This window comes from Streptomyces sp. NPDC051133 (genome assembly GCF_040682635.1).
Lineage (GTDB): Bacteria > Actinomycetota > Actinomycetes > Streptomycetales > Streptomycetaceae > Streptomyces.
In genome coordinates this window covers 1-112,181 of the sequence record NZ_JBFBBK010000007.1, presented here as the reverse complement: position 1 = coordinate 112,181, position 112,181 = coordinate 1, and the positions used below count along the sequence as shown (strand labels likewise).

The window sequence follows — 112,181 nt, the reverse complement described above, 5'->3', positions numbered from 1 at the left end:
CGATCCGCCCCTCCAGCACCTGCGCCTGCGCCTTGCCCGCCCGCTTGAACTTCCCCCCGATCCGCTCCGCGAGCAGGTCCACCACCATGAACCCGACGTTGTGCCGGTTCATGGCGTACTCCGGCCCGGGATTCCCGAGCCCGACGATCAGCCAGGGATCAGTGCTGGCGGGGGTGCTCACGTCCATGTCTCCTTGATACGCGCCAGCCGCCGCTCCCCGCGAGGGAAGCGGCGGCTGAACAGATGATGACGGCGAGGATCAGGCCTCGGCGACCTCTTCGCCCTCGGCGGCCTCTTCACCCTCGGTCTCCTCGGCCTGCGCGGCCAGGACCTGCAGGACGACGGCGTCCTCCTCGACGGCCAGGGTCACGCCGCCCGGGAGCTTGATGTCCTTGGCGTGGATGGAGGCACCGGCCTCCAGGCCCTCGACGGAGACGGTGACGGCCTCGGGGATGTGCGTGGCCTCGGCCTCGACCGGCAGCGCGTTCAGGACGTGCTCGAGCAGGTTGCCACCCGGGGCCAGCTCGCCCTCGGTGTGGACCGGGATCTCGACCGTGACCTTCTCGCCACGCTTGACCAGCAGCAGGTCGACGTGCTCCAGGAAGCCCCTCAGCGGGTCACGCTGCACGGCCTTCGGGATCGCCAGCTCGTTGCTCTTGCCGTCGATGTCCAGGGAGATCAGGACGTTCGGCGTACGCAGCGCCAGCAGCAGCTCGTGACCCGGCAGGGTCAGGTGCACCGGGTCGGTGCCGTGGCCGTAGAGAACGACCGGAACCTTGCTCTCACGGCGGATGCGACGGGCCGCACCCTTGCCGAACTCGGTACGGGTCTCGGCGGCGAGCTTCACCTCGGACATATGGATCACTCCTCGTAGAACTGGGAACGGACGTGGTCACCCGGCCACGAACGGCCTGCTACGAAGAGCGCGTCGATAACGGACCGCCGTACACACGAGTACGGCCTCCCTCGCCGAGCAACTGCAGCAGTCTACTCGGAGGGGGAGGCCGTACCCAAAAGGATCTTCGGCTACCTCACGCGGAGGCGCGGAAAGGAGTGCGGAAAGGGGTGCAGCAAGGGGTGCAGAAACCTCACTGCTCGTCGAAGAGGCTCGTCACCGAACCGTCCTCGAACACCTCACGCACCGCACTCGCGATCGTCGGAGCGATCGACAGCACCTTGATCTTGTCCAGATCCGCCGCCAGCTCACCCGGCGTCGGCAGCGTGTTCGTGAACACGAACTCACTCACCCGCGAGTTCTTCAGCCGGTCCGCGGCAGGACCCGACAGCACACCGTGCGTCGCCGTCACGATGACATCCTCCGCACCGTGCGCGAACAGCGCGTCGGCGGCCGCACAGATCGTCCCGCCGGTGTCGATCATGTCGTCCACCAGCACGCACACGCGCCCCTTGACCTCACCCACGACCTCGTGGACGGTCACCTGGTTCGCCACGTCCTTGTCACGCCGCTTGTGCACGATCGCCAGCGGCGCACCGAGCCGGTCACACCACCGGTCCGCCACCCGCACCCGGCCCGCGTCCGGCGACACCACCGTCAGCTTGTTCCGGTCCACCTTCTCGCCCACGTAATCCGCGAGCAGCGGCAGCGCGAACAGGTGATCCACCGGACCGTCGAAGAAGCCCTGGATCTGGTCCGTGTGCAGATCCACGGTCAGGATCCGGTCCGCACCCGCCGTCTTCATCAGATCCGCGATCAGACGCGCCGAAATCGGTTCACGGCCCCGGTGCTTCTTGTCCTGCCGCGCGTAACCGTAGAACGGCACGATCACCGTGATGGAACGGGCCGACGCACGCTTCAGCGCGTCGATCATGATCAACTGCTCCATGATCCACTGGTTGATCGGAGCCGTGTGGCTCTGGATCACGAAGCAGTCCGCACCACGCGCCGACTCCTGGTAACGGACGTAGATCTCGCCGTTCGCGAAGTCGAAGGCCTTCGTCGGGACGACCCCGACACCCAGCTGCTGGGCGACCTCCTCGGCAAGCTCGGGGTGGGCGCGGCCGGAGAAGAACATCAACTTCTTCTCGCCGGTCGTCTTGATCCCGGTCACAGCACTGTCTCCTCAGAGGTTGTCTCAGCCAGCCGGCTGCTCGGCGACCTCTCGGCTGGGCGTGAGAGGCCGTATCAGCTGGTAAGGGTGCGGGTGCACGCGTGCGGATGTGCACTTATCACGGTACGCCGTGTTTGGCGCACCCGTTTCCCGTCAGCCCTCGCCCTCGCCCCGCCCGGACACCTCCTCGGCAGCCTTCGCCGCCGCGCTGCCCGGACGCTTCCGCGCCACCCAACCCTCGATATTCCGCTGCTGGCCACGGGCCACGGCCAGCGAACCGGGCGGCACATCCTTCGTGATCACGGAGCCGGCAGCGGTGTAAGCGCCGTCCCCGACCGTGACAGGAGCCACAAACATGTTGTCCGAACCCGTCCGGCAATGCGACCCGACCGTGGTGTGGTGCTTGTCCTGACCGTCGTAGTTCACGAACACACTCGCCGCCCCGATGTTCGTGTACTCACCGATCGTCGCATCACCGACGTACGACAGATGAGGCACCTTCGTGCCCTCACCGATCTTCGCGTTCTTCGTCTCGACGTACGTCCCGATCTTGCCCTGCGCACCCAGACGCGTACCAGGACGCAGATAGGCGTACGGCCCCACCGACGCCCCGGCACCCACCACGGCCCCCTCGGACACCGTGTTGTCCACCCGCGCCCCCGCACCGACCTTCGTGTCCCGCAGCCGGCTGTTCGGCCCCACCTCGGCGCCCTCACCCACCCGCGTCGACCCCGTCAGCAGCGTGTTCGGATGCACCACCGCATCCCGCTCGAACGACACCGTCACATCCACCCACGTCGACGCCGGATCGACGACCGTGACCCCCTCCAGCATCGCCGCCGTCAGCAGCCGGTCGTTCAGGATCCGGCGCGCCTCGGCCAGCTGCACCCGGTTGTTGATCCCGGCGATCTCCCGGTGGTCACCGGCCACCGACGCACCCACCCGGTGTCCCGCCTCCCGCAGAATCCCGAGCACGTCCGTCAGGTACTCCTCGCCCTGACTGTTGTCCGTCCGCACCCGCTTCAGCGCCTCCGCCAGCAGCCGGCCGTCGAACGCGAACACACCGCTGTTGATCTCCCGGATCGACCGCTGCGCATCGGACGCGTCCTTGTGCTCCACGATCGCGGTCACGGCACCCGACGCCTCGTCCCGCACGATCCGGCCGTAACCGGTCGCGTCCGGAACCTCGGCCGTCAGCACCGTCACCGCGTTGCCGTCGGCGGCATGGGTGCCCGCGAGCTGCTTCAGCGTCTCGGCGGTCAGCAGCGGGGTGTCACCGCAGACGACCACGACGGTCCCCTCCACGGCGCCGCCCAGCTCCTCCAGACCCATCCGCACCGCGTGCCCGGTCCCCTTCTGCTGCGCCTGTACGGCGGTCCGGGTCTCCGGGTCGATCTCGGCGAGGTGCGCGGTGACCTGCTCACGGGCGTGGCCCACGACCACGACCAGGCTCTGCGGGTCCAACTCACGGGCGGCGGCCAGCACATGACCGACGAGGGAACGGCCGCAGATCTCGTGCAGGACCTTGGGTGTCGCCGACTTCATACGGGTGCCCTCACCCGCTGCGAGAACGACGACGGCTGCCGGGCGGATGGCGCTCACGGGGTTGCCCTTCGGCTGTGGGTGGTGGGGGTGACAGCCGCAGGATACCGGGGGAGGTTTCGGGGGGTATGAGTGCGGGCCCTGACCGTGTAGTCAGGGCCCGTAAGCGAGCAGCTCCCCCATCAGGATTCGAACCTGAACTTAAGGGACCAAAACCCTCAGTGCTGCCTGATTACACCATGGGGGATTAAACTCGATCAAACCGGACATTCAGTCGGGTTGCCGAGTCGGCACGCAACACTATGCCGTACCCGGAGCCTTCGATGCGACGGTACAAGTCGGCGCCTTTCGGGACTTTGATCACTAGGCACCTTCGCGGTTCCTCGAAGTCTGCGTATTTGCCGGGTGCATGTGTCATACGCATACCGTCCGGGCGGAATGCCGTGTTCCGGGATCGAACGGGAAGGGTTCGCCAGTTCGATGGACAGTGGCTGATTTCGAGGTCGTTCGGTCACCGGGTGTGGTGTGTGGAGGTCGGCGAAAGTCACCGGAAAAGGCATGGGGGCCGCCCGTAGGCTGGAGGCATGACCACGACGGGGGAAGAGCATGCCAGGGGCCTGACCGGCCCGTGGTGGTGGGACAGGTGGCGCAGTGCGGTGTTCGACGGGTGTCTCGCGCTGGCGTCCGCCGTGGAGTGCGGTGCTGAGGGGATCCCGTTCGCCCGGGACGCGGGGATCCCGGTGTGGGTCGGGATCGTGTTCGGGGTGGTGGCCGGCTCGGTGCTGCTCGTGCGGCGGAAGTGGCCGATCGCCGTGGTGCTCGTCGCCATCGCGATCACGCCCGCCGAGATGGGGTTCCTGCTGGGCGTCGTCGGCCTGTACACGCTGGCGGCCTGCGAGCTGCCGCGGCGGGTGATCGGTGCGCTGGCGGGGATGTCGCTGCTGGGGACGGCGGTGGTGACGTTCGTGCGGGTGCGGCAGGACATGGCGCGGGGCGATCTGACGCTCGGTGACTGGTTCGTGCCGTTCGCGGCGGTGACGACGGCGCTCGGGCTGACGGCTCCGCCGGTGCTGCTGGGGTTGTACGTCGGGGCGAGGCGTCGGTTGATGGAGAGCTTGCGGGAGCGGGCGGATTCGCTGGAGCGGGAGCTTCAGTTGCTCGCGGAGCGGGCGGAGGAGCGGGCCGAGTGGGCGCGTAACGAGGAGCGGACGCGGATCGCCCGGGAGATGCATGACGTGGTGGCTCACCGGGTGAGCCTCATGGTGGTGCATGCGGCGGCGTTGCAGGCGGTGGCGCGGAAGGACCCGGAGAAGGCGGTCAGGAACGCTGCTCTGGTGGGGGACATGGGGCGGCAGGCGTTGACCGAGTTGCGGGAGATGCTCGGGGTGCTGCGGGCGGGGGAGGACGTGGGCCGGCGTGCGGCGGGGGTGCCGTTGGCGGCGGTGCGGGAGGCGGCCGCGGCCGCGGCGTCGCGGGTCGCGGTGGAGGACGGGCCGTGGCTGGGGGAGCTGGAGGAGTTGATCGGGCAGTCGGCGGCGGCGGGGATGGTCGTGGATCTGTCGGTGGAGGGGGAGGTGCGGTCGTATGCGGCGGAGGTGGAGCAGACGGCGTACCGGGTGGTGCAGGAGGCGTTGACGAACGTGCACAAGCATGCGGCGGGGGCGAAGACGCATGTGCGGCTGGCGCATCGGCTGTCGGAGATCGCGATGCAGGTGGAGAACGAGTCGCCGCCGGAGCCGGGGTCGGCGTCGGCGGCGGGGTTGCCGTCGGGTGGGAACGGCCTGCTGGGGATGCGGGAGCGGGTCGTGGCGTTGGGTGGGGTGTTCGTGTCGGGGCCGACGGATGCGGGGGGTTTCCGGGTGTCGGCGGTGATTCCGGCGGTGTAGTGGCCCTGTGCCGGGGTGGTGGGGTCAGCCCGCGGTGAGGCGTGCGGGCTGTATGCCGGTGACGAGGGTGGTGAGGGCGTGGTCGATGTCGGGGCCGGCGTACCAGTCGCCGGTGTGGTCGATGGTGTAGACGCGGCCTTCAGCGTCGATGGCGAGGAGGGCGGCGGTGTCGGTCTCCTCGCCGAGGGGGCTGAGTTCGGTGCCGAGGGCGCGGCCGAGGTCGCCGAGGGTGCGGGCGTGGTGGAGTCCGTGGAGCGGGTCGAGGTGGAGGGCGGCGGGGGCGACCTGGCGGCCGGTGCCGGCGGGGGTGATGTGGAGGCCGCCGAATTCGGCCCAGGCCTCGACGGCGGCAGGGAAGACGGCGTGCCGGTGTCCGGCGGGTGAGGTGTGGTCGCGGAGGGTGTCCGCCCAGATCTCGGCTTGTTTTATGTCCCAGCGTCCGGGTTGCCAGCCGGCGGCGCGGAGGGCGGCGTCGACGGGGACGGGGAAGCGGGTGGTGGTGCGGTCGGGGTGCATCTGCCCTTCGTTCGTCGTGCCGGCGGTGTGGTGCGGGTGGTACTGGGGTTGACGGTGGTTCTCAGCCGTCGGTTGCCGTCGGGTCGACGATGCGGACGCCGAAGTGGGCGGTGAGGGCGGTGCAGGCGCGGCAGGGGGTGGCGAAGCTGCCGTGGAGGGGGTCGCCGTCCTCGCGTATGCGGCGGGCGGTGAGTTTGGCCTGCTTGAGCGCTTTGCGTGCTTCGCCGTTGGTCATGGGCCTGCGGCCGGCGCGTTTGCTGCGGGCGCTGTCGGCGGCGGTGATGTGGCGGGAGATGAGGATGGTCTCGGCGCAGCGGCCGGTGAAGCGGTCGCGTTGGGCGCTGGTGAGGGTGTCGAGGAAGTCCTGGACGAGGGGGTGGAGGGTGGGGGGCCGGTCGCCGCGGGCGGCGGTGCCCGTGAGGGTGGCGCCGCGTACGGAGAGGGCGGCGGCGATGGTGGGCAGGATGCCGTCGCGGCGGTGCCGGAGGGTGGGGGCGGTGGGTGTGTCGGTGCCGCTCCAGCCGATGCGGGGGTCGCCGGCCCGCACGTCGGCGCCTCCGGTCTGCAAGGCGTTCATGATCGTTTTCCCTCCCCGGGCGTCCCCTCGAAGGACACAGGGTGCCAAATGCCGTGGCTGGTGCGGAAGCTGGGGCGGCGCGACACGCCCGGGCGAGTGTGGGTGATCACGGTGGGCTGACGGCTGGTCACGGAAGTGGAGGGGTGGTGTCCGCGGGGTTGCGGTGGGCCGGTGACCGGGGTGCGTGTACCGCATAGGCTGTCGGCGTTCGCGATCGACACCGCCGTTCAGGCCAGAGATGACGCCGCAGGGGGCAACCGCCATGACGACAGGTCGGCTCGGGCTGGGGGCGCCGCCCAGCCGCCAGGCTGGGGGACAAGCCGCGCCGCCGAACGCGGCCTACGCCGGGCAGGTCGTGCACTTCCCGGATCCGGTCCGTGCGGCTCGTCACCCGAGAGGGGTACGGGTCGATGAGCATGGTTACCCGGATTTCTCGTCGTACGCGCGCGTGGCGGTGGAGATCGCCGAGCCGCCGGAGGGGTTCGGGGTCGACGAGCTGCGGCTGACGGACTACGTGTCGGCGAACGCGGCGCTGGCGGCGGCGGAGCACGAGCTGTGGGACACGGTGCCGGATGTGGCGACGCCGCACGGCTGGACGTGGCATCACGTGGTGGGGACGCGGCGGCTGGAGCTGGTTCCGGTCGAGGTGAAGGCGTTGCTGCGGCATCACGGTGGGGTGGCCACGACCCGGGTGGACCATGGCAAGCGGGGGACGCGGCCGTTGCAGGAGACGCGGCCGGCGCATTTCGGGCTGCCGAAGTCGGGTGTGGCGGTGTCGGAGGCGCAGGTGCAGGGCGTCGAGGAGGATCTGGGGTACCGGCTTCCGGGGGCGTACCGCTCGTTCCTGAAGGCGGCGGGCGGCTGTGCGCCCGTGGGTACGGCGCTGGATGCCGAGCTGGGGCTGCTGGTGGACCAGCCGTTCTTCACGGTGCGGGACGAGGCGGCGGTCAATGACCTGGTGTACGTGAACAAGTGTCTGCGCGACCACCTGACGAAGGATTACCTGGGTGTCGTGTTCGTGCAGGGCGGGCTGCTCGCGGTGAAGGTGAAGGGCGAGCGGGTCGGTTCGGTGTGGTTCTGCGCGTACGACGATGTGCGGGACGCGGATCCGTCGTGGTCGGCGGCGGAGCGGGTGGAGCGGTTGCTGCTGCCGTGCGGTGACGACTTCGACGCCTTCCTGTCCCGGCTGGCGGGCAGTCCGCCGGAGTTGGAGACGGTGGCGAATCTGATGGTGGACGGCGGTTTCGCGCGTGTCGTCCCGGTGTCTTCCGGTTCGGCGTCTTCCGGCCCGGTGGGGGAGTGAGCTTCAGGCGATGGTGACGTACGCGCAGGCGCAGGAGCGCGCCGAGGAGTGGATCAACGGTGACGTGCCCGCGTACCAGCATCGTGAGGTGCGGGTGCGGGAGTTCGAGCTGGGTTTCGTCGTGTGGGGCGAGGACCGGGCGGAGGGGCCGCGGTCGGACGCGGGTGCGCAGCGGCTGGTGATCGCCCGGGACAGCGGTGAGGCGACGCTGTGGCCGGGGCTGCCGGTGGGTGAGGTGATCCGCCGGTACGAGGAGGAGTACGGCCGTGCGGAGGGGCCGCAGGACGCGGTTCCGTCGCCTGCGGCGGCTCGGGTGGACCTGAATCAGACGTCGTTCCTGCTGACTCCTCCGGAGTGGTTGCAGGAGGCGGCGGACAAGCTGGGTATCGGTGAGCGGGCGGGTTCGGCGGCGGCTTCGGGGGCGGATGCCCCGGAGGCCGGTGCCGGTGCCGGTTCCGCGCCCTTCGGGGGCGGGTTGGCGCAGACGCAGGCCGGGACGCCTGTTCCCGCGGACGTGCCCGCGCCTGCTCCTCCGGTGGATGTGCCCGCGCCTGCCCCGGTGGACGTGCCCGTGGGCGCGACGCCCTGGGCCGGTACCGACACGAACGCGGAGGCCGGCGGGGAGGACCGTTCCGTGCCGCTGCCGGCGACGGTGTTCGCGCCGCCGTTGAGCGACTCGGGCGACGACGTCCCGCGGCCGCCGGCGGCCGCGCCGGACGCGAAGACGGCGCTGATCTCGGGGGGCAGTCAGCTCCCGCCGACGGCGGTCGCACCGGCGCTCGACCCGTCGAACGCGCCGGGCGCGCCCGTCCCGCAGGGGAGCACGCCTCCGCCGCCCGCGGGCGCCCCGTCGTACGGCTACCCGGCCGCGCCCGGGACTCCGCCCGTGCCGGGGACTCCGCAGGGCGGCACGCCGGCGCCGCCGCCTCCGGGTGCCTCGTCGTACGGCTCTCCGCAGGGGCCGGGCGCCGCGGGGTACGGCTATCCGCAGGCTCCGGGCGGTGTGCCGGGCGCGCCGCAGCCGCCGGGCGGTCCCGACACCTCCGGGCGGCGGCTCGCGCCGAACGCCGGGGACATCGCGGACGCCGCGACGAGCAAGGCGGCGCCGCCGCCGAAGAAGGGGCGCGGTGGCGTGGGCGCGCCGCCTCCGCCTCCGGGTGCCCCGGGCATGCCGGCTGGGCGTCCGGGGAGTGCGCCTCCGCCGCCCGCGCCGGGTGCGCCGGGTGCGCCCGCGGGCGGGTACGTGCCGACGCAGCTGGTGTCGTCGCTCGGGCCTGACGGGCCTGAGGTTCCGGGTGTTCCGGGGGCGCCGGGGACTCCGGGTGCGCCGATCCCGCCCGCCGCGCCGCCCGCCGCTCCGGGTGCTACGCCGCCGGGCCACGTGCACCATGCCGCGACGGTGCTGGCCGACCCCAGCCGGATGGGCGGTGGCGTGCCACAGGCTCCGGGTATGCCGGGGGCCCCCGGTGCTTCGGGTGTTCCTGCCGCTCCGGGTGTTCCCGGTGTTCCGGGTGTTCCGGGTGTTCCGGGTGCGCAGGTCCCGCCGAGCGCGCCGGGCATGCCCCACCCGCCCGGCCCTCCCGTGGCCCCGGGTGCCCCGCCCGTTCCCCTCGCCCCCGGCGCCCCGCAGCCTCCGGGAGCCCCTGGCGCTCCAGGCGTGCCCGACGCGTCCGGTGCCCCCGGTGGTGGGCGTGGTGCGGTGCATCACGCGGAGACCGTGCTGGCCGCGCCCCCGGTGGCCGGGCCGGGCGCGCCTCCGCCCCCGCCGCCGCCCGCCCCGGGTGCCCTCGGCATGCCGGGTGCCCCCGGCATGGCCCCCGGTGCGCCGCAGCCGATGCCGCCCGGTGCTCCCGGAGCCCCGCAGCCGATGCCGCCCGGCGCAGTGCCTCCGGGCGCGATGCCGCCGCCCGGTGGGCCCGTGCCCGGGCAGCCGCCGGCGTACGGGTATCCGCAGCAGGCGCAGCCGACGGTCGGCCCCGGATATCAGGCCGTGCTGCGCTATCGCGCGCAGGACGGTTCGGAGCAGCAGCTGATCCGGCGTTCGGCGCCGGGCACGCCGCACCCGGAGTGGCAGATCTTCCACGAGCTGCGGTCGATGAACGTGCCGCCGGATCAGGTGCTGGAGCTGCACACGGAGTTGGAGTCGTGCGAGCTGCCGGGTGCCTACTGCGCGCGGATGATCCGGGAGCAGTGGCCGCAGGCGCGGATCGCGAGCATCGCGCCGTACGGCACGGACCATGCGAGCCGGCAGCAGGGCATGCAGCAGTTGCTGGCGCACCAGGGTGAGCTGCACCAGGTGGCGGACGGTCCCGCGCGGCCGGCGCCGGTGCGGGCGCCGCTGCCGCCGGTGCAGGCGGCGCCGCCGGTCCCGCCGGAGGCGATCGCGCAGGAGCTGGCGGCGGCGTTCGGGCCGGGGGTCTTCCGGTTCGAGCAGCAGGCGGTGTCGCGGCAGGGTGTGCCGCCGGTCGTGGCGCACACGCTGGTGGTGGCCGGGCTTCCGGTGGACATGGGGCCGTTCTTCTGGGCGCAGGCCCAGCCGGGGCGTCCGGTGCCGACGCTGGCGGAGCTGGCGGCCGAGCGCGGGGTGCAGCCGGCGGCGGACGCGGGCTCGTACCTGGTGATGGGCTCCGACTTCGGCAGGGCGCTCTGTGTGCAGTACGGGACGGCGAACATCGTGGCCGTGCCGGTGGAGGCGGGGCCGGGCGGGGCTCCGGTGCCGCCGCAGTTCGTGAACACGGGGCTTCCGGAGTTCGCGCGCTGCCTGGCGCTGCTGGGCCGGATGTGGCGCCTGAGGTACGGGCTGAACCAGGAGCAGGCGGGCCGCTGGACCGTCGACTTCCAGGCGCAGCTGGCCGCGCTGGACCCGGCCGCGCTCGGTTCGCCGGAGAGCTGGTGGTCGGTGCTGCTGGAGCAGATGTGGGACGGGCTGCTGTAGGGCGGTCCGGTCCGGTGCGCGTCCATCGTGCCCTTCACGCGCGTGCGTGAAGGGCACGACGCGTTTTCAGGGGGAGGGGGCGTCCGTTCGCCGCAGAGGCGTCACCCGGGGGATCACCCATGTGGCAGAGGCGCCGGAGGCTGCCCGCGCCGCCACACCGATCGCGAAGTGCGATGTTTCGACCGTGACGTGACAGCGGAGTGTCGCGTTATGAGCGGTTACGTCCGATCCATCAAGATGTGCGCGAAATCATCCTGTCGTGTAGGTCCGGTGGAGAGGGGTTCCCAGGGTGAGCAGCGCATCGATGCCGCCGCACGGCTTCGTGACGGTCCGGGGGCGCGGCTACCGCCCCGGTCAGGTCGACGCCTCCCTGGAGGCGCTGTCGCGGGACAGGGACGCCGCGTGGGAGCGGGCCGCCCGGCTGACGGTGCTCGCCAAGGAGATGGAGGCCGAGGTCGTACGGCTGCGCGAGACCGTCGCCCGGCTCGCGCCGCAGGAGTACGAGACCCTCGGGGACCGCGCGCGGCGCATCTTCCAGCTCGTGGTGCAGGAGGCGGCGGACCTCACCGAGGGCACGCGGCGCGCGGCGCACGAGCAGGTCGCGCAGGCCGAGGAGTACGCCGAGCACCTGCTGCGGACGACCCGGGAGGCTGCGGACGCGCTCCGCGCGGAAGCCGACGAACGCGCCCGCCAGCTGCTCCTCGCCGCCCGCGCGCAGGCCGACGACCTCCGCATCGGCGCCCGGCGCGACGTGAAGGAGGGGCGCGGAGAGGCGCTCGGCGCGCTGCGCGAGGTACGGCAGCGCACCACCGGCATGCTCGCGGAGCAGTCCCGCGAGCACACCGAACGCTGGGCCGCGGCCGAGCGCGAGGAGACCGAGGCGCTGGCCGCCTCGGACGCCGGCTACGCCGAGCGGACGCGCCGGGCCGAGGCCGCCCTCGCGGACGCCGAGCGGGCCCTGGAGACGGCCGGGGAGTCCGCCCGCCGCTGCGAGGAAGAGGCGCACGCGCGTGCCGCCGACCTCGTCGCCGACGCGCGCGTGCGCGCGGAGTGCATCGCCCAGGAGACCGAGCGGGTGCTGTGCGAGCACAGTGAGACCTGGGAGGACGTCCAGACCCACATGGACTCCGTGCGCGACAGCCTCATCTCGCTGACGGGCAGGGCGGCCGTGGAGTAGCGGCCGTGCGGCCCGCGCGGGGCGTCATTTGCGCACCGCGCCCGCCAGGATCCATCCCTCCACCGCCTCGTACTGGCGCCGCTGCTGCTCCGCCTTCGCCCGGCCCGACACCACCGTGCCCAGCCAGCCGAAGAAGAAGCCGGCCGGGATGGACACGATCCCGGTGGTGGTGAACGGGAACCAGTTGAAGTCGGCGTCCGGGAACGCCGAGACCGGCGAGCCGGAGACGAGGTTGGTGCCCGGCATGAGCAGCAGCACGGTCAGCGTGCCGCCGATCAGCGTGGCCAGCAGCCCGCCGCGGGTGTAGCGGCGCCAGAAGAGGCCGTAGACCAGGGCGGGCGCGAGCGCGGAGGCACCCACGCAGAAGGAGAGCGTCACCAGCGGCTGCAGGCTGTGGTGCTGCACCAGGGTGGCCAGCAGGATCGTCGGGGCGCCTATGGCGAGCGCCGAGAGGCGGGCCAGGGCCATCTCGCGGAGGGCCGGCATCTCCTGCACGCGGGCCGCGAACACGTCGTGGGCCAGGGAGTTGGCGCAGGCGAGGATCATCCCGGCCACCGAGGCGAGCAGGGTCAGGAAGATCGCGGTGGTGACCATGGTGAACAGGAAGGTCTCCGCCGTCGACACGTCGGTGCCGAACACGGCCCGGGAGCCCAGCAGATAGGCGGTGTTGCCCTGCGGGTCGGCGGCGGCGATCACCGTACGGCCGACCAGGGCCGTGGCGCCGAACCCCACCACCGTGATGACCAGCACGAACAGGGCGACGATGGACACCGCCCAGGACATCGAGCGGCGCACCTGGCGGGCGCTGGAGGCGGTGTAGGTGCGCATGGTGATGTGCGGCAGGCAGGCGCCGCCGATCACGACGGTCAGCTCGGAGGCGACCATGTCGAGGCGGGACCTGCCGGAGGTGCCGAACTGCAGCCCGGAGTGCAGGAAGGCGGGCCCGGCCCCGCTGCCCCGCGAGGCGGCGGTGAACAGGGCGCCCGGGTCCCAGTCGAAGCGGTGCAGGATCAGCACGGCGACCACGGCGCCGGAGCCGACCAGCATCACGATCTTCAGGATCTGGATGAGCGCGGTGCCCTTCATGCCGCCGATGGCCGCGTAGGCGATCATCAGGGCGCCGACTCCGACGACGCAGCCGGTCTTCAGCGACTCGTTGGTGAAGCCCAGGATGAACGCCATCAGCTGCCCGGTGCCGGCCAGCTGGACCAGCATCAGCGGCAGCAGCGCGGCGATCGTGACGACGCAGGTGGTGATGCGCACGCAGCGGCCGGGCAGCCGCCGGGCGAGGGCGTCGCCCATGGTGAACCGGCCCGCATTGCGCAGCGGTTCGGCCAGCAGGAACATCAGCAGCATCAGGGACAGCGCCGTGCTGAGGGCGAGGACGATCCCGTCGTAGCCGCACAGGGCGATCACTCCGCCGGTGCCGAGGACGGTGGCCGCGGAGATGTAGTCGCCGGCGATGGCCAGGCCGTTGCGCAGCGGGGACAGGGAGCCGTAGCCGGTGTAGAACTCGTCGAGGTCGTCGCGGTCGGGGCCGGTCATCACGCACAGCAGCAGCGTCACCGTGGCGACGGTGGAGAACGCGACCAGGGACATGGCCTCGGCCGAGCCGCTGAAGCCGGTGAAGGCGGGCACGGCGGGGGATCCTGCGGCGCCGGTCATCGCATCGCTCCTCGGCGTGCGTCCAGTTCGGCCTGCTTGCGGATGCGGTGCGCGAGCGGGTCGACGTGCCGGCGCGCGGTGTGCTCGTACAGGGCGATCGCCAGCCAGGTGACGGGGAGTTGGAGCAGGGCGAGCAGCAGGCCCGCGGGGATGCCGTCGGCGACCGTGCGGGTCATGAAGTCGGGCGCGGCGGCGGACAGGACCAGGAAGAGCGTGAAGTAGCCGAGCGCGGTGAGCGTGGCGGTGCGCCGCTGCCAGCGGTAGGCGCTGCGCAGCACGCGCAGGTCGCTGTGGTGGCCGACGGGCTCGCGGGACGGCCGGTGGCCGGTGCGGGGCGGCTCGGGGGGTGCGGGCTGCCAGGGGTAGGTGAGGGACGGCGGGTGCGGCGGATCGTAGGCCGGGCGCGGTGCGAACGACCGGTGCGGCGGGCCGTAGTCCGGATGTGGTTCGTACGACGGGTGCGGTGTGTCGTAGGACATCCCGGGGCTCCTTGCATGGCTCGGGTCCGTGGCGGCGGACCGCAGGGAGGTGGGGAGCGGAGCCACGCACGCTACTCGCGAGCTGCGGTTCGCGTGGTGTTTTCACCGAACTGGCCGGTCGGTATGCGCTTACCGTGCGGGAGGCGTGCCCCCGTGGTGCCGGCGGCGTCGGGCGGCGGCTATTCGCCGAGCACCGGGAACCGGCGGGGCGCCACCAGCAGCAGCACCAGGAATGCCAGCGCCGCCGCGCCGGCCGCGCCGAGGTACACCGCGTGCACCGCGTCCGCGATCGCGTGCCGGGTCGCCTCCGGGGCCCGGCCGGCGTCCAACGCGCGCGTGACGGAGTCCAGATCGCCCGCCCCGCCCAGCCGGGCGGCCAGGACGCCGTTGGCGACGGCGCCGAACAGCGACGCGCCGAGGGTCTGGCCGGTCTGCCTGCAGAAGAGGACGGACGCGGTCGTGGTGCCGCGCTCCGACCAGCCCACCGTCGACTGCACCCCGATGATCAGCGGCAGCTGGAACAGGCCGAGTGCCCCGCCCAGCGCCAGCATCAGCAGCATCGGCTGCCACCAGGAGCCGGGGTACGGCAGGAACGGAAAGGCCAGCAGGATCAGGGCCCCCGCCCCGATGCCGATCAGCGCGGTGTCCCGGAAGCCGATGCGCCGGTAGACGTGCTGGCTGAGCGCCGCCGATCCCGACCAGGTCAGCGTCCACACGCACAGCACCAGCCCGGCGGCCGCCGGCGCCAGCCCGAGCACCGACTGCGCATACGTCGGCAGGAACACGCTCGGCGCCACCATCAGCAGCCCCAGTGCGCCGAGCGCCAGATTGACGGCCGCGTTCGTCCGGCGCCGCCACACCCACCCCGGGATGATCGGCTCCGCGGCCCGCGACTCCACCCGCACCACGACAGCGGCCAGCGCCAGTCCGGCACCGAACAGGGCCAGCGACGGCGCCGACAGCCACGGCCAGGCCACCCCGCCCTGCACCAGCGCGGTCAGCAGCACCCCGCCGCACGCGAACACCGCGAGCGCGCCGGCCCAGTCCACGCGCGCGCGTGCCGCCTTCTCCCGCTCGGGCTCGTGCAGATGACGGACGACCAGCCACAGGGCGGCGGCACCGATCGGCAGGTTGACCAGGAAGATCCAGCGCCAGTCGGCGTACGCGGCGAGCACCCCGCCGAGCCCCGGACCGGCCACCGCCGACACCGCCCACACCGTGGACAGCCTGGCCTGGATCTTCGGGCGCTCCGAGAGCGGATACAGATCCGCGGCCAGCGTCTGCACCGTCCCCTGCAGCGCCCCGCCGCCGAGGCCCTGCACGATCCGGAACGCGATCAGCGCGCCCATGTTCCAGGCCGCCGCGCACAGCAGCGAGCCCAGCAGGAACACGCACGCGCCCACCACCAGCACCGGCTTGCGGCCGAAGGTGTCGGACAGCTTGCCGTAGACGGGGAGCGTGACCGTGACGGCGAGCAGATAGCCGGAGAACAGCCAGGAGAAGACGGAGAACCCGCCGAGATCGCCCACGATCTGCGGTACGGCGGTGGAGACGACGGTGGCGTCGAGCGCCGCCAGCGCCATGGTGAGCATCAGGGCGGCGACGACCGCGCCCCGCCGGCGGGTTCCGGGGCCCTGCGCGGTCCCCTCGCGTATCGCGGGTGTCGTACTCCCCACCGGAAAACCCCTCCCCGTCGCCACTGCCGTAAAGCCGCCCGTGCCCCTTGCATGCATGTCCGGTACGACAGCTTCCCACGCGGCACGAGGCTTGCCCCTGACGCGACGGGAGGGTGGAGGCTGACCGCACCCGGGGGTGGAGCCGACCCCGACGGCGGCTCCGCCCCACGGTGGACCTCCCCTAGGGGTATCTCCGTACTACGGCTCGGGGAGGGTTCGTCCCGGCGGAGGACGAGCCGGGCCGGGCGCGGTCCTTAACCTGGCTTTACGCCGCAGGGGGGCGGCTGCCGGAACCGGCGGGGTGGGGTTTTCCCCCCGGAAAGAGGGGGCTCCGCACCAGCGCGCGGCACCCCCGCCGGCCGCGAGACTCATCGACGTACCCAGGACGACACCCCGGCACACCGGGGCACCATCCACGACTTGCCGACCGACATAGGAGACATACCGTGACTTCGGCTGTGACCATTCCCAGGCACGGGGGCACTGGAGGGCAGACGGCCGTCGCCGCGCGGGCGCGGCAGGTCGTGAAGGCGTACGGGTCCGGCGAGACCCGTGTCGTCGCCCTCGACCACGTCGACGTGGACATCATGCGCGGGCAGTTCACCGCCATCATGGGACCCTCCGGGTCCGGCAAGTCCACGCTGATGCACTGCCTCGCCGGCCTCGACACCGTGACCGGCGGTCAGATCCACCTGGACGACACCGAGATCACCGGCCTGAAGGACAAGAAGCTCACCCAGCTGCGCCGGGACCGGATCGGCTTCATCTTCCAGGCGTTCAACCTGCTGCCCACGCTGAACGCGATCGAGAACATCACGCTGCCCATGGACATCGCCGGCCGCAAGCCGGACCGGGAGTGGCTGGACCGGGTGGTGGAGACCGTCGGGCTCGCCGGACGCCTCAAGCACCGGCCGACCCAGCTGTCCGGCGGCCAGCAGCAGCGCGTCGCCGTGGCCCGCGCCCTCGCCGCCCGCCCGGAGATCATCTTCGGGGACGAGCCGACCGGAAACCTCGACTCGCGCGCGGGTGCGGAGGTCCTGGGCTTCCTGCGCCGCTCGGTGGACGAACTCGGCCAGACCATCGTGATGGTCACGCACGACCCCGTGGCCGCCTCCTACGCCGACCGCGTGCTCTACCTCGCCGACGGCCGGATCGTCGACGAGATGTACAACCCGACGGCCGATCAGGTCCTGGACCGCATGAAGGACTTCGACGCCCGGGGGCGCACGTCATGACCGTGCTGAAGACCTCGATGCGCAACTTCTTCGCGCACAAGGGCCGGATGGCGCTGTCGGCGATCGCGGTCCTGCTGTCCGTCGCCTTCGTGTGCGGCACCCTCGTGTTCACCGACACGATGAACACCACCTTCGACAAGCTCTTCCAGGCCACGGCCTCGGACGTGACGGTCAGCGCCAAGGGCGCCTCCGACACCGGCCAGACCACCTCCCGCACCGGCAAGCCGCCGGTCATGCCGGCCTCCGTGCTCGGCAAGGTCCGCGGCGCCCAGGGCGTGCGCAAGGCCGAGGGCACGGTCTTCTCCACCTCGGTGACCGTCATCGACGCCAAGAAGGACAAGCTGTCGCCGAGCAGCGGCGCGCCCACCATCGTGGGCAGCTGGAACGGCAACGACGCCCGCACCATGGAGATCACCACCGGTACGGCGCCCAAGGGCCCGGACCAGGTCATGGTCGACGAGGACACCGCCGACAAGCACCACCTGAAGATCGGCTCCGAGATCGGCATGATCTCGGTCGTCGGCACGCACCACGCGCGCGTGTCGGGCATCGCCGCCTTCAAGGTCACCAACCCCGGCGCGGCGATCTTCTACCTGGACACGAAGACCGCCCAGCAGACCCTGATCGGCAGGACCGGCGTCTACACCAACGTCAACGTCACCGCCGCCCACGGCGTGACCGACGCGCGGCTGAAGGAGAACGTCACCACCACCCTCGGCCACGGCTACAAGGTGCAGACCGCCAAGGAGGTCGCCGCCGCCAACCAGAAGGACGTCCAGAGCTTCCTGAACGTCATGAAGTACGCGATGCTCGGCTTCGCCGGGATCGCCTTCCTCGTCGGCATCTTCCTGATCATCAACACCTTCTCCATGCTGGTCGCCCAGCGCACCCGCGAGATCGGCCTGATGCGCGCCATCGGCTCCTCCCGCAAGCAGGTCAACCGGTCCGTGCTCGTCGAGGCGCTGCTGCTCGGCGTCATCGGTTCCGTCCTCGGCGTCGGCGCGGGCGTCGGCATCGCCGTCGGCCTGATGAAGCTCATGGGCCAGATAGGCATGCACCTGTCCACCGACGACCTGACCGTCGCCTGGACGACCCCGGCCGTCGGCCTGGTCCTCGGTGTCGTGGTCACCGTCCTGGCCGCCTACCTGCCCGCCCGCCGCGCCGGCAAGGTCTCCCCGATGGCCGCCCTGCGCGAGGCGGGTGCCCCGGCCGACGCCAGGGCCGGCCTGATCCGGGCCGTCGTCGGCCTGCTCCTCACCGGCGCCGGCGGCTGGAGCCTGTACCTCGCCGCCACCGCCGACAAGGCCAAGACCGGCTCCGGCTGGCTCGGCCTGGGCGTGGTGGCCACCCTGATCGGCTTCGTCGTCATCGGCCCGCTGCTCGCCGCCGCGGTGGTCCGCGTCCTCGGTGCGATCATCCTGCGGGTCTTCGGCCCCGTGGGCCGCATGGCCGAGCGCAACGCGCTGCGCAACCCGCGCCGCACCGGCGCCACCGGCGCCGCCCTGATGATCGGCCTGGCCCTGGTGGCCTGCCTGTCGGTGGTCGGCTCCTCCATGGTCGCCTCCGCGACCGACCAGCTCGACAAGACCGTCGGCACCGACTTCATCATCCAGGGCGACCAGGAGTACAAGATGGTCGACCAGCAGATGGTCAGGAAGATCAAGGAGACGCCCGGCCTGGAGCGGGTCACCGAGTACAAGCTCCTGGACGCCTCCCTGACCACGCCGGACGGCCAGGTCTCCCGGAAGGAGACCGTCAACGCGGCCGACCCGACCTACGTCCAGGACCTGCGCACCAAGACCGTCGCCGGCAGCCTCGCCGACGCCTACAAGCCCGACTCGATGTCCGTCTTCGAGGGCTTCGCCAAGAAGCACGGCATCAAGCTCGGCTCCACGGTCACGGTCGGCTTCGCGCAGGGCAGGACGGCCAGGCTGACGGTCCGCGCCATCACCAGCGACGACGTGGTGGTCGACAAGGGCGCGATGTACGCCTCCATCGCCACCGCCGCGAAGTACGTGCCGGCCGAGGGGATGCCGCAGGACCAGCTGGTCTTCGCCACCGCCAAGGACGGGCGGGAAGCGGCCGCCTACAAGGCGCTGAAGAAGACGGTGGGCGCCGACCCGGCCCTGACCGTGCGCGACCAGACCGACTACAAGAAGGCGCTGAAGGACCAGATCGGCCAGCTGCTGAACATGATCTACGGCCTGCTGGCCCTCGCGATCATCGTCGCGGTGCTGGGCGTCGTGAACACCCTGGCCCTGTCGGTGGTCGAGCGGACCCGGGAGATCGGCCTGATGCGGGCCATCGGCCTCTCCCGCCGCCAGCTGCGCCGCATGATCCGCCTGGAGTCCGTGGTGATCGCCCTGTTCGGCGCCCTGCTCGGCCTCGGCCTCGGCATGGGCTGGGGCGCGACCGCCCAGCAGCTCCTCTCGCTCCAGGGCCTGCACATCCTGGACATCCCCTGGCCGACGATCATCACGGTGTTCATCGCCTCCGCCTTCGTGGGCCTGTTCGCCGCACTGATCCCGGCCTTCCGGGCGGGCCGCATGAACGTCCTGAACGCCATCGCGACGGACTAGCGCCCGCACGGGCCGACGGCCACCGCATACGGGGGTTGCGGGGGAAACCCGGTGCCGGGAGTCCAGGAGGACTTCCCGGCACCGGGTTCTTCGCTGCGGCGGGCCCCGGACCGGCCCCAGCCGTCCACAGGTCCCCGGTCGTCCACGGGCTCCCGATCGTGTCCACAGGTCCCCGGTCGTGTCCACAGGTCCCCGGTCGTCCACGGGCTCCGGGTCGTCCACAGGCTCACAGTTGTCCACAGGCTCCGACACCGGCCCCGGCGGAGTCGTAGGCTGGACACCCCCGGCTGCTCACGCACCGGGCTGCTTGCGTTGCCCACACCCGGACGGAAAGCCCCCTCCATGAGCCTGCACGGTCTGCTCGACGCCGTCGTCAAGGACCCCGCCCTCGCGGAAGCGATCACGGCGGCCGCGGACGGCAACCGCATGCACGTCGACCTCGTCGGCCCCCCGGCGGCCCGCCCCCTCGCGCTGGCCGCCCTGGCCCGCGAGGCCGGCCGCCCGGTGCTCGCGGTCACCGCGACGGGCCGCGAGGCCGAGGACCTGGCCGCCGCCCTGCGCTCCCTGCTGCCCGAAGAGGGCGTCGTCGAGTACCCCTCCTGGGAGACCCTGCCGCACGAGCGGCTCAGCCCGCGCAGCGACACCGTCGGCCGCCGCCTCGCCGTCCTGCGCCGGCTCGCCCACCCGAGCGCCGACGACCCCGAGACCGGCCCGGTCTCCGTCGTCGTCGCCCCCGTACGGTCCGTGCTGCAGCCGCAGGTCAAGGGCCTCGGCGACCTGGAGCCGGTGGCCCTGAGAACCGGCCGCACCGCCGACCTGAACGACGTCGTGGAAGCGCTCGCGGCAGCGGCGTACGCGCGCGTGGAGCTCGTCGAGAAGCGCGGCGAGTTCGCCGTGCGCGGCGGCATCCTGGACGTCTTCCCGCCCACCGAGGAACACCCCCTGCGCATCGAGTTCTGGGGCGACGACATCGAGGAGATCCGCTACTTCAAGGTCGCCGACCAGCGCTCCCTCGAGGTCGCCGAGCACGGCCTGTGGGCACCGCCGTGCCGCGAGCTGCTGCTGACGGACGACGTACGCGCCCGCGCGCGTGCCCTCGCCGAGCAACACCCCGAGCTGGGCGAACTCCTGAACAAGCTCGCCGAGGGCATCGCGGTGGAGGGCATGGAGTCCCTCGCCCCGGTCCTGGTCGACGACATGGAGCTGCTCCTCGACGTGCTGCCCAAGGGCGCGATGACCGTCGTCTGCGACCCGGAGCGGGTCCGCACCCGCGCCGCCGACCTCGTCGCCACCAGCCAGGAGTTCCTCCAGGCGTCCTGGGCGGCCACCGCCGGCGGCGGCGAGGCCCCGATCGACGTCGGCGCCGCCTCCCTGTGGTCCATCGCCGACGTCCGCGACCGCGCGCGCGAGCTGGACATGATGTGGTGGTCGGTGTCGCCGTTCGCCGCCGACCTCGAACTCGACACGCTCGACGGGGACACCCTCAAGCTCGGCATGCACGCGCCCGAGACCTACCGCGGCGACACCGCGCGGGCCCTCGCCGACACCAAGGGCTGGCTCGCCGACGGCTGGCGCGCGGTGTTCGTCACCGAGGGCCACGGCCCGGCCGCCCGCACCGTCGAGGTGCTCGGCAACGAGGGCATCGCGGCCCGCCTCGACGCCGACCTCGGCGAGCTGAGCCCCTCCGTCGTGCACGTCTCCTGCGGCTGCATCGAGTATGGCTTCGTCGACCCGGCGCTCAAGCTGGCCGTGCTCACCGAGACCGACCTCTCCGGCCAGCGCACCGCGACCCGCGACGGCGCCCGGATGCCGGCCCGCCGCCGCAAGACCATCGACCCGCTCACCCTGGAGCCGGGCGACTACATCGTCCACGAGCAGCACGGTGTCGGCCGCTACATCGAGATGGTCCAGCGCACCGTGCAGGGCGCCACCCGCGAGTACCTGGTCGTGGAGTACGCGCCCGCCAAGCGAGGCCAGCCCGGCGACCGGCTGTACATCCCGACCGACCAGCTGGAGCAGATCACCAAGTACGTCGGCGGCGAGGCGCCCACCCTGCACCGCCTGGGCGGCGCCGACTGGACGAAGACCAAGGCACGCGCGAAGAAGGCGGTCAAGGAGATCGCCGCCGACCTGATCAAGCTCTACAGCGCCCGCATGGCCGCCCCCGGTCACGCCTTCGGCTCCGACACACCCTGGCAGCGCGAGCTGGAGGACGCCTTCCCCTACGCGGAGACCCCCGACCAGCTGACCACCATCGCCGAGGTCAAGGAGGACATGGAGAAGTCGGTCCCCATGGACCGCCTGATCTGCGGCGACGTCGGCTACGGCAAGACCGAGATCGCCGTACGGGCCGCCTTCAAGGCCGTACAGGACGGCAAGCAGGTCGCCGTCCTGGTCCCCACGACCCTGCTGGTACAGCAGCACTTCGGGACGTTCTCCGAGCGCTACGGGCAGTTCCCGGTCAACGTGCGGGCGCTCTCCCGCTTCCAGACCGACACCGAGGCCAAGGCCGTCCTGGAGGGCCTGAAGGACGGCGCGGTGGACGTCGTCATCGGCACCCACCGCCTGTTCTCCTCGGAGACCAAGTTCAAGGACCTGGGCCTGGTCATCGTCGACGAGGAGCAGCGCTTCGGCGTCGAACACAAGGAGCAGCTGAAGAAGCTGCGGGCCAACGTCGACGTCCTGACGATGTCCGCCACCCCGATCCCGCGCACCCTCGAAATGGCCGTGACCGGCATCCGCGAGATGTCCACGATCACCACGCCCCCGGAGGAGCGCCACCCCGTGCTCACCTTCGTCGGGCCGTACGAGGAGAAGCAGATCGGCGCCGCCATCCGCCGTGAACTGCTGCGCGAGGGCCAGGTCTTCTACATCCACAACCGCGTCGAGTCCATCGACCGCGCGGCGGCCCGGCTGCGCGAGATCGTCCCCGAGGCGCGCATCGCGACGGCCCACGGCCAGATGTCGGAGTCGGCGCTGGAGCAGGTCGTCGTCGACTTCTGGGAGAAGAAGTTCGACGTGCTCGTGTCGACCACGATCGTCGAGTCCGGCATCGACATCTCCAACGCCAACACGCTGATCGTCGAGCGCGGCGACAACTTCGGCCTGTCCCAGCTGCACCAGCTGCGCGGCCGCGTCGGCCGGGGCCGCGAGCGCGGCTACGCCTACTTCCTGTACCCGCCGGAGAAGCCGCTGACGGAGACCGCGCACGAGCGTCTGGCGACCATCGCCCAGCACACCGAGATGGGCGCGGGCATGTACGTCGCGATGAAGGACCTGGAGATCCGCGGCGCCGGAAACCTGCTCGGCGGCGAGCAGTCCGGCCACATCGCGGGCGTCGGCTTCGACCTGTACGTCCGCATGGTCGGCGAGGCCGTCGCCGACTACCGGCGCCAGCTGGAGACCGGCGAGATCGAGGAGGAGCCGCCGCTCGAGGTCAAGATCGAGCTGCCGGTCGACGCGCACGTCCCGCACGACTACGCGCCCGGTGAGCGGCTGCGCCTCCAGGCCTACCGGGCCATCGCATCCGCCAACTCGGAAGAGGACATCAAGGCCGTCCGCGAGGAGCTCACCGACCGCTACGGCAAGCTGCCCGAGCCGGTGGAGAACCTGCTGCTGGTGGCCGGTCTCCGCATGCTCGCGCGCGCGTGCGGCGTCGGCGAGATCGTCCTTCAGGGCACCAACATCCGCTTCGCGCCGGTGGAGTTGCGCGAGTCGCAGGAACTGCGCGTCAAGCGCCTGTACCCGGGCACGGTCATCAAGCCGGCCGTGCACCAGCTCCTGGTTCCGCGCCCGAAGACCGCGAAGGTCGGCGGCAAGCCGCTGGTCGGCCGCGAACTGCTGGGCTGGGTCGGCGAGTTCCTCGCCTCCATCCTGGGTTCGTAGGGCCGGAGGGGCAGTGCTGCGCGGGGCCGAGGGGTGCGCGGGGCGAAGGGTGCACGGGGTGAAGGGTGAGCGGAGCGAGGGGTGAGCGGGCGCAGTAGTCCGGCCCGCCCGCTCCCCCTGCCGTGCACCGAATGACGCCGCCCGTGCCCGGATTCGCCCCGGAATGTTCGCTTTACGCCCCATCTGCTGGGCCGGGATGGGCGGTTACCGTGGGGGCGGAACGATCCGCCCCTGCGTGAGGGCGGTCCTGGGCGAGCGAGGGGGCGCACCGTGACGCGTCTGAGGGGCGGGGCGGTCACCGCGGTGGCGGTGCTGGTCGCCGTGGCCGGCTGCAAGGCCGAGCAGGACAAGGGGGCCTCCGGGCCCGGCCGGACGGGCGGGAGCGCGGCCCTGTCCGCCGCCGACTCGCTCACCGTCAAGGGGCGCGCGCCGAAGACCGGCTACTCCCGCGCCCGGTTCGGCACCGCCTGGGCGGACACCGACTCCAACTCCTGCGACACCCGCGACGACATCCTCAAACGCGACCTGAAGGACGTGAAGTTCACCGGCGGCACCTGCAAGGTCTCCTACGGCCTGCTGGAGCCCGACCCGTACTCCGGCAAGGAGATCACCTACCGGCGCGGCCGCAGCCAGGTCGACATCGACCACGTCGTCGCCCTCTCCGACGCCTGGCAGAAGGGCGCCAAGTACTGGGACCCGGGCAAGCGGATAGCGCTGGCCAACGACCCCCTCAATCTCATCGCGGTCGACGCGAGCACCAACCGCGGCAAGGGCGACGGCGACACGGCCACCTGGCTGCCGCCCGACAAGTCCTACCGCTGCACCTACGTCGCCGCCCAGGTCGCGGTGAAGAAGAAGTACGGCCTGTGGGTGAGCGCCGCCGAGAAGGCCGCCATGAAGAAGGTCCTCACCGGGTGCCCGAACCAGAAACTCCCCACGGGCGGCAACCCGACCGAGGCCCCGGAGCGCTTCCGGGCGCGGTGAGACCGCTTCGGGCGCGGTGAGACCGCTTCGGGCACGGGGAGACCGCTTCGGTCACGGTGGAACCGCCGGCGGGTGCGGTGCAGCCGCCGGTGAAATCGCTCGCACGGCGGATGCCCGCCGCCTACCGTGGCCGCCATGGACGTCCAGGTGAGCAGCGTCGCCGAGCGGCCCGACCGGCTGCGGGCGGTGTTCGAGATGGCCGACACATGGCCCGAGTTCGTGACCAACGACCCCGTGGGCACCGCCCACTACGGCCGCATCGCGAGCGAACTGCCCCAGTACGCGCTGTTCGCCGAGGACGAGCACGGTGAGATCGTCGCCCACGCCTTCAGCGTGCCCTTCGCCCTCGGCCTCGACGGCCGGGGCGCCCTGCCCGCACGCCCAGGGCCAGGGCCTGTCCGCCGTCCTGCTCTCGGCCATGCGGGCGGGTGCCCGCGCCCGCGGCTTCCGTGAGGTCGTCGCGCCGGTCCGGCCCAGCGCCAAGCACCGCGAACCGCACACCCCCATCACCGAGTACGTCCACCGGACGCGCCCCGACGGGCTGCCCGCGGACCCGTGGCTGCGGGTCCACGCCCGTGCCGGCGCGCGCATCGACTCCATCGCCCCGGCCTCCATGACCGTGGGCGCCTCGCTGGAGGAGTGGCGCCGCTGGACCGGGCTGCCCTTCGACACCGCCGGGGACGTCGAGGTGCCCGGCGCCCTGGTCCCGGTCCGCTGCGAACCGGAGCGCGGGTACGCCGTCTACGTCGAACCCAACGTCTGGATGCGGCACCCGCTGTGAACGCCGACGGGGCCGGCGGGCTCACGCACCCTTGAGGTGCGCCGGCCCGCCGGCCCCGCGCCGGCCCCCGTCGATCAGGCGGACTTCAGGTTCTTCAGGGAGTCCAGGACCTGCGTCGTCACCTTCTTCGCCGACGCGGCACCGTTGTCGGCGCCCGCCGTGGACAGCACGGTGACCACGGAGTTGCCGGAACGGGCCGCGATCAGCGTGGTGCCGTTCTGCCAGTAGCCGCTGGTCAGCGTCATCGTGTAGGCCTCGTCACCGAGTCCCGCCGTGGACGCGCCCGTGAGCTTCACCTTGGCGTGGGCGTCGGTGTCCGTGTACGTGGCGCACGCGCGGGCGACGGACTGCACGGCCTTCATCACGTCGGTTGCGGTGGTGCCCTGGAAGGCGTCGACCTCCTGGGCCACCTCCTCGCTCTTGTTCGCGTAGTCGTTCTGCGCGAACGACACGCCCCCCTTGTAGCCGGTCACCTGGATCCAGGACGTGGTCTCCAGCCGGGTGCAGTCCGGCTTCGCGGCCTTTCGGGTGGACGGGGGGACGAACGTGCCGCCGCTGTCCGCGGAGCCGTCGGCCTCGAGGGTGAGCCCGGACGGGAACGCCGACGCGGGCGCCAGCGCCTTCTTCAGCTGCGTGCCGGTGGGAAGGCCGGCGTTCAGGTCCTTCGCCTTGGCCGGCTCGGCGCTCGCGCCCCCGGTGTCGGCGGAGGAACCGGAGGAGCAGGCGGTGAGGGCCAGAGGAAGCGCCGCGACGGCGAGCAGGGTGGCGGCACGGGGCGACAGACGCATGACAGTCCTTCAACAGGGTGGGTGGTACGGGGGTACGGGGGTTACGGAGTACGGGGGTTACGGAGTTACAGGGGTGTGTACGGAGGGAGGGAGGGAGGGCCGGCTCAGGCCGCCTTCTTCCAGTCGCCGCAGCCGGTGGTCTTGAAGTAGGCGTCGTTCGGGCCGATGGTGACGACGGCCGTGCCCTTCACGTTGTTGTTGGCGATGATCGAGTCCAGCCCGTGCGCGGCGTCCTTGGTGCGCTCCCAGTAGCAGGAGTCGCCGGTGTTGCCGGCCGACCGGTACGTGCCCGGCGCGATGTCCGTGCCGACCTTGTACATGCCGCCGTCGCCGTCCATCGAGGAGGCGGGCGTGCCCTTCGCCTTGGGGTCGACGGCCTCCCAGTCCTCGCAGCCGCTGGACTTGAAGACCTTGTCGGTGGCCTTGACGGTCACGTAGCTCGTGCCGGTGACGTTGTCGTTGGCCAGCAGCGAGTCCACCTCGCCCTTGGCGTCCTTGGCGCGCTCCCAGTAGCACATGTCGTCGGTGTTGCCAGTGGTGCGGTACGTGCCCGGCTTCACGTCCGAGCCGACCCGGTACTCGCCGTCGCCGGCGATGGCGGCCTTCTTCTTCCCGGCGGCCCGGGCGTCCCCCGAGCCCTTCGTGGCGGACGTGTGACCGGTGGACGCGGACGAGCCCTTGTCACCGCCGGAACCGCTGTTCTTGCCGTCGCTGCCGGCGTTCGCGGACACGGCACCGATGACGACGATCCCCACGACGGCGCCCAGCGTGATCTTTGCCTTCATGCCCATGGCGAATCCCTCCCCAAGAAGGCGGCCTCCCCCTCGGTGGCCGCTCGTTCGCTGGGTCAATAAGACCAGAGCCTGTGAACCGAGTCAACACGGTTCACGGAACTGTCTGTGTACACGTGCGTGAAGGCGTAGATCTTGTGTACGCCGGTATGCTCGGCGCACACACGGGACGAGGGGAGTCAGGCCGGTGCAGGACAACGCGACAGAGGTGACCGCCGCCGGTATCGCCCGGCTCGCCGGCGTGGGCCGGGCAGCCGTGAGCAACTGGCGGCGCCGCCACGCCGACTTCCCCAAACCGGTCGGCGGCACCGAGACCAGCCCGTCCTTCGCCCTCGCCGAGGTCGAGGCCTGGCTGCGCAAGCAGGGCAAACTCGCCGAGGTCCCGCTGCGCGAACGCGTCTGGCAGCAGCTCGTCGGCCATCCCGAGGGCCCGCTGACCGCCCTGGTGCACGCGGGCTGCGTACTGCTGCTCATCCATGAGCGCCCCACGGTCTGGCTCGACGCGAGCGCCGGCTCCGACCAGCGCCTGGCCGCGATCCTGCCGGGGGAGCTGGAGCAGGTGCTGCGGCCGCGCTTCGGCACCGCTGTGAACACCGCTCCGGCGGTCCGGCGTGTGAACGAGACTTCCGCAACGCCCGCTGTGAACGCCGACTCCGACGGCGGGCCGTCGCGTGTGAACACGGCACCGACCCCGCCCCCTGTGAACGCCGCACCCGCTGTTCACACCACCCCGGCCGCTCACACCCCCGCGCCGCCCGCCTCCGCCGCCGCCTCCGCCGCCTTCCCCTCGACCGCCCCCGCGCCGACCGCCCTCACCCCCCGCGCCCCCACCGGCCCCCAGCTGTTCCCCTCCGTCCCCCTCCTGCGCGGCGCCGCCGAGCTGGCCGCCGAGACCGGGGCGCGGCAGGCCTTCGAGTTCCTGCTGGGCCGGCACCTGGACGCCAACCCGCGCCAGTTCACGCTCACCCCGGCCGAACTCGCCGGTCTGATGGCCGACCTCGCCGGTCCCGCCCGCACCGTCCTGGACCCCGCCTGCGGCACCGGCGCCCTGCTGCGGGCCGTGGACACCCGGCCCGAGCAGGAGCTGTACGCCCAGGACAGCGCCCCCGACCTCGCCGCGCTCACCGCGCTGCGGCTCGCGCTGCACTCCCGGGCCACCGTGCGCGGCGCCGCCGGGGACACCCTGCGCGCCGACGCCCACCCGGATCTGCGGGCCGACGCGGTGCTGTGCCACCCGCCGTTCAACGAGCGCAACTGGGGCCACGACGAACTCGCCTACGACGCCCGCTGGGAGTACGGCTTCCCGGCGCGCACCGAGTCCGAGCTGGCCTGGGTGCAGCACGCGCTGGCCCGGCTGGCCGACGGCGGCACCGCCGTGCTGCTCATGCCGCCGGCCACGGCCTCCCGGCGCTCCGGGCGCCGGATCCGCGCCGACCTGCTGCGCCGGGGCGCGCTCAGGGCCGTGGTCGCGCTGCCGGTCGGGGCGGCGCCGCCGTACAACATCCCGCTGCACGTGTGGGTGTTGCGCCGGCCGGACCGGACCCCGGCGTCGCCCGAGGTGCTGCTCGTGGACACGGGGGCGTTCGCCGGGGAGGGGCGTGGCGGCCCGGACTGGGAGGCGGTGCGGGAGGCCGCCCTGGACGCCTGGCGTGCCTTCGAGCGGGCCGGACGGCTGGAGGAACGGCCGGGGCTCGCCCGTTCCGTGCCGGTCATCGAACTGCTCGACGACGACGTGGACCTGGCGCCCGCCCGCCATCTGCCGCCGGCCGTGGCCGACGGCGCCGAACAGCTCACGGCGGTGCGCGAGCGCCTCGGTGCGACCCTGCGCCTGACCGCCGACCTCACCCCGCCCCCCGCCGCCCCGGCACCGCCCGCGCGCTGGCCGCTCACCACCGTCGGTGAACTCGCGCGCGGGGGCGCCCTGGTGATGCGCACCGGCGGGAACGGCGGCCACGCGCGCGTGCCCGTGCTCACCGACCACGACGTGCTCGCCGGTACGGCGCCCTCGGGCACCCTGCCCGAGAGCGAGGAGGAGGCCGTGCTGACCGAGCCGGGCGACGTCGTCGTACCGGTGCTCGGCGGAGGCTCGGTGGCACGCGTGATCGACGAGGCGACGGGCGGCGCCGCCCTGGGGCGCAACCTCGTGCTCCTGCGCCCCGATCGCACGGCGCTCGACCCGTGGTTCCTCGCCGGCTTCCTGCGCGGCACCGCCAACAACCGGCAGGCCAGCAGCTACGCCTCCACCGCGACCCGGCTGGACGTGCGCCGGCTCCAGCTGCCCCGGCTCCCGCTGCACGACCAGCGGCGCTACGGCGCGCGCTTCCGGGCCCTCGACGAGTTCGAGCGGGCGCTGCGCCACGCGAGCCGGCTCGGCGAGCAACTCGTGCGCGGGATGTACGACGGCCTCACCGACGGCACGGTGACCCCCGGCTGACGGCCCGGGCCCGACAACGGTTCGGTACATCCCTGACCGTTCGTCGGTGGCGGGCCATATGCTCGAAGCGACCATGGCACGAGCGGTGTGGTCGGACCGGAGCACATCGGGCGGGCAGGCGCGCCCACTTCAGGCATCAGGAGCAGTCATGCAAGGCCACGGCTACGCACAGCCGGTGAAGCAGCCGCCGCACCAGGGCTGGCTGGTCTTCCTGCGCGTACTGTTCGTGGCGGTCGGGCTCGTCAGCCTCGGCTTCCTGACCTGGGCGATGCTGCTGCGGCTGGCCGTCGTCACCCGCAAGTCGCTGGACTGGGGCCTGTTCGTGGCGGTGCTGGCGGCCGACATCCTCAGCATCGTGCTGCTGGGCAGCGAGCCGGGCGACGAGGTGCACACCACCGGGGGCTACCTGGGCATGACCCTGCTGCTGGGCACACTGGGCGCCGTGATCGCCTACTACCTCGTGGCGGACATCCGGCACTTCCACCGCCTCCGGCCGGCCTACCCGGGCGGCCCGGCCGCGCCCGCGTACGGCTATCCGCAGCCCCCGTCGCCGTTCACCGCGACGACCATGGCGCAGACCCCCGTGCCCGCGCAGCCGCCGGTAGCGCACACCCCGGTCCCGCACACCCCGGTCCCGCACACCCCGGTGCCGCACACCCCGGCCCCGCAGCCCCCGCCGCCGGCCACCCCGCCGCCCCAGCGCCCGGCGCCCGCCCGCATCGACCAGGTCCGTGCCGAACTGGACGAGCTGAGCGACTACCTGCGCCGGCACGACGGCCGGCCCGACGGCCGCCACGACAGCCAGGGCGGACGGTGACCGTGGCGACCGGACGTGTCGTCGCCGGCCGTTACGAACTGTCCACGCTCATCGGCCAGGGCGGCATGGGCCAGGTGTGGACGGCGTACGACCAGCGGCTGGACCGACGCGTGGCGGTGAAGCTGCTGCGCCCCGACAAGGTGGCGGGCCAGGAGGCGGACGAGCTGCGCCGCCGGTTCGTGCGCGAGTGCCGGGTGACCGCGCAGGTGGACCACCCCGGTCTGGTGACGGTGCACGACGCCGGCAGCGAGGGCGAGGAGCTGTTCCTCGTCATGCAGTACGTGGACGGCGCCGACCTGTCCGACCACCTCGCCGAGCACGACCCGTACCCGTGGCAGTGGGCGGTCGCGGTCGCCGCGCAACTGTGCGCCGTGCTGAGCGCCGTGCACGCCGTGCCGATCGTCCACCGCGACCTCAAGCCGCGCAATGTGATGGTGAAGCAGGACGGCACGGTCACCGTCCTCGACCTCGGCGTGGCGTCCGTCATGGACACCGACACCACCCGCCTCACCCACACCGGCTCACCCATCGGCTCGCCCGCCTACATGGCGCCCGAGCAGGCGATGGGCGGTGCGGTCGGCCCGTACACCGATCTGTACGCGCTCGGTGTGCTGCTGCACGAACTGCTCAGCGGAGACGTGCCGTTCGTGGGCTCCACGGCCCTCGGGGTGCTGCACCGGCATCTGTACGAGCCCCCGCTGCCCGTGCGCCGGATCCGCCCCGAGGTCCCCGAGGCGCTGGAGACCCTGGTGCTGCGGCTGCTCGCCAAGGACCCGCAGCACCGGCCGGCCTCCGCGCAGGAGGTGTACGAGGACCTGGCGCTGCTGCTGCCCGCGCGGGGCACGCCCACGGGGGCGCCCCTGGACCCCACACGCCCCTTCCTGCGCCCGCACGCCCCCTGGCCTGACCGGGCGCGGACCCCCGCGCCCCAGCCCGCCCCCGTCACGCCGGCGCCGCCGGCGGCCGAGAAGCCCGATGTGGCCGCCGCCGTGGACGAGGTGAAGCGTCTGCTGGGGGAGGGGCGCATCACGCAGGCCGTGGACATCCTGGGCGCGATCCTGCCCGCGGCGGCCGAACAGCACGGCGCGCAGTCCCCGGTGGTGCGCACCCTGCGCAAGCAGTACGCGGCGACCCTCATGGACGACGGCCAGTACCGGCGCGCGCTTCCCGAACTGCGCCGTCTCGCCGACGAGCGCGCCGCCGAGGCGGGCCAGGCCGACCCGCAGTGCCTGCGCTACCGCTACGAGGCCGCGCAGTGCCTGGAACAGCTGGGCGAACCGGCGGCGGCCCTCGCCGAGTACCGGGCGCTGCTGCCGTACTACGAGAACCAGTACGTCTCCGGCGACCCGCAGCTCGCCCACGACGTGCGCCGGCGCATCGGCCATCTGCTGCTGGCCCTCGGCGACCGGCCGGCCGCCCACGACACGCTCGCGCGGCTGCTGGCGGACGTGGAGCGGGTGCACGGACCGGGGCACCCGCTCGCCGCGGACATCCGGCGCACCCTGCAGTGGCTCGGACAGGTGCGTGGTTAGATGTGCGGCTGTCGGAGATCACGGTGATCTTCCGCGCGGGTCTCGCACACATCAGGGGTGGGGAACATGGCCGGCCATCGGCAGTCCAGGAAGCGTAGACACATCACGTGGGCGGTGGCCGGCGCGGCCGTCGTCGCCGGGGCCGGGATCGCGGCCCAGACCTCCATGGCAGCCACCTCCTGGCCGGCCCAGAAGACCTTCACCGGCCGCGCGTTCGACACCTGCACCGCGCCCTCACTGTCCACGATGAAGGCCTGGCACACCGGCTTCTACGGTGCCGCCGCCGTCTACGTCGGCGGGAAGAACCGGGGCTGCGCCCAGCCCAACCTCACCGCCTCCTGGGTGAAGTCGGTCAGCTCCCTGGGCTGGAAACTCATCCCGATCTACGTCGGCGCGCAGCCGCCCTGCCAGTCGGGTGCCAACCCGGAGAAGCTGACCTCCTCCACCGCCGCCTCGCTCGGCGCGCAGGACGCCGCCGACGCCGTGTCCAAGGCCTCCGCCCTGGGCATGAAGGCGGGCAGCGCGATCTACCTCGACATGGAGGCGTACGACACCACGAACACGTCGTGCAACGACGCCGTGCTGACGTACGTGCGCGCCTTCGACAAGGGGCTGCACGCCAAGACGTACCGCGCCGGCTACTACGGCTTCACCAGTTCCAGCGCCAAGGCCGTCGCCACCGCCAAGGACAAGACGGACCTGCCGGGCAACCTCTGGTACGCGCTGTGGGACCAGAAGAACACCACGACGTCGGACTGGCCGTGGGGCTCCACCCAGTTCACCGGGCACAGCCGCGGCCATCAGTACATGGTCAACAGCAAGGAGTCGCACGGCGGGGTCACGCTCACCGTCGACCGTGACGCGTGGGACGCGCCGGTGGCGATCACCGGCTGATCACCGGCTGATCCCCTGCCGATCCCCTGCTGATCTTCGGCGGCAGGCGCGGCGGTGCCCGAAGCGCGCGTGAATCGTTGGTCGAATGGGTTGGCCACAGCCTGCCCACTGCCTACCATCGATCATCGCAAGACTTTGTGCGCCCGCCCGTCGCCCGACCACCACCCCTGGTGGAGACGCTGCGCGTCGCACCTGTTATTGCAATCTCCCCGCTGGAGGTTTCCTTGCACCGCCGCCGTCGCACCGCGCTCGTCCTCACCGCCGCGATCGCCGCCGCGGCACCCCTCCTGACCGCCTGCGGAAACGATGCGCACCCGGGCGCGGCAGCCGTCGTCGGAGGACAGCGGATCAGCGTCGCCCAGCTGCAGGACCGGGTCGACGAGATCCGCAGGGCACAGCGGGCCGCGGTCCCGGACGAGACCCAGTACCAGCAGGTGCTGGCCTCCACCGGCAGCCTCACCCGCGACACCCTGCACAACATGGTCCTGGACCGGGTGCTGCACCGTGCCGCGCGGGACGAGGGCATCGCGGTCACCCGCAGGGATATCCAGCAGATGCGGACGGGCCTGGAGCAGCAGGCCGGCGGCGCCAAGGGGCTGGAGACGGCCTGGCTGGAGAAGTACGGCATCGCCCCGGCCCGCCTCGACGACAACCTCCGCCTCCAGCTGGAGGCGCAGAAGCTGGCGGCGAAGCTGGGCACCGACACCACCCAGCCCGCCTTCTGGAAGGCCCTGTCCAAGGCGTCCCGGGAACTCCACGTCGACCTGAACCCGCGCTACGGCTCCTGGGACGTGCAGAAGAGCAGCCGGGTGGACGCCAGGACGCCCTGGCTGCGCGAGGTCACCACGGCTGCGGGCGGGCAGCCGGCGACGGCGTAGGACGGCGGCCGGGAGCGGTCAGGGGGGCGAGGGGAGCAGGCCGTCGGTCATACGATCGCAAGATCGTCTCGGCCCTGTGGACAACCGAAACCGCTCCCTCCCGCCGTGCGTTACGTTCGAACCGTGAACGCAACCAGCCCCGAACCCACCGGCCCGGAACCCGCCGGCGCCCCGGACGGCCCCGGCCGTGTCGTCCTGCTCACCACCAGCCACCGCGTCGCGCCGGGCCTGCTGTCCTGGCCCGCCTGGCAGGCCCTGCGCGCCGCCGACGCCGTGCTGTGCGCGGACGGCGCCCATCCGCAGCTGCCGTATCTGCGGGAGGCCGGAATAGCGGTGCAGCAGGCGTCCCCCGGCGCGCAGGAGCTGGTCGACGCCTGCGCCGGCGGGCGGACCGTGGTGGTCGTGGCGACGGGCGAGGGCGAGCCGGCGCTCACCGACGGCCTGGCCCGGATGGCCGGCTCCGGCCGCGTCGCCATGCCGGACCTGGAGCTGCTGCCCGCCTCCTACGACCTGCCCGGCGCCCGCCTCCTGGACCTCGTGCAGGTCATGGACCGCATCCGCGCGGAATGCCCCTGGTCCTCCCGGCAGACGCACCGGGGCCTGGCCAAGTACGGCATCGAGGAGGCCTACGAGCTGGTCGAGGCGATCGAGGCCGGCGACCGCACGGAGCTGCGGGAGGAGCTGGGCGACGTCCTCCTCCAGGTCGTCTTCCACTCCCGGATCGCCGAGGAGGACCCGGACGCGCCGTTCTCCGTCGACGACGTGGCCGGCGGCATCGTCGCCAAGCTGATCCACCGCCACCCGCACGTCTTCGGCGACGAGGAGGCGCAGACACCGGAGGACGTCAAGGAACACTGGCTGCGCACCAAGGCCGAGGAGAAGCGGCGCAGCTCCGTCACCGAGGGCGTCCCGCTCGGCCAGCCCGGCCTGGCCCTCGCCGCCAAGCTCGCCTCCCGCGTCCGCACGGCGGGCCTGGACGTCCCCCTGCCGCAGGGCGAGGGCATCGGCTACGAGCTGCTCACGCTGGCGGTCCACGCCGAGGCGGCCGGTGTCGACCCGGAGGCGGCCCTGCGGGCGGCGGCGCGGGCGTACCGGGACGGGATACGGGCGGCGGAGGGACTGCCCGGGGAGGAGCCGGACGCGATGCCGGACGCGATGCCGGACGCGATGCCGGACGAGATGCCGGGCGAGTAGGGCCGGCGCGGCGGTCCCCGTGGGACGGATACCGTCGGGGGGTGACCGAGCAGCCCCACCCCCCGACGGCCCCCGACCCCGCGCCCGCCCTGTTCACCTGGGAGTTCGCCACCGACCCGTACCCCGCCTACGCCTGGCTGCGCGAGCACGCGCCCGTGCACCGGACGCGGCTGCCCAGCGGGGTGGAGGCCTGGCTGGTCACCCGCTACGCGGACGCCCGGCAGGCCCTCGCGGATCAGCGGCTGAGCAAGAACCCGGCGCATCACGACGAGCCCGCGCACGCCAAGGGCAAGACCGGCATTCCGGGCGAGCGCAAGGCCGAGCTGATGACGCATCTGCTGAACATCGACCCGCCGGACCACACCCGGCTGCGTCGGCTGGTCAGCAAGGCGTTCACACCGCGCCGGGTCGCCGAGTTCGCCGCCCGGGTGCAGGAGCTGACCGACCACCTCATCGACGGCTTCGCGGCCCGTGGCTCCGCCGACCTCATCCACGAGTTCGCCTTCCCGCTGCCCATCTACGCCATCTGCGACCTGCTCGGCGTCCCGCGCGAGGACCAGGACGACTTCCGGGACTGGGCGGGGATGATGATCCGGCACGGGGGAGGGCCCCGGGGCGGGGTAGCCCGGTCGGTGAAGAAGATGCGCGGCTACCTCGCCGAGCTGATCCACAAGAAGCGGGCGGCGCTGCCCGCCGAGCCCCTGCCGGGCGAGGACCTCATCTCCGGTCTCATCCGCGCCTCGGACCACGGCGAGCACCTCACCGAGAACGAGGCCGCCGCCATGGCCTTCATCCTGCTGTTCGCCGGTTTCGAGACCACCGTGAACCTGATCGGCAACGGCACCTACGCCCTGCTCACCCACCCCGGGCAGCGCCGGCGCCTGCAGGAGTCCCTGGCGCGGCAGGAGAGGGAGCTGCTGGAGACCGGCGTGGAGGAACTGCTCCGCTACGACGGCCCGGTGGAGCTGGCCACCTGGCGGTTCGCCACCGAGCCGCTCACCCTCGGCGGGCAGGACATCGCCCCCGGGGACCCGGTGCTCGTCGTCCTCGCGGCGGCCGACCGCGACCCGGCGCGGTTCGCCGACCCGGACGTCCTCGACCTCGGCCGGCGGGACAACCAGCACCTCGGGTACGGGCACGGCATCCACTACTGCCTCGGCGCGCCGCTCGCCCGGCTGGAGGGCCAGACCGCGCTCGCCACCCTGCTCACGCGCCTGCCCGATCTGCGGCTCGCCGTGGATCCGGCCGAACTGCGCTGGCGCGGCGGCCTCATCATGCGGGGCCTGCGCACCCTGCCCGTGGAGTTCGCTCCGGCACCCGACAGAGCCGTACAACCGTAGACACGTCAGACGTTCAACTCTGTGATCTTCACGTGATCTGTGCGGCATTAACTTGTGACAAGTGATCGTCTGCCGATACGTTCACCCATCAGCGCGGCGTCGGCACCATCCGCCGCGCGGTCCTGCCGTCGCACGAAAGGCTTCCGCATGCTCTCCGGGAACGGTCGTCACCGTCGCCCCCGTCAGGCTCCGGCCCTCCTCGTCGCGGCCGGAGTGACCGGCTCCGCCATCGCCATCCCGCTGCTCGGCGCCGCGAGCGCCAACGCGGCCGACGGCACCACGTGGGACAAGGTGGCCGAATGCGAGAGCGGCGGCTCCTGGAGCGCCGACCCCGGCAACGGCTACTACGGCGGCCTGCAGATCTCGCAGGCCGACTGGGACAAGTACGGCGGCGCGCAGTACGCCGAGCGGGCCGACCAGGCCAGCCGGTCGCAGCAGATCGCCGTGGCCGAGAAGATTGTCGCGGACCAGGGAACCAAGCCCTGGGCGACCTGCGCGCTGCTCGCCGGAATGACCTCGGACTCCGGGTCGGCCGACGTCGACACCGGCGTCGGGGGGTCCGGCGACACCGGCGATTCCGGCGACTCCTCCGGGTCGGCCGGCCACTCCGACTCGTCCGGTCCGGCGGATGCGGACTCCTCGCCGTCTGCCGGTTCCGACTCCGACTCGGGCCCCTCGACCGGCTCCTCCGACTCCGGGGACGCCTCGGACCCGAGCGCCACGCCGGCCCCGGGCCAGGACGGGGACGCCGGCACCCACCCCGGTACGTCCACCGGCTCGCACGGAACGAACACCCCCAAGTCCGACAAGTCCACCCCGAAGGGCGCCGAGAACTCGCAGGGGTCCGGAAGCTCCTCCACGGTCGACCCCGGTACCGACGAATCGGACAATTCCGAGCAGCCCACCGGCTCCTGGAGCCTCGTCGACACCGGCGCCCTCAGCAGTGGCGGACGTCACCGGGGCGGGAGTGCGGACGAAAGCGTGACAAACGGTCAGAACAACCCTTCTTCCGGCCGTCACGCATCCTCCGGGCCGGACACCTACACGGTCCGCGAGGGCGACACTCTCGCCTCCATCGCCGACTCCCTTGACGTCGACGGCGGGTGGCACGCGCTCTACGTCCACAACAAGAACGCCATCGGTACCGACCCGAACCACATCACCGCCGGTCAGACCCTGGAAGTCAGGTCCTAAACGGGCGAAAAGCGGGGAGAGTTGACGTCCCGTTTGATCCCTGATGTCCGGTTTGGTGAAAGTGTGGGATGACTCTCAGAAGCCCTGATCGTCTTTGAAATTCCGCCGATCGCCTGTCTACGGTCAAGGCCGCTCGTCACCACGGGCCCCGGCTGCCGCAACGCCGAATCCTGCCAGCGGCTGCCCGGGAACAGTCGTCGCGTCAAGCGCCGTAGGCAGGAGCGGGGGACCCAAGGTAAGTGCCGGGCCCAGCAGTTGAGCTGGTACCGGCTGGGGGTGGAGCCGCGCCTCGCGAAAGCGGGTGTGCGGCCGGGCAACTCAACCGGCCCGAACCCGACAGCTCACCTCGCAGGCGTCGGTGAGGGGATCGATCCATGCTGTTTACCGGCAAGGGCAAGCACCGCCGTCCGTCCAAGGCCGTCCGCGCCGTCGCGCTGGCCGGTGTCACCGGCGCCGCCGTCGCCGCCCCGCTGATGGCGGCCGGCAACGCCTCCGCCGCCACCGCCTCCGAGTGGGACACGGTCGCCCAGTGCGAGTCCGGCGGCAACTGGTCCATCAACACCGGCAACGGCTTCTACGGCGGCCTGCAGTTCTCCGCCTCGACCTGGGCCGCGTACGGCGGCACCGCCTACGCCTCCCAGGCCAACCAGGCCACCAAGGCGCAGCAGATCGCCGTCGCCGAGAAGGTCCTCGCCGCGCAGGGCAAGGGTGCCTGGCCGGTCTGCGGCACGGGCCTGTCCGGCGCCGCCTACAACGGCTCCGCGCCCAGCACTTCCTCGAAGAGCACCGCGCCGAGCAGCACCACCCGCTCCACCGACCAGCAGGCCGCCACCCGCTCCGCCAAGCGCACGGCCCCGTCGGCGAGCAAGACCGTCACCACCCCGACCGGCAAGAAGGTCAAGAAGGGCGACGGCGAGTACAAGGTGGTCAAGGGCGACACCCTCAGCACCATCGCCGTGAAGCACCACGTCCAGGGCGGCTGGAAGAAGCTCTTCGAGCTGAACAAGGACATCGTCGAGGACGCGAACCTCATCTACCCGGGCCAGCAGCTGCACCTGAAGTGACAGCCGGCTCCCGGCCCGGCCCCGGCGCCCTCACATCCCCAGGGGTCTCACCGAAGGCCTCGTGAGGGCCGCCCCCGTCCCCACGGGCTCCCCGCCCCGGCGCGTGTTCCCCCGTACGCGCCGGGGCGGGGTTTTTCATGCCCTCACCACGGAGCTTTGTTTCGGGTGGAAACAAAAGGTACGGTCGGCATGTCCACGGGGCGGTCGGTCGGTGGCCGACGCCCCCGGGACGGTTAGGCTCTAGTCGCAAGGCACCGCCGCAAGGCGGCACCCGCCCCGCACTTCCAGCGTCACATCCAAGAAGGAGATGCTCGTGCCGTCCATCGACGTCGTCGTAGCCCGGGAAATCCTGGACTCCCGAGGCAACCCCACGGTCGAGGTCGAGGTCGGCCTCGACGACGGCAGCACGGGTCGTGCCGCCGTCCCGTCCGGCGCCTCGACCGGCGCCTTCGAGGCCATCGAGCTCCGCGACGGCGACCCGAACCGCTACCAGGGCAAGGGCGTCGAGAAGGCCGTCCTCGCCGTCATCGAGCAGATCGGCCCCGAGCTGGTCGGCTACGACGCCACCGAGCAGCGCCTGATCGACCAGGCCATGTTCGACCTGGACGCCACCGACAACAAGGGCTCCCTCGGCGCCAACGCCATCCTCGGCGTCTCCCTCGCCGTCGCCCACGCCGCCTCCGAGGCCAGCGACCTCCCGCTCTTCCGCTACCTGGGCGGCCCGAACGCGCACCTGCTGCCGGTGCCGATGATGAACATCCTCAACGGCGGCTCGCACGCGGACTCCAACGTGGACATCCAGGAGTTCATGATCGCCCCGATCGGCGCGGAGTCCTTCTCCGAGGCGCTGCGCTGGGGCACCGAGGTCTACCACACCCTCAAGAAGGTGCTGAAGGGCCGCGGCCTGTCCACCGGCCTCGGCGACGAGGGCGGCTTCGCCCCGAACCTCGGCTCCAACCGCGAGGCCCTCGACCTCATCCTCGAAGCGATCAAGGAAGCCGGTTACGCGCCCGGCGACCAGATCGCCCTCGCGCTCGACGTCGCCGCCTCCGAGTTCTACAAGGACGGAAAGTACCTCTTCGAGGGCAAGGAGCGCTCCGCCGCCGAGATGACGGAGTACTACGAGGAGCTCGTGGCGGCCTACCCGCTCGTCTCCATCGAGGACCCGCTGTTCGAGGACGACTGGGCCGGCTGGAAGGTCATCACCGACAAGCTCGGCGACAAGGTCCAGCTCGTCGGCGACGACCTGTTCGTCACCAACCCCGAGCGCCTCGCCCGCGGCATCGAGGAGGGCACCGCCAACGCCCTGCTGGTGAAGGTCAACCAGATCGGTTCGCTGACCGAGACCCTGGACGCCGTCGAGCTGGCCCAGCGCAACGGCTTCAAGTGCATGATGTCCCACCGCTCCGGCGAGACCGAGGACGTCACCATCGCCGACCTGGCCGTCGCCACCAACTGCGGCCAGATCAAGACCGGCGCCCCGGCCCGCTCCGAGCGCGTCGCCAAGTACAACCAGCTGCTGCGCATCGAGGAGATCCTCGACGACGCCGCGGTGTACGCCGGCCGCAGCGCCTTCCCGCGCTTCAAGGGGAACGTCGAGGTCTCCAAGGGCTGAGCCGACCCGGGCCGGCTCTTGGCCAGTCGTCCGTACGTCCCCGTACCCGGTCCCGTACCGTGTCCGGGGACGTACGCACGTGTGAAGCACGGACAAGGGGAGGCGGGAAGCCAGGATGGCCGCGAGGGACCGGGACCGTTTCTCCACCGCGACCAGGCTGCGGCTGCTCGGCGAGCAGACGGCTGCCCGGGTCTACCGCTCCCAGACCAAACGGCAGGCCCGCCGCTCCCGGCTCACCGGCCGCGCGGCGCTGCTCGCGCTGGTGCTGTGCTCGATGATCGTGGCGCTCGCCTACCCGATGCGGCAGTACGTCTCCCAGCGCGCCGAGATCTCCGACCTCCAGCGGCAGCAGGAGCAGGCCCGGCAGCGGGTCGAGCAGCTGCGTGACCTCAAGGCCCGCTGGCAGGACGACGCCTACGCCGAGCAGCAGATCCGCCGTCGGCTGCACTACGTCATGCCCGGGGAGACCGGGTACGTGGTCGTCGACCCGGGCGCGGCCAGGCAGTCCCGCGCCGACCTGCGGGCCGCCCACCGGCCCTGGTACACGAACGTCTGGGACGGTGTCGACAAGTCCGACGCCTCCGACCAGTGATCCCCGGCGCTCCCGCCGGACCCTCGGCAAGCCACTCCGAGCAACCCACTCCGAGAAAGCCACTCTGAAAGCAGTCATGGAAACGCCCCCGCCGCCCACTTCGCGCACCGAGCCCACCGACGCGGACGTCGAGGCCTTCAAGCAGCAGCTCGGCCGCCCGCCGCGGGGCCTCAGGGCCATCGCGCACCGCTGCCCCTGCGGTCAGCCCGACGTCGTGGAGACGGCGCCCCGGCTGCCCGACGGCACCCCCTTCCCGACGACGTACTACCTGACGTGCCCGCGCGCCGCCTCGGCGATCGGCACGCTGGAGGCGAACGGCGTCATAAAGGAGATGACGGAGCGACTGCAGAGCGACCCCGAGCTGGCCGCGGCCTACCGTGCCGCGCACGAGGACTACATCCGCCGCCGGGACGAGATCGAGGTCCTGGAGGGCTTCCCGAGCGCGGGCGGCATGCCGGACCGGGTGAAGTGCCTGCACGTGCTCGTGGCCCACTCGCTGGCCGCCGGACCGGGCGTGAACCCGCTCGGCGACGAGGCGATCGCCATGCTGCCCGAGTGGTGGGCCAAGGGCCCCTGCGTGACACCGCCGGGGACGCCGTGCGGCGAGGACCGGCAGGTGGAGACGACCGAGGACGGCAGCGGCCACTTCACCGCCGCGCCCCTGCCGCAGGAGGACGACGAATGACGCGCGTCGCCGCCATCGACTGCGGTACCAACTCCATCCGTCTGCTGGTCGCCGACGCGCACCCGGACACCGGTGAACTCGTCGACCTCGACCGGCGGATGACGATCGTGCGGCTCGGCCAGGGCGTCGACCGCACCGGCCGGCTGGCGCCCGAGGCGCTGGAGCGCACCTTCGCCGCCTGCCGCGAGTACGCCGAGATCATCAAGGAGCACGGCGCCGAGCGCCTCCGCTTCGTCGCCACCTCCGCCTCCCGCGACGCCGAGAACCGCGACGACTTCGTGCGCGGTGTGCTCGACATCCTCGGGGTCGAGCCCGAGGTCATCACCGGCGACCAGGAGGCGGAGTTCTCCTTCACCGGTGCCACCCGCGAGCTGGCGGAACGCGACGACCTCGCCAAGCCCTACCTGGTGGTGGACATCGGCGGCGGCTCCACCGAGTTCGTCGTCGGCGAGGAGCACGTGCGGGCCGCGCGCTCCGTGGACGTCGGCTGCGTGCGGATGACCGAACGTCACCTCGTGCGCGACGGCAAGGTGAGCGACCCGCCCACCGAGGAGCAGATCGCCGCGATAAGGGCCGACATCCAGGCCGCCCTGGACCTCGCCGAGGAGACCGTCCCGCTGCGCGAGGCGCACACCCTGGTCGGCCTCGCCGGATCGGTCACGACGGTCTCCGCGATCGCCCAGGAGCTGCCCGAGTACGACTCCGCGCGCATCCACCACTCCCGGATCTCCCACGACCGGGTCCGCGAGATCACCGAGTGGCTGCTGCGCTCCACGCACGCCGAGCGCGCGGCCGTACCGTCCATGCACCCGGGCCGGGTCGACGTGATCGGGGCGGGCGCCCTGGTGCTGCTCGCGATCATGGAACGGATCGGCGCCGAGGAGGTCGTCGTCAGCGAGCACGACATCCTCGACGGCATCGCGTGGTCGGTGGCGTAGCGGAGGCGTCGCGTGGTGGCGTGGCTCTCTTTTGTTACTTGCCAGTAGCTGTCGGCTGAGCAGGTCGGATAACGTTTGAGCGTCTCCGAGGGGCCTCCCGGGGCCCCTCGTCGACACCCTGGCGGAAAAGTTCGTGAAGTTCTTCACAAGGAATTGGCCCCCGCAGGGTGTCCGCAAGGGGCCGGTTGGGCCTTTCGGGGCCCCAAGAGCCGTTTGAACATGTTCAGATAGGGTGCGTGCGGGTGCCTCGGTGCGGGGCGTTCCGGGTCCGTTCCGGAGTCCTCACGGACGCCCCGGTCACCCGGAGAGGCAGCTCACGCGGCATTGACAACGGGGCGAACCGCTTCCCGGTTCCACCGCGTCGCATGACCTGCGTCACGCGGGCCGCGGAGTGTAGCACAGGGCCTGTCAGACCTTGTGAAGGGGCGCACGAGCGACCCCCGCTGGGCGGGTGGATACTCGATGGCATGAGCACCACGGAGCGTCCCAGGATCCTCGTAGTAGGCGGTGGGTACGTAGGCCTGTACGCAGCTCGGCGCATTCTCAAGAAGATGCGCTACGGCGAGGCGACCGTCACGGTCGTCGACCCCCGGTCGTACATGACCTACCAGCCCTTCCTGCCCGAAGCCGCCGCCGGCAACATCTCCCCTCGCCACGTCGTCGTCCCGCTGCGACGCGTGCTGCCGAAGGCGGAGGTGCTCACCGGCCGGGTCACCACCATCGACCAGGACCGCAAGGTCGCCACGATCGCCCCCCTGGTGGGCGAGGCGTACGAGCTGCCCTTCGACTACCTGGTCATCGCGATGGGCGCGGTCTCCCGCACCTTCCCGATCCCCGGCCTCGCCGAGCAGGGCATCGGCATGAAGGGCATCGAGGAGTCCATCGGCCTGCGCAACCACGTCCTCGAGCAGCTGGACAAGGCCGACTCGACCAACGACGAGGAGATCCGCCGCAAGGCCCTCACCTTCGTCTTCATCGGCGGTGGCTTCGCGGGTGCGGAGACCATCGGCGAGGTCGAGGACATGGCCCGCGACGCGGCCAAGTACTACAAGAACGTGTCCCGCGAGGACATGCGCTTCGTCCTGGTCGACGCCGCCGACAAGATCCTCCCCGAGGTGGGTCCCAAGCTCGGCCAGTACGGCAAGGAGCACCTCGAGGGCCGCGGTGTGGAGATCTACCTCTCCACCTCCATGGACTCCTGCGTCGACGGCCACGTCGTGCTGAAGAACGGCCTCGAGGTCGACTCCAACACCATTGTGTGGACCGCCGGCGTCAAGCCGAACCCGGCCCTGTCCCGCTTCGGTCTGCCGCTCGGCCCCCGCGGCCACGTCGACTGCGAGCCCACGCTCCAGGTCAAGGGCACGGACTACATCTGGGCCGCCGGTGACAACGCACAGGTCCCGGACCTCGTCGGCCGCAAGGCGGGCAACGAGAACGCCTGGTGCCCGCCGAACGCCCAGCACGCGCTGCGCCAGGCCAAGGTCCTCGGCGACAACGTGGTCTCCGGCATGCGGGGCTTCCCGCAGAAGGAGTACGAGCACGCCAACAAGGGTGCGGTGGCCGGTCTCGGCCTGCACAAGGGCGTGGCGATGATCGTCATGGGCAAGATGAAGATCAAGCTCAAGGGCCGCCTCGCCTGGTACATGCACCGTGGCTACCACGGCATGGCGATGCCGACCTTCAACCGCAAGATCCGCGTCTTCGCCGACTGGACCCTCGGCATGTTCCTCAAGCGCGAGGTCGTCTCCCTGGGCGCCATGGAGAACCCCCGCGAGGAGTTCTACGAGGCCGCCAAGCCGGCGCCGGTCGCCGCCGCCAAGACCGAGGAGAAGGCCAAGGCCTCCTGACCTCCGGTCACCGACTGACCCGAGGGACCTCCCGCCATCCGTGGTGCGGGAGGTCCTTCGGCGTTTCCGGCCCGCCTCCGGCCGTCATCTACATGGTGTGTACAACTGTTTTGCCCAGTTGTAACTCCTTTGCGGGACTGCGCGCGACCCCGCACGGTGTTTACGTGGTAACCGGCATCCGGGATCGTCGTCTTGGAGGTGTGCGCCATGGCCGACGCCGCGTCGCGGCTGAGGAGTCTTGCCGAACAGTTGCTGGGAGCCCCGCTCCCGCTACGGGTGCGAGCCTGGGACGGGTCGCAGGACGGGCCGCCGGACGCTCCGGCACTCGTCGTACGCAACCGCCGCGCCCTGCGCCGCATGCTGTTCAAACCGGGGGAGTTGGGCCTGGCCCGCGCGTGGGTCGCCGGCGACCTGGGCGTCGAAGGGGACCTGTACACCACCCTCGACGTGATGGCGTCCCTGGTGTGGGAGCGCGGCGAGGACGCCCGCGGCCTGAGGGAGGCCGTGCGCGATCCCGCCGTCCGGGCCGCCGCCCGGGACCTGCTGAAGCTCGCCGGACCACCGTTCCCGCCCGCCCCACCGCGTGAGGAGGTCCGCAGACCCCGCCGGCGTCTGCACACCCGGCGCAGCGACAAGCGGGCCATCAGCCACCACTACGACGTCGGCAACGACTTCTACGAGATCGTCCTCGGCCCGTCCATGGTGTACTCGTGCGCCTACTGGGAGGACGGCGGGACCCTGGAGACCGCCCAGCGCGACAAGCTCGAACTGATCAGCGCCAAGCTCGGCCTGACCGCCGGTCAGCGGCTGCTGGACGTCGGCTGCGGCTGGGGCTCCATGGCCATCCACGCCGCCCGTGAGCACGGCGTGAGCGTCGTCGGGGTCACGCTCTCCCAGGAGCAGGCCGTGTACGCCCGTAAGCGCGTCGCCGACGAGGGGCTGACCGACCGGGTGGAGATCAGGGTCCAGGACTACCGGGACGTCATGGACGGCCCCTACGACGCGATCTCCTCCATCGGCATGGCCGAACACGTCGGCGCCGAACGCTACCTGGAGTACGCCCGCCAGCTGTACGACCTGCTGAAGCCCGGCGGGCGACTGCTCAACCACCAGATCGCCCGCCGCCCGCAGCGGGACGAGACGGCGTACAGCGTGGACGCGTTCATCGACGCCTACGTCTTCCCGGACGGCGAACTCGCCCCGGTCGGCACCACCGTCACCCAGCTGGAGCGCGCCGGGTTCGAGGTGCGGGACGTGGAGGCCATCCGCGAGCACTACGCCCGCACCCTGCGCCGGTGGGTCGCCAACCTGGAGGCCGACTGGGACCGCGCGGTCCGCCTGACCAGCCCCGGCCGCGCCCGCGTCTGGCAGCTGTACATGGCCGCCTGCGCGCTCGCCTTCGAACGCAACCGGATCGGCGTCAACCAGGTCCTCGCGATCCGCACCCCCGGCCCGGGCGCCTCCGGGCTCCCGCTGCGGACCCGCGCCTGGACCGCCTGACACACCGCGAGGGCCCCGCTCCGGCGACGGAACGGGGCCCTCGTGCGTCGTGACGGCTACTCGGCCTTGATCGCCGCCAGCATGTTCAGCCGGGCCGCGCGCCGGGCGGGCCACAGGGCGGCCAGGACGCCGACCGTGCCCGCCAGCAGCAGGAAGACCGCCATCCGGCCCCAGGGCAGGACCAGTTCGTACGTCGGCATCTTCGTGCCCAGCAGCTGGCCGGCCGCCCAGCCGAAGAACACCCCCAGGCCGATGCCGAGCACCCCGCCGAACAGGGAGATCACCAGGGACTCCAGACGCACCATCCGCTTGACCGCCTTGCGGTCCAGGCCGATCGCGCGGAGCATGCCGATCTCCTGGGAGCGCTCGAAGACCGACATGGCCAGGGTGTTGATGACCCCGAGGACCGCGACGATCACCGCCATGCCGAGCAGGCCGTAGAGCATGTTCAGCATCGTCGTGAACATCTTCGCGATGTCGTTGGAGATGTCCTGCTTGTCCTGGATCTTGATCGCCGGGTTGCGGCCGAGGGCCTTGGTCAGCCCGTCCTTGGCCTTCTCGGAGGCGCCGTCCGCCGTCTTGACCATGACCTGCATGTCGGCCGGGTCCTTCAGGTGCGGGGTGAGGACCTTGTTGTCGAGCATGATCCCGTTGATCATGTCGTTGCCCTCGTAGATCCCGGCGACGGTCAGCCGCTGCGCCTTGCCGTCCTCGAAGTGCGCGGTGAAGTGCGAGCCGGGCGTCCAGCCGTACTCCTTCGCCCGGTCCTTGTCGACGACGACCCGGCTGCCGCCGACCCGGAAGGCGCCGTCGTCCACCTTGAGGTCCGTCAGCTTCCCGATGGACGAGCCGTCGACGCCGGTCAGGAACTCGGTCCCGCCGTTGATCCGGGACTCGCCGTTGCGCAGCGGGCTGCTCGCGGTGACGCCCTCGGCGGCGGCGACCTTCCGCGCCACGTCGGGGGAGAGCGGGCCGCGGTCGGCCATCGAGACGACGTAGTCCGCGCGGATCGCCGAGGACGCCATCTTGTCGATCGCCGTCTGCAGGCTGCCCGCCATCACCGTCATGCCGGTGATCAGGGTCAGACCGATCATCAGCGCGGACGCGGTGGCCGCCGTACGGCGCGGGTTGCGCACCGAGTTCTGGCGGGCCAGCTTGCCCGAGACGCCGAAGGCGCGCAGCACCGGGGCGGCGGCCGCGATCAGCGGCCGGGACAGCAGCGGGGTCAGGATGAACACGCCGATGATCAGCAGGACGGCACCCAGACCCATGGGGCCCTGCGCCGCGTCGGCGTCCATCGAGGTGGCGGCGAGGACCGTCGCGACACCGGCCGCCGAGAACAGCGCGCCGAACGTGTTGCGCAGCACCAGCGACTTGGTGGTGGACTTGGCGTGCACGCTGCTCATCGCCGCCACCGGCGGGATCTTCGCGGCCCGGCGGCCGGGCAGCCAGGCGGCGAGCATGGTGATGAGGATGCCGACCGCGAGGGCGGACGCCACGGTGCCGGGGCTGATCACCAGCGGCCCGTCGGGCACGCTCGCGCCGAAGGAGCCCAGCAGGGAGCGCAGGCCCGCGCCGATGCCGATGCCGGCGGCGAGCCCCGTCACACCGGCGACCGCGCCGACCGCGAACGCCTCGACGAGCACCGAGCGGGTGACCTGGCGGCGGGAGGCGCCGACGGCGCGCAGCAGGGCCAGTTCCCGGGTGCGCTGGGCGACCAGCATGGTGAAGGTGTTGGCGATGATGAACGTGCCGACGAACAGCGCGATACCGGCGAACACCAGCAGGGCCTGCTTCAGGCCGCTCATCGAGTCGGCGATCTGCTTGGCCTGGTCGTCGGCGAGCTTCTTGCCGGTGGTGGTCTCCACCAGGTGGGCGGGCAGGGCCTTGTCCAGCGCGGACTTCAGCGCGGCCTGGCTGGTTCCGGCCGCGGCCTTCACGTCGATCTCGTCGTACGTGCCCTTCTTGCCGAACAGCGCCTGCGCGGTGGGCGTGTCGAAGAGCGCGAGGCTGCCGCCCGCGGACACGTTGCCGTCGTCGGTGGTGAAGATGCCGGCGAGGGTCGGGGTGAGGACCGGGCCGTTCACGGACAGCCGCACGGTGTCGCCGACCCGGTAGCCGGCCCGCTTCGCGGTCTTGGAGTCCAGCAGCACCTCGCCCCTGCCGTGCGGGGCGTGCCCGCTCACCAGCGGGTACCGGGCGTCCTCGGCGCCCCAGTAGTTGCCGCCGGCGGACTGCCAGTCGCCGCCGACCAGCTTGCCGTCCTGGTCGGCGACGGCGGTGAAGCCGCCGACGACACCGGTGGCGGAGGCGGCGCCCGGGACATGGCCGGCCCGGTCGAGCATGGCCTTGGTCAGGTCGGCGGTCCGGCCGACCTTGTCCCCCTCGGAGTCCTGGTACTCGGGCCGTACGGCGACGTCGACGCGGTCGAAGCCCTTGGCGGAGCTCTTCTGGTAGGCGTCGGAGATGGTGTTGGTGAAGACGAGCGTCCCGGAGACGAAGGCCACGCCGAGCATGACGGCGAGGACGGTCATCATCAGCCGGGCCTTGTGCGCGAGGACGTTGCGCAGGGCGGTGCGGAACATCAGCTGGTACGGCCCTTCGCGTCGAACTGCTTCATCAGGTCGAGGACGGCGTCGGCCGTGGGGGCGTGGATCTCGTCGACGATCCGCCCGTCGGCCAGGAAGACCACACGGTCGGCGTACGCGGCCGCCACCGGGTCGTGCGTCACCATGACCACCGTCTGGCCCAGTTCGCGCACGGAGTTGCGCAGGAAGCCGAGCACCTCGGCGCCGGAGCGCGAGTCGAGGTTTCCGGTCGGCTCGTCACCGAAGATGATGTCGGGCTTGGAGGCGAGGGCACGGGCGACGGCCACGCGCTGCTGCTGGCCGCCGGAGAGCTGCGAGGGCCGGTGGCTGAGCCGCCCGGACAGGCCGACCATCTGGATGACCTGGTCCAGCCACGCCTTGTCGGCCTTCCGGCCCGCGATGTCCATCGGCAGGGTGATGTTCTCCAGCGCGGTCAGCGTCGGCAGCAGGTTGAACGCCTGGAAGATGAAGCCGATCTTGTCGCGGCGGAGCTTGGTGAGCTGCTTGTCCTTCAGGGAGCCCAGTTCGGTGTCGCCGATCCTGACGGACCCGGAGGAGAAGGTGTCGAGGCCGGCCACGCAGTGCATCAGCGTGGACTTGCCGGAGCCGGACGGACCCATGATCGCGGTGAACTCGGCCTGCCGGAAGTCGACGGAGACCCGGTCCAGGGCGACCACCCGGGTCTCACCCTGCCCGTAGATCTTCGACAGCTCCGTGGCGCGTGCGGCCACGGCGGTGGTCCGGCCGGCGGTGGGTGTGGTGGTCACGGGACGGTGCTCCTGTCAGGACGACGTGTTGCATGGGGACCGTTCCATCGTCCCGGCGCCCGACGGCCGTGGAGTCAGTCGCTGTTCCGGTTCCGGAGGGCGACTCGGGTCGGACGGGAGCGCGCGGTGTCATACCTGGGGAGGACGGCCGACCCTGAGACCCGCGTGGTCGAGAAGTTGTCGAGAACAGGTGGAGCGCCCTCGTTCGGTAGGTGAAATTCCGTCATTCCACGTACGCGCGTACTCACGTCACGCCACGCTATTGGCAAGTGCGGATGGCCTGTTCCGTGGGCTGATGCACCCTCAGACGTCAATAAAATAAGACAACATCGGTCCGCCGTTCCGCTGTTCGGGGGATGCGTCCCGATAGGCTCGGACCCTCGAAGCGGAGCCCATGGCCTGCCCGGATGGTGGAATGCAGACACGGCGAGCTTAAACCTCGCTGCCCCTTCGCGGGCGTGCCGGTTCAAGTCCGGCTCCGGGCACCACCTCCCTCTCGACGCCGGGCTGCGCCGGCCTTCTCACCCCTCGTACACCGTCATCACGGCACCCTCCACCTGGATGCGCCGGCCCGCCCGCAGGCCCCCCGCGCGCAGGGCGCGCAGACAGGTGTGGAACAGCTCCAGCTCCTCCGTGTCCAGGATCGCGGCGGCCAGGTTCAGCAGATCGGTCACCGCGCCCTCGGTGAGCACCTCGGGCAGCTCGCCGGAGAGCAGGACGACCGATTCACCGGCGGGACCCCGGACCACCGCGGTGGCCGGCCCGCCATGCACGAACAACACGTTCCCCCCAAAGAGCCCGGGGTCGTGCGGCTGTCGCTCCTCGGGCAGGACGAGAGACTAGCGGGGGATCTCGCCTCATTCGGGTGCAGTCGGATATTTTTCCGATGCGACGGAGAGCGGGCGGTTTGCGGTCACTTCTCCGGGGCCGGCGGCGCGGAGCGTCCCAGCAGGGACTCCACCAGGGCGGCGACGTGCCGGCGGTCCGCGGCCGACAGCTGCTGCACGCTCGCGATGAGCAGGTCCACCTCGGGGTCGGCGGTCCGGGCGGCCGTCTCGTCGGTGTCCCGGCCGGACGGGGTGCCGTACACGTGGATGCCGCAGGCCTCGGCCGCGGCCCGGCGCACGCTGTCGAGCGGCAGCTCCAGGCCCTTCGCCAGGCCCTCCAGCGTGGCCGCCTGGGGCATGCGGACGACCCGGTCGGTGGTGGCCAGGTGGTGGACGGTGGAGCGGGGCACGCCGCCGCGGCGCGCCACGTCGCCGTAGGACCAGCCCTTGCCGTCGAGGCGCTCACGGATCAACTGCTGCAGTGCGTTGGCCACCGAAGTCCACTTCCTGCTCGCCGTTCGACCGGACCGTCCCTGTCGGCGCCGATTCTACGGGCGGGTAGGCGGGCGGCCGAAAGGGTGATTCCCCGAACGGGTTGCGCAGCGGTGCCGCGAGGGCCTACTGTCCAATCTCGTTGGACAGCTCGTCCGACCAAGTTGGACAGAGTCCGGGGGGAACCTGACTCTCTCCGACCGGAACCGCCTGTTTCCCGAGGGGGAATCGACATGTTGAACGCCCACGAGCTCGACGCCGAGTCCGCGGAGCTGCTGCCGGGCCGCGAGGCCCTCGGCCGGCTGAAGTTCAGCTTCGGCAAGACGGTCAACGTCACCAAGCACGTCGCGAACATCAGCGCCCACAACGAGTCCGCCGCCCTGAACGACCACTCCTCGTGGTCCGTGGCCGACTCCGGCGCCGGCCAGACCATCAGCGTCACGCAGTAACGCTCGCGCCCCACCAACCGAAACCACCTGGAAGGACCCCCATCATGAGCATGGACATGCGTGAGCTGGACGGCGAGTCGGCGGAGCTGCTGCCGGGCCGCGAGGCCCTCGGCCGGCTGAAGTTCAGCTTCGGCAAGACGGTCAACGTCACCAAGCACGTCGCGAACATCGACGCCCACAACGAGTCGGCCGCCCTGAACGACCACTCCGCGTGGTCGGACGCCCAGTCGTCGGCCCAGCAGACGATCACCGTCAAGCAGTAACGGCACCGCCGCGACGACGGCTGTGGGGGCGGATCGCACATGGGCGTGCGGGGCGGTCCGCCCCCCGGCCGGTTTCCGGGGGGAAAGCGGTGCCCACCGTGGGGGGAGACCACATATGACGGTGCTCGGAGACGGGCCCGCGCTCTACGACACCGGTCCGGTGCCCGGCCCCGGGGGCTGGCCGGTGACGTACGAGCAGGTGACGACCGGCACCCTGCCGATCGTCGGAATGCCGGCGGGCCCCGTCCCGCGGCTCAGCGCCGGGCTGCGGCTGCACGGCGAGTACCAGGGCTCGGGCTTCACCGAGCCGAAGTACATCGCCCGTCGGGGGGACGGGCAGGTCGTCCAGCTGTCCCGGCTGCTGTACCTGGTGGCGTCGTCCGTCGACGGTGTGCGCGACGCCGACACGATCGCCCACCGGGTCAGCGCCCGCTTCGGCCGCGAGGTCAGCGGCGAGAACGTCCGCTACCTGGTGGAGAACAAGCTCGAACCGCTCGGTGTGTGCCTGCCCGAGGGCCAGGAGGACGGCGAGGTCGACGCCCCGCGCTCCGACCTGCTCCTCGCCCTCAAGGGCCACCGGGTGATCTTCGACGAGCGGCGCACGGCGCGGATCGCGCGGGCGCTGGCCTGGCTGCACCGGCCGGCCGTGGTCGTCGCCGTGCTGCTCGCGGCCGTCGCCATGGACGTGTGGCTGTTCGGCTTCTTCGGGGCGATCGAACCGGTGCTGGAGGTCCTGGACCAGCCGGTGCTGATCCTGATCGTCTTCGGCCTCACCGTGGCCTCCCTCGTCTTCCACGAGTTCGGCCACGCCTCCGCCTGCCGGTACGGCGGCGGCCGCCCCGGCTGCATCGGCTGCGGGCTGTTCCTCATCTGGCCGTCGATGTACACCGACGTCACCGACGTCTACCGGATCTCCCGCGCCGGGCGGCTGCGCACCGACCTCGGCGGGGTGTACTTCAACGTCGTCTTCATGCTGGCCATGGCCGGGGCCTACTTCGCCACCGGGGCGCAGTTCTTCCTGGCCGCGGTCTACCTCGGGCACTTCGAGATCCTGGAACAGCTGATGCCGGCCGTCCGCCTGGACGGCTACTACATCCTCGGCGACCTCGCCGGAGTCCCCGACCTCTACGGCAAGATCAGGCCGATCCTGCTCGCCCTCGTCCCGGGCGCCAAGGGCCGGGCGGCGCGCGTGGAGGTCGCCGGGCTGAAGAAGTCCGCGCGCACCATCGTGGCGACCTGGGTGCTGACGATGGTGCCGCTGATCGTCGGCGAGATGGGCTACGCGCTGTGGAACCTGCCCCGGATCCTCACCACGATGGTCCGCTCGCTGACCGAGCAACTCCTCGGCACCGGTGCGGCGTTCGCCCACGGGCAGATCGTCGCCGGGCTCGTCGGAGTGATCGGCAGCGTCATGCTGCTGTGCCCGATGGCCGGTGTCGTCTACCTGTCCGTGAAGATCGGCGGCCGGCTCTTCCGGGCCGCGAAACGCGCCACGGCCGGCCGGCCCCGGCTGCGGCTGGCGCTGTGCGTGCTCGCCCTCGCCGGACTGACCGGGCTCTCCTACGCCTGGGTGTCCGGGGTGACCCCGAAACCCCTGCCGAAGAAGCCCCCGATCGCGCCGATCCTGCAGCCCGGGGTGCCGACCACCCCGCCCGCGGCCGGGGGCACGTCGACCCCGGCCGACGGCGGCAACGGGGTGCGGGGCACCGGCGGCGGCGCCTCCGCGTCGCCGTCGGCGCTGCCCGGGGCCTCCGCGACGGCGCCGGGTGACGGCCCGTCGGCCGAGGTGGACCTGACCGCGTCGGCGTCCGCTCCGGCGGCCTCGGCTTCCGCCGGCGCACCGGGCGAGCCCACCGGGACCACGACCCACCGGCCGGAGTCCTCCTCCGGCGGGACCACCGAGGCTCCGGGCCCGCCGCCCTCCAGTCCGGTCTCCGATCCGCCGTCCTCCCCGACCCCGTCGGAGAGCGCACCGGCCTCACCTTCCGCGGACCCCTCGTCAGCGGCACCCGCCGACCCGCCGCCCGCGTCGCCCTGACCTCCCGTCCGCCCCGTCCGCTCCCGCTCGGGGAGCCCTCACGACTCACAGGAGAGTCCATGAGCAGCCATCGAAAGGCACGCTCCAGCAGTACCCTCATCACCCGGCGCGCCCTGCGCCTGGGCCTGTTCGCCGCCGGAGTCGCCGGTGTCGCGACCGCCGTGCCGGCCCAGGCGGCCACCGGCGTGCGGCACGCGGCCGTCGTCTCCGACCACGTCTTCAGCCATGCCGACCGGGCCCACCACACCGAGGCGAAGGACTCGTTCACCGTCCGCCAGTTCGGCACGGTCGACGCGACCGGGGTGCGCAACCAGGCCAACGCCGTCTCCGCCGGCTGCTCGGCCGACGACCACTGCCGGTCGGTCGCGCTGTCCTTCCAGATCGTCACCGTCGCCGGGGAGCACACGCACCTCAACGCCGCCAACTACAGCGACGCGGCCAACAAGGAGTGCACCGGCTGCCAGACCCTGGCGGGCGCCTACCAGTTCGTGGTCTCCACACCCACCCCGTTCGGCCTCGACGCGGCCACCCGGCACCGGCTCGACGACATCCACCGTCGGCTGGACGCGCTCACCCGCTCCAAGCTGCCCGCGGCCGAACTGAGGACCCGGGCCGACGGCCTGGCGGGCGAGGTCACCGCGGTCCTGCGCGACGCCGTGGCCCACGCCCCGAAGGCCAAGGCCCAGCCCACCGTCACCCTCCACCGGCACCTGGACGGCTGGCCGGGCCACTGACCCCACCGCCGTCCCGCCCGGCCGCCCGCCGGGTCCGCGAGCGCCTCCCGCGGACCCGGCGGGCGGCCCACCCCTGACTCACCCATTGACATCGCATGCCCCCCGGCGGAGACTCAACGCCCGGGCAGAAGTGAAGGAAATTTCACCAGGCGAACAGCAGGTCCGCTGTGGAGGGACGGAGTCGATGCGCACCACCGTCGGGATCATCGGAGCGGGGTCGGCCGGGCTGCTGCTCGCACGGCTGCTGCACCGCGCCGGTATCGACTCGGTCGTCCTGGAGAGCCGCGACCGCGCCTACGTCGAACAGCGGCAGCGCGCCGGAATCCTGGAGCAGGGCACGGCCGACGTGCTGCGCGCCGCCGGGGCCGGGGAGCGGATGGACCGGGAGGGGCTGCGCCACGACGGCATCGAGCTGCGCTTCGACGGGCGCCGCCACCGCGTCGACTTCCCGGCCCTGACCGGCGGCCGGTCGGTGATGGTGTACGCCCAGACGGAGGTCTGCAAGGACCTCATCGCGCTCCGGCTGAAGGAGGGCGGCCCGCTGCTGTTCGAGGCGGAGGCGCTCGCCGTCGAGGGCGCGGACGGCGACCGGCCGCGGATCCCGTTCCGGCACCAGGGCCGCGAGGACGTCCTGGAGTGCGACCACGTCGTCGGCTGCGACGGCTTCTGGGGCGTGGCCCGCCGGGCCTTCCCGGCCGGGACCTCCCGGGTCTTCGAGCGGTCGTACCCCTACGCCTGGCTCGGCGTCCTGGCCGACGTCCCGCCCTCGCACGACGAACTCGTCTACGCCCGCCACGAACGAGGCTTCGCCCTGCTGTCCATGAGGTCCCCGTCCGTCTCCCGCCTCTACCTCCAGGTCCCCGCCGGGACGGACGCCGGGCGGTGGAGCGACGAGGAGATCTGGGACGAGCTGGAACGCCGCTGCGCGACCGACGACGACCGGCGGCTGGAGCGGGGCCCGATCACCCAGAAGTCGGTCACCCCCATGCGTTCCTTCGTGCACGAGCCGATGCGCCACGGCCGCCTCCTGCTCGCCGGGGACGCCGCCCACATCGTGCCGCCGACGGGCGCCAAGGGGCTGAACCTCGCCGTGGGCGACGTCGTCACCCTCGCCCGCGCCCTCGCCCACGAGAGGGAGACCGGCTCCCCGGACCTCCTCGACGCCTACTCCGCGACCTGCCTGCGCCGCGTCTGGCAGGCCGAGCGGTTCTCCTACGACATGACGACCCTGCTGCACCCCGCCCCGGACGCCACCGCCTTCGACGCCCGCCTCCAGCAGGCCCGGCTGGAACGCATCGCCTCCTCCCGCGCGGCCGAGACCGACCTCGCCGAGGCGTACACGGGGTTTCCTCTGTAGCGTGTGGCGCAGCACGGCGAAGGGAAGATCCGTAAGGGAAAGATCCTCCCGAGGTATTACGGACGGTCTTTTGCCAATCCATTACTCTTGAGCCAAGGCCACGCAGGGTGGCCATGGAGGAGTGAAATGAGGAGCAGCAACCCGGTCTTCTCGCGACGGGGGTTCAGCCGCGACAACGGCTACGCCGGTTTCAACACCGCACCGCAGGCCGGGTACGCAGGCAACCCCTACGCGCAGAACCCGTACGCGCAGAACCCTTACGCCCAGCAGGACGTCCAGTACGGCGCCCCGCCGCAGGCCCCGGCCACCACCGACCGGATGACGATGGACGACGTCGTCGTCCGCTCGGCCCTCACGCTCGGCACGGTCGCCGTCGGCGCCGTCCTCGCCTGGGCGCTGCTGCCGGTCTCGGCGACGAGCTACGGCCTGGCCATCGGTTCCGCGCTGATCGCGTTCGTGCTGGCGATGGTCCAGAGCTTCAAGCGCACCCCGGTGCCCGCGCTGATCCTCGGGTACGCCGCGTTCGAGGGCGTCTTCCTCGGCGTCATCAGCGAGATGTACAACAGCCGTTGGAGCGGCGCCCCGTTCCAGGCGGTGCTCGGCACCATGGCGGTCTCGGGCGCGACCCTGCTCGTCTACAAGGCCGGCTGGATCCGCGTCACCGCCCGCTACGCCCGCATCGGCATGGCCATCGCCATGGCGTTCCTGGTCGTCATGGCGGTTAACCTGCTGCTGGTGGTGTTCGGCGTCGCCGAGAACGGCGGGCTGCGCAGCTTCGGCCCGCTCGGCGCGCTGGTCGGCATCATCGCGATCGTGCTCGGCGCGTTCTTCCTGACCCTCGACTTCAAGCAGATCGAGGACGGCATCGCCTACGGCGCCCCGCGCAACGAGTCCTGGCTGGCCGCGTTCGGCCTGACCGTGACGCTGGTGTGGATCTACCTGGAGATGCTGCGGCTGGTGGCGATCTTCACCAACAACGACTAGCGCACACGCCGGTCGTGGATGAGGCCCCGGGCTGTACCGCCCGGGGCCTTCGCACGTCTAGAGCAGCTTGCGGGCCGCCCTCCTCAGGTCGTACTCGTGGACGATCGCCTTCGCGTGGCCGTACGCGAGGTCGTATTCGTGCCGGAGCCAGCTGACCTTCTCCTCGAAGCGGAACAGTGCCGGGCCTTCTTCGACGGCGCGCAGCCAGTCGGAGACTTCCCGGCCGGTGCAGTGGGGGATGCGGGCGAGCAGATTGCGGTGGGTCTCCTCGGAGAAGAGCTGGGACATCGGCGCCTCCGAACGCAAAGGGGATGTAAGCCGGTCCTTCACGTCACCGTGCCTGAGCGTTCGCGTATTGGCAACAGTGCGGCGCGTTACGCTCGGCGCGTGGTTGATACGACGCCCTTGACCAAAGCAGTGGATCACTTCGCCGACCGGCTGCGGGCGGCGCCGCAAAGTCGCCTCCAGCGGGGCGCCGCGGCCGAGGCCCTGGCGCTGGCCAGGGAGTTGGCCCTGCGGGCCCAGCGGATCGAGGATCCGGCCGGGGAGCCGCACCAGATGCCGGACGCGGGGATGTTCGCGGCGGCCGATCAGATCCTCGTGGCCGCACACGACTTGGCCGTGGTGCTGACGAGTGAGGACGAGGTCGCCGAGGCGGTACGGGTGGTGGAGGAGGCGCGGCAGCGGGCGGGTGTGTGAGCGCCGGCGCGACGCGACGGCGCTCGGGCACGGCGACGACCCGGCGGGACGCGACGACCCGGCGGGACGCGACGACCCGGCGGGGCGCGACGGCTCAGAGGGACGCGATGACCCGGTCCGCCAGGATGTAGACCGTCTCCTCGCCGCAGGCGAAGGTGAGGGTGTAGGCGCCGGAGATGCCGGAGCCGCCGAGGAGGTACGGGGTCTCGCCCGCCGCCACGGCCGCCGCCAGGCGCTCGGCGGTGTCGCGGTGGCCCGGGGTCATGCACAGGGTGGTGCCGTCGGCGAAGACGTAGACGTCGAGGGTGCCGAGCGGACCCGGGCGCACGTCGGCGAGTTCGACCTGCTCGGCGGCCAGCTCCTCCAGCGTGGTGACCGTGCGCTCGTGGTCGTTCACCGCGGGCGACTGCACCGGGACGAAGTCCGGGTGCGAGGGGTGACGGCGGCGGGCCGCGGCCAGCTCCGGGGAGTCCCCGGGGAACTCCTCGGGCTCGGCGGTCGGCTCGGACACCGGCTCCAGGCCCGCGAAGTCCGTCTGCCGGGGCAGGAAGAGGTCGGCCTCGGTCAGCCCGAGCAGGGAGGGCGCGTCCGACGCGTCACGGGCCTCCTGGGCGGCCCAGAAGGCGCGCGCCTCGGCCAGCTCGCGCTCCCGCTCCTCGGCGAGCGCCTCGGCCACGGCCGCGCGTATCTGGTCGGCGTCGGCGTGGCTGCGGGCGTGCGGCAGCAGGGCGCGGGTCGCGGCGGCCTGGTCCTCCGTGAGCTGCCGCTGCAGCTCCGAGAGCTGACGGCGCAGCTTCAGGACGGTGCGCAGGACGGCGACGCCCACGGCGCCCGTGGCGGCCGTGGTGAGCAGCAAGGCGATCGGCATGGCGCTCACTGACGTACTCCCGGTTCAAAGTCGACCCCCGACTTCCTACATCAGCTTGAAGGGCGGACTAACCAGCTGTCAGTGCGTAACGTCACGAAACGGACATGACTTTGGGCCGGTGGTTTCGTCGCCCGGTGCGCTGACCTGGTTTGACCTGCACCGATGCGTCCAGGGGGCGATATAGGTCACATCATGGGGGAGATTGGATCACAGAAAGGCCCAGAACCTTGGAGTTTCCTCGGTTCTGGGCCACTTCCTGACGTAAGGTGTCCGACTCGCTACGGACGGTGTGTCAGCTGAGGCGCTCGATGACCATCGCCATGCCCTGGCCGCCGCCGACGCACATCGTCTCCAGGCCGAACTGCTTGTCGTGCCACTGCAGGGAGTTGATGAGCGTGCCGGTGATGCGGGCGCCGGTCATGCCGAAGGGGTGGCCCACGGCGATGGCGCCGCCGTTGACGTTCACCTTGTCGAGGTCGATGCCGAGGTCCCGGTAGGAGGGGATCACCTGGGCGGCGAAGGCCTCGTTGATCTCGACCAGGTCGATGTCGCCGACGGTGAGGCCGGCCCGCCGCAGGGCCTGCTTGCTGGCCTCGACCGGGCCCAGGCCCATGATCTCGGGGGAGAGGCCGGAGACACCGGTGGAGACGATGCGGGCCAGCGGGGTCAGACCCAGCTCGCGGGCCTTGGTGTCGGACATGATGACGACCGCGGCGGCGCCGTCGTTGAGCGGGCAGCAGTTGCCGGCGGTGACGAGCCCGTCGGGGCGGAAGACCGGCTTCAGGCCGGAGACGCCCTCCACGGTGACGCCGGCGCGCGGGCCGTCGTCCTTGCCGACCACCGTGCCGTCGGGAAGCGTGACGGGGGTGATCTCGCGCTCCCAGAAGCCGTTCTTGATGGCTTCCTCGGCGAGGTTCTGCGAGCGGACGCCGAACTCGTCCATGTCCTGGCGGGTGACGCCCTTGACGCGGGCCAGGTTCTCGGCGGTCTGGCCCATCGCGATGTAGGCGTCGGGGACGAGGCCGTCCTCGCGCGGGTCGTGCCAGGTGGTGCCCTCCTGCTCCGCGACGGCGGCGGTGCGGGCCTCGGCCTCGGCGAAGAACGGGTTGTGCGTGTCGGGCAGGCTGTCGGAGTTGCCCTTGACGAACCGGGAGACCATCTCGACACCGGCCGAGATGAAGACGTCGCCCTCGCCGGCCTTGATGGCGTGCAGGGCCATGCGGCTGGTCTGCAGGGACGAGGAGCAGTACCGGGTGACGGTGCAGCCCGGCAGGTGGTCCATGCCCATCTGCACGGCGACGATGCGGCCGAGGTTGTTGCCCTGCTCGCCGCCGGGCAGGCCGCAGCCGAGCATCAGGTCGTCGATGTCCCGCGGGTCGAGCTCCGGGACCTTGGCGAGCGCCGCCTGGATGATCGTGGCGGTCAGGTCGTCCGGGCGCAGGTCCTTCAGGGAGCCCTTGAAAGCGCGGCCGATGGGGGAGCGGGCGGTTGAGACGATGACGGCTTCGGGCATCACGGCTCCATTCGAAAGGGGCGGCGCGCAGCGCCTCGTCGAGGGGCGGCGCTCGGGCGACGGGTGGGCGGTCTTCGGGCAGGCCTGGTTGGGAAGTTACCGCTACGTATGGGCCGGGTCACTGGGATGGCGGTGTGACACTGACCGCAATTTACTAAGCGCTTGCTTGGGATCCCGGCGCGGTCACACCGAGGGGCGGGCCGGCTCGGCCTCCGGCACCCGGCGCCGCCGCCGGCGCTTCAGCAGTGCCCACGGTCCCCGCGGCCCCGTCGGCATCGCCGCCGTCACCTCGGTGCCGGCCTCCGACGCCGCCTCGGCCGCGGCGCGGGCGACCGGCAGGAAGCCCTCGCGGCGGAAGACGTCCGGCCGTTCCTCCTCCGCCGGCCACAGCCCGAGCGCCGCGCACACCGTCGGCAGGACGGCCATCGCCGCCGTCGCGTACCCCTCGGCCGAGGGGTGGTAGTTGTCCGGGCCGAACAGCTCGCGCGGGTTCGCCTCGAACTCCGGGCCCAGCAGGTCACCGAGGGACACGGTCCGTCCCCCCTGCTCCACCGCGCCGATCGTCTGCGCCGCCGCCAGCTGCCGCGACGCCCGCCGGGCCAGCCAGCGCAGCGGCTGCTGCACCGGTTCGATGGTGCCGAGGTCGGGGCAGGTGCCGACCACCACCTCCGCGCCGGCCGTGCGCAGCCGTCGTACCGCCGCCGACAGGTGCCGCACCGAGCGGGTCGGCGGCATCCGGTGGGTCACGTCGTTCGCCCCGATCATGATCACGCAGATGTCGGGGACGGGCAGCGGCGAGGACAGCACCAGGGCCACCTGACGGTCCAGGTCGTCGGACTGCGCCCCGGGCAGGGCGACGTTGCGCAGCTCCACCGGCCGCTCCGCCACGGCCGCGAGCCCCGACGCCAGCAGCGCGCCCGGTGTCTGGCCCGAGCGGTGCACGCCCTGGCCCGCCGCCGTGGAGTCGCCCAGCATGGTCAGCCTGAGGGGCGGCTCGCCGGGGGCGTCGTACGCATGGCCGTAGACGCCGTCGGCCACCGGCACCCGGCCGCTGCTGCCGTTGCCCACATGGCGCCGTGCCAGCCGCACCTCCGCCAGCAGCAGCCCGACGGTGGCGGCGCCGACCAGTCCGACCCCGCCGCCGCCGTACGCCGCCCCGGCCGCGATGCGCCGGGCCACCCTCGCCCTCGACATGCTCGTCATGCGTCGCCGCCACCTCCTCGTAGCCGTACATCCACTCCTTGCCCCGTACGGCCCGTGCATCAATCTCAACGGGGAGTGAACGCCCGACCCGGGTCATCCGGGGGCCGTAGGCTGGCGACACCACTACGACCACAGTTTTTTGCAAGCAACCGGAGACAACGGTGCATTTCCACGACTCGATGATCAGCCTCGTCGGCAACACCCCGCTGGTGCGGCTCAACAGCGTCACCCAGGGCATCCAGGCCACCGTCCTGGCCAAGGTGGAGTACTTCAACCCGGGCGGCTCCGTGAAGGACCGCATCGCCCTGCGCATGATCGAGGCCGCCGAGCAGAGCGGGGAGCTCAAGCCGGGCGGCACCATCGTCGAGCCGACCAGCGGCAACACCGGGGTCGGACTCGCCATCGTGGCCCAGCAGAAGGGCTACAAGTGCATCTTCGTCTGCCCCGACAAGGTCTCCACCGACAAGATCAACGTGCTGCGGGCCTACGGCGCCGAAGTGGTCGTGTGCCCGACCGCCGTGGCGCCCGAGCACCCGGACTCCTACTACAACGTGTCCGACCGGCTGGTCCGTGAGACCCCCGGCGCCTGGAAGCCCGACCAGTACTCCAACCCCAACAACCCGCTCTCGCACTATCACTCGACCGGCCCCGAGCTGTGGGAGCAGACCGAGGGGAAGATCACCCACTTCGTGGCGGGCGTCGGCACCGGCGGCACCATCTCCGGCACCGGCAACTACCTGAAGGAGATCAGCGGCGGCAAGGTCGAGGTCGTCGGCGCCGACCCCGAGGGCTCCGTGTACTCCGGCGGCTCCGGCCGGCCCTACCTGGTCGAGGGCGTCGGTGAGGACTTCTGGCCGACCGCCTACGACCGCTCCGTCGCGGACGAGATCGTCGCCGTCTCCGACAAGGACTCCTTCCAGATGACCCGCCGTCTGGCCAAGGAGGAGGGGCTGCTCGTCGGCGGCTCCTGCGGCATGGCCGTCGTCGCGGCGCTGCGGGTCGCCGAGCGGCTCGGCCCGGACGACGTCGTGGTCGTCCTGCTCCCCGACAGCGGCCGCGGCTACCTCAGCAAGATCTTCAACGACGAGTGGATGGCCGACTACGGCTTCCTGGAGGACGAGGGCCCGAGCGCCCGCGTCGCCGACGTGCTGAGCGACAAGGCCGCCGGTGCCATCCCCTCCCTCGTGCACATGCACCCCGAGGAGACCGTCGGCCAGGCCATCGAGGTGCTGCGCGAGTACGGCGTCTCGCAGATGCCGGTCGTCAAGCCGGGCGCCGGTCACCCGGACGTGATGGCCGCCGAGGTCGTCGGCTCGGTCGTCGAACGGGAGCTGCTGGACGCCCTGTTCTCCAAGCGGGCCTCCCTCGAGGACCCGCTGGAGAAGCACATGTGCGCCCCGCTGCCCCAGGTCGGCTCCGGTGAGCCGGTCGGCGACCTGATGCAGGTGCTCGGCACGGCCGACGCGGCGATCGTCCTCGTCGAGGGCAAGCCGACCGGTGTGGTCAGCCGGCAGGACCTGCTGGCCTTCCTGGCCAAGGGCGGGAAGTAGCGGCGAACCCGGGGTGAACCGCGCGTGGCCGAGGCGAACTTCCGGTGACCCGGGCCGGTCGAGCCGTACCGGAAGTGTCACGTGCGCGCAGCACCCGCTTAACACGGGTCCGGCACATTAGGGGGTGTCGGCAGGGCGGGAGCGGCTCCCCGCCCAGGCCGGCGCCGAACGGCGCCAAGGACCTCCGGAGCGGCTCCCGGACCTCCATGGACGCCACGGACGCGCAAGCCAGGCCCTGACCGGCCCGCGTCCCTCGCGGGGACCGCCGTCGTCCCGCCCCCCGGCAACGGGGGTGCGGCGGTCCCCGCGAAAGTCTTCCCGGCGGGAAGGTCCTCTCAGCGCGCCGCGCCGCTCGACTCCCAGCTTCCCAGCAGCGCCAGGCGTTCCGCCGTCTCCGAGCCCGGTTCCGGGGTGTAGACGACAACCGTCTGGTCCGGGGCCGCGGGAAGGGTCAGGGTCTCGTACGGCAGAGTCAGCAGGCCCGCCACCGGGTGCCGGAGCTTCTTCACGCCGTACGCGCACTCCCTGACCTCGTGGTCCGCCCACATCCGGCGGAAGTCCTCGCTCTTCAGGGAGAGTTCGCCGACCAGCGCGCACAGCTCGGGGTCGTCGGCCCAGCGGCCCGCGCTCAGGCGCAGATGGGCCACCGTCTGGGCGGCCACCGCGTGCCACTCGGGGTACAGCTCCCGGCCGGCCGGGACCAGGAAGACCTGCCGGGGCATGCTCCGCTCCGCCGGCGCCATGCGGCTGAAGCCCATCACCGCGTCCCCGAGGGCGTTCCAGGCCAGGACCTCCATGCGGCGGCCCAGCACGAGCGCCGGGCTGCGCTCCATGCCGTCCAGCATGATCTGGATACCGGGGCGCACCCGGTCCACCGCGGCCTGCCGCCTCCCGCGCTGCCGGGGCGGACGGGCCACCGTCAGCAGATGGGCGTGCTCGGTCTCGTTCAGCCGCAGCACCCGGGCGATCGCGTCCAGCACGGCGTCACTGACCGACGTCCCCCGGCCCTGCTCCAGCCGGATGTAGTAGTCGACGCTGACCCCCGCGAGCTGCGCCACCTCCTCGCGGCGCAGACCCGGCACGCGGCGCCGTCCGTGGCTGGGCAGCCCCACCTCCTCGGGCTGGATCCGAGCGCGGCGCGAGCGCAGGAAGTCGCCGACTTCCCCTTCCAACCAGTCCCCGTCCATACGGCGATCGTAGGGGAGCGGCCGGCCGCCAACCTGGTACTGGCAGACCCAGGAAAAGCGCATCCCTGGGTACGGCGGCGGAACGCGGCGAGGGTGGTGTCAGCCGCCGGGGAGCCGCCCCGGCGGGACGAACCAGGGGGAACACCCATGTCGTACGAGAACCTGTCCGGCCGCACCGCCGTCGTCACCGGGGCCGCCAGCGGCATCGGCGAGGCCCTCGCCCGGCAGCTCGCCGCCGAGGGCGCCCGGGTGGCCCTGCTCGCCCGGCGCGCGGACCGGCTGCAGACGGTGGTGGACAAGATCCGGGCCGACGGCGGCGAGGCGCTCGCGGTGGCCGCCGACGTCACCGACGACACGTCCGTGACGGCCGCCCGGGACCTGGTGCACGAGACGTTCGGGCCCGTGGACCTCGTCGTCAACAACGCCGGTGTCATGCTCCCGAACCCCGTCGCCGAGGGCCGGATCGACGAGTGGCAGCGGATGCTCGACACCAACGTCACCGGGGTGCTGCGGGTGATCCGCGCCTTCGGCGCCGACCTGGTCGCCGCCGCCGGTGAGGGCCGGTCCGCCGACCTGGTGAATATCTCCTCCATCGGCGCCCACATCCCGTTCCCGAACTACGCGGTGTACGGCGCCACCAAGGCCGCCGTCACCTATCTCTCGCAGTCCCTGCGCACCGAGTACGGGCCGCGCGACGTCCGGGTGACGAACATCGAGCCGGGGCTGACGGAGACCGAACTGGCCACGCACGTCGACAGCACGGAGCTGTCCGGGCAGCTGGACGGCATGTTCGAGGCGATCGGCGGGCTGGCGGCGGCCGAGGTCGCGGACGTCGTCGCGTACGCCGCCAGCCGGCCCCGGCACGTCAACCTCCGCCAGATCATGGTCCTGCCGACCCGGCAGGCCTGATCCGGTCGGTCCGCTCAGTCCCGCCGGGCGGACCGCCCGCGGAACCCGTCGAGCAGCTCCGGGTTGAGCCGCACGGCCTGGGCGATGTTGACACCGACGATGCCGCCCCAGGTGACCGCCACCCCGCCGATGCCGGCGAAGACGCCGCCGAGCGCGGTCAGCGGGATCGCCAGGACCAGCGAGACGATGGCGAACCCGAACCGCTCCCCCCAGGAGTCGGCCGGCTTCGGCCGCCAGCTGCCGCGCGCCACCGTCATCTGCTGCTCGGCCAGGTGCCGGCGCACACGGCGGTCCACGGTGTCGTCGATCCGCTGCTCGACCTTCTCCAGGAAGGAGTCCACCAGGGCGGTGTCGTACTCCTCGCCCAGTTCCCTGCGTGCCCGCACGGTGGCGTCGAGGTCCTTCTCGAGGTCGACGTCCCGCGTGTCCGGTGTGCTCATGCCGTTCAGCCTAGGGAGCGGTCGTCCCCGCCGCACTGGGGTTAGCCCCCCTGTCCTGCGGGGGCTCCGGCGCGGGCGCGACGCCCTTCCGGGCGACCAGCCGGTACAGCAGCGCCGGTACGGCCAGGCCGACGATCCAGGAGATGTCCGCGCCGCCCAGCGGGTCCACCAGGGGACCGGTGTAGAAGCCCGTGGCGAGGAACGGCAGCTGGGCGAGCAGACCGGCCGCGTACACGGCGAGCGCGTCCCAGCGCCAGGCGCCGTAGCGGCCGTGCGGGTCGGACAGGGCCGGGATGTCGTATCGCTCCTTGGAGATCAGGTAGTAGTCGACCAGGTTGATCGCCGACCAGGGCGTGAAGAAGGTCAGCAGGAACAGCAGGAAGTCCTTGAAGGAGGACAGGAAGCTGTCCTTGCCCAGCAGGGCCACCGCCGTGCCCGCGACCATGACGAGCCCGATGTACGCGGCCCGGCCGGCCCGTGACAGCTGCCGTTGGCCCCGGAAGCCGCTCACGCTCGTCACCATCGACATGAAACCGCCGTAGGTGTTGAGGACGTTGATGGTGAGCTTGCCCAGCGCGATGACGAAGTAGAAGAGGGAGGCGACCAGGCCGGTGCCGCCGAGGGCGACGACGTAACCGACCTGGCTGTCCAGGAACTTCCCGCCCGCCGTGGCCGCGACCAGCACCCCGAAGGTCATCGACCACTGGGAGCCGATCGCCGAGCCGGACAGGGTCCACCAGAAGGTCGCCCTGGTGGACGTCGTACGCGGCAGATAGCGCGAGTAGTCCGCCACGTACGGCCCGAACGCCAGCTGCCAGGACGCCGACAGGGACATCGCCAGCAGGAACATCGGCAGCGAGAAGTGGGCGTCGTGCAGCAGGGACGACAGGTCGGCGCGGTCGAGGAGGCGGATGCCCAGGTAGACGAAGGCGAGCGCGCAGATCGTGCTCGCGATCCGGCCGAGCGCGTGGATGACCCGGTAGCCGACCACCGCCACGACCGCAGTGACGGCCGCGAAGACGACGATCCCCGTCGTGTCGTCGGTGTGCGTCAGCTCGCCCACCGCCTGCCCGGCGAGCACGCTGCCGGACGCGAAGAAGCCGACGTACATCACGATCACCAGCAGCAGTGGTACGACCGCCCCGCGCACCCCGAACTGGGCCCGCGACTGGATCATCTGCGGCAGGCCCAGCTTCGGGCCCTGGGCCGAGTGCAGGGCCATCACCGCGCCGCCCAGCAGGTTGCCGAGCAGCAGCCCGGCGACCGACCACACCACGTCGCCGCCGAAGACGACCGCGAGGGCGCCGGTGACGACCGCCGTGATCTGCAGGTTGGCGCCCAGCCACAGGGTGAACTGGCTGAAGGCCGTGCCGTGCCGCTCCTCGTCCGGGACGACGTCGATGGAGCGCAGTTCCACCAGGCCGCTCATCTACTTCACCAGCCCGTGCTGCCGGGCGTAGGCGTTCGCCACGTCCTCGGGGTCCTTCTTGTCCTTGTCCACCTGGCGGTTCAGCTCGGTGAGCTGGGCCGTGGTCAGCAGGTTGCCCAGCTTCGCGAGGGCCTTGCGGACCGTGTCGTCGGCCTTGCGGTCGGCGATGAGGGGGACGATGTGCTGGCTGGGGACGAGGTGCTCGGGGTCGGTGAGGACCACCCAGTCGTTGGCCCGGATGTCGGTGTCGGTGGTGAAGAGGTTCGCCACGTCCACGTCGCCCTTCTTCAGGGCGCCCTTGACCAGCGGGCCGTCGGAGTCCAGCGACTTGAACTCCTTGAACTCCACGCCGTACACCTCCTTCAGGCCGACCGCTCCGACCTGGCGCTTCTTCACCTCGGGCGCGGCGCCGACGACCAGCTTCCCGTTCTGTTTCCTCAGGTCGGCGAGGGAGACCAGGCCGTACTTCCTGGCGGTCTCGCGGGTGACGACGAAGGCGTCGGAGTCCTCCGCCATGCCGTACGGCAGCACCTGGAGGCCGGCCGGCAGCGCCTGGGCGAGGGCGTTCTGCATCTCGCCCGACTCGGTGGCCGTGACCTTCGGGGCGAGGTAGTCGAGGAGGGCGCCCTGGTACTCGGGCAGCAGGTCGATGTCGCCGCCTTCGAGGGCGGGGATGACGATCTCGCGGGTGCCGAGGTTGGGGCGGACGGTCGTCTTCACGCCGGCTCCCGCCAGGGCGGCCGCGTAGAGGTGGCCGAGCACCTGGTTCTCGGTGAAGTTGGCCGTGCCGATGGTGACTCCGCCCTTGCTGGAGCCACCGCCGCCGGAGCCGGATCCCTGGCCCTTGAGGGAGGTGATCCCGCCGCCGCAGGCGGCGAGAGCGGGGACGGAGGCGACCGCGAACAGGCCGCCGAGGACGGTACGACGATGCATCGGGGGGCTCCTAGGCGGTGCGGTGTCGGAAGAGGAAGCGCTGGACGGAGGCGAGGGCCACGTCCAGGACGACGGCGACGACGGCGACCAGCACCGCGCCGCCGAGCACCTGGACGAGGTCGCGCTGGGCGAGACCGTCGAAGACGTAGCGGCCCAGGCCGCCGAAGGAGACGTACGCGGCGATGGTCGCCGTGGCGACGACCTGGATCAGGGCCAGGCGCAGGCCGGTCATGATCAGCGGCAGTGCGAGCGGCAGCTCCACCTGGAGGAGGACCTGATGGCCGCGCATGCCCTGGCCGCGGGCGGCGTCGCGCACGTCCGGGTCGACGGCCGTCATGCCCGCGTAGGTGTTGGTGACGATGGCCGGGACCGCGAGGGCGACCAGGGCGACGTACACCGGCAGCATCGACAGGCCGCCGGCCAGGAAGACCAGGACGACCAGGCCGACGGTCGGTAGGGCGCGTCCGAACGAGGCGAGGTTGATGGCGAGGAAGGCGCCCTTGCCGGTGTGGCCGATCAGCAGGCCGAGCGGGAGTCCGATGGCGGCGGCGATCAGCGTGGCCAGCAGGGAGTACTGGAGGTGCTCGGCGAGGCGGTGGGCGATGCCGTCGGGCCCGGTCCACTGGGCGCCGCTGGTCAGCCAGGTACCGAGGTTCTTGAACAGGTCGAACATCTCAGGCTCGCCTCCTGGTCCAGGGGGTGAGGGCGTACTGGACGGCGACCAGCAGCGCGTCGGCGACGACGGCGAGGAGCAGGGTGAGGACCACGCCGGCGATCACCGGGGTGGGGAAGTCGCGCTGGAAGCCGTCGGTGAAGAGCTGGCCGAGGCCGCCGTCGCCGATGTAGGTGGCGACGGAGACCAGGGAGATCGACATGACCGTGGCGATGCGGACGCCCGCGAAGATCACGGGGAGCGCGAGGGGCAGCTCGACCGTGAGGAGCGTGCGCAGGGGGCGCGTGCCCATCGCCTTCGCGGCCTCCTTCACCTTCACGGGGACCGAGTCGAGGCCCTCGACCGTGTTCCGCAGCAGCACGACCAGCGTGTAGACCGTCAGGCCGGTCACGGTGGTGGTGCGGGTCAGGCCGCTGACCGGCAGGAGCAGCACGAAGATCGCGATCGAGGGGATCGTGAACAGGACGTTCGAGGCGCCGAGCAGGAAGCCGCGAAGGGGGCGGACCCGGTGGGCGACCACGGCCAGCGGGAGCGAGATCAGCAGGCCGAGGGCGACGGCCGTCAGGGCGGCCTGGAGGTGGGAGAGCGTGAGAGTCGTGAGGTCGTCGGTGTGGGCGGACATCCAGGACCAGTCGATCGTCATGCGGCCACCCGCACTTCGGCATGCGCACGGCCCGCGCGCTCGTGGATGTCGTCCCGGGAGGAGACGCCGGTGAGGACGCCGTCGGCGTCGACGCGGGCGATCAGGCCGGTGGGGGAGGCGACCGACTCGTTGAGGGCGGAGAGGAGGGAGTCGGTGTCCCTCAGCGGGCGTACGGGGGTCTCGGCGTCCTTCGAGGCCCAGTGCAGGGGCCTGTTATGGGCGTCGAGGACGAGGGTCCAGGTGTCGCCTTCCGGCGCCGGGCCCTGCGGGACGTCGGCGAGGGTCGTCAGCGACAGCAGCTTCAGTCCGCGCTCGGCACCGAGGAAGTCGGCCACGAAGTCGTCGGCGGGGCGGGCCAGGAGCTCGGCGGGCGGGGCGCACTGGACGAGGTGGCCGCCGGTGCGGAAGACCGCGATCCGGTCGCCGAGCCGCACGGCCTCGTCGATGTCGTGCGTGACGAAGACGATGGTCTTGCTCAACTCCTTCTGCAGCCGCAGCAGTTCGTCCTGGAGCTGGGTGCGGACGACCGGGTCGACCGCGCCGAACGGCTCGTCCATGAGCAGCACCGGCGGGTCGGCGGCCAGGGCGCGGGCCACGCCGACGCGCTGCTGCTGGCCGCCGGAGAGCTGGTGCGGGTAGCGCTTGCCCGCGTCGGCGGCCAGGCCGACGGTCTCCAGGAGTTCGGCGGCGCGGGCCCGGGCCTTCCTGCGGTTCCAGCCGAGCAGCAGCGGGACGGTGGCGATGTTGTCGAGCACCGTGCGGTGCGGGAAGAGGCCGGCCTGCTGGATGACGTAGCCGATGGAGCGGCGCAGCTCGGCCGCGTCCTGCCGGGTGACGTCCTTGCCGCCGACGCGGATGGTGCCGGAGGTCGGCTCGACCATCCGGTTGATCATCCGCAGGGTGGTCGTCTTGCCGCAACCGGAGGAGCCGACCAGGACGGTGATGCCGCCCTCCGGCATCTCCAGGTCGAGGTCGTGGACCGCCGTGGTGCCGTTCGGGAAACGCTTGTGGACCGCATCGAACTGGATCATGAGATGTCCCTTGCCCGGCTGTATAACGTCATGCAGAGTTCTTGGTGTCTGAATAGGTTGTCAATGCTTCAGTGTTAAACCGAGGTAATCGATGACCGCAGGGCAAGAATCGATGTCCGAGTTGAGGGGAGTTTGGGCTTGATGTCGTCTCGCATCGTGGACGCTCCGATGTCCGTGCGGTCCGCGGCCGTCGTCCTCGACGGCACCGCACTCGGCGTCGAGGACGTCGTACGCCTGGCCGACGGCGCGGCGCGGCCCGTCCCCGAGGCCGGCGCGATGCGGCGGGTGGAGGAGTCCTGGAACGCCGCACGGAGCATCGCGGCCACCGGGCGGGTCTACGGCCGCTCCACCGGGGTCGGCGCGAACCGGAACGAGGACGTGCCCACCGACGCCGCCGCCGGACACGGCCTGCGCCTGCTGCGCAGCCACGCCGGCGCCATCGGCGAGCAGCTCCCCGCCCGCCAGGTGCGCGCGATGCTCGCCGTCCGGGCCAACCAGCTGCTGGCCGGGGGCGCCGGGCTGCGGCCGGGCGTGGTGACCGCGCTGTGCGAGGCCCTGCGCGCGGGCGCGTACCCGGTCGTCAACGAGTTCGGCTCCGTCGGCACCGGCGACATCGCGGCCCTGGCCCAAGTGGGGCTCGCGCTGGCCGGGGAGCATCCGTGGCGCGGCGCGGGCGCTCCCGAGCCGCAGCCCCTCGACAACAACGACGCCCTCGCCCTGATCAGCAGCAACGCCCTCACTCTCGGCCAGTCCGCGCTCGCCCTGCACGAACTGCGCGGGCTCGTCGGCGCCACCCAGGTCGTCGCCGCGCTGTCCCTGTTCGCCGTCGACGGCTCCCACGAGGCGTACGCCGCTCCCGTGCACGCCGCCCGCCCGCACCGGGGGAGCACCGAGGTGGCCCGGCGGATGCGGGAGCTGATCGGCGCCGCCGACCGCCCGACCCCGCCGCTCGGCCGGATCCAGGACCCCTACGGCTTCCGCTGCCTGCCCCAGATACACGGCCCCGCGCACGACGCGGCCGACAGCCTGGAGCAGGTGCTGGCCGTGGAGGTCAACGCGGCGGCCGAGAACCCGCTCATCGCCCCCGAGGACCTCACCGCCTACCATCACGGCGGCTTCTACCAGGCCCAACTCGCCCTCGCCCTGGACCACTTCCGGCTCGCGGTGACCCAGGTGGCCCGGCTGTCCACGTCCCGCCTGTCCACCCTCAACGAGCCCGCCTACACCCGGCTGCGCCCCTTCCTCGCCGACCACGAGCCGGCCTCCTCCGGCGTGATGATCCTGGAGTACGCGGCCGGTGCGGCCCTCGGTGACCTGCGGGCCTTCTCCGCCCCCGCCTCCCTCGGCCACGCTGTACTCTCCCGGGGCGTCGAGGAGCAGGCCAGCTTCGCCTCGCTCGCCGCGCGGCAGACCCTGCGCGCGTGCGGTGCGTACCGTCTGGTGGTGGGCTGCGAGCTCGTCGCCGCCGTCCGGGCGCTGCGCCAGCGCGACCTCAGGCCCGACCCGGGGCTGCCGGCCGGACGGGCGTTCGCACTGGCCGAGTCGCTCCTCGACGACGACCCGGCCGACCGCCCGCTCACGGACGACGTGACGACGGCGGCCGCACTGCTCGACCGGTTCACGGACATCTGGAGGGGGAGCGCGTCATGAGCGTGGACGGAAGCGTCGACGAGAACGACGGGAACGACGGGAACGACGAGAACGACGAGAACATGGACAAGAACGCGGACCACAACGCGGACAGGGGTGCCGACGGCGGTACGGGGGCGGCCGGCGTGACGGACAGCCCGGCCAACCGGCTGCAGGCGCTCTTCGAGGGCCACCGTCTCACGCCGACCCAGCGCCGGATCGCGCACAGCATGGTCCGGCGGGCCGCCGACGTGCCGTTCCTGTCCAGCGTGGAGCTGGCCGAACTGGCCGGGGTCAGTCAGCCGTCGGTGACCCGTTTCGCGGTCGCCCTCGGCTTCGACGGCTACCCCGCCCTGCGCAAGCACCTGCGCGAGGTCGTGCCCGCGGAACCGGCCCCCGAGGGCGGCGTCCACAACGAGTACCAGCTCGCCGTCGAGGCCGAGATCGAGAACCTGAGGCATCTGGCCGAGCTGCTCGCCGACCCGCGCCCGGTGCAGCGGGCGGGCCGGGTCCTCGCCGCCTCCCGCCCGCTGCCGGTGCTGGGGCTGCGCGCCGCCGCCTCCCAGGCGTACGGCTTCGCCTACTTCGCCGCCAAGGTCCACCCGGACGTCCGGCTGCTCAACGAGGGCGGCACGATGATCGAGGACCGCATCGACGCCGCCGTCCGCGCGGGCGCCACCGCGCTGCTGTGCTTCGCGCTGCCCCGGCATCCGCGCGAGGTCGTGGACACCCTCGCCTACGCCCAGCAGGCGGGCCTGAGCGTGGTCACGGTCGCCGACTCCGCCTTCGCCCCGGTGGCCAAGCACTCCGACCTGCTGGTGCCCGCCGCCGTCGGCACCGGCCTCGCCTTCGACACCGCGTGCGCGCCGATGCTGCTCGGCCGGGTCCTGCTGGAGGCGATGTGCGACGACCTGCCGGACGCCCAGGCCCGTCTGGAGGAGTTCGACGCCACCGCGGCGGCGCGCGGCCTGTTCGTCGAGTGACGGCCGGGCGCTCTCAGATTCGTCTCACGTTCCACCGCTAGCGTGCCGAGGAAGTTGTCGACGAGACGCAGGCGCGGTGCGCGGACGTGACACGGGAGGCTGACGTGGCGCGCGGAGGACAAGGGCTGGCCCGGGTGGCCGTCGTCGTACGGGCCGGGGCCGCCCCCATGGGGTGGTTCGGTGTGATCGCCGCCGGGCTCGGCGGAGTGCCGGAAGGGCTGACGGGGCGGCGGATCGGGGTGACGGCCGGGGCCGCGCTGTTCCTCGTGGGCGCGGCCGTGGTGGCGCTGGCGCGCCGCAAGCGGTACGCCGCCCTCGCCCGCGGGGCGGCCCGCGCGGGCAAGTACGACGTGCTGCAGGACCGGGCGGTGACCGTGCGCAACTGGCGCCGGGGCCACCGCTGGTGGCTGTTGCTCGCCTTCGCCGTGGCACTCGGCTCCGGCTTCGTGGTTCCCGCGGCCGGCGGGCTGCTGCTCGCCGGGCTCGGTGCCGGGCTCGGGCTGAAGGCCGCCTGGATCGGGCGGCGCGAGCGCGCCGGGGACACGCTGCTGTGGGTGCGCGTCGACTGGCTGGACCGGCGCGGCGGCCGTCCGGCGGGCCGGTCCGTGAAGGGCCTGCGCGGTACGGGCATCGCGGCCGGCGACGCCGCCCCGGGCGGGGCCCGCCGCCGTACCGCTGCCCTCGTCTGACGCCCCCCGGCGGGCGGCTCAGACCTCCAGTTCCGCCTCGATCTTCTTCAGCTGGTGCCGGGCCATCGCCAGGTTGGCCCGGGAGGCGTCCAGTACCAGGTAGAGGAACAGGCCGTTGCCGCCGCGGCTCTTGAGCAGTCGGATCAGGTGGTACTGGTCCGAGAGCGTGATCAGGATGTCCTCGATATCGCCTTTGAGGCCCAGCATCTCCATCGTGCGCATCTTGGCGCGGATCACGTCGGTGTTGCCCGCGGCGGCCACGTTCAGGTCGAAGGCCTTGCTGCCGCCCATCGTGCCCAGCGCCATGCCGCTGGTGTAGTCGACGAGCGCTACGCCGGTCGCGCCCTCGATGGAGGTGAGGGCTTCCTTCAGCGCGGTCTCGGTGTTGGCCATGGTGAGTCCTCTCGGGTTGTTCAACTGTCGGTTGCCGGGCGCGCTTCGGCGCTCGTGGTGCGGGGTGTACGGGTGCGGGTACGGGTCGGGGGCGCGGCACTGACGGCGCCCAGCGGCCTTCCGGCCGGGCGGGCGGCCCGGGCCGCCGCCTCGGCGGCGTCGAGCAGCTCCCCGATGCGGGCGCCGGCCCGGCGGCCCTCGAGGTGCAGCCGGCCGACGTTGACGCGGCCTTCGGCGAGCAGGGTCAGCACGGCGGTGCGGCCGGCCGCGTAGGTGGCGACGTAGCCGCCCTCGCCGCGCACCAGCAGCTCGCGGAAGCCGCCGTGTCCGGTGGCGTCGGAGACCCGGACGGCGACGCCGAGCGCGGCGGCGGTGAGCGCCGACAGCCCCTCGGGGTCGACTCCGGGGGTGTCGTGGGCGACGACCAGGCCGTCGACGCCCGCCGCCAGGGCGCCGGTGAGCTGCGGGACACGGGTGCGCAGCCGGTGCAGCTCGTCCAGGACCACCTTGAGGTCCTCCTGGGACACCATCAGCTCTCTCCTCTCGGCGGGGCGGTGCCGTTCAAAGCGCCTCCAGCGCATCCCTGAGCCTCTTCAGCAGCGCGATGTCGGGGTCGGTGACCGGGGGTGGCAGTGGGGGTGGGAGTGGGGGCAGCGGTGGGGCGGAGGCCATCGGCAGCGGCGCCACGGGGCGCGGCGTGACATGTCCGGCCGCCGCCAGCCGGCGCACGTCGACCAGCGTGTGGAACGCCTGCCGGCCGAGGTTGCGGGCGATCCCGGTGGCCGTGCGGACGCCGTCCACGCGGTCCAGGACCGCCCGCTGCCGGGGCGCGACCGGCGTAGTGCCGGCCGGTCCGGCGGCCGGGTCCGCGCGGATCAGCGGGGCGCTGTCGGCGGCCGGGTCCGGCCACAGCCGGTGCAGCAGCAGCCGGCGGCGCAGCGTCTCGCGCTCCAGCGCGACGACCGGCACCGAGGGCAGCGGGCCGAGGCGGGGCGTGGAGTCGTACCGGAACCGGCCCGGGGTGCTGCTCGGCGCCAGCGCGAAGAACCCGGCGTCGTACAGCGCGTCCAGATGGCACAGCTCCAGTGCGCCCGCCGGCAACAGGTCGGACCCCCACAGGAGTTCGGCGGCCTTCAGCGGGCCGGCGGACTCGGCGGCGGCCCGCTGCCAGGCGGCGGCCGCGAGGGTGCCGTGGGCCGTGAGGAGCACGTCGAGACCGGGGGCGAGGGGGCTCTCGGCGTGCACCACCCGGCCCTCGGCCAGGTACAGGGTGCCGTGCTCTCTGTCCAGGACGCCGGTGGCCCGCTCCTCGGCGAGCCGCGTCAGCATCGGCGACAGCGCGCGCGTGGCCGCCTTGTCCCGCACCGGCAGGGGCGGCGGAGGTGTCCGCACCATGGTCATCCCAGCACCAGCCGGGCGGCCATCTCGCCCAGCCGGATCCGGGCGAGCGCGAGATTGCCCTCCTCGCGGCCGAGCCACAGGTGCAGGAAGACGCTGCTGTCGAAGGACGTGTCCACGAACCGCAGCAGGTGGTAGCTGTCGCGGTTGCTGATGATCAGGTCCTCCACCGGGGCGTGTTCGTCCCCCGGTGCCGCGAAGGAGCCGTGCTCGGCGGCCATCCGGGCCAGTTCGGCGGACTCGGCGGCGGTCGTCTCGTGATCCCCGCCGGGGGCCTCCCCGACCGTGCCGAGGGCGAGCCCGCTCGTCCAGTCCACCAGCGCCGCGCCCCGGGCTCCGGGCAATCGCATCGCTTCCAGCAAGCACTCGTCGATTCCGGGCACCGTGGCTCCCCTCCCGCGCCTGGGACTCCGGTTGAGTGACGCCGACACTACGCACCGTACGCGGGGAAGGTGGAGCCTTTGGCATTTTCCAGTGGAACATGCGTCAGGCGTACTAGAGTTGGTCAACTGACGTGTGTTTCACGGCCCTTGAACCATTTGTTCGAGGGGCGGCAGGGGTGCGTCAACGGCTCTCGGGCGCGCGCAGGGTGGTGAGCGCGGACGCGTGCGCCCCTCCGGATTCCGCCACCACCTCCGCGACCGTCTGCGGCTCCCGCACGGTCGCGAAGGCCACGCCCCCCGACCCGTCCGGCACGAAGCCGTGGATGCCGGGCCGGGCGAGGGAGTTGTAGGCGTAGTGGTGCGCGAAGTAGTACGCCCCCGTGTCCAGCGCCGCCGCGTAGTCCCCCTGCTCCAGCAGCGGCAGCGCGCGCCCCTCGGCCAGCAGGTCGCCGGAGAAGCAGGCCGGCCCGGCCACGTCCTGCACGACCTCCGGCCCCGCCTTGGGCCGCCCCTTGGCGTCGTACGCGGCGATCCTGAGCGGCCACGCCCCCGGCGCGTACACCGTCCGCGTCGCCACCTGCACGCCCGCGTGCGTCACCGCGATCCGCCGCCCGCCGGCGCTCTTGGCGTATTCCACCCGCGCCACAACCGTCCCGTGCTTGGCCAGCAGCGACCGCCCGAACTCGGTCACCAGCCCGTACCGCCCGTCGCACAGCCCCGGCACCTGGTCGGCCAGCAGCCGCGCGTACTGCGCGTACGACGGCGTCGTGGCCTCGGCCGCGAAGTTCACCGGCAGCCCGCCGCCGATGTCGAGCGTGTCGATCTGCCGCCGCCCCGCGCGCGCGTTGATCTCCTCCGCGAGCGCGTACGTCTCCGCCGCGCCCCGCACCATCAGCGGCAGCGGGATGCCCTGCGAGCCGGTGTGCGCGTGCAGCCGGGTCAGCCACGGTCGCTCCAGGTACGCCCGTACCACCCACTCGCGTGCCCCCTCGTCGCGCAGCGCCACGCCGAACTTCGAGGTCTCCGTGGCGGTCGAGGTCGCCCCGATCGTCCCGCCGCCGACCTGCGGATTCACCCGGATGCCGAGGGGGGAGCGAGGGGGCGCGGAGCGGACGAGGGTGTCCAGCCGGGCCAGCTCCTGCGGATTGTCGGCGTTCACGGCGACGCCCAGTGCCAGCGCCTCGCGCAGCTCGGCCGGGGTCTTGGCCGGCGAGTCCAGCACGGTCCGGGCCGGCGGCACCCCGGCGGCCCGTGCCAGCGCCAGCTCACCCGGGCTGGCCACCTCCGCGCCGATCCCCGCCTCGTGCAGCAGCCGCAGCACCGGCACCAGCGGGGTCGCCTTCACCGCGAAGGCGTGCAGCACCGGCGTCCCGGGTGCGAGGACCTCCTCGAACGCCGCCCGCAGCGCCGCCGCCGACTCCCGGATGCCGGTGACGTCCAGCAGTCCCACCACGGCCGCGTCCGGCCCCAGCAGCCCCTGCTCGACCGCTGCCCGCACCGCCTCGTCCCGCCGGGCGGCGCGGTCCCGCGCCCCGGTCCCGATGTCCTGCGCCACGACTTCTCCCCTCGTGTCCGCCTCTCGTACATCCAGCCAAACACCGACGGCGCGCGGACGGAGACGCCCCGATGTATTGACTAGTTCTATTCAGACAGCCAGGATGTGAATAGACGTAGTAACAGGAGGAGGCAGACGATGTCGGGACCCCGCCCCGTACGAGCTCCGCGCGGCACGGAACTCAGCACTCTGGGATGGCAGCAGGAAGCCGCCCTGCGCATGCTGCAGAACAACCTCGACCCCGAGGTCGCCGAGCACCCCGACAAGCTCGTCGTCTACGGCGGCACCGGCAAGGCCGCCCGTGACTGGCGCTCCTTCGACGCGATGGTGCGCACGCTGAGGACCCTCAAGCAGGACGAGACCATGCTGGTCCAGTCCGGCCGCCCGGTCGGCGTCATGCAGACCCACGAGTGGGCCCCGCGTGTCCTCATCGCCAACTCCAACCTGGTCGGCGACTGGGCCAACTGGGAGGAGTTCCGCCGTCTGGAGGCCCTCGGCCTGACCATGTACGGCCAGATGACCGCCGGGTCCTGGATCTACATCGGCACCCAGGGCATCCTCCAGGGCACCTACGAGACCTTCGCCGCCGTCGCCGCGAAGAAGTTCAACGGCACCCTCGCCGGCACCATCACCCTCACCGCCGGCCTCGGCGGCATGGGCGGCGCCCAGCCCCTCGCCGTCACGATGAACGACGGCGTCGCGATCTGCATCGACTGCGACCCGCGCGCCATCGACCGCCGCATCGAGCACCGCTACCTGGACGTGAAGGCCGACTCCCTGGACCACGCGCTCCAGCTGGCCACCGAGGCGCGGGACGCCCGCCGTCCGCTGTCCATCGGCGTCCTCGGCAACGCGGCCGAACTGGTCCCGCAGCTGCTCGCGATGAACGCGCCCATCGACATCGTCACCGACCAGACCTCCGCCCACGACCCGCTGTCCTACCTGCCGGTGGGGGTGGCCTTCGAGGACATGGCCGACGCCGCCGCCAAGGACCCGGCCGGCTTCACCACGCGTGCGCGGGAGTCCATGGCCAGGCACGTCGAGGCCATGGTCGGCTTCATGGACGCCGGTGCCGAGGTCTTCGACTACGGCAACTCCATCCGCGGCGAGGCCCAGCTGGCCGGTTACGACCGCGCGTTCGCCTTCCCCGGCTTCGTCCCCGCGTACATCCGTCCCCTCTTCTGCGAGGGCAAGGGCCCCTTCCGCTGGGCCGCCCTGTCCGGCGACGCGGCCGACATCGCCAAGACCGACAAGGCGCTCCTGGAGCTGTTCCCGGAGAACGAGTCCCTGGCCCGCTGGATCAAGATGGCCGGCGAGCGCGTCCACTTCCAGGGCCTGCCCGCGCGCATCTGCTGGCTCGGCTACGGCGAGCGGGACAAGGCCGGCGAGCGCTTCAACGACATGGTCGCCTCCGGTGAGCTGGCGGCTCCGCTGGCGATCGGCCGCGACCACCTCGACTGCGGGTCGGTGGCCTCGCCGTACCGCGAGACCGAGGCCATGCTCGACGGGTCCGACGCGATCGCCGACTGGCCGCTGCTGAACGCCATGGTGAACGTGGCCTCCGGCGCGTCCTGGGTCTCCATCCACCACGGTGGCGGCGTCGGCATGGGACGGTCCATCCACGCCGGGCAGGTCACGGTGGCCGACGGGACGAAGCTCGGCGGCGAGAAGATCCGTCGTGTCCTCACCAACGACCCCGGCATGGGCGTCATCCGGCACGTGGACGCGGGGTACGACATCGCGGACTCGGTCGCGGCCGAGCGGGGGGTCCGGGTGCCGATGCGTGAGGGTGACCCGGCGTGACCTTCCACAGCATGTGGGCGGAGCTGCTGCCGATCGGCCGCAGCTCCGCCTCCGGCGGCTACCGCCGCTACGCCTGGACCGGTGCCGACGCCGACTGCCGGGCCTGGTTCAGGCAGCAGGCCGAGGACCGCGGCCTGGCCTACGAAGTCGACCGGAACGGCAACCAGTGGGCCTGGCTCGGTGACCCGGCGGCCGGGGACGCGGTGGTCACCGGGTCGCATCTGGACTCCGTGCCGGACGGAGGGGCCTTCGACGGGCCCCTCGGGGTGGTCTCCTCCCTGGCCGCCCTGGACGAGCTGCGCGGCAGGGGAGCGCAGCTCACCAGGCCCCTGGCAGTCGTCAACTTCGGTGACGAGGAAGGGGCCCGGTTCGGGCTCGCCTGCGTCGGCTCCCGGCTCACCGCGGGGCAGTTGACGGTCGAGGCCGCCCACCGGCTCACCGACGGCGACGGTGTGACGCTGCCGCAGGCCATGGAGGCCGCCGGACACGACCCCGAGGCCATCGGGCCCGACCCCGAGCGGCTCGCCCGCATCGGCGCCTTCGTGGAGCTGCACGTCGAACAGGGCCGCGCGCTGGACCTGTCCGGCGACCGGGTCGGCATCGCCAGCGCCATCTGGCCGCACGGCCGGTGGAGGTTCGACTTCCGCGGCGAGGCCAACCACGCGGGGACGACCCGGCTCGTCGACCGGCGCGACCCGATGCTGTCGTACGCCGAGACCGTCCTCGCCGCCCGCCGGGAGGCCGAGCTGGCCGGTGCCGTCGCCACCTTCGGCAAGATCTCCGTCGAGCCGAACGGCGTCAACGCGATCCCCTCGCTGGTGCGCGGCTGGCTCGACTCCCGCGCCGCCGACCAGGGGACCCTGGACACGGTGGTCGGCGGCATCGAGAAGGCCGCCCGGGAGTACGCCGACGCCCACGGCATCGACCTGGACGTCGTCCGGGAGTCCTTCACGCCGGTCGTGGAGTTCGACCACGCCCTGCGCGACGAACTCGGCCGCATCCTGGGCAGGGACAGCGAGCTGACGGTGCCCGTCCTCGGAACCGGCGCCGGACACGACGCCGGAATCCTCTCCGGCAGCATCCCGACCGCCATGCTGTTCGTGCGCAACCCCACCGGTGTCTCGCACTCCCCGGCCGAGTTCGCGGCCGAGGACGACTGCGTGGCCGGGGTGCACGCGCTCGCCGACGTACTGGAAGGGCTGGCCTGCAGGTGACCAAGGCGACCTACTGGTTGGAGCACGCCTGGCTCGGCACGAACGTCGAGCCGGGAGTCGTGGTCGAGACGGCGGACGGGCGGATCACCGCCGTCCGCACCGGGACGCCCGCCCCGCCGCCCGGCGCCGAGGTGCTGCGCGGGCTGACCCTGCCCGGCCTGGCCAACGCCCACAGCCACGCCTTCCACCGGGCGCTGCGCGGCACGGTCCAGGTCGGCTCAGGAACCTTCTGGACCTGGCGCGAGGTGATGTACTCCGTCGCCGAGCGCCTCACCCCGGAGCGCTACCACGCCCTCGCCCGCGCGGTGTACGCCGAGATGGCGCTGGCCGGCATCACCTGTGTCGGCGAGTTCCACTACGTGCACCACGCACCCGGCGGCACCCCCTACGCCGACCCCAACGCGATGGGCGAGGCACTGATCGCGGCCGCCGCCGACGCCGGCATCCGGATCACCCTCCTCGACACCTGCTACCTCTCCTCCGGCATCTCGGACAAGCACGGTGGCGAGCCGCCCAACCCCCACCAGCTGCGGTTCTCCGACGGCAGCGCGCAGGCCTGGGCCGAACGCTGTGCAGTTCTCAAGGAACGGGATCACGCACGGATCGGGGCGGCGATCCACTCCGTACGGGCGGTGCCCGCCGACCAGTTGGCGACCGTGGCACGGTGGGCCGAGGAGCGCCGGGCCCCGCTGCACGTGCACCTGTCGGAGCAGACCGCCGAGAACGAGGCCTGCCTCGCCGTGCACGGCCGCACACCCACCCGGCTGCTCGCCGACCACGGTGTCCTCGGACCGCGCACCACCGGCGTGCACAACACCCACCTCACCGACGAGGACATCGCGCTGCTCGGCGGCTCGGGCACCGGCACCTGCATGTGCCCGACGACCGAGCGCGACCTCGCCGACGGCATCGGCCCGGCCGTCACCCTGCAGCGGGCCGGTTCCCCGCTCTCCCTCGGCTCCGACAGCCACGCCGTCATCGACCTGCTCGAAGAGGCGCGCGCGATGGAGCTGAACGAGCGGCTGCGCACCCGCACCCGCGGACACTGGACGGCCGCGGCCCTGCTGCGGGCGGCCTCCGCGGACGGACACGCGGCCCTGGGCTGGGAGGAGGCGGGCACCCTGGAGACCGGGGCCACGGCCGACTTCACGACCATCGCCCTCGACTCCGTCAGAACAGCGGGACCGGTGCCCCGGCTCGGCGCCGAGACGGCCGTATTCGCGGCGAGCGCGGCGGACGTACGGCATACGGTCGTGGCCGGCCGGCACGTCGTACGCGACGGAGCGCACACGCTCGTACCGGACGTGCCGCGGGCGCTGGCCGCCGCCGTCGAAGCCCTGCGCGGCTGAGGACCGCCGACCCCCACAAGGACGACACCATGAGCAGCAGCACCGTCATCACCAACATCGCCACGCTGGTCACCAACGACCCCTCCCTCGGTGACGGCTCCCCTCTCGGTCTGGTCCAGGACGCGGCCGTCGTCATCGACGGCGACCGCATCGCGTGGACCGGTGAATCCAGCAAAGCACCCGCCACTGACAACCGGGTCGACGCGGGCGGCCGGGCGGTGCTGCCGGGCTTCGTGGACTCGCACTCGCACCTGGTCTTCGCCGGCGACCGCACGCAGGAGTTCAACGCCCGCATGTCCGGCCGCTCCTACACGGCCGGCGGCATCCGCACCACGGTCGCGGCCACCCGGGCGGCGAGCGACGCCGACCTGGAGGCGAACCTCACCCACTACCTCGCCGAGGCCCTCCGCCAGGGCACCACCACCTTCGAGACGAAGTCGGGCTACGGCCTCACCGTCGAGGACGAGTCCCGCGCCCTGCGCATCGCGGCCCGGCACACCGACGAGGTGACGTACCTCGGCGCCCACATCGTCGCGCCCGACCACGCCGACGACCCGGCCGCCTACGTCGCCCTGGTCACCGGCGAGATGCTGGACGCCTGCGCGCCGCACGCCCGCTGGATCGACGTGTTCTGCGAGAAGGGCGCCTTCGACGGCGACCAGGCCCGCGCGATCCTCACCGCCGGCAGGGCGAAGGGCCTGCACCCCCGCATCCACGCCAACCAGCTCTCCTACGGCCCCGGCGTCCAGCTGGCCGTCGAGCTGGACGCGGCCAGCGCCGACCACTGCACCCATCTCACGGACGCGGACGTCGACGCCCTGGCGAACAGCGACACGGTGGCCACCCTCCTGCCCGGCGCGGAGTTCTCCACCCGGGCCGAGTGGCCCGACGCCCGCCGCCTGCTGGACGCGGGGGTCACGGTGGCGCTGTCGACGGACTGCAACCCGGGCTCGTCCTTCACCTCCTCCGTGCCCTTCTGCATCGCCCTGGCCGTCCGCGACATGCGGATGACCCCCGACGAGGCGGTCTGGTCGGCCACGGCGGGCGGCGCGGCGGCCCTGCGCCGCACCGACGTCGGCCGCCTCACCCCCGGCGCCCGCGCCGATCTGACCCTCCTGGACGCCCCCAGCCACGTCCACCTCGCCTACCGGCCGGGCGTACCGCTGGTCAACGGGGTGTGGCGCGAGGGTACGCGCGTGGTGTGAGCGGCGCGGGCGGGACCGGGGCCGGGTTCAGGCGGCCCCGGCCCGCCACCGCTGCTCCTGGCCGCCGTCCAGGGGCCGCAGGGCCACGCCGTAGCGGCCGTCCGGGGTCACCGCCGTCTCGATCGCGATGTCGGGGCGGATCGTGCCGTCGGGGTCGACGGTGAAGCGGAGGTTGTCGCCGTTGTCGCCGTAGACCGAGTCGCAGCCCCAGATGCCGACGCCCCGGTCGACCGAGCCCCGGCTGTCCAGGCAGAAGTCGTCGTCGGCGGCCGAGCGGAGCACGCCCAGACGGGTGTCGTAGCGCCAGCGCTGGGTGGGGGAGGACGAGCAGGGGGCGGTGACGACGTCGTTGCCCTGGTCCAGGTCGCCGTCGCGGATGTCCAGGCAGCGGCCCGTGGCCAGGTTCACCACCTGGGCGAAGGAGGTGCCCGGCGGCGCGGGCGGGGGCGTCGGCGCGGGGGTCGTCCGGCGCGGCGGGGGTGTGGCCGGGCGGTGTGACGTCCTGGCCGGACGCGGCGGCTCGGAGGAGGGGGACGGCGACGGGGAGGCAGACGGGGAGGCAGACGGGGACGGGGTGACGGAGACCGTCGCGGTGACCGTCACGGGCGGTGGCGCCGGGGTCGCCGCCGTCCGCTGCTGCCCGTCGGAGCTGTGGGCCGGGGTGAGGAGGAACACCAGCAGCGGAACCAGGGCCACGCCCAGCGCCGCCGAGACCAGCAGGAGACGGCGGGCCGGCGGCCAGGGCGCCTGGTCGGAGAGGGCGCCCCCGGCGAGCGGGCGCGGCGGCTCGGACCGGCGCAGATACGCCGTCCCGTGCCACGGCAGCAGGCCCTCCGCCAGGGTCTGGCGCGGAGTGTCCCTGAGCGCCCGCAGGTCCTCGACCGCGGCCGTGCAGTGCGGGCAGCCCGCCATGTGGGCGTCCAGGTCGGGGCTGTAGCGCGGCGCGTCCGGCCGTACCGCCTCCTCGATCAGCCGGCGGAAGTCGGCGCAGCGCGGGTCGTCGGAGGCGGCGAGGCGGTGGGTGAGGCAGGAGCGGGACAGGGCCTTGAGGGCCTGCGGAATGCCGTGGGCCACGTCGGCGCTGCTCAGGCCCAGATGGGCGGCGGTCCGTTCCTGCGGTTCCCGCTCCAGCACGCCGTACCAGAGCAGGCCCTGGGTGCGGGACGGCAGTGCCTGGAAGGCGGTCAGGAGCGGCGGGGTCGGGCCCTCGGGCAGGCCGGCCGCGTCCAGCACCAGCAGCAGGCCCGGGTCCACGCCCGTGGAGCGCTCGTCGCGCGCCCAGGTGGCCGTGCGGGCGGCGGTCACGAGCAGCAGCCGGTGACGCAGCGGGACGCCCGGTTCGACGCCGCGTGCCGTCTCGCGGGCCACCGTGGTGAACGCCTCCGCCGTCAGCCGGCGGGCCACGGACTCGCTCGCGGCGCACAGCCGCGCGTAGGCGAGGACCGCCGGCTGGTGCCGTCGGCGCAGCTCCTGCAGCGCGGGGTACGCCGTCGGCGTCCGGGTGCGCAGCAGTTCGGTCAGGCGCGCGTCCGGCGTGTCCTCGTGACCTCCGTCCGTCCCGGCCAGGCCGCCCTGAGCCATCCGGCATCCTCCGTTCCAGAACGCGTCCGGCCGACCGGCCGGTTCGGGGGCCCCATGCTGGTGGAGGGGGACGGCCGGGGAAAGAGGTTTCCGCGGGTAACCGCATAACGGTTGGGGAGTTGGGGTACCCACCGGATCCGGAGAGGCAGGCCCGGAGCCGGGAAGACCGAAGCGGTCCGGCACCGACGGCCGGACCGCTTCGACGTACGGAGACGACACTCCGGAGGGTCACTCCTCCAGCGTCAGCCCCTTGCGCAGCCGCACCAGCGTGCGCGACAGCAGCCGGGACACGTGCATCTGGGAGATGCCGAGTTCCTCGCCGATCTCCGACTGGGTCATGTTGGCCACGAACCGCAGGGAGAGGATCTTGCGGTCCCGGGCCGGGAGTTCCGCGATCAGGGGCTTGAGGGACTCGACGTACTCGATCCCCTCCAGACCGTGGTCCTCGTACCCGATGCGGTCCGCGAGCGCGCCCTCGGTCTCGTCCTCCTCGGGCTGGGCGTCCAGCGAGGAGGCGGTGTAGGCGTTCGAGGCGGCCATGCCCTCGACGACCTCGTCGTTCGAGATGCCGAGACGCTCGGCGAGTTCCGCGACCGTCGGCGCGCGGTCCAGCTTCTGTGCCAGCTCGTCCCCGGCCTTGGCCAGGTCCAGGCGCAGCTCCTGCAGCCTGCGCGGGACGCGCACGGACCACGAGGTGTCGCGGAAGAAACGCTTGATCTCACCGATGATGGTCGGCATCGCGAACGTGGGGAACTCCACACCGCGCGAGAGTTCGAACCGGTCGATCGCCTTGATCAGGCCGATCGTGCCGACCTGGATGATGTCCTCCATCGGCTCGCTGCGGGAGCGGAAGCGGGAGGCGGCGAACTTGACGAGCGCGAGGTTGAGCTCGACGAGCGTGTTGCGGACGTACGAGTACTCGTGCGTCCCTTCCTCCAGCGACTCCAGCCGCTCGAAGAGGGTCTTGGACAGGGCCCGCGCGTCGACCGGGCCGATCTCGTCGTACGGGGGGATCTCCGGGAGTCCCTCGAAGGCGTCGAGGGCGTCGATGGGATGATCCAGTTGTTCCGGTGGGGGTGTCGACGTCGCGATCGGGGTAGGCGATGCGTCGAGCCGGGGTGACATGGGTGTCCTCCATCGTTCTCGGCATAAGGCTGCCGAAGCCAAAACGTGCACTGCGAGGTGCGGCGCCTCCGAAGCCGGCGTGTAGGGGCAGGTGTACTTACTAGCCCTACCCGCTTCACCGAACCGATCGCAAGTGCGTCTTGTCCGGGTATGTCCGATTCTGTGAGGTTGTTCGGGTGTCGGAGTGCGGATGGAAGGCGTAATGTTCGAGGGCATCAGCAGCCACGACCTCGGGAGAGAGACGGCATGGACCACGGGACGGTCGGCAGCGCACAGTCGGGCCGGCTTCTGGTGGAGGTGCGGGAAGAGGGCTCCAGCGCCGTTGTGACACCGGCGGGTGAGCTCGACCATCACACCGCCGATCTTTTGCGTGAGCCCCTCGACGACCTCCTGGCCAAGGGCTTCTCACGGCTCGTGGTGGACTGCGCGCGCCTGGAGTTCTGCGACTCCACGGGGCTGAACGTCCTGCTCGGCGCCCGGCTGAAGGCCGAGGCCGCCGGGGGCGGGGTTCATCTGGCCGGGATGCAGCCGGTGGTCGCCCGTGTGTTCGAGATCACGGGGGCCGAGGCGGTCTTCACCGTGCACGACTCCGTGGAGGCGGCCCTGGCCGACGGTGCCGACTGAGCCCGCTGCCCGGCCCCTGCCGCGCACCGGCCGCTCGGGGCGTTGCACCAGCCACGCCGAAGACGGTGGTGTTCCCTGGGCCCGGCCGGGCAGGAGAGGGCAGGAGACAGCAGCACACATCCTGACGACAGCCGGCCACCGGAGCGTCCGGAACCGGCGGACGACCTGGACGGGCCGTGCGTGCGAGGGACGGGCGGGCGGGGAACCCCGAAGCACGGGCGGCGGGCGCATGGCGTACGGACCGTTCGGCACCGGCCGGTGCCGGACTTTTGAATCGTGAACTGGTGAATCGGTGAGGTGAAGCGCTGATGAGCACCACCCGGCCTTACTCGCCGGGCGACCGCGGCCCGGAGCCCAGCGGCGCTTCCGGGGCGTCCGAGGGGGGCGCGCCGGCTGCCGGCGCCGCCACGGGGGCAGCCGCGCCGTCCGTGCCGACCGGGGCCTCCGGCGGCACTCCGGAGGTCCGGGGGCCACAGGTCCGCAAGCTCGGCCTGCGAGGCGAGAGCGGGGTCGTCCCACTCGCCCGCGACTTCAGCCGTCAGGCGCTGTACGCGTGGGGCTGGCTGCCCGCGGCCACCGCCGACCAGCGGGCCGCCGCCGAGGACGTGCTGCTCGTCGTCTCCGAGCTGGTCACCAACGCCTGCCTGCACGCCGACGGCCCCGACGAGCTGCTCCTCGCCTGTGACAACAAGGTGATCCGGGTGGAGGTCTCCGACCCCGGCACCGGCCAGCCCGCGCCGCGCACCCCGCACCGCGCGGGACGGCCCGGCGGGCACGGCATGTTCATCGTGCAGCGGTTGTGCCTCGACTGGGGCGTGGTCCGGGTGCAGGGCCGTCCCGGCAAGACGGTCTGGGCCGAACTCGGCGCACCCGCCTGACGGCCGACGGGCACCTCCCGAGCCTCCGTCTCCACTCCGGCACCCCGACACACACGCCGGATCGCCACAACTCCGGCGTGTGACGTGTCTTCCTTCCTCACGACCCCCGGCGTACCTTGACGGCCAAATCTGATGTGCCGTCAGGAAACCGTCCGTCTGTCGTCAGGAACGAATGGGGTGGACCGATCGTGTCGTACCCGAAACGAACCGCCGCGCTCGCGTCCGCCGCGGCCCTGGCCGGCTCGGTGGTGCTGCTGACCGCGCCGGCCGCCCATGCCGACGTCGTCGACGTCAACTACCGCTGCCAGACGCCGATCGGCGTCAAGAGCGCCGTGTCGCCCATCGCCATCAAGGGCGTCAAGAGCGGCAGCGGCTACAAGATCACCATGTCCTGGCAGAAGGGCGTCTCCTCCAGTCCGGTCGAGCTGGGCAAGGGTGCGATGAGCCCGAGCGCCACCATCAGGCTGGGCGGCGCGGACAGTGGCAGCCTGCCGGTCAGCGGGCCCGCCAACGCCGCTGCCATCCCCGCCAACACCCCGATAAAGATCAGTGACCTGAGCGGCACGTACACGCCGAAGAAGTCGGGCAAGGTCACCTTCACCCCGGGCACGCTCACCATCAAGGCGCTGGGTACGACGACGACCTGCACGCCGGCCAACAGTCCCGGGCCGGCCCTCACGCTGGACGTCACCGCGGCCGGCGGCTCGTCGACCGCCGGCTCCTCGACGCCGTCCGGCGGCGACACCGGCCGGCTCCCGCAGACCGGCCCCGAGGACTCCGCGATCGCCCTGGCCACGGTCGGCGGCACGGTCCTCCTCGCCGGAGCGGCGGGCACCCTGTGGCTGACCCGCCGCGGCCAGCCCGTGCGGCGCTGAGACTCCGGTGTGCCGCCGGGGCTCGGCAGCGCGGCGGAGCCCCCCGCCGCCCACTGCCCCCCGGCCCGCCCCCGCCCGTCCGGCCCACGACCGTCGGAGCCGCCCATGCCGTCCGCCGCCCGTGTCCTGTCCCGCTGCCGGCGTCTGCTCCCCGTCGCCGTCCCGGCGATGCTCTGCCTGACCGTGCCGGTCGGAGTGGCGCCCCGGGCCGCTGCCGCCGCAGGAGGCTGGTCCGTCGCGCCCTCGGGGGGTGACCGCCCGTCCCTCTACGCCGAGGGCCCGCCCGGAGCGGTCCTGCGGGACACGGTGTCCGTCACGAACTCCGGCCGGAAGCCCGTCGCCGTACGGCTGTCCGGCACCGGCGTCCGGGTCGCCTTCGCCGGGCAGGGCGTACGCGTTCCCGCCCGCACCCGCGCCGACGTGCCCTTCACGGTGACCGTCCCGGCCGGTGCCGGACCCGGGGACCGCGCCGGCACGATCGTGGTCCGCGCCGCCGACGGGCGGACGGTGACCGTACCGCTGCGGCTGCGCGTCCGCGGCCCGGCGCTCGCCGCGCTGACCGTGGAGCACCTGTCCGTACACCCCGGCCGGCTCACCTACGAACTGGTCAACCGCGGTACGACCGTCCTCGTGCCGAGGCTCGCGGTGCGGGCGGACGGCGTCCTCGGCCGGGTCCTGGACCGTCCGGCGCGCGTCCTGCCCGTCCACCTGCGCCCCGGTGCGCGGCTGAGGCTCAGCGAGCCCTGGCCGGACCAGCCCGCGCTGGACTCGGTCGACGTACGGCTCACGGTCACGGCCCCGGGTGGAGCGCGGGACACGGCGACCGCGTCGGCGCGGTTCGTGCCCTGGGGCCCGGCGGCGGGCGTGGCCGGCGGTGCGCTGGTCCTGGGCGCGGTGATCGTCGTACGGCGACGGGGGAGCCGTACGACGGACAGCGGTGGTGCGACCACGGACGCCCCGGGGGCGGACGGCGGCCCCGCACCCGACCGCGGACCGGCCCCGCACCGTCCCACCGCGGCCGAAACCCCCACCCGGAGCACCCAGTTGACGGGAGGCGTGCCGAAGTGAGCGGCATCGTGCGGATTCTGCGGGGGACGGCGTGCGGGGCGGTGCTCGTGCTGCTGCTGGTGAGCCTCGCGGGGCCGGTGCGGGCGGCGGACCGGCCCGTGGTGAAGCTGTCCGCCGGGCAGGCAGGCACCGGCGGCTCGGTCACCGTCACCGGGACCGGCTGGCGGCCGCGCACCCTGCTGATGCTGCTGGTCTGCGGGCGGGCCACCCCGGCCCGGGGCGTCATCGGCGGCACCAACTCCTGTGCCAACGGCGACGGCCGGGCCGTCACCACCGACACCCGGGGGGCCTTCGGCAAGAAGCTCCCGGTCGCCGAGCCGCCCGTGCCCTGCCCCTGTGTGGTGCACGTGGCCACCGTCACGGGGGCCGAGGCCGAGGCGGACGCCGTGCTGCGGGTCGCGGGGCATCCGGTCGCCGCGCTGCCCGCCGAGCCCGCGGACGGCCGCCTCGCGATCCTCTCCGACACCCGGCTGACCGGCTCCGGCTCCCTGCTGACCTGGTTCGGCGCCCCGCCGGGCCGCACCCTGGTCTTCACCGTCGGCAACACCGGCACCGGCACGATCAAGGACCCCGTGTTCCAGGTCGGCACCGCGCACGGCGTCTTCGCACCCCAGTGGGACGACCGGCAGTGGCACGGCACCCTCGCGCCCGGCAGGAAGGCGCAGGTGGAGCTGCCGGTGGAGCTGTCGGCCGGGGCGCACGGCGACTACACCGTGTCCCTGAAGTACGACGGCAGGGTCCTCGCCGCGCAGCCGTGGGGTGTGGGCCGCCCCTGGGGCGTGACGCTGTTCTGGATCCTGCTCTGCCTGGTCGTCCCGGCCGCGCTGTTCCGCATCGGCATGGCCGTGGTGGACCGGATACGGCCGCGCCGCCCGGCCGGTGTCCGCCGCGGCGGCGGACGGCGGCCGCCCCGGCCCGCCCTGCGGCTGCCGCTCTCCCGCGCCCGCGCCCCCGAGGCGGCCGCCGCCGAAGCGGCCCCCACGACCCCGACCCTGCCGTGGTTCGGCCCGGACTCCGTCCCGGGCGGCCCGGCCGGCCGGCTCTCCGCACCGCACGACGACAGCCCGACGAGTCCGACGACTCCCACCACGAAGGGACCCACGTGAGCATGCGAAGGAGAGGGACAGCGGCCGGCGGACGCAAGCCGGCCGCGGCGGGCGCCGCACTGGCGCTGAGCGGAGCGGGCGTCCTGCTGGGCCTGGCCGTGGCGCCCGCGCAGGCGGCCGAGGTGGCGTACGCCACCCACTGCGTGCCGCCCGCGGGCATCAGCCCGGTCGACGGCACCACGAAGGTCGAGATCACCGCCCCGGCCACCGCGAAGGTGGGCGACACGGTGGACGTCGTGTGGAAGTTCGTCCAGGCCGCGTCGAAGAACCCCGACATCATCGACCTGCCCGCCAACTCGGTGCAGCCGTCCGGCGTGCTGAAGGCGGCCGGGGCGCAGACCGCCGACGTCGCGATGCAGGGGACGCGCACGAACCCCGCGATCCCCAAGGGCGGCGACATGGTGCTGTCCGACATGAAGGGCAGCCTGAAGCTGACGGCGGCCGGCGAGGTGACGCTGACGCCGGACGCGTACACGGTCAACGCGATGTCGACGGACACCAAGTGCACGCCCAAGGAGACCGTGCAGAAGGCGGCGACGATCCAGGTGACGGGTGGCGGCGGCGGCTCGTCCAGCGCGCCGCCGACCGGGTCGGGGAGCCCCACGGGGTCGGCCTCCCCGACGAGCGGCGGGTCCGCGTCCGCCTCACCGTCCACCTCCCCGTCCGCGAGCGGCGGCAGCGGCCAGACCGACTTCACCGGCAAGGAGGTGCAGATCCCGTACGCCTGCAAGACCCCGATCGGCGACAAGAACGCGACCTCGCCGGTGCAGATCAACGCCAGGAAGAACGGCGGGAACTTCGACCTCACCGTGCAGTTCAAGAAGTCGGTGATGAACAGCCCCGCCGACATCCCGAAGGACTCCGTGAAACCGTCGATGGAGGTGGTCCTCGGCGGTGCCGACAAGGGCACCGTGCATGTGGAGGGGCCGACCAACCCCGCCCCCATCAAGTCCGGCGACCCCATCGACATACCCGACCTCACCGGCACCTACAAGCCCGGCGCGAGCGGCAGCTCGACGCTGTCCCCGGGCGTGCTGACGGTCAAGGCGCTGGGGACGACGACCACCTGCACGCCGACGAAGACGCAGGTCTCGCTCACCCTGGACACCAGCAGCCAGCCGGGCAGCGCGTCCGGCTCCACATCCACCTCGGGCGGCACGACCGGTGGCGGCGGCAGCACCTCCGGCTCCGGCGGGCTCGCCGAGACGGGCGCGAGCGACCACGGCGCCCTGATGGCCCTGGGCCTGGTGGCCGGCACGGCGATCCTGCTGGGCGGCGCGGTGTTCACCTTCCTGCCCGGGCGCAGGACACGCTGATCCGCCCCTGACGCCGAGAGGGCCGCGGAGCGCCGAGAGGGCCGCTCGACGCCGAAAGGGCCGCCGCACCCCAAGGGTGCGGCGGCCCTCCGCCGGCCGAGACCGGGTGACGGCCGGAGCGGCCGTCGAGGCGACTAGTGGACGTCGCCCATCATCTTCTTCACCTTGTTGCGGTACATCCACACCGCCACACCGGCGATCACGGCGAGCACGGCCTCCAGGGCCACGAAGCCCATCTTGTCGAGGTTGACCCCGCCTATGGCCGGGTTCGACACCAGGGCGGTGACGGAGTCGCCCGCGGTGACCGCGAGGAACCAGACGCCCATCATCTGGGAGGCGTACTTCTTCGGCGCCATCTTCGTCGTCACGGACAGACCCACCGGCGACAGCGTCAGCTCACCGACGGTCTGCACGAAGTAGATCGCGACCAGCCACATCGCCGCGGCCTTGTGACCGCCCTCGGCGATCGACAGCGGGGCGAGGAAGAGGAAGAAGGACGCACCGATCAGCACCAGACCGGAGGAGAACTTCACGATCGTGCTCGGCTCCTTGCCGCGGCGGTTCAGCCACAGCCACAGCCAGGCGAAGACCGGCGCGAGCGCCATGATCATGACCGGGTTGACCGACTGGTACCAGGAGACCGGGAACGTCCAGCCGGCGATCGAGTTCTTGGCCGAGCTGTCGGCGAACAGCGACAGGGTCGAACCACCCTGGTCGTAGATCATCCAGAAGACGGCGGCGGCGACGAAGAACCAGATGTACGCCGACACCTTGGACTTCTCGGCCGCGTCCAGGTCCTTGTCCCGGCGGATGCGGGCGATGACCATGATCGGGATGATCAGGCCGATCAGCGTGAGCGGGATCAGCGCCCAGTTCAGGGTGAAGTGACCGGTGCCGCCGACGACGCCGTAGAAGACCGCGGCGATGACCAGCCAGATCAGGCCCTTGCGCAGGGTCGCGGACTTCTCCGCGGGGGTCAGCGGGGTGGGGACCTCGCTGCTCTTCGGGTTCAGGTGGCGGCCGCCGAGCAGGTACTGGGCCAGACCCAGCGCCATGCCGAGCGCGGCCAGCGCGAAGCCCAGGTGCCAGTTGACGTTCTCACCGACGGTGCCGATGACCAGCGGGGCGGCGAAGGCACCGAGGTTGATGCCGATGTAGAAGAGGGTGAAGCCACCGTCGCGGCGCGGGTCCTCGGGGCCCTTGTAGAGGTGGCCGACCATCGTGGAGATGTTGGCCTTCAGCAGACCCGAACCTATGGCGACGAGACCCAGGCCGACGAAGAAGCTCGCGGCCACGGGCAGCGCGAGGCACAGGTGGCCGAGCATGATGATCACACCCGAGACGGCGACCGTCTTGCGGGGGCCGAGCACGCGGTCGGCGAACCAGCCGCCGGGCAGGGCGAGCAGGTACACGAGCGACACGTACACGGAGTAGATCGCGGTCGCCGTGCCCGCGTTCAGGTGCAGGCCACCCGGGGCCACCAGGTACAGCGGGAGCAGGGCCCTCATGCCGTAGTAGGAGAAACGCTCCCACATCTCGGTCATGAACAGAGTGGCCAGGCCGCGGGGGTGGCCGAAGAAGGTCTTCTCGGAGCCGGGGGTGCCCGGGCGGACCGAGTCCTTCGTCAGGCTGGACGCCATGGTCGTTCCTTGCTGGTCGGGACGCGCTGTGGAGCGCTGCGCGCCCGGTGGGGGTGCGGCCGGCACCGGCAGGGTCGGACGTCCACCCCCACGCCCAGGGGGAGTCCGACCTCCGGGTCTCGGAAGCGGCGGACGGCGACCACCGGGATCCACGCCCGACGCATGCTTGCGTCCGAGCCCGGCCAGAGGTCATTCCTTTCAAGGCTGATCTTGATCAGCCCGCACACAAAAGAGACCTTCAGCGTCAAGTGCCCGCCAAAGGTCCCCGGGTGTACTACAGGCGTTCACGTCACTGTACGGCAGGACACTGCCGGATATGGAAGGACTTGAGACGCGGATCACAGGTGTCGAAGGAACCGCACGACGGAATTCGAAGGTCTCTCCTGCGATCGCATCTCCAGACCAATGGTTCGTACCAGCAGGTCGTGAAGGTAAGAATCCCTGGAACCGATCACACCCCAGCACTGAGCACGGGCGGTCTACCATCACCTCATGACCCGTGTACTGCTCGCCGAGGACGACGCGTCCATCTCGGAACCGCTGGCCCGCGCCCTGCGCCGGGAGGGTTACGAGGTCGAGGTGCGCGAGGACGGACCCACCGCACTCGACGCCGGGATGCAGGGCGGCGTCGATCTGGTCGTGCTGGACCTCGGCCTGCCCGGCATGGACGGCCTGGAGGTCGCCCGCCGACTGCGTTCCGACGGCCACACCGTGCCGATCCTCATCCTGACCGCGCGGGCCGACGAGGTGGACACCGTCGTCGGTCTGGACGCGGGCGCCGACGACTACGTCACCAAGCCCTTCCGGCTCGCCGAACTGCTCGCCCGGGTGCGGGCGCTGCTCCGGCGCGGTTCCGCCGAGCCGCAGCAGCCGCCGGCCACGCACGGCGTGCGGATCGACGTCGAGTCGCACCGCGCGTGGATGGGCGACGAGGAACTCCAGCTCACCGCCAAGGAGTTCGACCTGCTGCGGGTGCTGGTGCGGGACGCCGGCCGGGTCGTCACGCGCGACCAGCTGATGCGCGAGGTCTGGGACACCACGTGGTGGTCGTCCACCAAGACCCTCGACATGCACATCTCCTGGCTGCGCAAGAAGCTCGGCGACGACGCGGCGAACCCCCGCTACATCGCCACCGTGCGAGGCGTGGGCTTCCGCTTCGAGAAGAGCTGAGCCGCACCCGGGTACCAGCGATCACCTCAGGTAACGGAACATGCGCCGACGTCTCATCCAGTCCACCCTCGCCGTCGTCCTCGTGGTGATCGCCGTCTTCGGCATCTCGCTGGTGATCGTCGAGACGCGGACCATCAGCAACAGCGCCCAGGAGCGGGTGGACTCCGAGGCGGTGCGGCTGGCCAGCATCATCGACAGCCGGATCCTCGCCGCGGAGAAGGTCAACGCGGACGTCCTGCGCAACCCGGTCAGCAAAGAGCAGTACGCGGTGATCCGCATGCCGGGCCGGCCGCCGATCGAGATCGGCTCCCGGCCGCAGGGCGATGTGATCCACGCCTCGCAGCAGGGTGAGGAGGGGGAGACGGTCACCGTGCAGGAGCCACGCTCCGCGGTGACCCGTGAGGTCGGCCGGACCCTGCTGATCATCGGGCTGGTGGCACTGCTCGCGGTGGTCGCCGCCGTGCTGCTCGCCGTACGCCAGGCCAACCGGCTCGCCTCCCCGCTGACCGACCTGGCGGAGACCGCCGAGCGCCTCGGCTCCGGGGACCCGCGCCCCCGCCACAAGCGGTACGGCGTCCCCGAGCTGGACCGGGTCGCCGATGTGCTGGACTCCTCCGCCGAGCGGATCGGGCGCATGCTCACGGCCGAGCGGCGCCTCGCGGCCGACGCCTCCCACCAGCTGCGCACCCCGCTGACCGCGCTGTCCATGCGGCTGGAGGAGATCACCCTCACGGACGACCCGGAGACCGTGAAGGAAGAGGCGAACGTCGCGCTCACCCAGGTCGAGCGGCTCACGGACGTGGTGGAGCGGCTGCTGACGAACTCCCGCGACCCGCGGACCGGCTCCGCCGTCACCTTCGACCTCGACGAGGTCATCCAGCAGCAGCTCGCCGAGTGGCGGCCCGCCTACCGCAGCGCCGGCCGGGCCATCGTCAGCTCGGGCAAGCGGCATCTGCAGGCCGTCGGCACCCCGGGCGCGGTCGCCCAGGTGCTGGCCGCCCTGATCGAGAACTCGCTGATGCACGGGGGCGGCACGGTCGCCCTGCGCACCCGGGTCACCGGCAACCAGGCCGTCGTCGAGGTCACCGACGAAGGGCCCGGCGTCCCGGCCGACCTCGGCGCGCGGATCTTCGAGCGGACGATCAGCGGACGGAACTCCACGGGCATCGGCCTGGCCGTGGCCCGTGACCTGGCCGAGGCGGACGGCGGCCGGCTGGAGCTGCTGCAGACCCAGCCGCCGGTGTTCGGCCTCTTCCTCTCCCGCACGCCCCCGGCCCGCAAGCCGGACGAGGAGCTGCCGACGGTCCGCTGACCGGCGGCTACGGCACCCGCTGGGACTTCGGCTCGGGCTCGTTCTGCGGCTTCCTCGCCTCCGCCACCAGGATCGTCTCCGCCTCCTGGGAGGGCATGGCCCGGAACACCCAGGTGCGGTAGGACCAGAAGCGGAACAGGGTCGCGACGCCGATGCCGAGGAACTTGAAGACGTTGCTCTGCAGCGGGCTGTCCCAGCCGAGGCCGTAGGTCGCCAGGTACAGCACGCCGTTCTCGATGACCAGGCCGATCGCGCTGAAGAGCAGGAACAGCGTGAGTTCCTTGGTGCGGCCGTGCTTGTCACGGTCCCGGTACGTCCAGTAACGGAAGCCGACGTAGTTGAAGACGATCGCGACGACCGTCGCGATGATGCTGGCGCGCACGACCGGCAGCGTGGAGACGTGCCGGACCAGGTTGAACACGCCGAGATTGACAAGGACGCCGGCACCGCCGACGGCGCCGAACTTGGCCACCTCGCGTACGAGCCGTTGCAGCCCCGAGGAACGAGGTTCCATGGCTGTGCAGCTCCCGTCGGTAGGTTTCGTCAACCCGGCCATGCTATCCAGGCCGACCCCCCGGCGCCTGTGCACAAGGCCAAGGCTCGGAAACAGGTCGGAAAGAGACCGGAAAGGGACGGGTAAGACGCGGTGAGAGGGACGCGATCCGGCCGCCCCGGCGTGGCCGATACGCTAGGGGTGTGACGTTCCCGGTAGTCGGCATGGTCGGCGGGGGGCAGCTCGCGCGTATGACGCACGAAGCGGGCATCCCGTTGGGCATCAGGTTCAAGCTTCTCAGTGACACCCCTCAGGATTCCGCGGCGCAGGTCGTGAGCGATGTCGTCGTCGGCGACTATCGCGACCTGGACACGCTGCGCGAGTTCGCGCGCGGTTGCGATGTGATCACCTTCGATCACGAACATGTACCCACCGAGCACCTCAAGGCCCTGGAGGCGGACGGCATCCCCGTGCGCCCGGGGCCCGACGCACTGGTGCACGCCCAGGACAAGGGGGTGATGCGCGCCAGACTCGACTCGATCGGCATCCCGTGCCCACGGCACCGGATCGTCGCCGATCCCGCCGACGTGGCCGCGTTCGCCCGCGAGGGCCTCCCGGAGGGTGCGCGGGGCGACGGCTTCCCCGTCGTCCTGAAGACCGTCCGCGGCGGCTACGACGGCAAGGGCGTGTGGGTCGTGGACTCCGTGGAGGAGGCCGCCGACCCGTTCAAGGCGGGCGTCCCGGTTCTCGCCGAGGAGAAGGTCGACTACGTCCGCGAGCTCGCGGCCAACGTCGTACGCTCCCCGCACGGCCAGGCCGTCGCCTACCCGGTGGTCGAGTCCCAGCAGGTCAACGGCGTCTGCGACACCGTCATAGCCCCCGCGCCCGGCCTCGACGAGGACCTCGCGCTGCGCGCCGAGGAGATGGCCCTGACCATCGCCAAGGAGCTGGGTGTCGTCGGGCACCTCGCGGTCGAGCTGTTCCAGACCCGCGACGGCCGCATCCTCGTCAACGAGCTGGCGATGCGCCCGCACAACTCCGGTCACTGGACCATGGACGGCGCGATCACCTCGCAGTTCGCCAACCACGTCCGCGCCGTCCTCGACCTCCCGCTCGGCGACCCGCGCCCGCGTGCGAAGTGGACCGTGATGGCCAACGTCCTCGGCGGCGACTACCCGGACATGTACTCCGCGTACTTGCACTGCATGGCCCGCGACCCCAAGCTCAAGATCCACATGTACGGCAAGGACGTGAAGCCCGGCCGCAAGGTCGGACACGTCAACACCTACGGCGACGACCTGGACGACGTGCTGGAGCGCGCCCGTCACGCAGCCGGCTACCTGAGAGGCACGATCACCGAATGAGCCCTGTTGTTGGCATCGTCATGGGGTCGGACTCCGACTGGCCCGTCATGGAGGCCGCCGCCAAGGCCCTGGACGAGTTCGAGATCGCCTACGAGGTGGACGTCGTCTCCGCACACCGCATGCCGCGCGAGATGATCACCTACGGCGAGCAGGCCGCCGACCGGGGGCTGAAGGTGATCATCGCCGGTGCGGGCGGCGCCGCCCACCTGCCGGGCATGCTGGCCTCGGTCACCCCGCTGCCGGTCATCGGCGTCCCCGTGCCGCTGAAGTACCTCGACGGCATGGACTCGCTGCTGTCGATCGTGCAGATGCCGGCCGGCGTCCCCGTGGCCACGGTCTCCGTGGCCGGTGCCCGCAACGCCGGTCTCCTCGCGGCCCGCATGCTCGCCGCGCACGACGAGGACCTGCTGCACAAGATGCGCGACTTCCAGCAGGACCTCAACGACCAGGCCACCGAGAAGGGCAAGCGGCTGCGCTCCAAGGTCGAGGGCGCGAGCGGCTTCGGCTTCGGGAAGTGACCGCGATGACGTCACTGGAGGAGGCCCGGGAACTGCTGCGCGCGTTCCCCGTCGTCGACGGTCACAACGACCTGCCCTGGGCGCTGCGCAAGCACGCCGGCTACGACCTCGACGTGCTCGACATCGCCGGGCACCAGGGCGAGCGCCTGCACACCGACCTCCCGCGGCTGCGCGAGGGCGGGGTCGGCGCGCAGTACTGGTCGGTGTACGTGCCCGCGGACCAGCCGGAGCCGGTGGCGGCGACGCTGGAGCAGATCGACTGCGTCCGGCAGCTGCTGGCCCGCTACCCGGCGGACCTGGCGCCCGCGCTGGCCGCCGCCGACATGGAGCGGGCACGCCGGGACGGCCGTATCGCCTCCCTGATGGGCGCCGAGGGCGGCCACTCCATCGCCAACTCGCTCGGCACCCTGCGCGGCCTGTACGCGCTCGGCGTGCGCTACATGACGCTCACCCACAACGACAACGTGGACTGGGCGGACTCCGCGACCGACGAGCCCAAGGCCGGCGGTCTCACCGCCTTCGGCCGCGAGGTGGTCCGGGAGATGAACCGGCTCGGCATGCTGGTCGACCTCTCGCACGTGGCGGCGACGACGATGCGGGACGCCCTGGACGCGACCTCCGCGCCGGTGATCTTCTCCCACTCCTCCGCCCGGTCGGTGTGCGACCACCCCCGCAACATCCCCGACGACGTGCTGGAGCGGCTGCCCGGCAACGGCGGCGTGGCGATGGTGACGTTCGTGCCGAAGTTCGTGCTCCAGGCGGCCGTCGACTGGACGGCGGCGGCCGACGACAACCTGCGCGCCCACGGCTTCCACCACCTCGACACCAGCCCCGAGGCGATGAAGCTGCACCGCGCGTTCGAGGAGCGCACCCCCCGCCCGGTCGCCACGGTGTCCACGGTGGCGGACCACCTGGACCACATGCGCGAGGTGGCCGGCATCGACCACCTGGGCATCGGCGGCGACTACGACGGCACCGCGTTCACCCCGGACGGCCTCGACGACGTCTCCGGCTACCCGAACCTGCTCGCCGAGCTGCTGGACCGCGGCTGGTCCCAGGCCGACCTGGCCAAGCTGACCTGGCAGAACGCGGTACGGGTGCTGGGCGTGGCCGAGGACGTGGCCCGTGACCTTCAGGCCACCCGGGCGCCGTCCCTCGCCACCATCGAGTCGCTGGACGGCTGACGGTCCAGGGCGGGGTAGTCGTTGTAGCCGGCGGCGCCGCCCACGTACATGAAGTAGCGGTCCCGGACCGGGTTGAGCGGGGCGCCCAGGCGCAGCCGTTCGACCAGGTCCGGGTTGGCGAGGAACGGCCGGCCGAGCGCCACCAGGTCCGCGCCCGCCGCCAGCATCTCCCGCGCGGCCCGGGTGACGGCCTCGGTGGTCAGGCCGGTCAGGTCCGGGTTGCCGATCAGGGTGCCGGGCCAGTCGGCGCGGATCCGCCGGTACCAGCCGGCCCCCGGGTCGGAGCGCACCAGGTGCAGGTAGGCGAGGTCCAGGCCCTTCAGACGGTCCAGGAGCGCCGCGTAGAGGGCGCCGGTGTCCTCCTCCAGGACGCCGTTGACGGTGGACGCGGGGGAGACGCGGATGCCCACCCGGTCCGCGCCGATCGCGTCGGCCACCGCCTCGGTCACCTCCGCCGCGAACCGCACCCGCCGTGCCGCGGAGCCGCCGTAGCCGTCCGTCCGGCGGTTGGTGTTGTCCGCGAGGAACTGGTGCAGCAGCATCCCGTTGGCCGAGTGCACCTCCACCCCCTCGAAGCCCGCCTCGACGGCCCGGCGCGCGGCGGCGGCGAAGTCGGCGATCGTGGCGCGGATGTCGTCCGCCGTCATCTCGCGGGGCACGGCGGCCGGCCGGTGCCCGCCCGGCGTGAAGATCGTCTCCGGCAGCGGGATCGCGGAGGGCGCCACCGGGGTCAGGCCCGTGGTCGCCGGATGGCTCACCCGGCCGCCGTGCTGGAGCTGCAGGAACATCCGCCCGCCGGCCGCCCGGACCGCGTCGGTGACCTGCCGCCAGCCGGCCGTGTGCCGGTCGGTGTGGATCGCGGTGATGTCGGGGTACGTCTGCCCGGCCGCGTTCGGTGTCGAGCCCTCGGCGATGATCAGCCCGGCCGAGGCGCGCTCGGCGTAGTGCGTGACCATCAGGTCCGTCGGGGTGCCGTCGGCTTCCGCGCGATTGCGGGTGAGCGGGGCCATCACGAGGTGGTTCGGGAGCGCCAGCCGGCCGAGCCGGGCCGGGGCCAGGAAGTCCGTTGTCTGCGTCATGCCGGAACGGTAGAACTTGACACTGATGTCAGAATCAAGCCCTCTTCGGGGAGGTGGCGGATGCGCATCGGTGAACTGGCCCGGCGCACGGGCGTGAGCGAGCGGTCGCTGCGCTACTACGAGACCCAGGGCCTGCTCACGGCCGAACGCACCCCCGGCGGGCACCGCGACTACCCCGACCGGGCCGTCGACCGGGTCATCCGGATCCAGGAGCTGTACGCGGCCGGGCTGCACAGCGACAAGATCCGGCAGCTGCTGCCCTGCATGCGCGACCGGGACGGCGGCCCCTCCGCGGTCGCCACCCCCAGGCTGGTCGCCGACCTCACCGCCGAACGCGACCGCATCGACCGCATGATCGCCGATCTGGAGCGGTCCCGGGAGACGCTGGACGAGGTGATCCGCACCGCCCGCGAGGCCTGACCGGGTTACCCCCGAACGCCCCACTCACCAGGGAGGTCTCCTCCGCTCCGTGCGACCGTGGCGATACGCCCGCCGCATCACGACGTAGCTCACGACCGACGTAGCCCACGCTCACGACCGACGTAGCCCACGACGTACGGAGCCGCCATGGCCGACCTCCAGGACGACATTCCCCGCACGACCGAGGCCGGCGAGGGCGACGACCTGCCGGACGACCCCTTCCCTGACGACCCCTTCCCGGACGTTCCCTTCCCGGAGGCCGCCCCCCGCTCCGCGGACGAGGCGCTGGAGCGGGCCCACGCGCTGCTCACCGCCCACCCGGTCGCCGACGGCTACAGCGGACTGCCCTGGGCGCTGCGCCGGCTGCCCTGGTGCGACCTGGAGCGGGGCGAGGCCGCCCTCGCCACCGATGTGCCCCGGCTGCGCGAGGGCCGTGTCGGCGCGCTGTTCTGGTCGCTGCACCTGCCGGAAGAGCCCGGCGGCGACCGTGTGGTGACGGCGACCCTGGAACAGGTGGACCAGGCGCGCTCGGTGATCGACGGCCACCCGGAGGGCCTGCGCCTGGTGCGCACCGCCGGGCAGATCATCGACGCCCGCAACCACGGCCGGGTCGCGGTGCTGCTGGGCCCCGCCCACGCCGGCGCGCTCGGCGGCTCCCTGGGCGTCCTGCGCATGCTGCGCGCCCTCGGGCTGCGCGTGCTCACCCTCACGGGCACGGACTGGGCGGGCGCGGCGGGGCTGACCCGGTTCGGTGAGGAGGTGGTGGGCGAGATGAACCGGCTGGGTGTCCTCGCCGACGTCTCCGGCGCCTCCCAGGCCACCGTGGAGCGTGCCGTGGCCCTGTCCAGGACCCCGGTGCTGTGCACCCGCTCCGCCGCCCGCGCCCTGCGCCCGCATCCCGCCAACCTGCCCGACGAACTGCTCGCCGCGCTGGGCGAGGCCAAGGGGTTGTGCATGGTGCCGCTGACCGCCGAGCAGACCGGCCCGACCGTCCGGGACGTCGCCGACCACCTCGATCACGTCCGCGACGTGGCCGGCCCCGAGTGCGTCGGCCTGTCCGGCACCTACGGCTCCGGCGCCACCCACCCCCGCGGCCTCGCCGACACCTCCCGCTACCCGCACCTGATCGCCGAGCTGCTCCGCCGCGGCTGGTCCGAGGCCGAGCTGGCCCTGCTGACCTGGGGAAACGTGCAGCGGGTGGTGCGCAGCGCCGACTTCGGCGCCCGCCTCACACAGCACCGCGGGGAGGGGGCCCGGGCGAGGACCACCGAGCCGGACGCCTAGAACCTCTCCCCGCCCGCGGCACTACGCCTCGTCGATCCGGCACAGGCAGAAGGGATGCCCGGCCGGGTCGGCGTACACCTGGAAGTCCTTCTTCTCCCGGTCCTCCAGGTCCAGCGGGCCGGCACCCAGCGCGAGCACCCGCTCATGGGCCGCGTCGATCTCCGCCCAGGTCCGCCCCGCGTCGAAGTCGAGGTGGAACTGCTGGCCGTCGCGGTCCGCGCGCGGCCACTGGGGCGGGGTGTGCCCCTCGGCCCGCTGGAACGCCAGCCGCGGGCCGTCCGGCACCCGCAGTACGACCCAGTCGTCGTCGTCCGCCTGCGGGGTGCCTCCCGCCACCGCCGCGTAGAAGGCGGCCAGTGCGTGCGGGTCGGGACAGTCGAGCACGACGGAACGCAAACGGGCGACGGACGCCATGATGTCCTCCCTCTCAGCAGGCGCAGAGACAGAACGGGTGCCCCGCCGGGTCGGCGTAGACACGGAAGGTGCGCTCGCGGTCCTCCGCGTCCAGCGGCTTCGCGCCCAGCTCCAGCACCCCCTTCTCGGCCGCGTCCAGGTCCTCCACCACGAGGTCCAGGTGGAACTGCTGCGAGCCGTCCGCCGACGGCCACACCGGCGGCACATGCTCCGGCGCCCGCTGGAAGGCCAGCGCCGGGCCGCCGGGCGACCTCAGGTCCACCCAGTCCTCGTCCCCCTCCACCGTGCCGCCCAGCACCCCGGCGTAGAAACCGGCCAGCGCATGGGGATCGGGACAGTCCAGGACCACGACACCGAGCTTGGCGACAGCCATGACTACCTCCTTGAGTTACCTGTAGAGACGGGTAACCGGTAACGGTTACTGCATGCTCCCCCATCGGGGGTAACGTCGCAAGCATGAGTGAGAGATCGGCCGCCCCCGCAGGCCTGGCGCTGGTCGAATCGCTGGTCAACACGCTCGACCTCGAAACGGGACACGACGCGCTCGACACGGCGGACGGCCGCGCCCGCTTCGCCCTCACCGAGGCGGAACTGGACGGGGCCCGGGAACTGCGCGAGTCGCTGCGCGCCGTGCTCCTCGCGCACGCCGGGCACCCCCCGCACCGCACGGTCACCCCCCTGGGCGACCTGCTGGCGCACGCCCCGCTGCTCGTCACCCTCGACGACGACGGCACGGCCGCCCTCGCACCCGCCGACGCGCGCCCCCTGCTCTCCCGGGTCGCCGCCGCCGTCGCCGGGGCGCTCGTCGCCGGCACCTGGACCCGGCTGAAGGCCTGCGAGGCCGACACCTGCCACTGGGCGTACTACGACCGCAGCCCCGCCGGACGCGGCCGCTGGTGCTCGATGCAGGTGTGCGGGGCGCGCGCGAAGATGCGGCGCTACCGGGCGAAGGGGACGTGAGCCGCCCGGACTTGGTGCAGAATGCGGAAAGACGCCGGTTCGGCCGACTGAGCCTCGGCCGAACCGGCGTCGCCACGTGCGTCTGCTACGCGGTGGGCCGGCCCATCGCCCGGTACGTCCACCCGGCCCGCCGCCACAGCTCCGGGTCCAGGGTGTTGCGCCCGTCCAGGATCAGCCGGGCCGCCGCCACCTCACCGAGCGCCGCCGGGTCCAGCTCGCGGAACTCCCGCCACTCGGTCAGGTGCAGCACCACGTCCGCACCGCGCACGGCCTGCGCCGCCGAGTCGGCGTACCCCAGCGTCGGGAACACCTTGCGGGCGTTGCCCATGCCCTTCGGGTCGTACACGGTCACCTGACCGCCCTGGAGATGGATCTGCCCGGCCACGTTCAGCGCGGGCGAGTCACGGACGTCGTCCGAGTCCGGCTTGAAGGTGGCACCGAGCACCGCGACCCGCTTGCCGAGGAAGGAACCGCCGCCCAGCGCCTCCCGGGTCATCTCCACCATCTGACCGCGCCGGCGCATGTTGATGGAGTCGATCTCGCGCAGGAAGGTCAGCGCCTGGTCCGCGCCCAGCTCGCCCGCCCGCGCCATGAACGCCCGGATGTCCTTCGGCAGACAGCCGCCGCCGAAACCGATCCCGGCCCGCAGGAACTTGGCGCCGATCCGGTCGTCGTGCCCGATGGCCTCCGCGAGCCTGGCCACGTCACCGCCCGCGGCCTCGCACACCTCCGCCATCGCGTTGATGAACGAGATCTTCGTCGCCAGGAAGGAGTTCGCGGCCGTCTTCACCAGCTCGGCGGTCGGGAAGTCGGTCACCACGAACGGCGTGCCCTCGCCGACCGGGGTCGCGTACACCTCCCGCAGCAGCTTCTCCGCCCGCTCGCTGCGCACCCCGACCACGATCCGGTCCGGGTGCAGGGTGTCCTGGACCGCGAACCCCTCCCGCAGGAACTCCGGGTTCCAGGCCAGCTCGGCGTCCCCGCCGGCCGGCGCGTGGTCGACCAGGTACGACGCCAGCCGGTCGGCCGAGCCCACCGGCACGGTCGACTTGCCGACGACCAGGGCCGGGCCGTGCAGGTGCGGGGCGAGCGAGGCGATGGCGGAGTCGACGTACGACATGTCCGCCGCGTAATCGCCGTGCCGCTGCGGGGTGTTCACGCACACGAAGTGCACGTCGCCGAAGGCCCCGATCTCGGCCCAGTCCGTGGTGAACCGCAGCCGCCCGGTGGACCCCTCGAAGCCCGCCACGTGCCGGCGCAGCAGCTCCTCCAGCCCCGGCTCGTACATCGGTGTCTCGCCGCGCTCCAGCATGGCGATCTTCTCGGGCACGACGTCGAGTCCCAGCACCTCGAAGCCCAGCTCGGCCATGGCCGCGGCGTGGGTGGCGCCGAGATAGCCGGTGCCGATCACGGTGATCTTCAGGCTCATGGGGTGCGCTCCAGATCGGGTACGTCGGTGATGCGGAGCCGAGCATAGTCGGGCCGCCCACCGGGCAATTTCCCCGCTGTCGCGTACCTCACGTAGGCGTCCCACGGGCGGCCCTCTAAAATTTGAGTTACTTAACGGTAATTAGCGTCAGTATCACTGCGTCTTTGGAGCGTGAGAGACCGTGGCCGGAACGGCTGACTTCGACCTGTACCGCCCGTCCGAGGAGCACGACATGCTCCGCGACGCCGTCCGCGCCCTGGTCGAGGCGAAGATCGCGCCGTACGCCGCGGCGGTGGACGAGGAGGCCCGCTTCCCCCAGGAGGCGCTGGACGCCCTCGTGGCCAACGACCTGCACGCGGTGCACGTCCCCGAGGAGTACGGCGGCGCCGGCGCCGACGCGCTCGCCACGGTCATCGTGATCGAGGAGGTGGCCCGCGCCTGCGTCTCCTCCTCCCTCATCCCGGCCGTGAACAAGCTCGGCTCCCTGCCGGTGATCCTCTCCGGCGGCGAGGAGCTGAAGAAGAAGTACCTGACCCCGCTCGCCAAGGGCGACGGGATGTTCTCGTACTGCCTCTCCGAGCCGGAGGCGGGCTCGGACGCGGCCGGCATGAAGACCAAGGCGGTCCGTGACGGAGACCACTGGATCCTCAACGGCGTGAAGCGCTGGATCACCAACGCGGGCGTCTCCGAGTACTACACGGTGATGGCCGTGACGGACCCCTCGAAGCGCTCCAAGGGCATCTCCGCGTTCGTCGTCGAGAAGTCCGACGAGGGCGTCTCCTTCGGCGCCCCCGAGAAGAAGCTCGGCATCAAGGGCTCCCCGACCCGCGAGGTCTACTTCGACAACGTCCGCATCCCCGCCGACCGCATGATCGGCGAGGAGGGCACCGGCTTCATGACCGCCATGAAGACCCTGGACCACACCCGCATCACCATCGCCGCCCAGGCGCTCGGCTGCGCCCAGGGCGCCCTCGACTACGCCAAGGGCTACGTCCAGGAGCGCAAGCAGTTCGGCAAGGCGATCGCCGACTTCCAGGGCATCCAGTTCATGCTCGCCGACATGTCCATGAAGATCTCGGCGGCCCGCGCCCTCACCTACCAGGCCGCCGCCGCCTCCGAGCGCGGCGACGCCGACCTCACCTACCTGGGCGCCGCCGCCAAGTGCTTCGCCTCGGACGTGGCCATGGAGGTCACCACGGACGCGGTCCAGCTCCTCGGCGGCTACGGCTACACCCGTGACTACCCGGTGGAGCGCATGATGCGCGACGCGAAGATCACGCAGATTTATGAGGGCACGAACCAGGTCCAGCGGATCGTGATGGCGCGGAACCTGCCTTAGCAGGGTTTTTGCAGGTCAGGAGCTGTTTCGAAGGTCCGGAGGGACGCCCTAGGCTTTCTGTCCGTTGCGGCCTGATCAGGGCCGTTCCCGGGCGTCATGCTGGGGGAATCCTGGGCAGATGCCGGGCTGAAAACGGCCACTGACCTGCACAAACAACACAGCCCCCGGCCCGACGTCGGGGGCTGTTGTCGTACGCGGATCAGGCGACCTCTGATCCCTCAGTCGGGTCGTCGGCGCCGGGCGTCAACATCGTTGCGATGGCGGCCCGGCCACGCTGCTCGGCCCCTTCGAAGATGTAGTGGTAGTGCTCCCTCAGCACGTCCGTACTGCTGTGGCCCATCCAGTCGGCCACGTCGTTCTCGGGGACTCCGGCGTACAGCAGTCGCGACCCGTAGTAGTGCCGGAGTGAGTGCGCCTTGCAGTACTTCACCTGTCCCTTGCCCAGAGCCTCCATCCAGATCTTCGGGTAGAAGTACGACGCGTAGAGGTAGCCAGTCCGCGTCACGTTGGGGAAGAGAAGTCGCTCCGGCCCCCATACGCCGTGGTTCTTGATGTGCCGCCGTAGCTCGACTTTGACGGCCTGGAGGAGCAAGACCTGTCCGGCTACCGAGAGCTGTGGGGCCGGATCAACACCACCGGAAGGTGACAGCGGTAGCCGCTTCAGGGCGTCCCCCGCATGTGTCGCATTTATTCAGAGCAGTGGAGGAGCGATCCTCTGGGGCCATGCACACTCGGCGGTGTGCCTCTGGCACGGCCTACACGGCCGGGCAGTTCCCAAGTCGTTACGGGGCTCTGCGGAAACCTCCCTGTGAGATGACAACGTAGAGAAACACTCCTCCTCTTGCTCTCTGCTGATCTCGTTCACAGTGGGGGGTAAGGGGGGCAGTGTCTTCTCTTACGTTGTCCTCTTGTGAGGTGTAGGGCCGCCCCCAAAGCGGCCCTCTTCACTTGGATTCTCAGTCAGAGAATTTTAGGTCAAGTGGAGTGATAGTCGACTCTGTGGCATCACCAGATTTCTTCACCCCTCAGCCACCCAGGGGCCCTGTCTTTTGCTCTTCTTGTTACTCACTCGAATGCTTGGGGGAACCATGTATGACCCTGAGAAGGGAAAATCTCGACGTCTCAGTTTGGGAATCACCGTCAAGGAGCTAGCCGATCAAATCGGGTGCAGCACCCAGGCTGTCTACCAGTGGGAGCGTGGTGAGCGTAAGCCGAGCCTGACTACGTTCGTGGTCATTGCTCATCACCTCCGGATTCCGATCGCTTCCCTGGTCGAACAGGCCGGAGGGGATGAGAACTCCGCCCCGGTCTGCTCGGTGGCCTCCTGTGCGTGTTCTCCGCCATGCTGCCGGAAACCCGAGTTCAGCGCGGTTCCGGTTCCATGCCGCTCATGCTTCATGTCCTGCTCTGCGGTGGCACCGGTGAGGGCAAGGGGCAGTCGTGGGGCATCGCTGAGTCCATTGCCCGGGACGCCAACCGAACCTTCATGACCGGCAATGTGATTCACGGTGTGGTGGGCGGCGCGGGACTCATTCAGGCAGTGGCTGACTGCGGAGAACACGCCCTGATCATCGATACCGAGTACGCCCGTGTCCTGCGGGCCGGACGCAGACAGGCCAACCTCTCTCAGGTTCTCCGTGATCTGTGGGACGGTGCGCCCGTCGCCACGTCCAGGGCCAAGGATCCCGTCCAGGTGGACGCTCCCCGAGTCGCGATCATGGGGCACATCACGCCGGAGGAGTTTTCGGCGAACCTCTCAGGAACCGACCGAGACGGCGGATCTTACAACCGGCTGTTGACCCTGCCCGTGTCTCAAGTCTGCTGGCTCAGCGAGCGGGAGCGCATGCCCGCACACCTGGTCCCGGAGGCAGGCGAACTCTTCGCGAGGGCCGTCCGGTTCGGACAGCGCGTTAACACGGTCACCTTGGCCGATGACGCCTACGACGTGGCCGACACGATCCGACAGGACCTGTTGAGCAAGGCCCGTGAGTCGGAAGATCTGAAGCCGTTCGCCGCACGCTGCAATGAGCAGGTACGCCGGATCGCCGCTCTGTTCGCGCTGTTTGACCTGCGCCCTGAGATCACCGCTGATGACCTGCACGCAGCGGCCTCCCTGGTCACGTACGCCATGAACACGGTGGAGGCCATCGCCGCCGGAAGCGGGAGCAAGACCAGGAAGTGTCAGCCGCTCAGCCTCGCGGAGAAGGTCCGGGCCAGGATCGAACTTCATGGAGGATCGGCCACGTCCTCGCAGATTCTCCCGTACGTGGGAGCGACGGCCGCTCAGGTCCGAGCACTTCCGGAAGTCGTCGTGACTGTGGAACGGTCGGGGAAGAGCGGTCGGCCGGCCACCGTTTTCACACTCCGCGGTGACGATTCCGAGTCCGAGCCAGAACCGGTCTCCCATTCTTCCGCCCCCATGCCGGCCGCAGCAGAACGGGAAGCGCGGCGGCCCACCGTCGTCCGCCTGGACGCCTACCGTCCAGAACCGAAAAAAGATCCAGAACTGACGACCCGCCAAGGGCCCCCGGAACCGCTGGATGAGAACCCGTTCCGTGCTCTGCTCTAGCCAACCAGTCAACCCCGCGCACCCCACTGGGCTTCCCGCAAGACTTGGCACCTCTCCACCCGCCGCACAAGCACCCCTCACCTCACCTGGTGTAGGGGTGTTTGTCCGGCTTCGTCGCGGAGTAGCCAGACAGAGTCTGGAAGGCCTGACCTGCAGGTCCCGCACGCATTAGACTTCCCATTCACCACAGTTTGCGCAGGGGGGAGGCGGCATGCCTGACTGGGCGGCGCTTATTGGGACGGCGGCGTCAGGCTTTATTGTCGGGATGACGGCGGCTTGGCGTATCGCTTCAGTAGAAGCCACGAAGATCTGGGTGGAGGATCTTCGTCACCGGTTCCAGGTGAAAAAAGAGGACCGCGAAAAGCAAAAGGAAATTAGGCACAATCAGCTCGACGAGGAGCATGCGCGAGAACGTGCGCGGAACGAGGACAAGCGTAAGCGGCGGGGTACGGTACTAAAGGAACTGCAAGCTTCCCTTACCACCGCGAGACAAGCCAGCAACGTATATGTCTATCGTCTTGACATAGACGTGGCAAGAATGACGGGAGACGCGGCCGCCCACGCGCAACTTCAGCAACAATGGCAGGAGTATCTTCAAGTTTTGGCCACCCTTAGGGGGCACCTTACGAAGCTTGCCGTACTTGGCGTGCCTGTCAAATCCGATGCGGACTGGAATGAGCCCACGCAGCATCAAATTAAACAGCTTATTGATCATCTGAGTCGGCAAGCGGAAACCTATGCTAGCGGCGGGTAGGCGTCGGCACCCTTTTCGTATAGCGGAGTGGCTCTGTGTCGCAGCCGGCCAGCGCGGAGCGTGGGCGGAACCGAGCAACGGTCGTCAGTCTGGGAAGGGAGCAGTCCCGGAGCCCGCCCCCGAGCCGAAGCAGTCGGAACCGCACGTTGAGTTGAACCCCTATTGCTCCTTCGTCGTTCGACTACCTCATGGGGCAGGCCAGTTCAGGTTTTGAGTGATTCGGGGAGCACGTCACCACTGCCAGGGACAGATACGACGGACGTTCGAGGTAGAAGCCGTACGACACATCAGCACCCGAGTGCAGTTGTTCGGCAGCGGCGTTCACCAGTCGGGCCAGGCGCGTGGTGTCTCGGTCTCTTTCCGATGCGAACCGGGGGGTGTACTCGGACAGACGCTCACCGAGCCAGGCCGCCGCTTCCTTCGCCTCATCCCACGTGCCCCGAACCAGTGAACGGGGCTTGACTAGCCAGTACGCCGTTTCCAGCGGCGGGAGATCCGACGTGGGGAACTCTGCGGCCACCTCGCGGTAACGAAGGATCAGTTCCGGCCTGCTTCCTGTCGGGGGCGGATCTGAATGAGGGGGCCGCCGTAGGGCTTCATTGTCGAAGCGGTCTTTCGGGCCGGTCCATAGATAGCCGTGGTGGTGCACCAGTCGTTCCCTTCCGAGGAGTGCCAGCCGGGCCGGACCCAGGGACAGGGGGACCCGGCCTGGCTGGCGGGAGGGGGAGGATCAGACGTTCAGGCCGAAGCGCGCCGGGTCGATACCGGCCGCGTCCAGTTCCTCCGTGGTGAACCGCAGCGGTTGAGCGTCCGGCCGCTTGCTGTCACCCAGGGCCCAGGCGTCGTCACCGATCCGCGCCAGGGTCACGCACCCTTCGGTGCAGGGGCCGCCGCATGCCTTCACGAACGACGCCCCGTTGATGTCGAGCGCGTACAGATCACTTCCGTCCAGCATCACTTCACCTTCCTGCTCAACTGATCACGGCCATGACTGACCGTCGCCGCCCATACCGGGCGGGAGTTCAGGGATTCCACCGCAGGAGCGGTGTGTCACTCGGCGCGAACGACCATGGCGAACGAGGTCCGGATGCGCCGGAAACCGGCGTGCCCGGACCGGCCCGTGTGGCTCATGCACTCCACGTCGACGGAGGCCGAGTCATCGGCGGGAGTCGCCTTCCAACCGCAGTGCAGACACTCGGCCTCGAACGTCACGTCCGTGTCGGGATGCTCGATGATCCGGTGCATGACGTACCGCATGGCCGCTCTGACGCTCACAGCCCACCCCCACGGCTCCGCGCGTTGGCTGCGGCGACTCTGCCGCTCAGTCCCGCTGATGGGCTATTCGGCGGGGGCTTGTAGTCAGGACACTTCGGGGTCCCGCACTCGCACCGAGGCCAGTGCAAAGCCGAACTCGGCGCCAGGTCCGCGCCTTCGGGGCCAGGGTCGCTCTTCTGCACCATGAGCACGCCGCCGACGCCGAACGCTCCGGAGAGACGGGAGAGGAACTGTCGGGCCTCACTGCTGCCCAGATGATCAGCCGCTTCGGTCCTATGTGCCTTGCTGTCGCTCACCATGGCCCCCATCTTCGGCGGCCCACGATTGCGCCTCTAGTCTGTTTCCTGTTCCCGCAAAAAGTCGTTGCGGATGCTTTCGATCAGATCCCGCATTTCGTCGCCGGCCAGCGCGGCTCGCGCGAATCCTTCGAACTTATCAACGTAGAGACTCACATCTCGCGGGTCCGTAACGACGACTTCGGCATGGACGGTTTCAACCGTCACCATGCGGTCGTCACGGATGACGAAGGCATGATTTGCGATGTCATGTTGCTGAATTCGCAGAGGGACTATCCGGATGTCCACGTGGGAGAGCCGCGAAATGGAGACGATGCGATCAAGCTGAGCGGCCATCATCTGCGGTCGCACGATGCGCCAGCGCAGAACAGGTTCGGTGATGATGAACCGGAGCGACTTTGCGTTGTCGTAGAGAACCGCTTGCCGTTCGAGTCGCCCATTGATCGTTCGCGTGAGTGCGTCTTCACTCAGATTGTGCCGTTGCAGAATGGCCCTGATGTACTCGGGCGTCTGGAGCAGGCCCGGAACGAGCGCGGGTTGAAACAGCCGCAGTACAGACATCTGGGCTTCCAGAGCCTTGGCGGCCTGCTGGCCCTTGTGGACCCCGATTCGCTTGAGCAGGCGCCACGCCGTCGCTTCCGTCGCTGACGCGCGTGCGGCTTCCGCGTACTCCGCTTTGACCTCGTCCGAGACACCGATGGCGGTCAGGATGCGCTCTACGTCCGCCGCGCTGGGTGCCAGCTTCGCATTCTCGATCTTGGACAGCTTGGACGGAGACATGAGGGCGCTGCGGGCCACCGCTTTGGCTTCCTTGCCGGATGCCACTCGCAGCGCCCGCAGCGCGGCTCCAAGCTGTGCTCTGTTCACGTCCCGTACTTGGCCCACCATTCGGTGAACGGTTCCGCGTGCGCGAGAGCCGCATCACGGTACCGCGTGAATTCCGCTGTTCGTTCCGGCGGTAGCACTTCCGATCCCAGGTACTTTCCGCTTCCGTCGTAGTTCATCACGGCCACGGATTCGGAGTCGAAGAACCAGAAATCCGGAACGTTCTCCAGGGGGTTGGGTTTGTCGGTGATGTCGAGGATGAAGAACTCTTCACCCCCGCTCGCATTCTTGTGGTAGCCCCAGCCGAGTTCGAACCTGAGATAGTCCGTGAGCGGGCGGGACAGGATATGGACCCGGTATACCCGCTTCCCCTTCTCGGTGTGCGAGCGTAGTTCTTCGATCCAGCCTGCGTTGTAGTCGTCTGGCTGTGGCTCCCCGGCCAGGAATGCCTGATAGGCGTCGACGCTCCCGGACTTGCTGTAGTCGTCCAGGGTCTCCAGCCGGAATGCCTCGCGCTCGAATGCCTCGAAGAGCTCGCCGAGGGTCCTAGATGAGGTTGTCACGGATGGCCTTCTGGATCAGTTCCATCGGGATCTCGAGCAGGGTTTCGTGCGCGGGAATCTGAAGCCCGTGGTCGGTCGGCGTCTCGCCCTGTACCAGGAAGGTGCCACGATCCGTGGCGTAGATCGTCGGGCAGTCCTTGATGTCGCACGTGCTGACCAGCTTGGTGACCTTCATGGTCTGGGTTCCCCTCTCCCGTGCCGCTGCCAGTACCCCGCATCTGGGTTGATGCTCCCGAGGGCTGTGCGCACCGGTCAAGCGATCACGGTTGACGGAACGGGAAACCGCGTAACCTGCGCCCGGCCTGCTCGTACGCGGCGCGATTGGTGGTGGTGCCTCCAGCTCGCCTCCTGCCTGCGGAGACTGTTTACGATCATGGGGAAATGCTGGGGAGGCCCCTTCCGGGAGGGGTGTTCTGTGCAGGCCAGAGCCGTATGGCCTGTAAAGCACCCAGATTTATGAGGGCACGAACCAGGTCCAGCGGATCGTGATGGCCCGCAACCTGCCGTAACGGCGGCGGTACGGCTCTTTGGGAAGGCGCCCCCCGCGGGGCGCCTTTCCGCTGCCTGGGCGCACCTCCCGACCGGTCGGTCACATGCGGGGCGGCCCGGGGGGACGTAGGACGGAAGCACACGGGACCCCGTCCCGGTCCCACGCCCCCCTAGGAGGAGCCATGGCCCAGCCCGGAACGATGACCCCCATGACCCAGCAGATGCAGGACTGCGTCAACGCCTGCATGGCCGCGCACACGATGTGCGAGGAGTCCATGAGCTCCTGCATGCACATGGGCGGTCAGGCCCAGATGCAGATCATGCGTGCCCTCATGGACTGCTCCGAGACGACCCGTATGTGCGCCGACATGATGATGCGCCGCTCGCCGATGTCGGGCGAGATGTGCGCGATGTGCGCCAAGGCGTGCGACATGTGCGCCGAGGCGTGTATGACGATGCCGGACGACCCGCAGATGATGCGCTGCGCGGAGGCGTGTCGCCGCGCGGCGGAGATGTGCCGCGCGATGGCGGGCGTCAAGATGTGAGGTCCGCCCGAACGCGCGCGAGGGCACCCCGTGGTCGAGGTCGGCCGCGACGTGACCGACATCCGCATCGGCGACCGGGTCAGCGGCGAGGGCCACCTGGTGTGCGGCAAGTGCCG

103 protein-coding genes, 1 tRNA gene, 3 pseudogenes and 1 riboswitch (1 of these 108 running past the window's edge) are annotated in these 112,181 nt (G+C 71.6%); of the genes and pseudogenes, 61 read left to right on the top strand and 46 right to left on the bottom strand.

The genetic code is table 11. From position 1 onward, the window contains the following. From pth to glmU, 4 genes are all read right to left on the bottom strand, one after another. Positions 1-187, bottom strand: partial view of an aminoacyl-tRNA hydrolase gene (gene pth / locus AB0N17_RS10425; protein WP_366010773.1) — the 5' portion only. Its footprint begins 419 nt before the window's first position; 187 of the gene's 606 nt are visible here — the first part of the coding sequence; the start codon lies at positions 185-187; its stop codon lies off the left edge, out of view. Positions 188-259: 72 nt separating this feature from the next. Then, on the bottom strand, positions 260-856 hold the full coding sequence (locus AB0N17_RS10420; protein ID WP_366010772.1) for a 50S ribosomal protein L25/general stress protein Ctc: 597 nt from the start codon (positions 854-856) through the stop codon (positions 260-262). 232 nt (positions 857-1,088) lie between these two features. Then, complete coding sequence (locus AB0N17_RS10415; protein ID WP_366010771.1) at positions 1,089-2,069, bottom strand: ribose-phosphate diphosphokinase; 981 nt, start codon at positions 2,067-2,069, stop codon at positions 1,089-1,091. Positions 2,070-2,222: 153 nt separating this feature from the next. Next, on the bottom strand, positions 2,223-3,671 hold the full coding sequence (gene glmU, locus AB0N17_RS10410) for a bifunctional UDP-N-acetylglucosamine diphosphorylase/glucosamine-1-phosphate N-acetyltransferase GlmU (protein WP_366010770.1): 1,449 nt from the start codon (positions 3,669-3,671) through the stop codon (positions 2,223-2,225). Between the two features lie 524 nt (positions 3,672-4,195). Here glmU and AB0N17_RS10405 point away from each other — a divergent pair. Beyond that, on the top strand, positions 4,196-5,497 hold the full coding sequence (locus AB0N17_RS10405) for a histidine kinase (protein ID WP_366010769.1): 1,302 nt from the start codon (positions 4,196-4,198) through the stop codon (positions 5,495-5,497). Positions 5,498-5,521: 24 nt separating this feature from the next. On the opposite strand, the gene AB0N17_RS10400 is transcribed toward AB0N17_RS10405, so the two are convergent. Together AB0N17_RS10400 and AB0N17_RS10395 are read right to left on the bottom strand one after the other, a co-directional pair. Next, positions 5,522-6,013, bottom strand: coding sequence for an SUKH-3 domain-containing protein (locus AB0N17_RS10400; protein WP_366010768.1), 492 nt, complete (start codon positions 6,011-6,013; stop codon positions 5,522-5,524). 61 nt (positions 6,014-6,074) lie between these two features. Beyond that, positions 6,075-6,590 (bottom strand): YwqJ-related putative deaminase, encoded by a 516-nt coding sequence (locus AB0N17_RS10395; RefSeq protein ID WP_366010767.1) that lies wholly within the window; start codon positions 6,588-6,590, stop codon positions 6,075-6,077. 262 nt (positions 6,591-6,852) lie between these two features. Here AB0N17_RS10395 and AB0N17_RS10390 point away from each other — a divergent pair, with 262 nt between their 5' ends. The 3 genes from AB0N17_RS10390 (at position 6,853) to AB0N17_RS10380 (ending at position 12,005) form a co-directional block, all read left to right on the top strand. Beyond that, entirely contained in the window at positions 6,853-7,893 is a 1,041-nt protein-coding gene (locus tag AB0N17_RS10390) for an HNH endonuclease (protein WP_366010867.1), read from the top strand. Positions 7,894-7,903: 10 nt separating this feature from the next. Then, a complete protein-coding gene (locus AB0N17_RS10385; RefSeq protein WP_366010766.1) occupies positions 7,904-10,828 on the top strand; it encodes an SUKH-4 family immunity protein in 2,925 nt (974 codons plus the stop codon). Positions 10,829-11,117: 289 nt separating this feature from the next. Further along, positions 11,118-12,005 (top strand): cellulose-binding protein, encoded by an 888-nt coding sequence (locus tag AB0N17_RS10380; RefSeq protein ID WP_366010765.1) that lies wholly within the window; start codon positions 11,118-11,120, stop codon positions 12,003-12,005. A 24-nt stretch (positions 12,006-12,029) separates the two neighbouring features. Here AB0N17_RS10380 and AB0N17_RS10375 read toward each other — a convergent pair whose 3' ends face one another. The 3 genes from AB0N17_RS10375 to AB0N17_RS10365 all read right to left on the bottom strand — a co-directional run bounded on the left by AB0N17_RS10375 (position 12,030) and on the right by AB0N17_RS10365 (position 15,825). Further along, positions 12,030-13,670, bottom strand: a complete 1,641-nt coding sequence (locus AB0N17_RS10375; RefSeq protein ID WP_366010764.1) for a cation acetate symporter — start codon at positions 13,668-13,670, stop codon at positions 12,030-12,032. Beyond that, complete coding sequence (locus tag AB0N17_RS10370; RefSeq protein ID WP_366010763.1) at positions 13,667-14,149, bottom strand: DUF485 domain-containing protein; 483 nt, start codon at positions 14,147-14,149, stop codon at positions 13,667-13,669. The genes AB0N17_RS10375 and AB0N17_RS10370 overlap by 4 nt, the downstream gene beginning before the upstream one ends. Positions 14,150-14,328: 179 nt before the next feature. Then, a complete protein-coding gene (locus AB0N17_RS10365) occupies positions 14,329-15,825 on the bottom strand; it encodes an MFS transporter (RefSeq protein WP_366010762.1) in 1,497 nt (498 codons plus the stop codon). A 446-nt stretch (positions 15,826-16,271) separates the two neighbouring features. Here AB0N17_RS10365 and AB0N17_RS10360 point away from each other — a divergent pair, with 446 nt between their 5' ends. The 5 genes and pseudogenes from AB0N17_RS10360 to AB0N17_RS10340 all read left to right on the top strand — a co-directional run bounded on the left by AB0N17_RS10360 (position 16,272) and on the right by AB0N17_RS10340 (position 25,289). Then, a complete protein-coding gene (locus AB0N17_RS10360) occupies positions 16,272-17,060 on the top strand; it encodes an ABC transporter ATP-binding protein (protein ID WP_366010761.1) in 789 nt (262 codons plus the stop codon). Next, a complete protein-coding gene (locus AB0N17_RS10355; RefSeq protein ID WP_366010760.1) occupies positions 17,057-19,639 on the top strand; it encodes an FtsX-like permease family protein in 2,583 nt (860 codons plus the stop codon). Before AB0N17_RS10360 ends, AB0N17_RS10355 begins: the two co-directional genes overlap by 4 nt. A gap of 342 nt (positions 19,640-19,981) precedes the next feature. Beyond that, positions 19,982-23,524, top strand: coding sequence for a transcription-repair coupling factor (gene mfd, locus AB0N17_RS10350; RefSeq protein ID WP_366010759.1), 3,543 nt, complete (start codon positions 19,982-19,984; stop codon positions 23,522-23,524). Between the two features lie 270 nt (positions 23,525-23,794). Further along, complete coding sequence (locus tag AB0N17_RS10345) at positions 23,795-24,508, top strand: HNH endonuclease family protein (RefSeq protein WP_366010758.1); 714 nt, start codon at positions 23,795-23,797, stop codon at positions 24,506-24,508. 135 nt (positions 24,509-24,643) lie between these two features. Further along, a pseudogene (locus tag AB0N17_RS10340) lies at positions 24,644-25,289 on the top strand (N-acetyltransferase). Between the two features lie 74 nt (positions 25,290-25,363). On the opposite strand, the gene AB0N17_RS10335 reads toward AB0N17_RS10340, so the two are convergent. Both AB0N17_RS10335 and AB0N17_RS10330 read right to left on the bottom strand, forming a co-directional pair. After that, positions 25,364-26,077, bottom strand: a complete 714-nt coding sequence (locus AB0N17_RS10335; protein WP_366010757.1) for a hypothetical protein — start codon at positions 26,075-26,077, stop codon at positions 25,364-25,366. A 104-nt stretch (positions 26,078-26,181) separates the two neighbouring features. After that, positions 26,182-26,868, bottom strand: coding sequence for a hypothetical protein (locus AB0N17_RS10330; protein ID WP_366010756.1), 687 nt, complete (start codon positions 26,866-26,868; stop codon positions 26,182-26,184). Between the two features lie 187 nt (positions 26,869-27,055). Between AB0N17_RS10330 and AB0N17_RS10325 the strand changes: the two genes are divergently transcribed. The 15 genes from AB0N17_RS10325 to AB0N17_RS10255 all read left to right on the top strand — a co-directional run bounded on the left by AB0N17_RS10325 (position 27,056) and on the right by AB0N17_RS10255 (position 45,392). Next, on the top strand, positions 27,056-29,302 hold the full coding sequence (locus tag AB0N17_RS10325; RefSeq protein WP_366010755.1) for an N-6 DNA methylase: 2,247 nt from the start codon (positions 27,056-27,058) through the stop codon (positions 29,300-29,302). Between the two features lie 148 nt (positions 29,303-29,450). Then, positions 29,451-30,119 carry a hypothetical protein gene (locus AB0N17_RS10320; RefSeq protein WP_366010754.1) on the top strand — a complete coding sequence of 223 codons (669 nt, stop codon included), beginning with the start codon at positions 29,451-29,453 and terminating at the stop codon, positions 30,117-30,119. Between the two features lie 38 nt (positions 30,120-30,157). Beyond that, positions 30,158-31,651 (top strand): serine/threonine-protein kinase, encoded by a 1,494-nt coding sequence (locus AB0N17_RS10315; protein WP_366010866.1) that lies wholly within the window; start codon positions 30,158-30,160, stop codon positions 31,649-31,651. Positions 31,652-31,717: 66 nt separating this feature from the next. Next, on the top strand, positions 31,718-32,545 hold the full coding sequence (locus AB0N17_RS10310) for a glycoside hydrolase domain-containing protein (RefSeq protein ID WP_366010753.1): 828 nt from the start codon (positions 31,718-31,720) through the stop codon (positions 32,543-32,545). 224 nt (positions 32,546-32,769) lie between these two features. Further along, entirely contained in the window at positions 32,770-33,423 is a 654-nt protein-coding gene (locus AB0N17_RS10305; protein ID WP_366010752.1) for a SurA N-terminal domain-containing protein, read from the top strand. Positions 33,424-33,546: 123 nt separating this feature from the next. Then, complete coding sequence (locus AB0N17_RS10300) at positions 33,547-34,617, top strand: nucleoside triphosphate pyrophosphohydrolase (RefSeq protein WP_366010751.1); 1,071 nt, start codon at positions 33,547-33,549, stop codon at positions 34,615-34,617. 41 nt (positions 34,618-34,658) lie between these two features. Further along, complete coding sequence (locus tag AB0N17_RS10295) at positions 34,659-35,957, top strand: cytochrome P450 (RefSeq protein ID WP_366010750.1); 1,299 nt, start codon at positions 34,659-34,661, stop codon at positions 35,955-35,957. Positions 35,958-36,104: 147 nt separating this feature from the next. After that, positions 36,105-37,151 carry a transglycosylase family protein gene (locus AB0N17_RS10290; RefSeq protein WP_366010749.1) on the top strand — a complete coding sequence of 349 codons (1,047 nt, stop codon included), beginning with the start codon at positions 36,105-36,107 and terminating at the stop codon, positions 37,149-37,151. Between the two features lie 197 nt (positions 37,152-37,348). Next, a riboswitch (cyclic di-AMP (ydaO/yuaA leader) is annotated at positions 37,349-37,521 on the top strand. A 4-nt stretch (positions 37,522-37,525) separates the two neighbouring features. Further along, complete coding sequence (locus tag AB0N17_RS10285) at positions 37,526-38,215, top strand: transglycosylase family protein (RefSeq protein ID WP_366010748.1); 690 nt, start codon at positions 37,526-37,528, stop codon at positions 38,213-38,215. 307 nt (positions 38,216-38,522) lie between these two features. Further along, entirely contained in the window at positions 38,523-39,830 is a 1,308-nt protein-coding gene (gene eno / locus AB0N17_RS10280) for a phosphopyruvate hydratase (protein ID WP_366010747.1), read from the top strand. 115 nt (positions 39,831-39,945) lie between these two features. Beyond that, entirely contained in the window at positions 39,946-40,422 is a 477-nt protein-coding gene (locus tag AB0N17_RS10275) for a septum formation initiator family protein (protein WP_366010746.1), read from the top strand. A 76-nt stretch (positions 40,423-40,498) separates the two neighbouring features. Next, on the top strand, positions 40,499-41,107 hold the full coding sequence (locus tag AB0N17_RS10270; RefSeq protein ID WP_366010745.1) for a DUF501 domain-containing protein: 609 nt from the start codon (positions 40,499-40,501) through the stop codon (positions 41,105-41,107). Beyond that, positions 41,104-42,045, top strand: coding sequence for a Ppx/GppA phosphatase family protein (locus AB0N17_RS10265; RefSeq protein WP_366010744.1), 942 nt, complete (start codon positions 41,104-41,106; stop codon positions 42,043-42,045). Before AB0N17_RS10270 ends, AB0N17_RS10265 begins: the two co-directional genes overlap by 4 nt. A gap of 467 nt (positions 42,046-42,512) precedes the next feature. Then, complete coding sequence (locus AB0N17_RS10260) at positions 42,513-43,892, top strand: NAD(P)/FAD-dependent oxidoreductase (RefSeq protein WP_191873624.1); 1,380 nt, start codon at positions 42,513-42,515, stop codon at positions 43,890-43,892. 207 nt (positions 43,893-44,099) lie between these two features. Further along, a complete protein-coding gene (locus AB0N17_RS10255) occupies positions 44,100-45,392 on the top strand; it encodes a cyclopropane-fatty-acyl-phospholipid synthase family protein (RefSeq protein ID WP_366010743.1) in 1,293 nt (430 codons plus the stop codon). A gap of 56 nt (positions 45,393-45,448) precedes the next feature. Here AB0N17_RS10255 and AB0N17_RS10250 read toward each other — a convergent pair whose 3' ends face one another. After that, complete coding sequence (locus AB0N17_RS10250) at positions 45,449-47,977, bottom strand: FtsX-like permease family protein (protein ID WP_366010742.1); 2,529 nt, start codon at positions 47,975-47,977, stop codon at positions 45,449-45,451. Next, complete coding sequence (locus AB0N17_RS10245) at positions 47,977-48,747, bottom strand: ABC transporter ATP-binding protein (protein ID WP_366010741.1); 771 nt, start codon at positions 48,745-48,747, stop codon at positions 47,977-47,979. Before AB0N17_RS10245 ends, AB0N17_RS10250 begins: the two co-directional genes overlap by 1 nt. 401 nt (positions 48,748-49,148) lie before the next feature. Here AB0N17_RS10245 and AB0N17_RS10240 point away from each other — a divergent pair. After that, positions 49,149-49,235, top strand: a tRNA-Leu gene (locus AB0N17_RS10240). A 33-nt stretch (positions 49,236-49,268) separates the two neighbouring features. On the opposite strand, the gene AB0N17_RS10235 is transcribed toward AB0N17_RS10240, so the two are convergent. Beyond that, complete coding sequence (locus tag AB0N17_RS10235; protein ID WP_366010740.1) at positions 49,269-49,529, bottom strand: hypothetical protein; 261 nt, start codon at positions 49,527-49,529, stop codon at positions 49,269-49,271. Between the two features lie 131 nt (positions 49,530-49,660). After that, the gene (locus tag AB0N17_RS10230; RefSeq protein ID WP_366010739.1) at positions 49,661-50,068 is read right to left on the bottom strand and encodes a helix-turn-helix transcriptional regulator; all 408 of its coding nucleotides are present in this window, start codon (positions 50,066-50,068) and stop codon (positions 49,661-49,663) included. Positions 50,069-50,299: 231 nt separating this feature from the next. Here AB0N17_RS10230 and AB0N17_RS10225 point away from each other — a divergent pair, with 231 nt between their 5' ends. The 6 genes from AB0N17_RS10225 to AB0N17_RS10200 all read left to right on the top strand — a co-directional run bounded on the left by AB0N17_RS10225 (position 50,300) and on the right by AB0N17_RS10200 (position 55,891). Continuing rightward, positions 50,300-50,515 (top strand): hypothetical protein, encoded by a 216-nt coding sequence (locus AB0N17_RS10225; RefSeq protein WP_366010738.1) that lies wholly within the window; start codon positions 50,300-50,302, stop codon positions 50,513-50,515. A gap of 44 nt (positions 50,516-50,559) precedes the next feature. Continuing rightward, complete coding sequence (locus AB0N17_RS10220; protein WP_366010737.1) at positions 50,560-50,778, top strand: hypothetical protein; 219 nt, start codon at positions 50,560-50,562, stop codon at positions 50,776-50,778. Between the two features lie 115 nt (positions 50,779-50,893). After that, positions 50,894-52,816: a hypothetical protein gene (locus tag AB0N17_RS10215; RefSeq protein ID WP_366010736.1), complete on the top strand. Its 1,923-nt coding sequence runs from the start codon at positions 50,894-50,896 to the stop codon at positions 52,814-52,816. A 59-nt stretch (positions 52,817-52,875) separates the two neighbouring features. Then, on the top strand, positions 52,876-53,550 hold the full coding sequence (locus tag AB0N17_RS10210) for a hypothetical protein (protein WP_366010735.1): 675 nt from the start codon (positions 52,876-52,878) through the stop codon (positions 53,548-53,550). A 184-nt stretch (positions 53,551-53,734) separates the two neighbouring features. After that, positions 53,735-54,907 carry a 4-hydroxybenzoate 3-monooxygenase gene (locus AB0N17_RS10205; RefSeq protein WP_366010734.1) on the top strand — a complete coding sequence of 391 codons (1,173 nt, stop codon included), beginning with the start codon at positions 53,735-53,737 and terminating at the stop codon, positions 54,905-54,907. Between the two features lie 126 nt (positions 54,908-55,033). Next, on the top strand, positions 55,034-55,891 hold the full coding sequence (locus AB0N17_RS10200; RefSeq protein WP_366010732.1) for a Bax inhibitor-1/YccA family protein: 858 nt from the start codon (positions 55,034-55,036) through the stop codon (positions 55,889-55,891). Between the two features lie 57 nt (positions 55,892-55,948). Here the strand turns inward: AB0N17_RS10200 and AB0N17_RS10195 are convergent, their stop codons facing one another. Beyond that, positions 55,949-56,179, bottom strand: coding sequence for a DUF4287 domain-containing protein (locus AB0N17_RS10195; RefSeq protein WP_351247781.1), 231 nt, complete (start codon positions 56,177-56,179; stop codon positions 55,949-55,951). Positions 56,180-56,278: 99 nt separating this feature from the next. Here AB0N17_RS10195 and AB0N17_RS10190 point away from each other — a divergent pair, with 99 nt between their 5' ends. Continuing rightward, positions 56,279-56,590, top strand: a complete 312-nt coding sequence (locus tag AB0N17_RS10190; protein WP_366010731.1) for a hypothetical protein — start codon at positions 56,279-56,281, stop codon at positions 56,588-56,590. Positions 56,591-56,684: 94 nt separating this feature from the next. On the opposite strand, the gene AB0N17_RS10185 is transcribed toward AB0N17_RS10190, so the two are convergent. The 3 genes from AB0N17_RS10185 to AB0N17_RS10175 form a co-directional block, all read right to left on the bottom strand. Beyond that, positions 56,685-57,467 (bottom strand): hypothetical protein, encoded by a 783-nt coding sequence (locus AB0N17_RS10185; protein ID WP_366010730.1) that lies wholly within the window; start codon positions 57,465-57,467, stop codon positions 56,685-56,687. 283 nt (positions 57,468-57,750) lie between these two features. Then, complete coding sequence (locus AB0N17_RS10180) at positions 57,751-58,971, bottom strand: acetyl-CoA C-acetyltransferase (RefSeq protein ID WP_366010729.1); 1,221 nt, start codon at positions 58,969-58,971, stop codon at positions 57,751-57,753. A 183-nt stretch (positions 58,972-59,154) separates the two neighbouring features. Beyond that, complete coding sequence (locus AB0N17_RS10175) at positions 59,155-60,174, bottom strand: SGNH/GDSL hydrolase family protein (RefSeq protein ID WP_366010728.1); 1,020 nt, start codon at positions 60,172-60,174, stop codon at positions 59,155-59,157. A 161-nt stretch (positions 60,175-60,335) separates the two neighbouring features. Here AB0N17_RS10175 and AB0N17_RS10170 point away from each other — a divergent pair, with 161 nt between their 5' ends. After that, on the top strand, positions 60,336-61,724 hold the full coding sequence (locus AB0N17_RS10170; protein WP_366010727.1) for a cystathionine beta-synthase: 1,389 nt from the start codon (positions 60,336-60,338) through the stop codon (positions 61,722-61,724). 335 nt (positions 61,725-62,059) lie between these two features. Here the strand turns inward: AB0N17_RS10170 and AB0N17_RS10165 are convergent, their stop codons facing one another. Further along, positions 62,060-62,896, bottom strand: a complete 837-nt coding sequence (locus tag AB0N17_RS10165) for a helix-turn-helix transcriptional regulator (protein ID WP_366010865.1) — start codon at positions 62,894-62,896, stop codon at positions 62,060-62,062. A 162-nt stretch (positions 62,897-63,058) separates the two neighbouring features. Between AB0N17_RS10165 and AB0N17_RS10160 the strand changes: the two genes are divergently transcribed. Then, positions 63,059-63,820: an SDR family oxidoreductase gene (locus AB0N17_RS10160; RefSeq protein ID WP_366010726.1), complete on the top strand. Its 762-nt coding sequence runs from the start codon at positions 63,059-63,061 to the stop codon at positions 63,818-63,820. Positions 63,821-63,834: 14 nt separating this feature from the next. Here AB0N17_RS10160 and AB0N17_RS10155 read toward each other — a convergent pair whose 3' ends face one another. The 6 genes from AB0N17_RS10155 to AB0N17_RS10130 are packed head-to-tail and all read right to left on the bottom strand — an operon-like array spanning position 63,835 to position 68,969. Further along, entirely contained in the window at positions 63,835-64,260 is a 426-nt protein-coding gene (locus tag AB0N17_RS10155; protein ID WP_366010725.1) for a hypothetical protein, read from the bottom strand. Between the two features lie 10 nt (positions 64,261-64,270). Further along, a complete protein-coding gene (locus AB0N17_RS10150) occupies positions 64,271-65,689 on the bottom strand; it encodes a cytosine permease (protein WP_366010724.1) in 1,419 nt (472 codons plus the stop codon). Further along, the gene (locus AB0N17_RS10145) at positions 65,690-66,622 is read right to left on the bottom strand and encodes an ABC transporter substrate-binding protein (RefSeq protein WP_366010723.1); all 933 of its coding nucleotides are present in this window, start codon (positions 66,620-66,622) and stop codon (positions 65,690-65,692) included. Positions 66,623-66,632: 10 nt separating this feature from the next. Beyond that, complete coding sequence (locus tag AB0N17_RS10140; RefSeq protein WP_366010722.1) at positions 66,633-67,295, bottom strand: ABC transporter permease; 663 nt, start codon at positions 67,293-67,295, stop codon at positions 66,633-66,635. 1 nt (position 67,296) lies between these two features. Beyond that, the gene (locus AB0N17_RS10135) at positions 67,297-67,938 is read right to left on the bottom strand and encodes an ABC transporter permease (protein WP_366010721.1); all 642 of its coding nucleotides are present in this window, start codon (positions 67,936-67,938) and stop codon (positions 67,297-67,299) included. After that, positions 67,935-68,969, bottom strand: coding sequence for an ABC transporter ATP-binding protein (locus AB0N17_RS10130; protein ID WP_366010720.1), 1,035 nt, complete (start codon positions 68,967-68,969; stop codon positions 67,935-67,937). The genes AB0N17_RS10135 and AB0N17_RS10130 overlap by 4 nt, the downstream gene beginning before the upstream one ends. 141 nt (positions 68,970-69,110) lie before the next feature. On the opposite strand from AB0N17_RS10130, the gene AB0N17_RS10125 reads away from it, so the two are divergent. The 3 genes from AB0N17_RS10125 (at position 69,111) to AB0N17_RS10115 (ending at position 72,270) form a co-directional block, all read left to right on the top strand. After that, positions 69,111-70,619, top strand: coding sequence for an aromatic amino acid ammonia-lyase (locus AB0N17_RS10125; protein ID WP_366010719.1), 1,509 nt, complete (start codon positions 69,111-69,113; stop codon positions 70,617-70,619). Positions 70,620-70,681: 62 nt separating this feature from the next. Next, positions 70,682-71,581, top strand: a complete 900-nt coding sequence (locus AB0N17_RS10120; RefSeq protein WP_366010864.1) for a MurR/RpiR family transcriptional regulator — start codon at positions 70,682-70,684, stop codon at positions 71,579-71,581. Between the two features lie 104 nt (positions 71,582-71,685). Then, positions 71,686-72,270, top strand: coding sequence for a hypothetical protein (locus AB0N17_RS10115; protein WP_366010718.1), 585 nt, complete (start codon positions 71,686-71,688; stop codon positions 72,268-72,270). 18 nt (positions 72,271-72,288) lie between these two features. Here the strand turns inward: AB0N17_RS10115 and AB0N17_RS10110 are convergent, their stop codons facing one another. From AB0N17_RS10110 to AB0N17_RS10090, 5 genes are all read right to left on the bottom strand, one after another. Beyond that, entirely contained in the window at positions 72,289-72,663 is a 375-nt protein-coding gene (locus AB0N17_RS10110; protein ID WP_366010717.1) for a hypothetical protein, read from the bottom strand. A 20-nt stretch (positions 72,664-72,683) separates the two neighbouring features. After that, positions 72,684-73,193, bottom strand: coding sequence for a roadblock/LC7 domain-containing protein (locus AB0N17_RS10105; protein WP_366010716.1), 510 nt, complete (start codon positions 73,191-73,193; stop codon positions 72,684-72,686). 31 nt (positions 73,194-73,224) lie between these two features. Next, a complete protein-coding gene (locus AB0N17_RS10100) occupies positions 73,225-74,064 on the bottom strand; it encodes a transcriptional regulator (RefSeq protein ID WP_366010715.1) in 840 nt (279 codons plus the stop codon). Continuing rightward, complete coding sequence (locus AB0N17_RS10095) at positions 74,061-74,444, bottom strand: hypothetical protein (RefSeq protein WP_366010714.1); 384 nt, start codon at positions 74,442-74,444, stop codon at positions 74,061-74,063. Before AB0N17_RS10095 ends, AB0N17_RS10100 begins: the two co-directional genes overlap by 4 nt. Positions 74,445-74,625: 181 nt before the next feature. Further along, positions 74,626-75,999 (bottom strand): diaminopimelate decarboxylase, encoded by a 1,374-nt coding sequence (locus tag AB0N17_RS10090; protein ID WP_366010713.1) that lies wholly within the window; start codon positions 75,997-75,999, stop codon positions 74,626-74,628. A gap of 138 nt (positions 76,000-76,137) precedes the next feature. Between AB0N17_RS10090 and hutU the strand changes: the two genes are divergently transcribed. Genes hutU through hutI form a run of 4 tightly spaced genes read left to right on the top strand, consistent with a single transcriptional unit; the run spans position 76,138 to position 81,570 of the window. Further along, complete coding sequence (hutU, locus tag AB0N17_RS10085) at positions 76,138-77,802, top strand: urocanate hydratase (RefSeq protein WP_366010712.1); 1,665 nt, start codon at positions 76,138-76,140, stop codon at positions 77,800-77,802. Next, positions 77,799-79,016: an allantoate amidohydrolase gene (locus AB0N17_RS10080; RefSeq protein ID WP_366010711.1), complete on the top strand. Its 1,218-nt coding sequence runs from the start codon at positions 77,799-77,801 to the stop codon at positions 79,014-79,016. Before hutU ends, AB0N17_RS10080 begins: the two co-directional genes overlap by 4 nt. After that, the gene (locus tag AB0N17_RS10075; protein ID WP_366010710.1) at positions 79,013-80,365 is read left to right on the top strand and encodes a formimidoylglutamate deiminase; all 1,353 of its coding nucleotides are present in this window, start codon (positions 79,013-79,015) and stop codon (positions 80,363-80,365) included. The genes AB0N17_RS10080 and AB0N17_RS10075 overlap by 4 nt, the downstream gene beginning before the upstream one ends. 29 nt (positions 80,366-80,394) lie before the next feature. Then, the gene (hutI, locus tag AB0N17_RS10070) at positions 80,395-81,570 is read left to right on the top strand and encodes an imidazolonepropionase (RefSeq protein WP_366010709.1); all 1,176 of its coding nucleotides are present in this window, start codon (positions 80,395-80,397) and stop codon (positions 81,568-81,570) included. 27 nt (positions 81,571-81,597) lie between these two features. On the opposite strand, the gene AB0N17_RS10065 is transcribed toward hutI, so the two are convergent. Together AB0N17_RS10065 and AB0N17_RS10060 are read right to left on the bottom strand one after the other, a co-directional pair. Beyond that, on the bottom strand, positions 81,598-83,151 hold the full coding sequence (locus AB0N17_RS10065; protein WP_366010708.1) for an RICIN domain-containing protein: 1,554 nt from the start codon (positions 83,149-83,151) through the stop codon (positions 81,598-81,600). Between the two features lie 228 nt (positions 83,152-83,379). Continuing rightward, complete coding sequence (locus AB0N17_RS10060; RefSeq protein WP_366010707.1) at positions 83,380-84,276, bottom strand: RNA polymerase sigma factor SigF; 897 nt, start codon at positions 84,274-84,276, stop codon at positions 83,380-83,382. Between the two features lie 246 nt (positions 84,277-84,522). Here AB0N17_RS10060 and AB0N17_RS10055 point away from each other — a divergent pair, with 246 nt between their 5' ends. From AB0N17_RS10055 to AB0N17_RS10030, 6 genes are all read left to right on the top strand, one after another. After that, positions 84,523-84,900 carry an STAS domain-containing protein gene (locus tag AB0N17_RS10055; protein WP_365587864.1) on the top strand — a complete coding sequence of 126 codons (378 nt, stop codon included), beginning with the start codon at positions 84,523-84,525 and terminating at the stop codon, positions 84,898-84,900. A 308-nt stretch (positions 84,901-85,208) separates the two neighbouring features. Further along, positions 85,209-85,778 (top strand): ATP-binding protein, encoded by a 570-nt coding sequence (locus tag AB0N17_RS10050; protein ID WP_366010706.1) that lies wholly within the window; start codon positions 85,209-85,211, stop codon positions 85,776-85,778. A gap of 188 nt (positions 85,779-85,966) precedes the next feature. After that, positions 85,967-86,653 carry an LPXTG cell wall anchor domain-containing protein gene (locus AB0N17_RS10045; RefSeq protein WP_366010705.1) on the top strand — a complete coding sequence of 229 codons (687 nt, stop codon included), beginning with the start codon at positions 85,967-85,969 and terminating at the stop codon, positions 86,651-86,653. A 105-nt stretch (positions 86,654-86,758) separates the two neighbouring features. Further along, positions 86,759-87,721, top strand: coding sequence for a hypothetical protein (locus tag AB0N17_RS10040; protein ID WP_366010704.1), 963 nt, complete (start codon positions 86,759-86,761; stop codon positions 87,719-87,721). After that, positions 87,718-88,827 (top strand): hypothetical protein, encoded by a 1,110-nt coding sequence (locus tag AB0N17_RS10035; protein ID WP_366010703.1) that lies wholly within the window; start codon positions 87,718-87,720, stop codon positions 88,825-88,827. The genes AB0N17_RS10040 and AB0N17_RS10035 overlap by 4 nt, the downstream gene beginning before the upstream one ends. A gap of 2 nt (positions 88,828-88,829) precedes the next feature. Then, a complete protein-coding gene (locus tag AB0N17_RS10030) occupies positions 88,830-90,143 on the top strand; it encodes a hypothetical protein (RefSeq protein WP_366010863.1) in 1,314 nt (437 codons plus the stop codon). A 134-nt stretch (positions 90,144-90,277) separates the two neighbouring features. On the opposite strand, the gene AB0N17_RS10025 is transcribed toward AB0N17_RS10030, so the two are convergent. Then, the gene (locus AB0N17_RS10025) at positions 90,278-91,783 is read right to left on the bottom strand and encodes an oligopeptide:H+ symporter (RefSeq protein WP_366010702.1); all 1,506 of its coding nucleotides are present in this window, start codon (positions 91,781-91,783) and stop codon (positions 90,278-90,280) included. 492 nt (positions 91,784-92,275) lie between these two features. Between AB0N17_RS10025 and AB0N17_RS10020 the strand changes: the two genes are divergently transcribed. After that, on the top strand, positions 92,276-92,953 hold the full coding sequence (locus AB0N17_RS10020) for a response regulator transcription factor (RefSeq protein WP_366010701.1): 678 nt from the start codon (positions 92,276-92,278) through the stop codon (positions 92,951-92,953). 40 nt (positions 92,954-92,993) lie between these two features. Continuing rightward, positions 92,994-94,265 (top strand): ATP-binding protein, encoded by a 1,272-nt coding sequence (locus tag AB0N17_RS10015; protein ID WP_366010700.1) that lies wholly within the window; start codon positions 92,994-92,996, stop codon positions 94,263-94,265. A gap of 7 nt (positions 94,266-94,272) precedes the next feature. On the opposite strand, the gene AB0N17_RS10010 is transcribed toward AB0N17_RS10015, so the two are convergent. After that, entirely contained in the window at positions 94,273-94,779 is a 507-nt protein-coding gene (locus tag AB0N17_RS10010; protein WP_366010699.1) for a GtrA family protein, read from the bottom strand. Between the two features lie 182 nt (positions 94,780-94,961). On the opposite strand from AB0N17_RS10010, the gene AB0N17_RS10005 reads away from it, so the two are divergent. Genes AB0N17_RS10005 through AB0N17_RS09995 form a run of 3 tightly spaced genes read left to right on the top strand, consistent with a single transcriptional unit; the run spans position 94,962 to position 97,824 of the window. Beyond that, the gene (locus AB0N17_RS10005; RefSeq protein WP_366010698.1) at positions 94,962-96,122 is read left to right on the top strand and encodes a 5-(carboxyamino)imidazole ribonucleotide synthase; all 1,161 of its coding nucleotides are present in this window, start codon (positions 94,962-94,964) and stop codon (positions 96,120-96,122) included. Next, a complete protein-coding gene (gene purE / locus AB0N17_RS10000) occupies positions 96,119-96,640 on the top strand; it encodes a 5-(carboxyamino)imidazole ribonucleotide mutase (RefSeq protein ID WP_073901377.1) in 522 nt (173 codons plus the stop codon). The genes AB0N17_RS10005 and purE overlap by 4 nt, the downstream gene beginning before the upstream one ends. A 5-nt stretch (positions 96,641-96,645) precedes the next feature. Then, the gene (locus AB0N17_RS09995; protein WP_366010697.1) at positions 96,646-97,824 is read left to right on the top strand and encodes a dipeptidase; all 1,179 of its coding nucleotides are present in this window, start codon (positions 96,646-96,648) and stop codon (positions 97,822-97,824) included. Here AB0N17_RS09995 and AB0N17_RS09990 read toward each other — a convergent pair. After that, on the bottom strand, positions 97,773-98,903 hold the full coding sequence (locus AB0N17_RS09990) for an alkene reductase (RefSeq protein WP_366010696.1): 1,131 nt from the start codon (positions 98,901-98,903) through the stop codon (positions 97,773-97,775). The two genes, AB0N17_RS09995 and AB0N17_RS09990, sit on opposite strands and share 52 nt — an antisense overlap. 60 nt (positions 98,904-98,963) lie before the next feature. Between AB0N17_RS09990 and AB0N17_RS09985 the strand changes: the two genes are divergently transcribed. Both AB0N17_RS09985 and AB0N17_RS09980 read left to right on the top strand, forming a co-directional pair. Then, on the top strand, positions 98,964-99,323 hold the full coding sequence (locus AB0N17_RS09985) for a MerR family transcriptional regulator (protein WP_366010695.1): 360 nt from the start codon (positions 98,964-98,966) through the stop codon (positions 99,321-99,323). Positions 99,324-99,470: 147 nt separating this feature from the next. Beyond that, a complete protein-coding gene (locus AB0N17_RS09980; protein ID WP_366010694.1) occupies positions 99,471-100,607 on the top strand; it encodes a dipeptidase in 1,137 nt (378 codons plus the stop codon). Between the two features lie 21 nt (positions 100,608-100,628). Here AB0N17_RS09980 and AB0N17_RS09975 read toward each other — a convergent pair whose 3' ends face one another. Together AB0N17_RS09975 and AB0N17_RS09970 are read right to left on the bottom strand one after the other, a co-directional pair. Continuing rightward, on the bottom strand, positions 100,629-101,021 hold the full coding sequence (locus AB0N17_RS09975) for a VOC family protein (protein WP_366010693.1): 393 nt from the start codon (positions 101,019-101,021) through the stop codon (positions 100,629-100,631). Between the two features lie 13 nt (positions 101,022-101,034). After that, on the bottom strand, positions 101,035-101,394 hold the full coding sequence (locus AB0N17_RS09970; RefSeq protein WP_366010692.1) for a VOC family protein: 360 nt from the start codon (positions 101,392-101,394) through the stop codon (positions 101,035-101,037). Positions 101,395-101,477: 83 nt separating this feature from the next. Between AB0N17_RS09970 and AB0N17_RS09965 the strand changes: the two genes are divergently transcribed. Continuing rightward, entirely contained in the window at positions 101,478-101,981 is a 504-nt protein-coding gene (locus tag AB0N17_RS09965) for a CGNR zinc finger domain-containing protein (protein ID WP_366010691.1), read from the top strand. A gap of 85 nt (positions 101,982-102,066) precedes the next feature. Here AB0N17_RS09965 and AB0N17_RS09960 read toward each other — a convergent pair whose 3' ends face one another. After that, on the bottom strand, positions 102,067-103,410 hold the full coding sequence (locus AB0N17_RS09960) for a UDP-glucose/GDP-mannose dehydrogenase family protein (protein WP_366010690.1): 1,344 nt from the start codon (positions 103,408-103,410) through the stop codon (positions 102,067-102,069). 181 nt (positions 103,411-103,591) lie between these two features. Between AB0N17_RS09960 and AB0N17_RS09955 the strand changes: the two genes are divergently transcribed. Continuing rightward, positions 103,592-104,749 carry an acyl-CoA dehydrogenase family protein gene (locus AB0N17_RS09955; RefSeq protein ID WP_366010689.1) on the top strand — a complete coding sequence of 386 codons (1,158 nt, stop codon included), beginning with the start codon at positions 103,592-103,594 and terminating at the stop codon, positions 104,747-104,749. 199 nt (positions 104,750-104,948) lie between these two features. Here the strand turns inward: AB0N17_RS09955 and AB0N17_RS09950 are convergent, their stop codons facing one another. After that, positions 104,949-105,254 carry a tyrosine-type recombinase/integrase gene (locus AB0N17_RS09950; protein ID WP_366010688.1) on the bottom strand — a complete coding sequence of 102 codons (306 nt, stop codon included), beginning with the start codon at positions 105,252-105,254 and terminating at the stop codon, positions 104,949-104,951. 568 nt (positions 105,255-105,822) lie between these two features. On the opposite strand from AB0N17_RS09950, the pseudogene AB0N17_RS09945 reads away from it, so the two are divergent. The 3 genes and pseudogenes from AB0N17_RS09945 to AB0N17_RS09935 all read left to right on the top strand — a co-directional run. Next, positions 105,823-106,002 (top strand): annotated as a pseudogene (locus tag AB0N17_RS09945) (helix-turn-helix transcriptional regulator); the annotation flags it as partial. Between the two features lie 77 nt (positions 106,003-106,079). Then, positions 106,080-107,318: a DUF3987 domain-containing protein gene (locus AB0N17_RS09940; RefSeq protein WP_366010687.1), complete on the top strand. Its 1,239-nt coding sequence runs from the start codon at positions 106,080-106,082 to the stop codon at positions 107,316-107,318. A 211-nt stretch (positions 107,319-107,529) separates the two neighbouring features. After that, positions 107,530-108,072 carry a hypothetical protein gene (locus AB0N17_RS09935; protein WP_366010686.1) on the top strand — a complete coding sequence of 181 codons (543 nt, stop codon included), beginning with the start codon at positions 107,530-107,532 and terminating at the stop codon, positions 108,070-108,072. A gap of 181 nt (positions 108,073-108,253) precedes the next feature. Here AB0N17_RS09935 and AB0N17_RS09930 read toward each other — a convergent pair whose 3' ends face one another. The 6 genes from AB0N17_RS09930 to AB0N17_RS09905 form a co-directional block, all read right to left on the bottom strand. After that, complete coding sequence (locus tag AB0N17_RS09930) at positions 108,254-108,721, bottom strand: hypothetical protein (RefSeq protein WP_366010685.1); 468 nt, start codon at positions 108,719-108,721, stop codon at positions 108,254-108,256. Positions 108,722-108,802: 81 nt separating this feature from the next. After that, entirely contained in the window at positions 108,803-109,027 is a 225-nt protein-coding gene (locus tag AB0N17_RS09925; protein ID WP_046427928.1) for a DUF397 domain-containing protein, read from the bottom strand. Positions 109,028-109,122: 95 nt separating this feature from the next. Further along, the gene (locus tag AB0N17_RS09920) at positions 109,123-109,347 is read right to left on the bottom strand and encodes a hypothetical protein (RefSeq protein ID WP_250404821.1); all 225 of its coding nucleotides are present in this window, start codon (positions 109,345-109,347) and stop codon (positions 109,123-109,125) included. A 332-nt stretch (positions 109,348-109,679) separates the two neighbouring features. Next, positions 109,680-110,510, bottom strand: coding sequence for a helix-turn-helix transcriptional regulator (locus AB0N17_RS09915; protein ID WP_366010684.1), 831 nt, complete (start codon positions 110,508-110,510; stop codon positions 109,680-109,682). Continuing rightward, positions 110,507-111,031: a DUF6879 family protein gene (locus tag AB0N17_RS09910; RefSeq protein ID WP_366010683.1), complete on the bottom strand. Its 525-nt coding sequence runs from the start codon at positions 111,029-111,031 to the stop codon at positions 110,507-110,509. Before AB0N17_RS09910 ends, AB0N17_RS09915 begins: the two co-directional genes overlap by 4 nt. Further along, complete coding sequence (locus tag AB0N17_RS09905; protein WP_366010682.1) at positions 111,015-111,206, bottom strand: hypothetical protein; 192 nt, start codon at positions 111,204-111,206, stop codon at positions 111,015-111,017. The genes AB0N17_RS09910 and AB0N17_RS09905 overlap by 17 nt, the downstream gene beginning before the upstream one ends. 496 nt (positions 111,207-111,702) lie before the next feature. Here AB0N17_RS09905 and AB0N17_RS09900 point away from each other — a divergent pair, with 496 nt between their 5' ends. Beyond that, positions 111,703-112,065, top strand: coding sequence for a four-helix bundle copper-binding protein (locus tag AB0N17_RS09900; RefSeq protein ID WP_366010681.1), 363 nt, complete (start codon positions 111,703-111,705; stop codon positions 112,063-112,065). A gap of 30 nt (positions 112,066-112,095) precedes the next feature. Continuing rightward, positions 112,096-112,181, top strand: a pseudogene (locus tag AB0N17_RS09895) (alcohol dehydrogenase catalytic domain-containing protein); the annotation flags it as partial.

What these genes read in the sequence shown, in the direction of transcription:
- AB0N17_RS10370 (WP_366010763.1), bottom strand. Translation starts at nt 14,149, where the DNA reads ATGTCCTACGACACACCGCACCCGTCGTACGAACCACATCCGGACTAC.
- AB0N17_RS10285 (WP_366010748.1), top strand. Translation starts at nt 37,526, where the DNA reads ATGCTGTTTACCGGCAAGGGCAAGCACCGCCGTCCGTCCAAGGCCGTC.
- AB0N17_RS10290 (WP_366010749.1), top strand. Translation starts at nt 36,105, where the DNA reads ATGCTCTCCGGGAACGGTCGTCACCGTCGCCCCCGTCAGGCTCCGGCC.
- AB0N17_RS09925 (WP_046427928.1), bottom strand. Translation starts at nt 109,027, where the DNA reads ATGCTGGACGGAAGTGATCTGTACGCGCTCGACATCAACGGGGCGTCG.
- AB0N17_RS10375 (WP_366010764.1), bottom strand. Translation starts at nt 13,670, where the DNA reads ATGACCGGCGCCGCAGGATCCCCCGCCGTGCCCGCCTTCACCGGCTTC.
- AB0N17_RS10390 (WP_366010867.1), top strand. Translation starts at nt 6,853, where the DNA reads ATGACGACAGGTCGGCTCGGGCTGGGGGCGCCGCCCAGCCGCCAGGCT.
- eno (WP_366010747.1), top strand. Translation starts at nt 38,523, where the DNA reads ATGCTCGTGCCGTCCATCGACGTCGTCGTAGCCCGGGAAATCCTGGAC.
- AB0N17_RS10180 (WP_366010729.1), bottom strand. Translation starts at nt 58,971, where the DNA reads ATGCCCGAAGCCGTCATCGTCTCAACCGCCCGCTCCCCCATCGGCCGC.
- AB0N17_RS10260 (WP_191873624.1), top strand. Translation starts at nt 42,513, where the DNA reads ATGAGCACCACGGAGCGTCCCAGGATCCTCGTAGTAGGCGGTGGGTAC.
- AB0N17_RS09970 (WP_366010692.1), bottom strand. Translation starts at nt 101,394, where the DNA reads ATGGCTGTCGCCAAGCTCGGTGTCGTGGTCCTGGACTGTCCCGATCCC.
- AB0N17_RS10420 (WP_366010772.1), bottom strand. Translation starts at nt 856, where the DNA reads ATGTCCGAGGTGAAGCTCGCCGCCGAGACCCGTACCGAGTTCGGCAAG.
- AB0N17_RS10355 (WP_366010760.1), top strand. Translation starts at nt 17,057, where the DNA reads ATGACCGTGCTGAAGACCTCGATGCGCAACTTCTTCGCGCACAAGGGC.
- AB0N17_RS10220 (WP_366010737.1), top strand. Translation starts at nt 50,560, where the DNA reads ATGAGCATGGACATGCGTGAGCTGGACGGCGAGTCGGCGGAGCTGCTG.
- AB0N17_RS10135 (WP_366010721.1), bottom strand. Translation starts at nt 67,938, where the DNA reads ATGACGATCGACTGGTCCTGGATGTCCGCCCACACCGACGACCTCACG.
- AB0N17_RS09995 (WP_366010697.1), top strand. Translation starts at nt 96,646, where the DNA reads ATGACGTCACTGGAGGAGGCCCGGGAACTGCTGCGCGCGTTCCCCGTC.
- AB0N17_RS10335 (WP_366010757.1), bottom strand. Translation starts at nt 26,077, where the DNA reads ATGCGTCTGTCGCCCCGTGCCGCCACCCTGCTCGCCGTCGCGGCGCTT.
- AB0N17_RS10265 (WP_366010744.1), top strand. Translation starts at nt 41,104, where the DNA reads ATGACGCGCGTCGCCGCCATCGACTGCGGTACCAACTCCATCCGTCTG.
- AB0N17_RS10030 (WP_366010863.1), top strand. Translation starts at nt 88,830, where the DNA reads ATGCGAAGGAGAGGGACAGCGGCCGGCGGACGCAAGCCGGCCGCGGCG.
- AB0N17_RS09960 (WP_366010690.1), bottom strand. Translation starts at nt 103,410, where the DNA reads ATGAGCCTGAAGATCACCGTGATCGGCACCGGCTATCTCGGCGCCACC.
- AB0N17_RS10205 (WP_366010734.1), top strand. Translation starts at nt 53,735, where the DNA reads ATGCGCACCACCGTCGGGATCATCGGAGCGGGGTCGGCCGGGCTGCTG.
- AB0N17_RS10160 (WP_366010726.1), top strand. Translation starts at nt 63,059, where the DNA reads ATGTCGTACGAGAACCTGTCCGGCCGCACCGCCGTCGTCACCGGGGCC.
- AB0N17_RS10395 (WP_366010767.1), bottom strand. Translation starts at nt 6,590, where the DNA reads ATGAACGCCTTGCAGACCGGAGGCGCCGACGTGCGGGCCGGCGACCCC.
- AB0N17_RS10320 (WP_366010754.1), top strand. Translation starts at nt 29,451, where the DNA reads ATGCAAGGCCACGGCTACGCACAGCCGGTGAAGCAGCCGCCGCACCAG.
- AB0N17_RS10110 (WP_366010717.1), bottom strand. Translation starts at nt 72,663, where the DNA reads ATGGCCAACACCGAGACCGCGCTGAAGGAAGCCCTCACCTCCATCGAG.
- AB0N17_RS10310 (WP_366010753.1), top strand. Translation starts at nt 31,718, where the DNA reads ATGGCCGGCCATCGGCAGTCCAGGAAGCGTAGACACATCACGTGGGCG.
- hutU (WP_366010712.1), top strand. Translation starts at nt 76,138, where the DNA reads ATGTCGGGACCCCGCCCCGTACGAGCTCCGCGCGGCACGGAACTCAGC.
- AB0N17_RS10020 (WP_366010701.1), top strand. Translation starts at nt 92,276, where the DNA reads ATGACCCGTGTACTGCTCGCCGAGGACGACGCGTCCATCTCGGAACCG.
- purE (WP_073901377.1), top strand. Translation starts at nt 96,119, where the DNA reads ATGAGCCCTGTTGTTGGCATCGTCATGGGGTCGGACTCCGACTGGCCC.
- AB0N17_RS10175 (WP_366010728.1), bottom strand. Translation starts at nt 60,174, where the DNA reads ATGACGAGCATGTCGAGGGCGAGGGTGGCCCGGCGCATCGCGGCCGGG.
- AB0N17_RS09990 (WP_366010696.1), bottom strand. Translation starts at nt 98,903, where the DNA reads ATGACGCAGACAACGGACTTCCTGGCCCCGGCCCGGCTCGGCCGGCTG.
- AB0N17_RS10200 (WP_366010732.1), top strand. Translation starts at nt 55,034, where the DNA reads ATGAGGAGCAGCAACCCGGTCTTCTCGCGACGGGGGTTCAGCCGCGAC.
- AB0N17_RS10050 (WP_366010706.1), top strand. Translation starts at nt 85,209, where the DNA reads ATGAGCACCACCCGGCCTTACTCGCCGGGCGACCGCGGCCCGGAGCCC.
- AB0N17_RS10015 (WP_366010700.1), top strand. Translation starts at nt 92,994, where the DNA reads ATGCGCCGACGTCTCATCCAGTCCACCCTCGCCGTCGTCCTCGTGGTG.
- mfd (WP_366010759.1), top strand. Translation starts at nt 19,982, where the DNA reads ATGAGCCTGCACGGTCTGCTCGACGCCGTCGTCAAGGACCCCGCCCTC.
- AB0N17_RS10400 (WP_366010768.1), bottom strand. Translation starts at nt 6,013, where the DNA reads ATGCACCCCGACCGCACCACCACCCGCTTCCCCGTCCCCGTCGACGCC.
- AB0N17_RS10125 (WP_366010719.1), top strand. Translation starts at nt 69,111, where the DNA reads ATGTCGTCTCGCATCGTGGACGCTCCGATGTCCGTGCGGTCCGCGGCC.
- AB0N17_RS10025 (WP_366010702.1), bottom strand. Translation starts at nt 91,783, where the DNA reads ATGGCGTCCAGCCTGACGAAGGACTCGGTCCGCCCGGGCACCCCCGGC.
- AB0N17_RS10250 (WP_366010742.1), bottom strand. Translation starts at nt 47,977, where the DNA reads ATGTTCCGCACCGCCCTGCGCAACGTCCTCGCGCACAAGGCCCGGCTG.
- AB0N17_RS10060 (WP_366010707.1), bottom strand. Translation starts at nt 84,276, where the DNA reads ATGTCACCCCGGCTCGACGCATCGCCTACCCCGATCGCGACGTCGACA.
- AB0N17_RS10010 (WP_366010699.1), bottom strand. Translation starts at nt 94,779, where the DNA reads ATGGAACCTCGTTCCTCGGGGCTGCAACGGCTCGTACGCGAGGTGGCC.
- AB0N17_RS09965 (WP_366010691.1), top strand. Translation starts at nt 101,478, where the DNA reads ATGAGTGAGAGATCGGCCGCCCCCGCAGGCCTGGCGCTGGTCGAATCG.
- AB0N17_RS10040 (WP_366010704.1), top strand. Translation starts at nt 86,759, where the DNA reads ATGCCGTCCGCCGCCCGTGTCCTGTCCCGCTGCCGGCGTCTGCTCCCC.
- AB0N17_RS09900 (WP_366010681.1), top strand. Translation starts at nt 111,703, where the DNA reads ATGGCCCAGCCCGGAACGATGACCCCCATGACCCAGCAGATGCAGGAC.
- AB0N17_RS10385 (WP_366010766.1), top strand. Translation starts at nt 7,904, where the DNA reads ATGGTGACGTACGCGCAGGCGCAGGAGCGCGCCGAGGAGTGGATCAAC.
- AB0N17_RS09935 (WP_366010686.1), top strand. Translation starts at nt 107,530, where the DNA reads ATGCCTGACTGGGCGGCGCTTATTGGGACGGCGGCGTCAGGCTTTATT.
- AB0N17_RS10275 (WP_366010746.1), top strand. Translation starts at nt 39,946, where the DNA reads ATGGCCGCGAGGGACCGGGACCGTTTCTCCACCGCGACCAGGCTGCGG.
- AB0N17_RS10210 (WP_366010735.1), top strand. Translation starts at nt 52,876, where the DNA reads ATGAGCAGCCATCGAAAGGCACGCTCCAGCAGTACCCTCATCACCCGG.
- AB0N17_RS10105 (WP_366010716.1), bottom strand. Translation starts at nt 73,193, where the DNA reads ATGGTGTCCCAGGAGGACCTCAAGGTGGTCCTGGACGAGCTGCACCGG.
- AB0N17_RS09980 (WP_366010694.1), top strand. Translation starts at nt 99,471, where the DNA reads ATGGCCGACCTCCAGGACGACATTCCCCGCACGACCGAGGCCGGCGAG.
- AB0N17_RS10255 (WP_366010743.1), top strand. Translation starts at nt 44,100, where the DNA reads ATGGCCGACGCCGCGTCGCGGCTGAGGAGTCTTGCCGAACAGTTGCTG.
- AB0N17_RS10140 (WP_366010722.1), bottom strand. Translation starts at nt 67,295, where the DNA reads ATGTTCGACCTGTTCAAGAACCTCGGTACCTGGCTGACCAGCGGCGCC.
- AB0N17_RS10145 (WP_366010723.1), bottom strand. Translation starts at nt 66,622, where the DNA reads ATGCATCGTCGTACCGTCCTCGGCGGCCTGTTCGCGGTCGCCTCCGTC.
- AB0N17_RS10065 (WP_366010708.1), bottom strand. Translation starts at nt 83,151, where the DNA reads ATGGCTCAGGGCGGCCTGGCCGGGACGGACGGAGGTCACGAGGACACG.
- AB0N17_RS10120 (WP_366010864.1), top strand. Translation starts at nt 70,682, where the DNA reads ATGGACAAGAACGCGGACCACAACGCGGACAGGGGTGCCGACGGCGGT.
- AB0N17_RS10405 (WP_366010769.1), top strand. Translation starts at nt 4,196, where the DNA reads ATGACCACGACGGGGGAAGAGCATGCCAGGGGCCTGACCGGCCCGTGG.
- AB0N17_RS10330 (WP_366010756.1), bottom strand. Translation starts at nt 26,868, where the DNA reads ATGGGCATGAAGGCAAAGATCACGCTGGGCGCCGTCGTGGGGATCGTC.
- AB0N17_RS10215 (WP_366010736.1), top strand. Translation starts at nt 50,894, where the DNA reads ATGACGGTGCTCGGAGACGGGCCCGCGCTCTACGACACCGGTCCGGTG.
- AB0N17_RS10225 (WP_366010738.1), top strand. Translation starts at nt 50,300, where the DNA reads ATGTTGAACGCCCACGAGCTCGACGCCGAGTCCGCGGAGCTGCTGCCG.
- hutI (WP_366010709.1), top strand. Translation starts at nt 80,395, where the DNA reads ATGAGCAGCAGCACCGTCATCACCAACATCGCCACGCTGGTCACCAAC.
- AB0N17_RS09985 (WP_366010695.1), top strand. Translation starts at nt 98,964, where the DNA reads ATGCGCATCGGTGAACTGGCCCGGCGCACGGGCGTGAGCGAGCGGTCG.
- AB0N17_RS10055 (WP_365587864.1), top strand. Translation starts at nt 84,523, where the DNA reads ATGGACCACGGGACGGTCGGCAGCGCACAGTCGGGCCGGCTTCTGGTG.
- AB0N17_RS09975 (WP_366010693.1), bottom strand. Translation starts at nt 101,021, where the DNA reads ATGGCGTCCGTCGCCCGTTTGCGTTCCGTCGTGCTCGACTGTCCCGAC.
- AB0N17_RS10150 (WP_366010724.1), bottom strand. Translation starts at nt 65,689, where the DNA reads ATGAGCGGCCTGGTGGAACTGCGCTCCATCGACGTCGTCCCGGACGAG.
- AB0N17_RS10270 (WP_366010745.1), top strand. Translation starts at nt 40,499, where the DNA reads ATGGAAACGCCCCCGCCGCCCACTTCGCGCACCGAGCCCACCGACGCG.
- AB0N17_RS10130 (WP_366010720.1), bottom strand. Translation starts at nt 68,969, where the DNA reads ATGATCCAGTTCGATGCGGTCCACAAGCGTTTCCCGAACGGCACCACG.
- AB0N17_RS10100 (WP_366010715.1), bottom strand. Translation starts at nt 74,064, where the DNA reads ATGACCATGGTGCGGACACCTCCGCCGCCCCTGCCGGTGCGGGACAAG.
- AB0N17_RS10155 (WP_366010725.1), bottom strand. Translation starts at nt 64,260, where the DNA reads ATGAGCACACCGGACACGCGGGACGTCGACCTCGAGAAGGACCTCGAC.
- AB0N17_RS10195 (WP_351247781.1), bottom strand. Translation starts at nt 56,179, where the DNA reads ATGTCCCAGCTCTTCTCCGAGGAGACCCACCGCAATCTGCTCGCCCGC.
- AB0N17_RS09905 (WP_366010682.1), bottom strand. Translation starts at nt 111,206, where the DNA reads ATGAAGGTCACCAAGCTGGTCAGCACGTGCGACATCAAGGACTGCCCG.